Origin of the sequence: Streptomyces sp. G45, from assembly GCF_049542095.1 — a bacterium.
Lineage (GTDB): Bacteria > Actinomycetota > Actinomycetes > Streptomycetales > Streptomycetaceae > Streptomyces.
Genome location: NZ_JBMUZU010000001.1, coordinates 7960641 through 8072395, shown reverse-complemented (window position 1 = coordinate 8072395; position 111755 = coordinate 7960641). Strand labels below are relative to the sequence as shown.

97 protein-coding genes and 8 pseudogenes (2 of these 105 cut by a window edge) are annotated in these 111755 nt (G+C 74.9%); 48 read left to right on the top strand and 57 right to left on the bottom strand.

The annotated features are described in order from the left end of the window. A protein-coding gene (locus tag ACOBQU_RS34425; protein ID WP_423632720.1) for a MerR family transcriptional regulator crosses the window boundary here: on the bottom strand, positions 1-235 show its 5' portion. Its footprint begins 185 nt before the window's first position; 235 of the gene's 420 nt are visible here — the first part of the coding sequence; it begins with the start codon at positions 233-235; the stop codon falls past the left edge of the window. Between the two features lie 133 nt (positions 236-368). On the opposite strand from ACOBQU_RS34425, the gene ACOBQU_RS34420 reads away from it, so the two are divergent. After that, complete coding sequence (locus tag ACOBQU_RS34420) at positions 369-1172, top strand: aminotransferase class IV family protein (protein WP_423632718.1); 804 nt, start codon at positions 369-371, stop codon at positions 1170-1172. Between the two features lie 192 nt (positions 1173-1364). Further along, complete coding sequence (locus tag ACOBQU_RS34415) at positions 1365-2576, top strand: serine hydrolase domain-containing protein (RefSeq protein ID WP_423632716.1); 1212 nt, start codon at positions 1365-1367, stop codon at positions 2574-2576. Positions 2577-2647: 71 nt separating this feature from the next. Here ACOBQU_RS34415 and ACOBQU_RS34410 read toward each other — a convergent pair whose 3' ends face one another. The 3 genes from ACOBQU_RS34410 to ACOBQU_RS34400 form a co-directional block, all read right to left on the bottom strand. Further along, positions 2648-3199 (bottom strand): PadR family transcriptional regulator, encoded by a 552-nt coding sequence (locus ACOBQU_RS34410; RefSeq protein ID WP_423632714.1) that lies wholly within the window; start codon positions 3197-3199, stop codon positions 2648-2650. A 129-nt stretch (positions 3200-3328) separates the two neighbouring features. After that, on the bottom strand, positions 3329-5359 hold the full coding sequence (locus tag ACOBQU_RS34405) for an FAD-dependent oxidoreductase (RefSeq protein ID WP_423632712.1): 2031 nt from the start codon (positions 5357-5359) through the stop codon (positions 3329-3331). Positions 5360-5548: 189 nt separating this feature from the next. After that, positions 5549-6001, bottom strand: a complete 453-nt coding sequence (locus ACOBQU_RS34400; RefSeq protein ID WP_423632710.1) for an Lrp/AsnC family transcriptional regulator — start codon at positions 5999-6001, stop codon at positions 5549-5551. 111 nt (positions 6002-6112) lie between these two features. Between ACOBQU_RS34400 and ACOBQU_RS34395 the strand changes: the two genes are divergently transcribed. The 3 genes from ACOBQU_RS34395 to ACOBQU_RS34385 all read left to right on the top strand — a co-directional run bounded on the left by ACOBQU_RS34395 (position 6113) and on the right by ACOBQU_RS34385 (position 8206). Further along, on the top strand, positions 6113-6748 hold the full coding sequence (locus tag ACOBQU_RS34395) for a LysE family translocator (protein WP_423632708.1): 636 nt from the start codon (positions 6113-6115) through the stop codon (positions 6746-6748). Between the two features lie 229 nt (positions 6749-6977). Next, positions 6978-7475 carry a methylated-DNA--[protein]-cysteine S-methyltransferase gene (locus ACOBQU_RS34390; RefSeq protein WP_423632706.1) on the top strand — a complete coding sequence of 166 codons (498 nt, stop codon included), beginning with the start codon at positions 6978-6980 and terminating at the stop codon, positions 7473-7475. Then, positions 7472-8206 (top strand): 2OG-Fe(II) oxygenase, encoded by a 735-nt coding sequence (locus ACOBQU_RS34385; RefSeq protein WP_423632704.1) that lies wholly within the window; start codon positions 7472-7474, stop codon positions 8204-8206. Before ACOBQU_RS34390 ends, ACOBQU_RS34385 begins: the two co-directional genes overlap by 4 nt. A 104-nt stretch (positions 8207-8310) precedes the next feature. On the opposite strand, the gene ACOBQU_RS34380 is transcribed toward ACOBQU_RS34385, so the two are convergent. The 8 genes from ACOBQU_RS34380 to lnt all read right to left on the bottom strand — a co-directional run bounded on the left by ACOBQU_RS34380 (position 8311) and on the right by lnt (position 16193). Continuing rightward, on the bottom strand, positions 8311-8730 hold the full coding sequence (locus ACOBQU_RS34380) for a hypothetical protein (RefSeq protein WP_423632702.1): 420 nt from the start codon (positions 8728-8730) through the stop codon (positions 8311-8313). A gap of 94 nt (positions 8731-8824) precedes the next feature. Next, positions 8825-9523, bottom strand: coding sequence for an alpha-ketoglutarate-dependent dioxygenase AlkB family protein (locus ACOBQU_RS34375; protein WP_423632700.1), 699 nt, complete (start codon positions 9521-9523; stop codon positions 8825-8827). After that, positions 9520-10707 carry a methyltransferase gene (locus ACOBQU_RS34370; protein WP_423632698.1) on the bottom strand — a complete coding sequence of 396 codons (1188 nt, stop codon included), beginning with the start codon at positions 10705-10707 and terminating at the stop codon, positions 9520-9522. The genes ACOBQU_RS34375 and ACOBQU_RS34370 overlap by 4 nt, the downstream gene beginning before the upstream one ends. Positions 10708-11224: 517 nt before the next feature. Continuing rightward, on the bottom strand, positions 11225-11977 hold the full coding sequence (locus ACOBQU_RS34365; RefSeq protein ID WP_423632696.1) for a S1 family peptidase: 753 nt from the start codon (positions 11975-11977) through the stop codon (positions 11225-11227). Positions 11978-12481: 504 nt separating this feature from the next. Next, the gene (locus ACOBQU_RS34360; RefSeq protein WP_423632694.1) at positions 12482-13126 is read right to left on the bottom strand and encodes a hypothetical protein; all 645 of its coding nucleotides are present in this window, start codon (positions 13124-13126) and stop codon (positions 12482-12484) included. Further along, positions 13123-13812, bottom strand: a complete 690-nt coding sequence (locus tag ACOBQU_RS34355) for a hypothetical protein (protein ID WP_423632692.1) — start codon at positions 13810-13812, stop codon at positions 13123-13125. Before ACOBQU_RS34355 ends, ACOBQU_RS34360 begins: the two co-directional genes overlap by 4 nt. A gap of 286 nt (positions 13813-14098) precedes the next feature. Next, complete coding sequence (locus ACOBQU_RS34350; RefSeq protein ID WP_423632690.1) at positions 14099-14572, bottom strand: NUDIX hydrolase; 474 nt, start codon at positions 14570-14572, stop codon at positions 14099-14101. A 10-nt stretch (positions 14573-14582) separates the two neighbouring features. Continuing rightward, positions 14583-16193 (bottom strand): apolipoprotein N-acyltransferase, encoded by a 1611-nt coding sequence (gene lnt, locus ACOBQU_RS34345; protein WP_423632688.1) that lies wholly within the window; start codon positions 16191-16193, stop codon positions 14583-14585. A gap of 298 nt (positions 16194-16491) precedes the next feature. Between lnt and ACOBQU_RS34340 the strand changes: the two genes are divergently transcribed. After that, complete coding sequence (locus ACOBQU_RS34340; RefSeq protein WP_423632686.1) at positions 16492-17541, top strand: O-antigen ligase family protein; 1050 nt, start codon at positions 16492-16494, stop codon at positions 17539-17541. 35 nt (positions 17542-17576) lie between these two features. On the opposite strand, the gene ACOBQU_RS34335 is transcribed toward ACOBQU_RS34340, so the two are convergent. Both ACOBQU_RS34335 and ACOBQU_RS34330 read right to left on the bottom strand, forming a co-directional pair. Next, positions 17577-18137 carry a hypothetical protein gene (locus ACOBQU_RS34335; protein ID WP_423632684.1) on the bottom strand — a complete coding sequence of 187 codons (561 nt, stop codon included), beginning with the start codon at positions 18135-18137 and terminating at the stop codon, positions 17577-17579. 223 nt (positions 18138-18360) lie between these two features. Continuing rightward, the gene (locus ACOBQU_RS34330) at positions 18361-19161 is read right to left on the bottom strand and encodes a glutamate racemase (protein ID WP_423632682.1); all 801 of its coding nucleotides are present in this window, start codon (positions 19159-19161) and stop codon (positions 18361-18363) included. A gap of 58 nt (positions 19162-19219) precedes the next feature. Between ACOBQU_RS34330 and ACOBQU_RS34325 the strand changes: the two are divergent. Beyond that, positions 19220-20409 (top strand): annotated as a pseudogene (locus ACOBQU_RS34325) (glycosyltransferase). Positions 20410-20413: 4 nt separating this feature from the next. Here the strand turns inward: ACOBQU_RS34325 and ACOBQU_RS34320 are convergent. Further along, the gene (locus tag ACOBQU_RS34320; RefSeq protein WP_423632680.1) at positions 20414-21718 is read right to left on the bottom strand and encodes a TerD family protein; all 1305 of its coding nucleotides are present in this window, start codon (positions 21716-21718) and stop codon (positions 20414-20416) included. Between the two features lie 294 nt (positions 21719-22012). Between ACOBQU_RS34320 and ACOBQU_RS34315 the strand changes: the two genes are divergently transcribed. The 3 genes from ACOBQU_RS34315 (at position 22013) to ACOBQU_RS34305 (ending at position 25962) form a co-directional block, all read left to right on the top strand. Then, positions 22013-22540, top strand: coding sequence for a DUF6643 family protein (locus ACOBQU_RS34315; protein ID WP_423632678.1), 528 nt, complete (start codon positions 22013-22015; stop codon positions 22538-22540). 242 nt (positions 22541-22782) lie between these two features. Further along, positions 22783-23385: a hypothetical protein gene (locus ACOBQU_RS34310; RefSeq protein WP_423632676.1), complete on the top strand. Its 603-nt coding sequence runs from the start codon at positions 22783-22785 to the stop codon at positions 23383-23385. A gap of 138 nt (positions 23386-23523) precedes the next feature. Continuing rightward, entirely contained in the window at positions 23524-25962 is a 2439-nt protein-coding gene (locus ACOBQU_RS34305; RefSeq protein WP_423632674.1) for a right-handed parallel beta-helix repeat-containing protein, read from the top strand. Here the strand turns inward: ACOBQU_RS34305 and ACOBQU_RS34300 are convergent. Then, positions 25922-28420: a hypothetical protein gene (locus tag ACOBQU_RS34300; protein WP_423632672.1), complete on the bottom strand. Its 2499-nt coding sequence runs from the start codon at positions 28418-28420 to the stop codon at positions 25922-25924. The two genes, ACOBQU_RS34305 and ACOBQU_RS34300, sit on opposite strands and share 41 nt — an antisense overlap. Before the next feature lie 206 nt (positions 28421-28626). On the opposite strand from ACOBQU_RS34300, the gene ACOBQU_RS34295 reads away from it, so the two are divergent. Continuing rightward, entirely contained in the window at positions 28627-29559 is a 933-nt protein-coding gene (locus ACOBQU_RS34295; protein ID WP_423632670.1) for a DeoR/GlpR family DNA-binding transcription regulator, read from the top strand. 77 nt (positions 29560-29636) lie between these two features. Then, positions 29637-30119, top strand: a complete 483-nt coding sequence (locus ACOBQU_RS34290) for an SRPBCC family protein (protein ID WP_423632668.1) — start codon at positions 29637-29639, stop codon at positions 30117-30119. 34 nt (positions 30120-30153) lie between these two features. On the opposite strand, the gene ACOBQU_RS34285 is transcribed toward ACOBQU_RS34290, so the two are convergent. Next, positions 30154-31317 carry a PLP-dependent cysteine synthase family protein gene (locus ACOBQU_RS34285; RefSeq protein WP_423632666.1) on the bottom strand — a complete coding sequence of 388 codons (1164 nt, stop codon included), beginning with the start codon at positions 31315-31317 and terminating at the stop codon, positions 30154-30156. A gap of 337 nt (positions 31318-31654) precedes the next feature. Between ACOBQU_RS34285 and ACOBQU_RS34280 the strand changes: the two genes are divergently transcribed. Together ACOBQU_RS34280 and ACOBQU_RS34275 are read left to right on the top strand one after the other, a co-directional pair. Beyond that, positions 31655-31981, top strand: coding sequence for a hypothetical protein (locus ACOBQU_RS34280; protein WP_423632664.1), 327 nt, complete (start codon positions 31655-31657; stop codon positions 31979-31981). A gap of 190 nt (positions 31982-32171) precedes the next feature. After that, the gene (locus ACOBQU_RS34275) at positions 32172-32684 is read left to right on the top strand and encodes an ATP-binding protein (RefSeq protein ID WP_423632662.1); all 513 of its coding nucleotides are present in this window, start codon (positions 32172-32174) and stop codon (positions 32682-32684) included. 60 nt (positions 32685-32744) lie between these two features. Here ACOBQU_RS34275 and ACOBQU_RS34270 read toward each other — a convergent pair whose 3' ends face one another. The 3 genes and pseudogenes from ACOBQU_RS34270 to ACOBQU_RS34260 all read right to left on the bottom strand — a co-directional run bounded on the left by ACOBQU_RS34270 (position 32745) and on the right by ACOBQU_RS34260 (position 36564). Then, positions 32745-35315 (bottom strand): FtsX-like permease family protein, encoded by a 2571-nt coding sequence (locus ACOBQU_RS34270; RefSeq protein WP_423632660.1) that lies wholly within the window; start codon positions 35313-35315, stop codon positions 32745-32747. 206 nt (positions 35316-35521) lie between these two features. After that, positions 35522-36289 (bottom strand): annotated as a pseudogene (locus ACOBQU_RS34265) (ABC transporter ATP-binding protein); the annotation flags it as partial. Beyond that, positions 36286-36564 carry an SHOCT domain-containing protein gene (locus tag ACOBQU_RS34260; protein ID WP_423632658.1) on the bottom strand — a complete coding sequence of 93 codons (279 nt, stop codon included), beginning with the start codon at positions 36562-36564 and terminating at the stop codon, positions 36286-36288. The pseudogene ACOBQU_RS34265 and the gene ACOBQU_RS34260, both read right to left, overlap by 4 nt. A gap of 236 nt (positions 36565-36800) precedes the next feature. Between ACOBQU_RS34260 and ACOBQU_RS34255 the strand changes: the two genes are divergently transcribed. The 6 genes from ACOBQU_RS34255 to ACOBQU_RS34230 all read left to right on the top strand — a co-directional run bounded on the left by ACOBQU_RS34255 (position 36801) and on the right by ACOBQU_RS34230 (position 41718). Continuing rightward, positions 36801-37382: a TetR/AcrR family transcriptional regulator gene (locus ACOBQU_RS34255; protein WP_423632656.1), complete on the top strand. Its 582-nt coding sequence runs from the start codon at positions 36801-36803 to the stop codon at positions 37380-37382. A 163-nt stretch (positions 37383-37545) separates the two neighbouring features. Then, on the top strand, positions 37546-37983 hold the full coding sequence (locus ACOBQU_RS34250; RefSeq protein ID WP_423632654.1) for a (R)-mandelonitrile lyase: 438 nt from the start codon (positions 37546-37548) through the stop codon (positions 37981-37983). Positions 37984-38104: 121 nt separating this feature from the next. Beyond that, positions 38105-38689: a DUF4865 family protein gene (locus tag ACOBQU_RS34245; protein WP_423632652.1), complete on the top strand. Its 585-nt coding sequence runs from the start codon at positions 38105-38107 to the stop codon at positions 38687-38689. Further along, entirely contained in the window at positions 38683-39603 is a 921-nt protein-coding gene (locus ACOBQU_RS34240; protein WP_423632650.1) for a phosphotriesterase family protein, read from the top strand. The genes ACOBQU_RS34245 and ACOBQU_RS34240 overlap by 7 nt, the downstream gene beginning before the upstream one ends. 113 nt (positions 39604-39716) lie before the next feature. Next, positions 39717-40316, top strand: a complete 600-nt coding sequence (locus ACOBQU_RS34235) for a TetR/AcrR family transcriptional regulator (protein WP_423632648.1) — start codon at positions 39717-39719, stop codon at positions 40314-40316. Between the two features lie 205 nt (positions 40317-40521). Next, positions 40522-41718 carry an MFS transporter gene (locus tag ACOBQU_RS34230; protein WP_423632646.1) on the top strand — a complete coding sequence of 399 codons (1197 nt, stop codon included), beginning with the start codon at positions 40522-40524 and terminating at the stop codon, positions 41716-41718. Between the two features lie 4 nt (positions 41719-41722). On the opposite strand, the gene ACOBQU_RS34225 is transcribed toward ACOBQU_RS34230, so the two are convergent. Continuing rightward, positions 41723-42958 carry an ROK family protein gene (locus tag ACOBQU_RS34225; protein ID WP_423632644.1) on the bottom strand — a complete coding sequence of 412 codons (1236 nt, stop codon included), beginning with the start codon at positions 42956-42958 and terminating at the stop codon, positions 41723-41725. Between the two features lie 360 nt (positions 42959-43318). On the opposite strand from ACOBQU_RS34225, the gene ACOBQU_RS34220 reads away from it, so the two are divergent. Together ACOBQU_RS34220 and ACOBQU_RS34215 are read left to right on the top strand one after the other, a co-directional pair. Then, positions 43319-44491, top strand: coding sequence for an MFS transporter (locus ACOBQU_RS34220; RefSeq protein WP_423634899.1), 1173 nt, complete (start codon positions 43319-43321; stop codon positions 44489-44491). 299 nt (positions 44492-44790) lie between these two features. Continuing rightward, positions 44791-45518: pseudogene (locus ACOBQU_RS34215) on the top strand (maleylpyruvate isomerase family mycothiol-dependent enzyme). Between the two features lie 42 nt (positions 45519-45560). Here the strand turns inward: ACOBQU_RS34215 and ACOBQU_RS34210 are convergent. Then, positions 45561-45980, bottom strand: coding sequence for a MarR family winged helix-turn-helix transcriptional regulator (locus ACOBQU_RS34210; protein ID WP_423632642.1), 420 nt, complete (start codon positions 45978-45980; stop codon positions 45561-45563). Between the two features lie 87 nt (positions 45981-46067). On the opposite strand from ACOBQU_RS34210, the gene ACOBQU_RS34205 reads away from it, so the two are divergent. Continuing rightward, positions 46068-47633 (top strand): MFS transporter, encoded by a 1566-nt coding sequence (locus ACOBQU_RS34205; RefSeq protein WP_423632640.1) that lies wholly within the window; start codon positions 46068-46070, stop codon positions 47631-47633. A gap of 124 nt (positions 47634-47757) precedes the next feature. After that, the gene (locus tag ACOBQU_RS34200; RefSeq protein WP_423632638.1) at positions 47758-48036 is read left to right on the top strand and encodes a DUF6332 family protein; all 279 of its coding nucleotides are present in this window, start codon (positions 47758-47760) and stop codon (positions 48034-48036) included. A gap of 6 nt (positions 48037-48042) precedes the next feature. Here ACOBQU_RS34200 and ACOBQU_RS34195 read toward each other — a convergent pair whose 3' ends face one another. From ACOBQU_RS34195 to ACOBQU_RS34180, 4 genes are all read right to left on the bottom strand, one after another. Then, positions 48043-48708: a response regulator gene (locus ACOBQU_RS34195; protein ID WP_423632636.1), complete on the bottom strand. Its 666-nt coding sequence runs from the start codon at positions 48706-48708 to the stop codon at positions 48043-48045. Beyond that, positions 48705-49970, bottom strand: coding sequence for a sensor histidine kinase (locus tag ACOBQU_RS34190; protein ID WP_423632634.1), 1266 nt, complete (start codon positions 49968-49970; stop codon positions 48705-48707). Before ACOBQU_RS34190 ends, ACOBQU_RS34195 begins: the two co-directional genes overlap by 4 nt. A gap of 298 nt (positions 49971-50268) precedes the next feature. Then, positions 50269-50772: a response regulator gene (locus ACOBQU_RS34185; protein WP_423632632.1), complete on the bottom strand. Its 504-nt coding sequence runs from the start codon at positions 50770-50772 to the stop codon at positions 50269-50271. Between the two features lie 257 nt (positions 50773-51029). Further along, on the bottom strand, positions 51030-52232 hold the full coding sequence (locus tag ACOBQU_RS34180; RefSeq protein ID WP_423632630.1) for a geranylgeranyl reductase family protein: 1203 nt from the start codon (positions 52230-52232) through the stop codon (positions 51030-51032). Between the two features lie 162 nt (positions 52233-52394). On the opposite strand from ACOBQU_RS34180, the gene ACOBQU_RS34175 reads away from it, so the two are divergent. Both ACOBQU_RS34175 and ACOBQU_RS34170 read left to right on the top strand, forming a co-directional pair. Then, a complete protein-coding gene (locus tag ACOBQU_RS34175; protein WP_423632628.1) occupies positions 52395-53753 on the top strand; it encodes a dipeptidase in 1359 nt (452 codons plus the stop codon). Between the two features lie 102 nt (positions 53754-53855). After that, the gene (locus tag ACOBQU_RS34170) at positions 53856-54764 is read left to right on the top strand and encodes an NmrA family NAD(P)-binding protein (protein ID WP_423632626.1); all 909 of its coding nucleotides are present in this window, start codon (positions 53856-53858) and stop codon (positions 54762-54764) included. Between the two features lie 94 nt (positions 54765-54858). On the opposite strand, the gene ACOBQU_RS34165 is transcribed toward ACOBQU_RS34170, so the two are convergent. Further along, positions 54859-55953, bottom strand: coding sequence for a helix-turn-helix domain-containing protein (locus ACOBQU_RS34165; RefSeq protein WP_423632624.1), 1095 nt, complete (start codon positions 55951-55953; stop codon positions 54859-54861). Between the two features lie 177 nt (positions 55954-56130). Here ACOBQU_RS34165 and ACOBQU_RS34160 point away from each other — a divergent pair, with 177 nt between their 5' ends. Then, entirely contained in the window at positions 56131-56853 is a 723-nt protein-coding gene (locus ACOBQU_RS34160) for an MBL fold metallo-hydrolase (RefSeq protein WP_423632622.1), read from the top strand. Positions 56854-57035: 182 nt separating this feature from the next. On the opposite strand, the pseudogene ACOBQU_RS34155 reads toward ACOBQU_RS34160, so the two are convergent. After that, positions 57036-58093, bottom strand: a pseudogene (locus ACOBQU_RS34155) (NUDIX domain-containing protein). A 301-nt stretch (positions 58094-58394) separates the two neighbouring features. On the opposite strand from ACOBQU_RS34155, the gene ACOBQU_RS34150 reads away from it, so the two are divergent. Further along, entirely contained in the window at positions 58395-58784 is a 390-nt protein-coding gene (locus ACOBQU_RS34150; protein ID WP_423632620.1) for an STAS domain-containing protein, read from the top strand. 747 nt (positions 58785-59531) lie between these two features. On the opposite strand, the gene ACOBQU_RS34145 is transcribed toward ACOBQU_RS34150, so the two are convergent. From ACOBQU_RS34145 to ACOBQU_RS34135, 3 genes are read right to left on the bottom strand one after another with little or no spacing between them, the layout of a single operon-like run. Beyond that, positions 59532-60827, bottom strand: coding sequence for a nucleotidyl transferase AbiEii/AbiGii toxin family protein (locus tag ACOBQU_RS34145; RefSeq protein ID WP_423632618.1), 1296 nt, complete (start codon positions 60825-60827; stop codon positions 59532-59534). Further along, positions 60824-61579, bottom strand: a complete 756-nt coding sequence (locus tag ACOBQU_RS34140; RefSeq protein ID WP_423632616.1) for a hypothetical protein — start codon at positions 61577-61579, stop codon at positions 60824-60826. Before ACOBQU_RS34140 ends, ACOBQU_RS34145 begins: the two co-directional genes overlap by 4 nt. Beyond that, positions 61576-61986, bottom strand: coding sequence for a MerR family transcriptional regulator (locus ACOBQU_RS34135; RefSeq protein ID WP_423632614.1), 411 nt, complete (start codon positions 61984-61986; stop codon positions 61576-61578). The genes ACOBQU_RS34140 and ACOBQU_RS34135 overlap by 4 nt, the downstream gene beginning before the upstream one ends. 59 nt (positions 61987-62045) lie before the next feature. On the opposite strand from ACOBQU_RS34135, the gene ACOBQU_RS34130 reads away from it, so the two are divergent. Continuing rightward, the gene (locus ACOBQU_RS34130) at positions 62046-62966 is read left to right on the top strand and encodes an NAD(P)-dependent oxidoreductase (protein WP_423632612.1); all 921 of its coding nucleotides are present in this window, start codon (positions 62046-62048) and stop codon (positions 62964-62966) included. Positions 62967-63048: 82 nt separating this feature from the next. Here the strand turns inward: ACOBQU_RS34130 and ACOBQU_RS34125 are convergent, their stop codons facing one another. Further along, the gene (locus tag ACOBQU_RS34125; RefSeq protein ID WP_423632610.1) at positions 63049-63567 is read right to left on the bottom strand and encodes a DUF732 domain-containing protein; all 519 of its coding nucleotides are present in this window, start codon (positions 63565-63567) and stop codon (positions 63049-63051) included. Positions 63568-63731: 164 nt separating this feature from the next. Beyond that, positions 63732-64703: an ROK family protein gene (locus ACOBQU_RS34120; RefSeq protein ID WP_423632608.1), complete on the bottom strand. Its 972-nt coding sequence runs from the start codon at positions 64701-64703 to the stop codon at positions 63732-63734. A gap of 857 nt (positions 64704-65560) precedes the next feature. Here ACOBQU_RS34120 and ACOBQU_RS34115 point away from each other — a divergent pair. Further along, positions 65561-66640, top strand: a complete 1080-nt coding sequence (locus ACOBQU_RS34115; RefSeq protein ID WP_423632606.1) for a LacI family DNA-binding transcriptional regulator — start codon at positions 65561-65563, stop codon at positions 66638-66640. Between the two features lie 28 nt (positions 66641-66668). Here the strand turns inward: ACOBQU_RS34115 and ACOBQU_RS34110 are convergent, their stop codons facing one another. Both ACOBQU_RS34110 and ACOBQU_RS34105 read right to left on the bottom strand, forming a co-directional pair. Continuing rightward, a complete protein-coding gene (locus ACOBQU_RS34110; protein ID WP_423632604.1) occupies positions 66669-68462 on the bottom strand; it encodes a protein kinase domain-containing protein in 1794 nt (597 codons plus the stop codon). A gap of 160 nt (positions 68463-68622) precedes the next feature. After that, positions 68623-69939 carry a DUF6986 family protein gene (locus ACOBQU_RS34105; protein ID WP_423632602.1) on the bottom strand — a complete coding sequence of 439 codons (1317 nt, stop codon included), beginning with the start codon at positions 69937-69939 and terminating at the stop codon, positions 68623-68625. Positions 69940-70426: 487 nt separating this feature from the next. Between ACOBQU_RS34105 and ACOBQU_RS34100 the strand changes: the two genes are divergently transcribed. After that, positions 70427-71320 carry an endonuclease/exonuclease/phosphatase family protein gene (locus ACOBQU_RS34100; protein WP_423632600.1) on the top strand — a complete coding sequence of 298 codons (894 nt, stop codon included), beginning with the start codon at positions 70427-70429 and terminating at the stop codon, positions 71318-71320. A gap of 60 nt (positions 71321-71380) precedes the next feature. On the opposite strand, the gene ACOBQU_RS34095 is transcribed toward ACOBQU_RS34100, so the two are convergent. The 4 genes from ACOBQU_RS34095 to ACOBQU_RS34080 all read right to left on the bottom strand — a co-directional run bounded on the left by ACOBQU_RS34095 (position 71381) and on the right by ACOBQU_RS34080 (position 74551). Next, positions 71381-72343 (bottom strand): electron transfer flavoprotein subunit alpha/FixB family protein, encoded by a 963-nt coding sequence (locus tag ACOBQU_RS34095; protein WP_423632598.1) that lies wholly within the window; start codon positions 72341-72343, stop codon positions 71381-71383. 59 nt (positions 72344-72402) lie between these two features. Further along, entirely contained in the window at positions 72403-73191 is a 789-nt protein-coding gene (locus ACOBQU_RS34090) for an electron transfer flavoprotein subunit beta/FixA family protein (protein ID WP_423632596.1), read from the bottom strand. Positions 73192-73459: 268 nt separating this feature from the next. Next, positions 73460-73966 (bottom strand): flavin reductase family protein, encoded by a 507-nt coding sequence (locus ACOBQU_RS34085; RefSeq protein ID WP_423632594.1) that lies wholly within the window; start codon positions 73964-73966, stop codon positions 73460-73462. A gap of 237 nt (positions 73967-74203) precedes the next feature. After that, positions 74204-74551, bottom strand: coding sequence for a thioredoxin family protein (locus ACOBQU_RS34080; RefSeq protein ID WP_423632592.1), 348 nt, complete (start codon positions 74549-74551; stop codon positions 74204-74206). 249 nt (positions 74552-74800) lie between these two features. Here ACOBQU_RS34080 and ACOBQU_RS34075 point away from each other — a divergent pair, with 249 nt between their 5' ends. Next, positions 74801-75523 (top strand): lysophospholipid acyltransferase family protein, encoded by a 723-nt coding sequence (locus tag ACOBQU_RS34075; protein WP_423632590.1) that lies wholly within the window; start codon positions 74801-74803, stop codon positions 75521-75523. A gap of 103 nt (positions 75524-75626) precedes the next feature. Here ACOBQU_RS34075 and ACOBQU_RS34070 read toward each other — a convergent pair whose 3' ends face one another. The 6 genes from ACOBQU_RS34070 to ACOBQU_RS34045 all read right to left on the bottom strand — a co-directional run bounded on the left by ACOBQU_RS34070 (position 75627) and on the right by ACOBQU_RS34045 (position 82818). Continuing rightward, a complete protein-coding gene (locus ACOBQU_RS34070; RefSeq protein ID WP_423632588.1) occupies positions 75627-76316 on the bottom strand; it encodes a B3/4 domain-containing protein in 690 nt (229 codons plus the stop codon). Between the two features lie 132 nt (positions 76317-76448). Then, positions 76449-78686: a glycosyl hydrolase family 95 catalytic domain-containing protein gene (locus tag ACOBQU_RS34065; RefSeq protein WP_423632586.1), complete on the bottom strand. Its 2238-nt coding sequence runs from the start codon at positions 78684-78686 to the stop codon at positions 76449-76451. A gap of 179 nt (positions 78687-78865) precedes the next feature. Continuing rightward, entirely contained in the window at positions 78866-79468 is a 603-nt protein-coding gene (locus ACOBQU_RS34060) for a transglutaminase domain-containing protein (RefSeq protein WP_423632584.1), read from the bottom strand. 103 nt (positions 79469-79571) lie between these two features. Continuing rightward, positions 79572-80642 (bottom strand): threonine aldolase family protein, encoded by a 1071-nt coding sequence (locus ACOBQU_RS34055; protein WP_423634897.1) that lies wholly within the window; start codon positions 80640-80642, stop codon positions 79572-79574. Next, entirely contained in the window at positions 80639-81379 is a 741-nt protein-coding gene (locus ACOBQU_RS34050) for an SDR family NAD(P)-dependent oxidoreductase (protein WP_423632582.1), read from the bottom strand. Before ACOBQU_RS34050 ends, ACOBQU_RS34055 begins: the two co-directional genes overlap by 4 nt. Positions 81380-81417: 38 nt before the next feature. Further along, positions 81418-82818, bottom strand: coding sequence for a DUF6421 family protein (locus ACOBQU_RS34045; RefSeq protein WP_423632580.1), 1401 nt, complete (start codon positions 82816-82818; stop codon positions 81418-81420). Between the two features lie 344 nt (positions 82819-83162). On the opposite strand from ACOBQU_RS34045, the gene ACOBQU_RS34040 reads away from it, so the two are divergent. Beyond that, the gene (locus ACOBQU_RS34040; RefSeq protein ID WP_423632578.1) at positions 83163-83288 is read left to right on the top strand and encodes a hypothetical protein; all 126 of its coding nucleotides are present in this window, start codon (positions 83163-83165) and stop codon (positions 83286-83288) included. Positions 83289-83363: 75 nt separating this feature from the next. Next, positions 83364-84047, top strand: a complete 684-nt coding sequence (locus ACOBQU_RS34035) for a glycerophosphodiester phosphodiesterase (RefSeq protein ID WP_423632576.1) — start codon at positions 83364-83366, stop codon at positions 84045-84047. A gap of 36 nt (positions 84048-84083) precedes the next feature. Here the strand turns inward: ACOBQU_RS34035 and ACOBQU_RS34030 are convergent, their stop codons facing one another. Further along, on the bottom strand, positions 84084-84638 hold the full coding sequence (locus ACOBQU_RS34030) for a GNAT family N-acetyltransferase (protein WP_423632574.1): 555 nt from the start codon (positions 84636-84638) through the stop codon (positions 84084-84086). Positions 84639-84778: 140 nt separating this feature from the next. Between ACOBQU_RS34030 and ACOBQU_RS34025 the strand changes: the two genes are divergently transcribed. Further along, on the top strand, positions 84779-85174 hold the full coding sequence (locus ACOBQU_RS34025; protein WP_423632572.1) for a VOC family protein: 396 nt from the start codon (positions 84779-84781) through the stop codon (positions 85172-85174). Between the two features lie 29 nt (positions 85175-85203). Here ACOBQU_RS34025 and ACOBQU_RS34020 read toward each other — a convergent pair. Both ACOBQU_RS34020 and ACOBQU_RS34015 read right to left on the bottom strand, forming a co-directional pair. Continuing rightward, positions 85204-85719, bottom strand: a pseudogene (locus ACOBQU_RS34020) (MarR family winged helix-turn-helix transcriptional regulator); the annotation flags it as partial. Between the two features lie 36 nt (positions 85720-85755). Then, on the bottom strand, positions 85756-87465 hold the full coding sequence (locus ACOBQU_RS34015) for an FUSC family protein (protein ID WP_423632570.1): 1710 nt from the start codon (positions 87463-87465) through the stop codon (positions 85756-85758). 204 nt (positions 87466-87669) lie between these two features. Here ACOBQU_RS34015 and ACOBQU_RS34010 point away from each other — a divergent pair, with 204 nt between their 5' ends. The 4 genes and pseudogenes from ACOBQU_RS34010 to ACOBQU_RS33995 all read left to right on the top strand — a co-directional run. After that, positions 87670-88215: a DUF5134 domain-containing protein gene (locus ACOBQU_RS34010; RefSeq protein ID WP_423632568.1), complete on the top strand. Its 546-nt coding sequence runs from the start codon at positions 87670-87672 to the stop codon at positions 88213-88215. A gap of 144 nt (positions 88216-88359) precedes the next feature. Beyond that, on the top strand, positions 88360-89292 hold the full coding sequence (locus tag ACOBQU_RS34005; RefSeq protein WP_423632566.1) for a M56 family metallopeptidase: 933 nt from the start codon (positions 88360-88362) through the stop codon (positions 89290-89292). A 92-nt stretch (positions 89293-89384) separates the two neighbouring features. Continuing rightward, positions 89385-90080: a phosphatase PAP2 family protein gene (locus ACOBQU_RS34000; protein WP_423632564.1), complete on the top strand. Its 696-nt coding sequence runs from the start codon at positions 89385-89387 to the stop codon at positions 90078-90080. 146 nt (positions 90081-90226) lie between these two features. Beyond that, positions 90227-90765, top strand: a pseudogene (locus ACOBQU_RS33995) (HAD family hydrolase); the annotation flags it as partial. Positions 90766-91235: 470 nt separating this feature from the next. Here ACOBQU_RS33995 and ACOBQU_RS33990 read toward each other — a convergent pair. Continuing rightward, complete coding sequence (locus ACOBQU_RS33990; protein WP_423632562.1) at positions 91236-91481, bottom strand: DUF2630 family protein; 246 nt, start codon at positions 91479-91481, stop codon at positions 91236-91238. Between the two features lie 157 nt (positions 91482-91638). On the opposite strand from ACOBQU_RS33990, the gene ACOBQU_RS33985 reads away from it, so the two are divergent. After that, entirely contained in the window at positions 91639-92304 is a 666-nt protein-coding gene (locus tag ACOBQU_RS33985) for a TetR/AcrR family transcriptional regulator (RefSeq protein ID WP_423632560.1), read from the top strand. 19 nt (positions 92305-92323) lie between these two features. Here ACOBQU_RS33985 and ACOBQU_RS33980 read toward each other — a convergent pair whose 3' ends face one another. After that, complete coding sequence (locus ACOBQU_RS33980) at positions 92324-93835, bottom strand: LVIVD repeat-containing protein (RefSeq protein WP_423632558.1); 1512 nt, start codon at positions 93833-93835, stop codon at positions 92324-92326. Positions 93836-94010: 175 nt separating this feature from the next. Between ACOBQU_RS33980 and ACOBQU_RS33975 the strand changes: the two are divergent. Next, positions 94011-94708: pseudogene (locus ACOBQU_RS33975) on the top strand (DUF305 domain-containing protein). A gap of 16 nt (positions 94709-94724) precedes the next feature. On the opposite strand, the gene ACOBQU_RS33970 reads toward ACOBQU_RS33975, so the two are convergent. After that, complete coding sequence (locus ACOBQU_RS33970; protein ID WP_423632556.1) at positions 94725-95282, bottom strand: DUF6214 family protein; 558 nt, start codon at positions 95280-95282, stop codon at positions 94725-94727. Positions 95283-95421: 139 nt separating this feature from the next. On the opposite strand from ACOBQU_RS33970, the gene ACOBQU_RS33965 reads away from it, so the two are divergent. Further along, positions 95422-96846, top strand: coding sequence for an FAD-dependent oxidoreductase (locus ACOBQU_RS33965; RefSeq protein ID WP_423632554.1), 1425 nt, complete (start codon positions 95422-95424; stop codon positions 96844-96846). Positions 96847-96997: 151 nt separating this feature from the next. On the opposite strand, the gene ACOBQU_RS33960 is transcribed toward ACOBQU_RS33965, so the two are convergent. Continuing rightward, complete coding sequence (locus tag ACOBQU_RS33960) at positions 96998-97363, bottom strand: ArsR/SmtB family transcription factor (protein ID WP_423632552.1); 366 nt, start codon at positions 97361-97363, stop codon at positions 96998-97000. A 169-nt stretch (positions 97364-97532) separates the two neighbouring features. Here ACOBQU_RS33960 and ACOBQU_RS33955 point away from each other — a divergent pair, with 169 nt between their 5' ends. Continuing rightward, a complete protein-coding gene (locus ACOBQU_RS33955) occupies positions 97533-98615 on the top strand; it encodes an NADH:flavin oxidoreductase/NADH oxidase (protein WP_423632550.1) in 1083 nt (360 codons plus the stop codon). A gap of 73 nt (positions 98616-98688) precedes the next feature. Here the strand turns inward: ACOBQU_RS33955 and ACOBQU_RS33950 are convergent, their stop codons facing one another. Both ACOBQU_RS33950 and ACOBQU_RS33945 read right to left on the bottom strand, forming a co-directional pair. Further along, positions 98689-99384 (bottom strand): L,D-transpeptidase, encoded by a 696-nt coding sequence (locus ACOBQU_RS33950; RefSeq protein ID WP_423632548.1) that lies wholly within the window; start codon positions 99382-99384, stop codon positions 98689-98691. Positions 99385-99570: 186 nt separating this feature from the next. Further along, positions 99571-103110 (bottom strand): amidohydrolase family protein, encoded by a 3540-nt coding sequence (locus ACOBQU_RS33945; protein WP_423632546.1) that lies wholly within the window; start codon positions 103108-103110, stop codon positions 99571-99573. A gap of 110 nt (positions 103111-103220) precedes the next feature. Between ACOBQU_RS33945 and ACOBQU_RS33940 the strand changes: the two genes are divergently transcribed. The 5 genes and pseudogenes from ACOBQU_RS33940 to ACOBQU_RS33920 all read left to right on the top strand — a co-directional run bounded on the left by ACOBQU_RS33940 (position 103221) and on the right by ACOBQU_RS33920 (position 108477). After that, positions 103221-103820, top strand: a complete 600-nt coding sequence (locus ACOBQU_RS33940) for a phosphotransferase (protein ID WP_423634895.1) — start codon at positions 103221-103223, stop codon at positions 103818-103820. Beyond that, positions 103778-103915, top strand: a pseudogene (locus ACOBQU_RS33935) (aminoglycoside phosphotransferase family protein); the annotation flags it as partial. The gene ACOBQU_RS33940 and the pseudogene ACOBQU_RS33935, both read left to right, overlap by 43 nt. Before the next feature lie 370 nt (positions 103916-104285). Then, positions 104286-104486, top strand: a complete 201-nt coding sequence (locus ACOBQU_RS33930) for a hypothetical protein (protein ID WP_423635049.1) — start codon at positions 104286-104288, stop codon at positions 104484-104486. A gap of 191 nt (positions 104487-104677) precedes the next feature. Further along, positions 104678-107551 carry an AAA family ATPase gene (locus tag ACOBQU_RS33925; RefSeq protein WP_423634893.1) on the top strand — a complete coding sequence of 958 codons (2874 nt, stop codon included), beginning with the start codon at positions 104678-104680 and terminating at the stop codon, positions 107549-107551. A 122-nt stretch (positions 107552-107673) separates the two neighbouring features. Further along, on the top strand, positions 107674-108477 hold the full coding sequence (locus ACOBQU_RS33920) for an AfsR/SARP family transcriptional regulator (protein WP_423632544.1): 804 nt from the start codon (positions 107674-107676) through the stop codon (positions 108475-108477). Between the two features lie 361 nt (positions 108478-108838). On the opposite strand, the gene ACOBQU_RS33915 is transcribed toward ACOBQU_RS33920, so the two are convergent. The 3 genes in view from ACOBQU_RS33915 to ACOBQU_RS33905 are tightly spaced (each overlapping or abutting the next) and all read right to left on the bottom strand, a layout consistent with a single transcriptional unit that may run on beyond the window. Beyond that, complete coding sequence (locus ACOBQU_RS33915) at positions 108839-110230, bottom strand: hypothetical protein (protein ID WP_423632542.1); 1392 nt, start codon at positions 110228-110230, stop codon at positions 108839-108841. Further along, on the bottom strand, positions 110217-111275 hold the full coding sequence (locus ACOBQU_RS33910; RefSeq protein WP_423632540.1) for a caspase family protein: 1059 nt from the start codon (positions 111273-111275) through the stop codon (positions 110217-110219). The genes ACOBQU_RS33915 and ACOBQU_RS33910 overlap by 14 nt, the downstream gene beginning before the upstream one ends. Further along, positions 111272-111755 carry the 3' portion of a hypothetical protein gene (locus ACOBQU_RS33905; protein ID WP_423632538.1) on the bottom strand. Its footprint extends 464 nt past the window's final position, so the window shows 484 of its 948 coding nt (coding positions 465-948); the start codon falls outside the window, past its right edge; its stop codon occupies positions 111272-111274. The genes ACOBQU_RS33910 and ACOBQU_RS33905 overlap by 4 nt, the downstream gene beginning before the upstream one ends.

Here is a 111755-nt window from a genome sequence, read left to right as displayed (position 1 = left end):
CGAAGCCCGCGCCCGGGCCCAGGTCGCGTACGCAGGGCAGCACCACGCGGATCACGTCGGTGGTCAGGCCCACGTTCAGCAGGGCCCGCACCTGCCGCACGGTGGCGACCGCGGCCTCGTCGTACTCGCGGTAGCCGTTCGTCCCGCGCGCGGCGGCGAGCAGCCCCTGCGCCTCGTAGTACCGCAGCGACCGCGCGCTGACGCCGGTACGCCGCGACAACTCCCCGATCAGCATGCGTCCCGTCCCGCCTCCCGTCTCACTCCAGTTTGACCTTGTCACCGGTGTAAGGCCTTAACGTCGCGCCCCGAGCGCTCATTCCGTGCACGCACCACCCGGCCCCGACCACCTCTCGCCTCTGGAGTGCCCCATGACCTCGTACGTCGTCCACCGCAACGGCCGCCCCGCGACCGCCGACGACCTGGCGCCGCTCGCCTTCGCCGGGTACGCCCACTTCACCGCCGCACAGGTCCGCGGCGGCCGCGTGCGGGGCCTCGACCTGCATCTGGAGCGCTTGCGGGCGGCGTCGCTGGAACTGTTCGGCCGGGCGCTGCCCGACGAGGCGGTGCGGGCGTACCTGCGGGCGGCCGTCACGGCGGGGCCCGCCGACGCGTCCCTGGTGGCGATCGTGTACTCGGCGGCGGGCGAGTTCACCGCGGCCGGGCCCGACACCGGGCTCGACGTGCTGGTGCGGACGTCCCCGGCGGCGACCGGCCCGAGCGGCCCGCTGGCGCTCGCGACGGTCCCCCACGAACGGGTGCTGCCGGGCTTCAAGCACGTCGGCGAGGTGGCCAAGACGTACTACCTGCGCCAGGCCGTCGCGCGGGGCTTCGACGACGCCGCGTTCGTCGACGCCAGGGGCCGACTCAGCGAGGGCACCATCTGGAACCTGGCCTTCTGGGACGGCGAGGCGGTGGTGTGGCCCGCGGCCGACGTGCTGACCGGCACCACGATGGGCGTCGTCCGGCGCCAGTTGGACCGCCGGGGCGTGCCCCAGCGCGTCGCGGCCGTCACCGTCGCCGACCTGCCGCGCCTGGCCGGAGCCGTGGTCATGAACTCCTGGACGCCCGGCGTCGCGGTCCGCCGCGTCGACGGCGTGGAACTGCCGGAGGCGCCCGCGTTCGTGGATCTGCTGCACCAGGCGTACCGGGCCGAACCGCTCACCGCGCCGTGACCGCGCGCCCGGCCCGCCCGGCGCCCGGGGTTCCGCGCCCGGCACCCGGAGCCCACCAGGTGAATCACTCCCAACTCACCCCCCACATAAGGGTTTTGTAGGCGCACTCACTCTGTCTTCACGCCCCCTGCGTCATGCTTGCTGCCGGACGGACCGGGGATCCGGCGCGAGCGCCTGAAGGGGGAGTAGTCGATGTCCAGGCCCATGACGTTCCGGCCCGCGGGGGCATCGACCACGGCGCTCGCGCGGACCCCGGTGGGGCGCCGCGCGCTGGTCCGCGGCGCGGCGCTCCTGGTGCCGTCCCTGGGCGGCGGCGCGGCGTGCGCGTCCAAGGCCGCGGACAGGCGGAAGCGGCGCCGCGGTGACGGGCTGCGCGACCGGATCCACGAGACGGTCACCGCCGAGCTGCCGAAGGGCCCGGGCGTCACCGTCCTCGCGGCCCGCGGGTCCGAGCTCCTGTACGGCGCGGGGTTCGGGCTCGCGGACCGTGCCCACCGCACCCGCTGCGCGCGGGAGACCGTGTACGACATCGCGTCCAACACCAAGCAGTTCACCGCGGCCGCCGTCCTGAAGCTGGAGGCGCAGGGCCGCCTCGGCGTCGACGACCGCATCGGGGACCTGCTGCCGGGCCTGCCCCCGGACAAGCGCCCCCTGACGGTGCACCAGCTGCTCACGCACACGTCGGGCCTGCCCGAGTTCCTCCCCGACCGGTACGGCGACGACTACGCGAAGCTGTCCCGCGCCCAGCTCGTCGCGGCCACCGCGCACACCCGCCTCCACTCCCGGCCCGGCCGCACCTTCCGCTACTCGAACCTGGGGTACAGCCTGCTGGCCGCCATCGTCGAGGTGCGCTCGGGCCTGTCGTACGAGCGCTATCTCGCCCGGCACCTCCTCGGCCCGGCGCGCCTGGACCGCACGGGGCACGTGCTGCCGCGCTGGCGGACCTCGGACATAGCCGTGGAGTACGACGAGCGGGGCCGCCCGGCGGGCCGCCCGAACACCCACCCCTGGGCCCCCGACGGTCCGTACTGGAACCTGCGCGGCAACGGCGGCCTGCTCAGCACGGCCGAGGACCTGTTCCGCTGGCATCTGGCGCTGCGCGGCGACGATGTGCTGCCCGCCGCCGCGCGCCGCAAGCTGTTCGCGCGGCACGTCTCCGAGAAGGGCGACGAAGGCCCCGCGTACGGGTACGGCTGGGCGCTCGGCCGCGGCGCGGGCGGGCACCCGGTCGCCTCCCACACGGGGCAGAGCCAGATCGGCGGTTCGTACTCGGAGATCGCCCGGTCCGTGGACGGCGGCGCGTTCGCCTGCGTGGCGACCAACTTCAGTACGAAGAAGGACGGTTGGGAGCTGGTCGACCACGGTCTCGCCCGCAGGCTGGTCGACCTGATCCGGACGTCCTGACCGGCCGGAGGGGCGCCCCCGCACCCGTACGGCCGGGGCGTTCCGCCCCCCGGGCCGGTCGGGGCGCACGGTCACCCGGGCCGGTCAGGGCCGGGTTCGGCCAGCTCCTCCAGGGTCCGGGTGAGCCAGTGCGTCCAGAAGGTCTCCAGGTCGATGCCCGCGCGCAGCACCGCGTGGCGCAGCCGGTCCTCGACGGCGTCCCGGCCCGGCGGGAAGTCGCGCCGCTCGATCTCCTCGTACTCGGCCAACTGCCGCTGATGCAGGGCCAGATGGCGGCGCAGGTCGGCCTCGATGCCGTCGGTGCCGACGACGGCCGCGGCGCGCAGCCGCAGCAGCAGCGCGTCCCGCGGCGGCTTCGGGTCCTGGCTCGCCGCCGTCCAGCGGGCCAGCTCGGCGCGGCCCGCGGGCAGCACCTCGTACTCCTTGCGCTGCCCCCGGGTGGCCACCGCGGTCGGCAGCGCGCGGATCAGCCCGTCGCGCTCCAGACGGCCCAGCTCTCGGTAGATCTGCTGGTGCGTGGCCGACCAGAAGTAGCCGATCGACTTGTCGAAGCGGCGGGTCAGCTCCAGACCGGAGGACGGCTTCTCGAGCAGGGCGGTGAGGATCGCGTGCGGGAGTGACATGCGGGCATCCTAGGAAGGCGCGACGCCCCAGGAGGGCGCCCTGGCCGGGGGGCGCGCCCCGGCCACGACCCGGCGCCCCAGGGGCCACACCCCCGGGCACTGGGCCGCGCCTCGCCGCTCCCCGCCAGGTCACAGCGCGGCGGCCAGCTCCGTCCCCTGCTTGATGGCCCGCTTGGCGTCGAGTTCGGCGGCGACGTCGGCACCGCCGATGAGGTGCGCGCGCACGCCCGCGGCGAGCAGGTCGTCGTACAGCTCACGCCGGGGCTCCTGTCCCGCGCACAGCACCACGGTGTCGACGGGCAGGGTGCGCGCGGTGCCGTCGACGGTGATGTGCAGGCCCTCGTCGTCGATCCGGTCGTACGTCACGCCCGCCACCATGGCGACGCCGCGGTGGCGCAGTTCGGTGCGGTGGATCCAGCCGGTGGTCTTGCCGAGGTCCTTGCCGACCTTGGACGTCTTGCGCTGGAGGAGGTGGACGGTGCGCGGCGGCGCCGGGCGCTCGGGGGCGGTGAGGCCGCCGCGGTCGCGGTAGTCCGGGTCGACGCCCCAGTGCTTGAAGTAGGTCTCCGGGTCGAGGCTCGCCTTGTCGCCGCTGTCGGTGAGGTACGCGGCGACGTCGAAGCCGATGCCGCCCGCGCCGACGATCGCGACGCGCTCGCCGACGGGCGCGCCGTCGCGCAGCACGTCCAGGTAGCCGACGACGCTGGGGTGGTCGACGCCCGGGATGTCGGGGGTGCGGGGGGTGACGCCGGTGGCGACGACGACGTCGTCGTATCCGGCGGCGGCGAGGTCGGCCGCGCTCACCCGGGTGTTGAGGCGGACGTCCACGCCGCGCAGGGCGAGCTGGGTGCGGTAGTAGCGCAGGGTCTCGTCGAACTCCTCCTTGCCGGGGACCCTGCGGGCGACGTCGAGCTGGCCGCCGATGTCGGCGGCGGCCTCGTACAGCGTCACGTGGTGGCCGCGCTCGGCCGCCGACACCGCGAGGGCGAGCCCGGCGGGGCCCGCGCCGACGACGGCGACGCGCTTGGCGCGCCGGGTGGGGGCGAGCACCAGCTCGGTCTCGTGGCAGGCGCGCGGGTTCACCAGGCAGGAGGTGATCTGGAGGCTGAAGGTGTGGTCGAGGCAGGCCTGGTTGCAGCCGATGCAGGTGTTGATGGCCTCCGGCTGGCCGTCGCGGGCCTTGGCGACGAAGTCCGGGTCGGCGAGCAGCGGCCGGGCCAGCGAGACCATGTCGGCGGCGCCGTCGGCGAGCAACTGCTCGGCGATTTCGGGGGTGTTGATGCGGTTGGTGGTCACCAGCGGCACGGACACCTCGCCCATGACCTTCTTGGTGACGAAGGTGTAGGCGCCGCGCGGCACCGAGGTCGCGATGGTGGGGATGCGGGCCTCGTGCCAGCCGATGCCGGTGTTGATGAGGGTGGCGCCCGCGGCCTCGATCGCCTTGGCGAGCGTGATGACCTCATCGAGCGTGGAGCCGCCCGGCACCAGGTCCAGCATGGACAGGCGGTAGACGATGACGAAGTCCGGGCCGACGCGCTCCCGGATGCGGCGCACGATCTCGACGGGGAAGCGGATCCGGTTCTCGTAGGGGCCGCCCCAGCGGTCGGTGCGCTGGTTGGTGGGGGCCGCGATGAACTCGTTGATCAGGTAGCCCTCGGAGCCCATGACCTCAACGCCGTCGTAGCCCGCGAGCTTCGCCAGCTCGGCGGTGCGCACGAAGTCCTCGACGGTCCGCTCGACCTCGTCGTCCTCCAGGGCGCGCGGCGGAAACGGGCTGATCGGCGCCTGGAGGGCGCTGGGCGCGACCAGGTCCGCGTGGTAGGCGTACCGCCCGAAGTGCAGGATCTGGAGGGCGATCTTCCCGCCCTCGCGGTGCACGGCGGCGGTCACGGGCGCGTGCTGCTCGGCCTCGGCCTCGGTGGTGAGCTTGGCGCCGCCCTCCCAGGGGCGGCCCTCCTCGTTCGGCGCGATGCCGCCGGTGACGATGAGTCCGACGCCGCCGCGCGCCCGGGCCGCGTAGAACTCGGCCATGCGCGCGAACCCGTCCGGCGCCTCTTCGAGGCCCACGTGCATCGAGCCCATCAGGACCCGGTTGGGCAGCGTGGTGAAGCCCAGGTCGAGCGGTTCGAGGAGGTGCGGGTAGCGGCTCTTGGCGCTCATGGGGCCTCTTTCGTACGCGTACGCGGTGTCGTCAGGACAGTTCTAGACCGACCCCCCGCCTTATGCAACTAGTTGCACAACGACCGCGACACAGCTCACAGCCCGGGCCCGCACCGCCGTCGTCCGCCCGCGGCCCCGGGGCGGGTGACGGTCCGCGGCCCCGGGCGGACGGCGGCCCGCCGCCGCGCCTCACAGCGGCAGCGACCGCTCCCCCACCACGTGCTTCATCACCAGCGTCGAACTGAGCCGCTGCACGCCCGGCAGCGTCGCGAGCCGCTCGTCGTACAGCCGCTGGAACGCCCGCAGGTCCTCGCTGACGATCCGCAGCAAATAGTCGGGGTCGCCGAACAGGCGCTGCGCCTGGAGCACCTGCGGGATGTCCGCGAGCGCCTCCTCGAAGGCGGCGACCGTGTCCCGGTCCTCCTGGCGCATGGTGACGAACACCAGGGACTCGAAGGTCAGGCCCACCGCCTCGGCGTCCACCAGCGCCCGGTAGCCCCGGATCGCGCCGCCGCGCTCCAGTTCGCGCAGCCTGCGGTGGCACGGGGAGAGGCTGAGCCGCACCCGGGCGGCCAGTTCGGTGACGGTCAGACGGCCGTCCTTCTGAAGCTCGGCAAGAATCTGCCGGTCCACTGCGTCCATGGAGAAGATTCTTCCACTGACACTCGAACGCGAGGGAATACTCGGGAACACCTTTGGGCGAATCGGAACTAACCTCCCTCGGGCCAGCACCGAGGGAGGGAGAAACACCCCATGGCCGTCAGCTCGATCACCGCCTTCTGGGCGGTGTCCGTCCTGCTCATCCTGGTTCCGGGGGCGGACTGGGCGTACACGATCAGCGCGGGGATACGGGACCGGTCCGTGGCACCGGCCGTGGGCGGACTGCTGCTCGGCTATGTCGGCCTCACGGCCGTCGTCGCGGCGGGCGTGGCGGCGGTCGTCGCCCGCAACCCGGCGGTGCTCACCGGGCTGACGCTCGTCGGGGCGCTGTACCTGGTGTGGCTCGGGGCGACGACGCTGGTCAGGCCCGCGGCCCCGGCGGCAGTGGCGGACGGGCAGCAGGGAACCGGGGCGGCGGCGCCCGCGCCCTGGCGGGCCCGAGTCCTCCAGGGCGCCGGAATCAGCGGCCTCAACCCGAAGGCACTGCTGCTCTTCCTCGCCCTGCTCCCCCAGTTCACGCACCCCGACGACGGCTGGCCGCTGGCCCTCCAGATCAGCACCCTCGGCCTGGTGCACATCGTGAGCTGCGGCGCGATCTACCTGTGCGTGGGCGTCCTGGCCCGTACCGTGCTGCGGGCCAGGCCCGCCGCGGCGCGCGCCGTGACGCGGGTGTCGGGCGCGGCGATGATCGTGATCGGGGCGGTGCTCGTGGTGGAGCAGCTCGTGTGACTCCCCCAAGGGGGACGCCTCCTGGCTCCGAGGCCCAGGGCCCTTGAGCCGCTCAGCGCCCTCAGGCCCCTCAGCGCCGTGTCCGAAATCCGCCAGCCGCCCGCCCGCGCGCGACGCAGACTGGTCACTGTCACCAGCGGACGACCACCGCCACGGCCACTGCCACGGCCACGGCCACCGCCACCGCCACCGCCACCGCCACCGCCACCGCCACGAGAGGACAGGCGCCATGACCGTCTACACAACCCTCGACAGCCCCCTCGGCGAGCTGCTGCTCGTCGGCGAGGCGTCGCCCACCGCCCCGGGCGGCACGGCGCTCGCGTCGCTGTCGATGCCGGGGCAGAAGGGCGCCGCGGTCGTCCAGGAGGGCTGGACGCGTGACGACGCTGCGTTCACGGCGCTCGCCGGGCAGGTCCGCGCCTACTTCGCGGGCACGCTCACACGTTTCGACGTCGAGTACGCGCCGGGGACCGGCACCGACTTCCAGCGCAGGGTGTGGGACGCGCTGGACTCGGTGCCCTACGGCACGACCACCACGTACGGCGCGCTCGCCGGGCGCCTCGGCCTGTCCCGCGCCGCCGTGCGCGCCCTGGGCACGGCCATCGGCCGCAACCCGGTCCTCGTGGTGCGCCCCTGCCACCGGGTGATCGGCGCCGACGGCTCCCTGACCGGCTACGCGGGCGGCCTGGAGCGCAAGCGGCAGCTCCTCGACCTGGAGGCGGCGTGAGCGCCACGGCCCTCGACCGCGCCGCGGCCCGGGCGGCGGACCGCGTCGACGCCGCCGACTGGCCGGGCGTCGCCGCCGAGCTGGACGCCCACGGCTGCGCCCTCACGCCCGCGCTGCTCGACCCGGACGACTGCCGCCGGATCGCCGGGCTCTACGACGACACCGCCCTGTTCCGGTCCACCGTCGACATGGCGCGGCACCGCTTCGGCTCCGGCGAGTACCGGTACTTCACCCACGACCTGCCGGAGCCCGTCGCCGCGCTGCGCGCCGCCCTCTACCCGAGGCTGCTGCCGATCGCCCGCGACTGGGCGGCCCGCCTCGGCCGCCCCGCCCCCTGGCCGGACACGCTCGCCGAGTGGGTCGCCCGCTGCCACGCGGCGGGCCAGGCCAAGTCGTCGCAGATCCTGCTCCGCTACGGCCCCGGCGACTGGAACGCCCTGCACCGCGACCTCTTCGGCGACCTGGTCTTCCCGCTCCAGGTCGTCATCGGCCTCGACGCGCACGGCACCGACTACACCGGCGGCGAGTTCCTGCTCGTCGAGCAGCGGCCGCGGGCCCAGTCCCGCGGCACGGTCACGGCTCTGCCGCAGGGCCACGGCCTGGTCTTCACCACCCGCGACCGCCCGGTCCGCTCCACGCGCGGCTGGTCGGCGGCGCCGGTGCGGCACGGCGTGAGCACGGTCCGCTCGGGGCGGCGCCGCTCCCTGGGGCTCGTCTTCCACGAGGCGTGACGCGAGGCGGGGTGCGCGATGTGACACACGGTGTCGTGCGTGACGTGGCACAGGGCGTGATACGCGGCTTCGCGGGCCGCCCTGAGGGCGCGCCCGCCGCCGGGTCAGCTCGGCACGCGCGTGAGAGTGACGGTCACCCCCACCCCACGCTCCGTGCCGCGCGGGAACGTGTAGGGCTTGTCGACCAGTTCCTCGCTGTCCACCCCGTCGGTGACGACGGTGAGGCCCTTCTTGTCGAGCGTCCAGCGGCCGGAGAGCCCGAGCACGGTCTCGGACCAGGTGCCGTCGCCCCCGATGGTGAAGACCCCCTCGCGGCCCTCGCTGGTGCGGCACGCCCAGTCGCCCACGGCGAACGCCCCGAGCGCCCGCGCCTTCACCCCGCGCGCGGCCCCCTCGGTCCCGCCGTCACCGCCGTCACCGCCGTCACCGCCGCAAGCGGACACCGCCGCGGCGACGGCCCCAACGACCAGCAGTCTCAGCGCTCTTCGGCGGCCGACGACCCGTACCACCTCACGTGTGCGCACCCGCGTTCCCTCCCAGTGTCCGCCCCAGTGTGCCGCGGCGGATCGCCGGAAAGGACCCTTCCGACAGGTGGGACATGGCACTTCAGGAGCGCCCTCAGGTCAGGCCGCTCACCCGCAGCGTGATGTTCAGCCGCCCCGTCAGGCCCAGCTCGGGCGGCGCCGTGTCCGCGTGGACCTTCGGGACGCCGTGGTAGGCGAGGCGGGACGGGCCGCCGAAGACCATCAGGTCGCCGCTGCGCAGCTCCACGTCCGTGTACGGGCGGGTCCGCGTCTCGGTGTTCCCGAAGCGGAAGACGCACGTGTCCCCGAGGCTGAAGGACACCACCGGCGCGTCCGACTTCTCGTCGCTGTCGCGGTGCATGCCCATCCGCGCGTCGGAGTCGTAAAAATTGATCAGTGCGATGTCGTAGTCGTACGCGTCGTGCGGTGCGGCCTCGTCGTACGCGTCGTGCGGTGCGGCCTCCCCGGGGGCGGCGTCGCCGTACGCCTCCCGCACCGCTTCCCGCGCCCACTCCGCGAGCCACGCGGGCAGTGGCTTCACCGGAGCGCCGTCGCCGTCCACGACCGTGCGCGCGTACCCGTACGGGTACCAGTGCCAGCCCAGGCACACCTGGCGCGCGGTCATCGTGCCCCCGCCCGGCAGGCGCACGGTCCGCAGGCCCGCGGGCGGGCGCGCCCAGGCGCGGCAGGCGGCGACGAGTTCCCGCTGGCGGCCGGGGTCGAGCCAGTCCGGCACGTGCACCGCGCCGGGCGCCGCCTCCGTCCGCTCGCGCGGGAACAGCTCGCCGGTCATCGCCGCCTGACCGCCCGCAGGATCACGAACTTCCGGTTGCTGGCGGCCACTTCGCAGTTCCCGAACAGCCGCTTCAGGCGCACGTGGTAGCCGAGGTGCCGGTTGCCGACCACCCACAGCTCGCCGCCGGGGCGCAGCGCGGCGCGGGCGCCGCGGAACATGCGCTGGGCGGTGGCGTCGGTGGTGGCCTGGTGGCTGTGGAACGGCGGGTTGTTCAGGACCAGGTCCACGGACGCGGCGGGCATCGCGGTGAGCGCGTCCGCCGCGGTGAACTCGGCCTTGGCGGCGGCGGAGTTGGCGCGGTAGGTGGCCTCGGCGGACGCCACCGCCTGGTACGACTCGTCGACGAAGGTGACCCGGGCGTCGGGGTTGGCGACGGCGGCGGCCGTGCCGAGGACGCCGTTGCCGCAGCCGAGGTCCACGACGTGCGCGTCGCCGCTGGTCTCCGGAAGGTGCTGGAGCAGGAACCGGGTGCCGATGTCGAGGCGCTCGGCGCAGAAGATGCCCGCGTGGTTGACCGTGGCCAGGCCCGAGCCCGCCCCGGCGTCGGCGGGCAGGGCGTAGCGGCGCGGCCAAGGGCTGGGGCCGGGCGTCCGGTCCGGGTCGGGCGCGGTGAGGATCAGGCGCGCCTTCTGCCGGGCCAGCGAGGTCCGGGTGGGGCCGACGATCCGCTCGAAGAGGTCGAGCGTGGAGGTGTGGATCTCGGTGACCATGCCGGTGCCGACGACGACGGTGTCCGCGTGCAGGGCGGGCGCGAGCCGGTGCAGTTGGTCCTCCAGGAGCGCGAGGCTCTTGGGGACGCGGACGAGCAGTACGTCGATCCGGGCGGGCGGGGCGTCCTGGGTGGTCGTCAGGCGTACGGCGTCCGGCGCGAGCCCGGCGCGCGCCAGGTTGGCGAGGGTCGCCTGCCGGGCGAGGTAGGAGTCGGTGATCTGGGTGAGGTCCGCGGTCCCGTGGGCGGCGAGGACGGTGGTCAGCGCGCCCCACCGGTCGCCGACGACGACCACGGCCCCGTCCAGGGGCACCGGCGCGGGCGGCTCCCCGCCGTCGGGGTCCGCGCCCTCCCCCGCGAGGTGCCGCAGCAGATAGGCGTCGGCGGCGGACCAGGCCCGCAGCTGGTCGCGGGGGTCCTCCGGGAAGCGGGTGAGGTCGTACGCGCCCCATGACGTGCTCAAACGGTTCATCGTGCCCTCAGGCTACTGGTCCGCGCGCACCACCGCGGAAGGGGTGAGAACGGAGCCCGGCGACCGGGTGCGAGCGGGGACCGTCCGCAGCACGAGGGCCAGGGGCCACCCCCGGGGCAGGCACCACCGTGAACGGGAGGGCGGCACCGACGGCCGCGTACGCGCCGGAACCAGCCGGGCCTGAGGGCCGGGCACCAGCCCCTCGCGTGCACACCGGGACCAGCCAGCCCACAAGAGCGACCAGCCAGCCCACAAAGAGCAGGGGCCACCCCGACCACGCGCACACAGGGAGCGCCAACAGCACAAGGGCGAAGCCCGGCGACCAGGTGCGAGCGGGGACCGGGCGAGCGCTCACGGGGACCGGCCGGGAGGCCACCCCGAGGGCGCGCGCTCCGGCACCACCGTTGCCGTGAGACGAGGGCGCCAACGGCACAAGGGCGGGGACCAGCCACACGCTGGTCCCCGCCCCGCTTCAGAGCCGCGCGGTCACCGCGCGGGCCGTGCCGGAGGCTGCCGGTCAGACCCCGGCCACGCTCTGGATCCAGGAGCGGTACGCGGTCACGTTCGTGTACGCGGTGGTGGTCTGGCGGTCACTGGTGGACGCCACGCCGACCTGGACGCCGCCCGCGTTCATCGGGCCGCCCGAGTCGCCGCCCGCGGTGATGCCGTCGCCGCGGCGCGCGCAGATGGCGCGGCCGCCGTACGCGTCGGTGCACCCGCCGGTCACGGTGACGTTGGCGACCTTCAGGAGCCGGGACTGGCAGTTGATCTCCTGGCCGCACTGGGACGTGGCGCCCCAGCCGTAGACCTGCACGCTCTGGCCGACCTGGACGGAACCCGGGCTGCCCAGGCGCGCGTAGGTGCCGGACACGGAGCGGTCGAGCTTGACCAGGGACAGGTCCGCGGTCGCGTGGTTGGTGACGCTGACGCCGTTGGCCGTGGTGCCGCCGGTGGTCTGGTCGAGGCTGCCGATGCGGAACGACAGGCCGCCGCCGCTGACGCAGTGCTTGGCGGTGAGGATCCACGTCGGGGCGATGATCGTGGCGGTACAGGTCTGCCGCCCGTTGGAGAACAGCCGGGCCGCCCAGGGGGCGTTGCTGGCGTAGCCGCCGCCGATGATGGGCTGGGCCGAGGTACCGGACGCCGAGGCGGGGGCGCTGGAGGCCGAGATCTGCGCCGCGGCGGTCGGGGCGAGGCCCAGGACACAGAGCGCGGTGGCCGCGAGCGCGGGGACGAGTCTCGATCGGAGTATTCGCACGTTCGTCTCCATCGTGTGGGGGTTGGAGCGTCCTTGGTGGAGGATGAGGCCGCATAGGTATGCGACTGCCGTCCGCACACGGAAGGCGGGTAGCCTGTCGCGTGCATGCCACTCAGGGCAGTGGCGAATCTGGCAGACCCGCCACCGCCTAGGCAAGAGGTTGACCTCCGAAACTTCCCTCACCTGCACAGGAGGCGTTTCTATCCGCGTAGATATACGGCAATAGGGATACCTAAGCGGGAATTTCCTGGTCTGGACCATTGCGCGGCGAATCGTCGGGCCGCGAGGGCGCTGGCGTGCCGCGCGGCAGGGGGCGAGGGCGCGCGGCGTCTACGCGCGGAGCGTCAGAGAGCCGGGGGCACCGAGACGCGTGACGAGGCGGGCGACGAAGCGGGCGTGTCAGCGCGGACCGGGAGCCCGCCGCGAGCGTCGGCGCTCGCCCCGAGCCTCACGGCGACGGCGCCCGGAGCCGCGGACGGCACCCGCCTGCCGAGTCACCTGACGACGCGCACCGCGTCACCCGACGACGTGCACCACGAGCAGCACCACCGCCGCGACCAGGACCCCCGCCGCGAGGACGCCGAGCCCCGGCGGCAGCCCGCGCGGCGGCCCCTGCGCCGGGCGCACCGCGGCCGGGTCCAGGCGTTCCGCGCGGGCCAGCCACTCCGGAGGCACGGGATCCGCCCTGCCGGGGAGGGCGACGCGCCACGGCTGGCGCGGGTCGTACCGCACCACCGCACGCCCCTGCCGCTCAAGTCCCCGCAGTCCCCGCGCGTCTCCGGAGTGCCGCACCTCCACCCGGAACGGCCGTCGCCCCTCGGGCACCACCGTCAGGTCGACGACGCACACGCCGCCCGGGTGCTCCGGGTCGAGGAGGAGCCGCCCGGTGTCCCGGTGCACCACCCGCACCGAGTGCACCAGGGCGGGCGCGTACGCCTGCGGCCCGCCCGGGCGCAGCCCGGCCGCGCCCTCGCCGTCCCGGCCGCCCTCGGCCACCGCGCCTAGGGCGGTCAGCGCGCCCGCGGTGGCGGTGAGCCCGACGAGCAGCAGCCAGGTGGGGCCCGCGCTGGCGCCCTCGACGAGCGCGGCCAGGGCCAGGCCCACGGCCGCGGCGCCGAGCGCGGCGAGCGGGGCGCGGACGCGGCGCGACACACCCGTCATGGGGAGCGCGGCGGCTTCCCGCGGGGCACGGCCACGCGGGTGCGCCGCGGGTCGGCGGGGCGCACGGGGTCGTACACGGCGAGCACGGGCCGGTCGAGGGCGGCGCGGTCCACGACGACGGGCACCTCGTGGCGCGCGCCGGTGCGGTCGTGGAAGACGGCGGTGACCTCGCCGCGCCTGCCGCGCACCGGCCGCCAGCCGTCCAGGCGGGCGTCGGCGGTCGCGAAGCTCCCGCGCAGTCTGCGCAGCGCGGCGGTCCTGCGCAGGCTCACGGCCGCGCCCCACGCCGCGGCGAGCGAGCCCGCGGCGGCGACCGACCACAGGAACGCCAGCCAGGTCGCCACGGACTGGCGGCCGACGGGCGCGACGAGCGTGAAGTCGGTGACCGTGGCGTAGGCGACGCGGCCGTCCGCCACCGCGTCGTACCACCCGGAGACGGCACCGAGCGCGCTCAGGGCGATCACCGCGCCCGCCGTGGCGCGGTGCAGGAAGCGCGCGGCGGCGAAGCCGAGCAGCAGTCCGGCGCCGATGCCGAACTCCGGGGCGAGGGCCGCCCACTGGCCGTTGCCGCAGCCGCCGCGGCCGTAGCAGGACCACCGGACGGCCGAGGCGTCGTAGGTGCTGGCGTGCCAGACGAGCCAGACCTGCCAGGCGAGGAGGGCGCAGGCGAGCCCGCGCAGTGCCACTCCGTACGCCTTCCGACTCAACTCCCGCCCCTGCCTGTGGAGAGGTCCACGCCATGGAAGTCCACGCCCGTGGAAGTCCACACCTGTCGAGGTCCACGCCCGTGAAGGTCCGTGCCCTGAAGGCCCGTGCCTTGCGAAGGCCCGAGCCCTGGGGGACCCGTGCCCTGCGAAGGCCCGCGCTCCGTAAGGTCCCGGAACCGTTCACTCCGTCAATGTCCGTGCAGGCTACACGCTGTCTTGGGCCGCCACCACGGGCCGTTCGGCCCCACTCGGCCGCCGCGGTGCGTCAGCCCCGGTCGAACCAGGTGGGCCCGTCCGCCATCGCCTGCTTGATCCTGAAGAGCCCGGTCTCGTGCAGCTCGCTCGGCAGCGCCTCCGTGGGGAACCAGCCGACGTCGAGCGACTCGTCGTCGTTGACGCGCGCCTCACCGCCCACGGCACGGCAGCGGATGGTGATGTCCATGAACTGGCAGACGTCGCCGTTGCCGTACGTGACCTGGTCCAGGGCCTCCACCAGGACCACGCGCTCGGCCACGCAGTGCACGGCCGTCTCTTCGTAGACCTCGCGCACGGCGCACGCGGCGGGCTGCTCGCCCGGCTCCGGAATGCCGCCGATCACTGACCACTTGCCGTTGTCGGAGCGCCGCCCGAGCAGCACCCGCCCCTCGTCGTCGAAGACGATCGCGGTGACTCCGGGAAGCCACAGGAGCTGGTGTCCGGCGTCGGCGCGCAGGTTCTTGATGAAGTCCGGGGTAGCCATGATCCGCACCCTAGCCGTCGGCACGCCGCCGACGGCGGGCGACCGCCCATGCGATTCCGGCCACTCCCAGCGCCGCGAGGGCCACTTCCGGCCACACCCCGAGGCGGGTCGCGGGCGTCAGGGAGCTGCGCCGCGGCACCTCGGCGACGAGGGACTCGGCCGTGAACATGCCGGTGCGCTGGGCGACCGTCCCGTCGGGGCGGATCACGGCGCTGACGCCGCTGGTCACCGGGACCAGCACGGCCCGCCCGTGCTCCACGGCCCGCACCCGGTCGATGGCCAGCTGCTGGTAGGTCATCTGGCTGCGTTCGAACGTGGCGTTGTTGCTCGGCACGGAGAGGATCTCGGCGCCCTCGTTCACCTGGTCCCGCACGACGTCGTCGAAGGCGGCCTCGTAGCAGGTCACGGGCCCGACCGCGGTGCCCGCCATGTCGAACACGACGGGCTCGGTGCCGGGCTCGAAGACCCCGGCGCGGTCGACGTCGGAGCTGAAGACCCGGAAGAAGCTCCGGTACGGCATGTACTCGCCGAAGGGCTGGAGGTGCCGCTTGTCGTAGGAGGCGCCGGGTCCCGTCTTCGGGTCCCACAGGATCTGCCGGTTGCGGGGCTTGCCGTCCTCGGCCTTGACGACCGCGCCTACGGAGAGGGGCGCGCCGATGGCCTTGACCGCCTTGTCGATCTCGGCGTACGCGTCGGCGTTGGTGTACGGGTCGATGTCGGAGGAGTTCTCCGGCCACAGGACCAGGTCGGGCCGCTCGACCGCGCCGCTCCTGACCTTCGCGGCCAGGCGCAGCGTCTCGCGGACGTGGTGGTCGAGGACGGCGCGGCGCTGGGCGTTGAAGTCCAGGCCCATGCGCGGCACGTTGCCCTGGATGACGGCGACCGTGGTGGTGCCGTGCTCCGCCTCCGTGGACACCAGCGGCAGCGCGGCGGCGCCACCGGCCACGGGGACGACGGTGAGCGCGGCGGCCGCCATCAGGGCGCGGTCCCGCAGCCAGGGGGCGGCGCCCTCCCGGCGCGCGGCCCGCACGCGGCGTACGACGTCGGCGAGGCCGAAGCCGCACAGCACGACGGCGAAGCCCACCAGGGGCGTGCCGCCGAGCGCGGCCAGCGGCAGGAACAGGCCGCTGGGCTGGCTGAAGGCGACCTTGCCCCACGGGAACCCCTCGAACGGGAAGCGCGCCCGCCCCGCCTCGCAGAGGATCCACACCCCGGCGGCCCACACCGGCCACGCCGGAAGGCGGGACACCCAGGCGATGCCGAGGCCCGCGAGGCCGAGGAACAGCGCCTCGGCGACGGCGAGCGCCAGCCACGGCAGCGGCCCCACGTCGACGCCGGTCCAGGACAGGAGCGGCAGGAAGTAACCGAGGCCCATCAGCAGGCCGAGGCGGAAGCCCGCCCGTGGCCCGCGGCCGTGCAGCGCGAACCCGCCGAGCGCGAACGCGAAGGGCGCGAGCCACCACAGCTCGCGCGGCGCGAAGCTCAGGTACAGCAGCACTCCGGAGAGCACGGCGGCGGCGGCCGGGACCAGCCGTCGCCGGGCCCGCTCCGCGCGGGTCTCGGGTCCGGGCTGCGCTGCGGGCTGCTCCGGCGTGGCGGCGGGAGCGGTGGTGGCGGTCACCCGGGGAGTCTACGGCCCGTGGCCTGGGCACGGACAGCGCGGTCGGCCCGGCGCAGCGCGGCGCCCGGACCCGCACACCTGCTGGATCGTTCCTGCGCAAGATCTACACAACTCGTGCCCTGGCCCGCTACCGTGTCCGGCACTCCCTGGCGCGCGGCGCGATCCCTCCAGGTGACCGATCCGGTGGCACGTGGGCAGCCCACGTGTCACGTCAGGCGGATACCTCAGGTGGTCACCGCAGGCGGTCGCTCGATGTGTTCAGGGCCCTCACGCATGAGGGGACTACGGGGTGGGGTCGATGGGGACGGCCGCGACGACGGGGTGGGCCGAGGTGCGGCGCGGTGCGACGGACGCGAGCGGTGTGGCGATCCTCGCCGCGTGCGCGGCCTGGGTACTGATCACCGCGGGGGTACGGGGCGGACGGCCGGACGGCGTGCTGCTCGCGCTGCTCGCGGTGGCGGCCGGGTACGCGGGCGGGCGGATCGCCGGGGCGCTGCTGCCGGTGGCCGCGCCCTGCGCGGGAGCGCTCGCCGGTGCCGCCCTCGCGGTGGCGGCGCCCCACGTCACGCCGGGCCCGACGAGTTCCGCGCCGCTCGGCCCGGTCGGCGCCGGCGTGGCGCTGCTGTGCCTGGCGGCGGGTGCGGCCTGCTGCGCGGCGTGGGCGGCGCGCGGGGCGGCGCTCCGGTTCTGTCTGCGCGCCCTCGCGGTCGGGATCACGGTGACCGCCGCGGTCCTGGGCTCGACGGCGGGGTTCGTCGCCTGCGCCGGGGTGGTGCTGTGCTCCCTGGCGGCCGCGTTCGTACGGCACCGGGGGCTCGGCCTGGCCGGGTTCGCGTGCGCCATGGCGCTGGTGGCCGCGATGGCCTGGACGGTCGCCGACGACGCGCTCCCGGAGGGCCTGAGCGTGTCCCTGGAGGGGCAGCTCGGCGCCCAACGGGTGCGGATGTGGCACGACGCCGAGGACCTGGTGGCGGCGCATCCGGCGTTCGGCGTGGGCCCCGGGCGGTTCGGCGACGCCTCGCCCACGGTCACCGAGGGGCTGCTCACGGACGGCAAGCCGCACTCGGCGCTCCTCCAGCAGGCGGCCGAGCAGGGCTTCGCCGGGGTGGCCCTGCTGGCGACGGCCTTCTGCTGGCTCCTGTTCGCCCTGTGGCGCTCGCCGCGCTCCACCCCGGTGGCCTTGACGGCGGGCGCGGCCCTCACCGCCCTCGCGGCGGTGGCCACGGTCGGCAACGCCCTCAGCGTCACATCGGTGACGGCGGGCGCGGGCCTGCTCGCGGGCATGGCGACGGCACGCCCCCTGACGGAGCCGCCGGAGGGTGCCGTGCCGGGAGGGACAGGGCCGTAGGGCCGGGCGGGACGGGGCCGTAGCGACGTACGGACTCAGGCCGTGCTCGTCGTGGAGCCGCCCGGCAGCCGCAGCCGGTCGCGGATGACGCGGACGGCGCTCTCCGCGTTGTCGACGGTGACGGTGAACTTGTGGCCGTCGCCGAGGCTGAGGACGACGCCCTCGCCGCGGCGGACGATGACGGCGGTGCCCTGCTCGGGCCGCCAGCGGTAGCCCCAGCCGCCCCAGTGCCGGGGCGTGACGGCGGGGGCGAAGTCGGCGCCCACCACGTGCGACAGCGGGATGCGGCGGCGGGGCAGGCCGATGTGGCCGCAGCGCACTTCGAGGCAGTCCCGGTCGACCTTCACGGCGACGTGCACGAACGCGAGCGTGCCGAAGAGGATCAGCAGTCCGACGGCGATGCAGCCGACGATGGACATGACGAGTGGCAGGATGCCCGAGGGCCACAGGGTCTCGACGGCCAGGTCGATGCCGAGCGCGAGACAGGCGGCTCCGGCGCAGGCCAGCAGCCACTGGACCCGGTTGGACGCGCGTCCGGTCCAGACGTCGGGGTGCTTGTCGGCGGCTGCGCGCTCGCCGTGGGCGTGCTCCGTCATACCGTCGAGCCTACTCACGATCCGCCGCGAAGGCACCGCGTCGCAGACGGTTGCTCCTCCGGTTGGACACCGCGAACATGGACACCGCGAACATCCGCGCCCGCGACCACCGGCATCACCCCGCGATCACTCGGCGCGCGCGGACGGCCACGGCGCGCTCGCACGGTCATGGCGTACTCGTACGGATATGGCGTGCTCGCGCGGACACGGCGTGCCCGTACGGTCAGGCCCCCAGCGCCGCGCTCGGCGCGAGGAGGGCGCGCCCCTCGGCGTACGACAGGGCGGCGGGCGGCAGCGGGGCCTCGCGCCCGCTGAGGATCACCGTGAGCGAGCCGTCGCCGCCCGCGCCGGACGCGCCCGCGTCGGGGTGGCGGCCGATCCTGCGCAGCGCCTGGGAGGCGACCGCACCGGCCGAGCCGTACAGGGCGAGGGGCTCCCGGCCCGGCTGCTGCACGGCGGCGCGGATGCGCTCGGCGACCAGTTCGTAGTGGGTGCAGCCGAGGACGACGGCCCGTACGTCGGGCGGAGTGAGCGCGGCCGCGGCGGCGACGGTCCGGGCGATGGCGTCCTCGTCGGCGTCCTGCACGGCGTCGGCGAGCCCCGGGCACGGCACCTCGGTGACGTCGACGCCCGCGGCGAACTCCTCGATGAGGCCGCGCTGGTAGGGGCTGCCCGTGGTGGCGGGCGTGGCCCAGATCGCGAGGGGGCCGCCACCGGCCGCCGCGGGCTTGATCGCGGGGACGGTGCCGATCACCGGCAGCTCGGGCTCGAAGCGGGCGCGCAGGGCGGGCAGGGTGTGCACGGTCGCCGTGTTGCAGGCCACGACCAGCGCCTCCGGGCGGTGCGCGGCGGCGGCTTCGGCGACGGCCAGGGAGCGGCGGTTGATGTCCTCCACGGTGCGCGGGCCCCAGGGCAGTCCGTCCGGGTCCGAGGAGAGGACGAGGTCGGCTCCGGGGACCAGGCGCCGCAGCTCAGCGGCGGCGGCGAGCAGTCCGATACCGGAGTCCATCAGCGCGATCTTCACCCGGTCACCTTAGACGATGGGCCGCACGAGCCCGTCGGGGTGGGGCAGACTGCGGCGGATGAGTGCCGTTGCGTGGACCGCCGCCGCCTCGCTCGCCGCGTGGCTGTGGCTTCTCCTTGGACAGGGCCTGTTCTGGCGTACGGACCTGCGGCTGCCGCCGCGCCGGGAGCCGGAGGAATGGCCGTCGGTGTGCGTCGTCGTCCCCGCGCGGGACGAGGCCGAGGTGCTGCCCGCGAGCCTGCCGTCGCTGCTCGCGCAGGACTATCCGGGGCGCGCCGAGGTCTTCCTGGTCGACGACGGCAGCTCCGACGGCACCGGAGACCTCGCGCGGGAGCTGGCCGAGCGCCACGGGGGGCTCCCGCTGACCGTGACCTCCCCCGGCGAGCCGCCCGCGGGCTGGACCGGCAAGCTCTGGGCGGTGCGGCACGGCATCGGCCTGGCCCGCGAGCGGACGCCCGGCTTCCTGCTCCTGACGGACGCCGACATCGCCCACGAGCCGGACAGCCTGCGGGAGTTGGTCGCCGCGGCCGAGACCGGGGGCTACGCCATGGTGTCGCTGATGGCGCGGCTGCGCGTCGCCAGCGTCTGGGAGCGCCTGGTGGTCCCGGCGTTCGTGTACTTCTTCGCGCAGCTCTACCCGTTCCGCTGGATCGCGCGCCGGGGCGGGCGCATCGCCGCGGCGGCCGGGGGCTGTGTGCTGCTGCGCGCCGAGGCCGCCGAGCGGGCCCGGGTGCCGGACGCGATCCGGGAGGCGGTCATCGACGACGTCGCCCTGGCGCGGGCCGTCAAGCGCGGCGGCGGGCACATCTGGCTGGGCCTGGCCGAGCGGGTCGACAGCGTACGGCCGTACCCCCGCCTGGCGGACCTGTGGCGGATGGTGGCGCGCAGCGCGTACGCCCAGCTGCGGCACAACCCGCTGGTCCTGCTCGGCACGGTGGCGGGGCTCGCGGTCATCTACCTGGCGCCGCCGGTGGCCCTGTGCGCGGGCCTCGCCGCCGGTGACGGGGCCGCCGCGCTGCTGGGCGGTCTGGCGTGGCTGGTGATGACGGCGACGTACCTGCCGATGCTGCGCTACTACCGGCAGCCGCCGTGGCTCGCGCTGACGCTGCCCGCCACGGCGTTCCTGTACCTGCTGATGACGGTGGACTCGGCGGTGCAGCACTACCGGGGCGCGGGGCGGCCTGGAAGGGCCGCACCTATCCGCGCCCCGGAGCGAGAGCCGAGGCGAGCCCCGACTCCCGTACGTGAGCGGTCACTTGCGGCCGGGGGTCCAGTTCATGCCCCAGCCGTAGGCGTAGTCGATGGTGCGCTGCGGGCTCACGCCGCGCTCGGGGACCAGATAGCGGGCCTCGCGCTGGACCACCAGCTCGCCGCCCTGGTTCGTGATGAGGGCGAGGGCGCACACCGTCGACGGCACCGTGCACTCGTCGAGGGAGAACTCAATGGGCGCGCCGTGCTGCGGGGTCAGGGTGACCGTCGCGTTCAGGTCGGCGAAGCTGCGGGCGCCCTCGTAGATGGTCACGAAGATGACCATGCGCTTGAAGTCGCGGGTGTGGTCCAGGTTGACGGTGAGGTTCTCACCGGTGGCCACGGCTCCGGTGCGGTCGTCGCCGTCCAGGAGGATGTACGGGGGCTGGTGCAGCGAGCCGAAGGCGTTGCCCAGGGCCTGGACGACGCCCTTGCGGCCGTCGGCGAGTTCGAACAGGGCGCACAGGTCGAGGTCCAGGTCGGCGTGCATGGCCACGGCCCGGCCGAGCTTGCTGGCCCAGCCCTTGAACTGCTTGCGCGTCTCCCAGTTGAGGTTCACGCGCAGCGCGCCCGAGGTGCCGCCCTGCTTCGACAGGGAGACGGTCGGCGACTCCTTGGTGAGCGTGACCTTGGTCAGGCGCACCGGCTGCGCGGGGGCGGCGGGCGCGGGCGGCGGGGCGGCGGGGGCCGGGGCCGTCACGGGCGGCGCGACGGGAGCGGGCGGCGGCGCGGCCGGAGCGGGCGCCGGGGGCGCGGCGGCGGGGGCGGGCGCCGCCTGCTGCGGCTCGTCCACCGTGATGCCGTAGTCGGTCGCGAGGCCTTCGAGGCCGCTGCCGTACCCCTGGCCGACGGCCCGGAACTTCCAGGCGCCCTGGCGGCGGTACAGCTCCCCGAGCACGAAGGCCGTCTCGACCGTGGCGTCCGCGCTGTCGTACCGCGCGACCTCCGCGCCGCTCGCCGCGTCCAGCACCCGGATGTGCAGGCCCGGCACCTTCCCGAACGTGCCGCCGTCCGCGGACGCCGCGAGCACCACCCGCTCGACGCCGGGCTCCAGGCGCGCGAGGTCGACGACGAGCGCGTCGGTCACACCGCCGCCCGTGGAGCGCTTGCCCTCGTGGCGCACCGCGCCCGAGGCGTGCGTGGCCTGGTTGTAGAAGACGAAGTCCGCGTCCGAACGCACCTTTCCGGAAGCGTCGAGCAGCAGTGCCGAGGCGTCGGCGTCCGGAACTCCGGGTCCCGAACCCCAGCCCAATTCGACCCGTACGGCAGACGCCGCCACGGGAACATTCGAACCTTTGGCCATTGACATGTCTGCCCCCATCGCAAGGTGCCGGGCCCGGCCGGACCGCCGTTCCGTTGCCGCCCAACCTATTACCTCGCATTCGAAGACACGCACGGACGTGCCATCGAAACGGCGGCGGGCCGCCGCCGGTCGACCCCCGGTAACCCCTGCGCAACGGCCCCTTTACACGATCCCTACGCCCCAACGCGACCGATTTTCCCGGTTCGCTCGCATTGTGGGACGGAGAGCCACCCGCAACACGTCAAACAACCCTCTTATCGGTCTCCCCAACCAGCACACCAAGGGCTTAACTTATGGAGCATGACCTCCCCCCGCTCCACCTATGGCGGCGGTTACTACTCCGCGCCGTCCTTCCAGGACACTCCGATCTATGACTCGCTGGTCGCCGAGCGGGGCACTCCGCAGATCGCCCCGATTCGGGTCCCGGCCGCGTACGACACGGGCAGCCACCTCCCCGCCCTGCCCTCCGCGCTCCCCGCCCTGCCGTCCGGGCCGTCGGGGCCGCCCGCGCCCTCGATGACGTCGGTGGCCCCGATGGGCCAGATGGGCCAGATGGCCCCGATGCAGGCCGCGCCCACGATGGCCGCCCAGCCGAACCCCGCGTACGGGTACGCGCCCGGCGCCCCGGGCCCCGCGCCGCTCCAGCAGGCCCCCGCGCCCCACATCCCGCAGCAGACCGGCGGCCCCCGCGGCTATCCGGGAGCGCAGCCGCAGCGCCCGGGAGCGCCGGGCCCCGGCGGGTACGAGGCGATGCGCCCGGCGGCCCCCCGCCCGGCCCCCGCGCCGCACCCCGAGGACCCGTACAACCGCCAGTACCGGGGCTACTGACCGCCACCCCGCGGTCCCGCCCGCCCACCATCCGAAGCCGCCACCGGGCCACGCCCCGAGGCGGCTTCGGCGCGTCCGCGTACGCGCGCTTGCCCACGGGGCCCACACCCGCGCTCCCCGTGTGACGCACCCGCCTGAAGATCCTCGAATGAACACCGTGGCGCCGGGGAACTCGTCGGTGGGGCACGGACGTTGAGGCTGGGTGGGAAGGCCGGGGAGATCCCCGAAGGGGGTGCGGGACTGTGCGAGTGATCGCCGGACTCTGGCGCTGGCGCCGCAATCCACTGCGCCGCGGCACCGACCTCGCCGAGGCCTGGCTGGCGCTCGCGGCCCTCGTCCTGATCGCCGTCGGCACGCCCCTCGTGGGCGTGTTCACCGGCCTCCTCACCGACGACGCGCTGCTGCGCTCCGCGAAGGCACAGCGCGAGGCCCGCCACGCCGTCACCGCCACCGTCCTCCAGAAGCCGCCCGGCCCGCGCCTCGACCCCGACCCGGAGACCTCCGCGCGCGCCGCGCACCGCCGCGTGCTCGCCCGCTGGACCGGCCCCGACGGCACGCGCCACGCGGGCCTGGTCGTCTCCGACCTCTCCTCCCCGCGCCCCGGCGACCGCTTCCGCGTCTGGACCGACCGGGACGGCCGCGTCGTCGGCCGCCCCCTGGACCCGGCCACGGCCACGGCGCACGCCGCGCTCGCGGGCCTCGGCGCCGCCCTCGCCAGCGCCGGACTCGTCGAGGGCGCCCGGCGCCTGACGCTCTGGCGCATGGTCCGCGGACGGTACGCCCGCTGGGACCGGGCCTGGGACAGGGCGGGCCCGGACTGGGGCAAGACCGGCACGGGCGCCTGACGCAGGACCAGGTGAGAGCCCGGCCATCGGGTCAACTCGGCCCCGCCGCGCGCGCTACGGTGGAGCGGGCGAACTCTTCGGCCTCCTTGCGCGCGGGCGCGAGGTCCCGCGTACGTCGAGGTGGGGCAGAGCAACTCCATGGCACAGGGCACGGTCCAGGTGACGCACACCGGTACGTCGCGGTGGCGGCGCCGCACGGGCGAGTACGCATCGCTGACCGCCGCCCTGGAGGCCGCGGGCGACGGGGACGTCCTGACGGTGGCCCCGGGGACGTACCGCGAGAACCTCGTCGTCCAGCGCGCGGTGACGCTGCGCGGCCCCGAGGGATCCCCCGGCTCCGTCCGCATCGCGCCGCCCGACGGCGTGCCGCTGACCGTGCGGGCCTCCGCGCTCGTGACGGACCTGCACATCGAGGGCCAGGACTCGGCCGCGCCCGCGCTGCTCGTCGAGGACGGCGCGCCGGAGCTGGCGGACGTGCGGGTCATGACGCGGTCCGCGGCCGGGATCGAGGTGCGCGGCGGCGCCCGGCCGACGCTGCGCCGCTGCTCGGTCGACAACCCGGGCGGCATCGGCATCGCCGTACTCGACGGCGGGGGCGGGGTGTTCGAGGAGTGCGAGGTCGTCGCGGCGGGCCAGTCCGGGGTCGCCGTGCGCGACGGCGGGCACCCGCGCCTGGAGCGCTGCCGGGTGCACCACGCGTCGGGCGCGGGCCTCGCGGTGACCGGGGAGCACAGCGGCCTGGAGGCCGTCGGCTGCGAGGTGTACGAGGTCAAGGGCTCCGGTGTGCAGATCACGGCGCGGGCGACCGCGCACCTGACGGACTGCGCGGTGCACCGCACCACGTCGGACGGCGTCACGCTCGACACGGACGCGGTCCTCACGCTCGCCGACTGCCGCATCCACGACATCCCGGAGAACGCGGTCGACCTGCGCTCCCGCTCGGTCCTTACGCTGACGCGCACCACCGTGCGCGAGTTCGGGCGCAACGGCCTGTCGGTGTGGGACCCGGGCACCCGCGTGGACGCCAACCAGTGCGAGATCCACGACAGCACGGGCGACTACCCGGCGGTGTGGGTCAGCGACGGGGCGACGGCGGTCCTGGAGTCCTGCCGGGTGCACGACGTGCCGGACGCGCTGTTCGTGCTCGACCGGGGCTCGCGCGTCGACGTCATAGACAGCGACCTCACGCAGGTGCGCAACACGGCGGTGTCGGTGAGCGACGGCGCCACGGCCCAGCTGGACGACGTCCGCATCCGCGAGGCCGCCACCGGCGCGTGGTTCCGCGACCACGGCAGCGGCGGCGTCCTCGCGGACTGCACGGTGGACGGCACGCAGACCGGCGTGATCGTCACCAAGGGCGCCGACCCGACGATCGAGCGGTGCACGGTCACCTCACCGGCCGAGGCGGGCTTCTACGTGTCGGCGGGCGGCCGCGGCAGCCTCACGCGCTGCAAGGTCGTCGGCAGCGGCGGGTACGGCTTCCACGTCATCGACGGCTGCCGTACGACGCTGAGGAAGTGCCGCACGGAGCGGTGCGCGCGCGGCGGGTACGAGTTCTCCGAGGACGGCCCGCTCGTGGAGGACTGCACGAGCGACGAGAGCGGCGGCGTCCGCCCGGCCGCGCCGGACCCCGCAGCGCCGCCCCCGCTGTCAGCGGCGGCGCAGGCGCCTTCGACGACGCACGTGCGGACGGCCACGCAGACCGCGGGGCTGCTGGGCTCGGTCCCCGGGCCCCGGCCCACCGAGGAGCCGCCCGCGAGCACGGTGCGGACCTCCAAGGACGTGCTCGGCGCGCTGGACGCGCTGGTGGGCCTGGAGAGCGTCAAGCGGGAGGTGCGGGCGCTCACCGACATGATCGAGGTGGGCCGCCGCCGTCAGCAGGCGGGCCTCAAGGCCGCGTCCGTGCGCCGCCACCTGGTGTTCACCGGCTCCCCCGGCACCGGCAAGACGACCGTGGCCCGGCTGTACGGCGAGATCCTGGCCTCGCTGGGCGTCCTGGAGCGCGGCCACCTCGTCGAGGTGTCCCGCGTCGACCTGGTGGGCGAGCACATCGGCTCGACGGCGATCCGCACCCAGGAGGCCTTCGAGAAGGCCCGCGGCGGCGTCCTGTTCATCGACGAGGCGTACGCCCTGTCACCCGAGGACTCCGGGCGCGACTTCGGCCGCGAGGCGATCGACACGCTGGTGAAGCTCATGGAGGACCACCGGGACGCGGTCGTGGTGATCGTCGCGGGCTACACGGAGGAGATGAACCGCTTCCTGTCGGTCAACCCCGGTGTGGCGTCCCGCTTCTCCCGCACCATCACCTTCGGCGACTACGCGCCCGAGGACCTGCTGCGCATCGTCGAGCAGCAGGCCGACGAGCACGAGTACACGCTCGCCCCGGGCACGGCCGAGGCGCTCCTGAAGTACTTCACGGCGCTGCCGAAGGGCCCGACGTTCGGCAACGGCCGCACGGCGCGCCAGACCTTCGAGGCAATGGTCGAGCGGCACGCGGGCCGGGTCGCGCAGGTCGACGAGCCGAGCACCGACGAGCTCACCCTGCTGTATCCGGAGGACCTTCCGGAGCTGCCGTAGCCGCCGCGTCGGGCGCGGTGTCCGGGGTCTTCGGGCGGGGCACCCCGGCCGCGGTCGACACGGCGGTCACGCCCGGCACGGGCGGATGGACGGGCGGGGCGGGCGGCGTGGGCGGGACGGGCGCGGCGGCCGCGGGCCTGAGCCGGGCGAGCAGCCGGGCGCGCTCCTCGGCGAACGCCGGGTCGGCCTGGTAGTCGCTGTGCCCGAGGATGGGCGCGGGCAGCGGGTGCTCGGCGGTGCGGCCGTAGGCGAGCGGGTCCTTCAGCGGGGCCCGGTCGACCCGCGGGCCGCACTCGCCGTGCAGCCGGACGGGGCCGCCGATCGGGTCGGTGGGGCGGTGGAGGTTGCGCCAGCAGTCGACCTCGCGGTGCAGGGAGCTGAGCGCGTCGGGCCCGAAGTGCGCCGGGAACCAGCGCCCGTACAGCCGCTCCAGGGGGGAGCCGTAGGTGAGCAGCGCGACGCGTTTGCGTACGGAGGGCAGCAGCTGCCAGGCCGCGGCGGCGGCGAGGACGCTGCCCTGGGAGTGGCCGGACAGGACGAGGCGGCCGCCGGTGGCGCGGGTCCAGGTGTGCATGCGCCAGGTCAGGTCGGGGACGGCACGCTCGGCGTAGCAGGGCGGCGCGAAGGGGTGAGCGGCGCGCGGCCAGAACGTGCCGACGTCCCAGAGGATGCCGATGGTGCGCCGGGCCGAGGCGTCGCGGTAGGCGCGGCGGCCCCAGGTGACGAACAGCAGGAAGCCGAAGCCGATCAGCCAGGAGCCGAGGGCCTGCGCGGTGCCCGCCGCGCCCGCGACGAACGGGTGCGCGTCCTCGGCGGCCTTGCTCGGCACCTTGCCGCTCGCCCAGGCGCCGACGAGCGCTCCGGCGCCGAGCAGCAGGGTGGTGGCCGCGGTGACGCCGACGATCAGGGGCGCCCGGTCGGTGAGGGCGGCGGTCGCGCGGGTGGTGGCGATGCGGCGGGTGCGGGCGGTGTCGGGGCGCTCGCCGGGGTAGTCGCGCGGCACCTGGACCAGTTCGCGGCGCAGGCGGCGCGCGGTGCGCACGCCGAGCCAGGCGGCGAGGACCGCGACGACGAGCAGCAGCGGCGGGATGACGGAGGCCTGCCAGGTGAGCAGGGCGGGCGGGCCGTCGATGGTGCCGCCCGCGCCGGGCGAGCCCGCGCCGTCGAGCCAGTCGGCGACGCGCTGGGAGCCGCCGCCGGACATCACGCCACCGAGGGCGCAGGCGAGCATGGCGACCGCGGGCCCGCCGAGGCCGCGCATCGCGGTGCGGGTGTCGGGCGCCCCGCGGTGGATGCGCGCGGCGACCACGGCGAGGGCGAGGACGAGGGCGCCCTGGACGAGGGCGATGCCGCCGAAGGTCGTGTTGCCGGGCAGGCGGCCCGTGGAGGTCCAGTCGGGGCGCGACCAGGCGGCGTACAGGATCGCGAGGGCGAGCAGCGCGAGCGCGGCGAGCGGCAGCCAGCGCACCAGGGCGCGGTCGAGCCGCTGGTCGAGGTGGTGCTCGCTGCGGCCCCTGCGGCACACCACCCACACCACGAAGGCGCCCGCGAGGGCGAGCGCGGCGTTCAGGGTCCAGCCGAGGGCGTCGAGCAGCGCGGGGCCCCCGGGGCGGCGGTCGTGGCGGGCGGCGGAGGCGCCGACGGCGGCGGCCACGGTGAGCAGGCCCACGGCGGTGTGGGCGGCGCGCAGCCGGGCGACGATCCGGCGCCCGTACCAGAAGCCGGGCCTGCCGAGCGCGTTGCGGCTCGCCTCCTCCGGGTCCCGCTGGTGCGGGAAGGGCTGCTGGGACTCGTACGCGCTCCAGGTGCGGTGGGACAGGTACCAGAGCAGGCCGGTGAGGGCGAGGGGCAGCAGCGCGGCGAGCGCGACGCGGCGGCCGGGCTGCGACCACCAGCCGCCGCCCCCGTCGGCCCCGGGCGCCAGGAAGCCGAGCCAGGAGTGGTCGGCGGCGCAGGCGCGGGTGCCCGCGCACTGCCAGGCCACCAGGTCGATGGCGATCTCGCAGGCGGCGGCGACGAGCAGCACGGTCAGGGTGAGGGCGACGAGGCGCACCAGCAGGCCGTAGGCGCGCACGGTGCGGCGCATGCCGTGGGCGTTGGGGCGCATCCAGTGGGCGAGGTTGACGACCATGAACGGCAGGAGCAGCAGCCACAGGGCGCGCGAGCCGTTGCCGGAGGTGAGGTTGGACCAGACGTAGGCCTCGGGGACCGGCCGGTCGCGGTAGTCCCGCGGGCGGGTCTCGGCGTCGACGTCGTCGGCGCGGCGGTGGACGGCGGCGGTCTTGTCCCCGGAGACGCGCACGGTGCGCGGGTCGTCGAGCATCTGCTCCGGTGTGGTGCCGCCTACGCCGTGGACGAGGAGTTCCAGGGCGACCCGGTCCGGCGGCGGTTCGGATCGCGGGGCCGGTCCCGCCCGGCCGGTCGCTTGGGTGGCCTGTTCCGCTGTGGCGCGCTCCACTGTTCCGTTCCCCCGTCGTGCGCTGTGCCGAGCCGTGTGCGGTCACGCAAGGTTCAAGGATCTCGGCTCCGGTGCCCGAGCGCACCCCCCGTCACGCAATCTTCCCCCTTCGTTATCCTCCGGTGGCCCGTGCGAGGATGAGGAGACCCTGGTGACGGGGGTGGCGCCCGACCGGGCGCGCGTGGGCGAAAGGGGCCGGACCTGACGTGAGCGAGAATCAGAACCTCCTCGCGGAGCAGCGTCGCGCCCTGATCCTGGACGAGGTGCGCCGCCGCGGCGGCGTCCGGGTCAACGAACTCACCAGGAAGCTGGGCGTGTCGGACATGACGGTCCGGCGCGACCTGGACGCGCTGGCGCGCCAGGGCGTCCTGGAGAAGGTGCACGGCGGCGCGGTCCCGGTGTTCGAGGCGAGCACGCACGAGCCGGGTTTTGAGGCCAAGTCGGGCCTGGAGCCGACCGCCAAGGAGGACATCGCGCGGGCCGCGGCGGCGCTGGTGGTGCCGGGTACGGCGATCGCCCTGTCCGGCGGCACGACGACGTACGCGCTCGCCCACCACCTGGTCGACGTCCCGGACCTGACGGTGGTGACCAACTCGGTGCGGGTCGCGGACGTCTTCCACTCCGCGCAGCGCGGCTCGGGGCCGCGGCAGGGCGCGGCGATGGTGGTCCTCACGGGCGGGGTGCGCACGCCGTCGGACTCGCTGGTGGGGCCGGTGGCCGACCAGGCGATCGCGGCGCTCCACTTCGACGTGCTGTTCATCGGGGTGCACGGCATAGCGCCGGAGGCGGGCCTGTCCACGCCGAACCTGGCGGAGGCGGAGACCAACCGGCGCCTGGTGCGCTCCGCGCGGCGCGTGGTGGTGGTCGCGGACCACACCAAGTGGGGCACGGTGGGCCTGAGTTCGTTCGCCGCGCTCGCCGAGGTGGACACGCTCGTGACCGACGCCGGGCTGTCCGGTGAGGCGCGCGCGGAGATCTCCGAGCACCTGCGCCGCCTGGTGGTGGCGGGCGAGTCCGAGCGGCCCGTCCAGGGCCTCGCCGAGGACCCCGCCGAGCACGCCGAGCACGCCGAGCACACGGCCGGGCGCCCCTCCGAGCGCCCCGGGGAGCCTCCGGCCGCCCCGTCCGGCGGCGCCTGACGGCGGACTTCCGGGGGCGGCGCGGCTATGGTGGCCGTGCCCGGTCCCGTACCCGCGTCCGCAGGGGGCTGCGTACGATGCGACGCCGACTGAGGCCCGAGGGCCTCGACTTCCTCACCGCCGCCCCGCTGCGGCACGTCTTCGCCCGGGAGGTGGCCGTGCCGCCCGAGGCCGTCCACCGCGCCCTGGCCGTGGACGTGGAGCAGTGGCCCGCCTGGTTCACGGCGGTGACCCGGGCCCGGTCCACGCGGGACGGCGAGGGCCGCGAGATCCGGCTCCAGGGCGGCGTCCGCTTCCAGGAGACGGTCCTCGCGGCCGACGCGCCCGAGCGGTACGCCTACCGCGTCGACGCCTCGAACGTGCCGGGCCTGCGGGGTCTGGTCGAGGAGTGGCACCTGACACCGACGGCCACCGGCACCCGCGTCCGGTGGACCTTCGCCGCCCGGGCCCGGGGGCTGCCGTACCTGGTGGTGAGGTTCGGCCGCCGGGGCTTCGAGCGCTCCTTCCAGGAGGCGGTGGGACGCCTGGAGGCGCGTCTGGCGGGCGGCGGGGAGCCCTGACGCGCGGTGGGCGGCGCGGCGCCGCGGGACCGGCTCAGGCCGCGGGGGTCCCGGGGGCCGCGGGGGCGCCGGGCCAGCGGCCCGTGGTCAGGAGCGTCTCTATGGCCGCCGCGTACGGCCGGATGTCCAGGCCCTGGTCGGCCAGCCACGCGTCCGAGTAGTACTTGTCCAGGTAGCGGTCGCCGGGGTCGCAGATGAGGGTGACGACGCTGCCGGTGCGGCCCTCGGCCACCATCTCCGCGACGATCTTCAGGGCGCTCCACAGGCCCGTGCCGGTCGAGCCGCCCGCCTTGCGGCCGATGGCCCGCTCCAGGGCGCGCACGGCGGCGACGCTCGCCGCGTCCGGGACCTTCATCATGCGGTCGATGGCGCCGGGCACGAAGCTGGGCTCCATGCGGGGCCTGCCGATGCCCTCGATGCGCGAGCCGCAGTCGCTGGTGGCGTCCGGGTCGTCGCGCGTCCAGCCGTCGAAGAAGCAGGAGTTCTCCGGGTCGGCGACGCAGATCCGGGTGTCGTGCTGCATGTAGTGCACATAGCGGGCGATGGTCGCCGAGGTGCCGCCCGTCCCGGCCGTGGCGACGATCCACGCGGGCTCGGGATAGCGCTCCAGGCGCAGTTGCTGGTACATCGACTCGGCGATGTTGTTGTTGCCGCGCCAGTCGGTGGCCCGTTCGGCGTAGGTGAACTGGTCCATGTAGTGGCCGCCGGTCTCGACGGCGAGCCGGGCCGACGCGTCGTACATGGTGCGCGGATCGTCCACGAAGTGGCACTGCCCGCCGTGGAATTCGATGAGGCGGCACTTCTCGGCGCTGGTCGTGCGCGGCATCACCGCGATGAAGGGCACGCCGATGAGCTTCGCGAAGTACGCCTCGGAGACGGCCGTCGAGCCGCTGGAGGCCTCGATCACCGGGCGGCCCGGACGGATCCAGCCATTGCACAGGCCGTACAGGAACAGGGAGCGGGCGAGCCGGTGCTTGAGGCTGCCGGTCGGGTGCGTGGACTCGTCCTTGAGGTACAGGTCGATGCCCCACTGCTCGGGCAGCGGGAAGCGGAGCAGGTGCGTGTCCGCGGAGCGGTTGGCGTCGGCCTGGACCTTGCGGACGGCTTCTTTCAGCCAGGCGCGGTAGGTTCTGTCGCTGCGGTCCACGTCGAGCGTGGGCGTCGGCTCTCGGGTCGGGTCGTGCTGGACGGTGCTCACCGCGCGGCTCCTAGGGCTCGTGCCGGACGCGGTGGGATCCGGCCGGACCCCTCGATGATAAACACCTACAACACGGCTCTCATCTGCATAAACACTCCTTTTGGCACCTCAAAGCGACTTCTTCCCCGGTCCGTCCGGAGGTGTCGTGTCCCTGACGTATCCCTCGCGCGGAAGTGGCATGTGCGACATGACCATGCGGCCTAGTGCGGTCGGCCCGGCGCGTGCACACTGCACGGCACGGGCAGGGGTAGTCCCGAAGGAGCGGCCCACCGGGGTGCGCGCACAAGGAGCGGCCCGCGAGGGCGGGCGAACAGCGTCGGCGAGAGGGCGGAGCCTCATGGCAGAGCCGGAGTTCACGGCCACGGGCGTGCGGATCGGGAAGCGGCTGCGCTCGCTGACCCGCGCCGATCAGATCCGGATCAACGACGGCAGACTGGAACTGCTCACGAGCTACGGGACGGAGATCGACAGCGCCCCCGTCACGGCGGTGCGCGCGGCCCACCCCTGGTTCGCCCCGCACGACCGCGCCCTGGCCGAGGTCAACGGCACCCGCTATCTGCTCCGGCTGGGCGACCGCGATCCGGTGCCCGGAGAGAGCGGCCCGCCCTCGGTCCGCGCGTTCCTCGAAGCGATCCGCAGCGCGGGTGCGCGGCAGCGGGCCTGACGGGGCCCGGGCGGGCGCGAGTTGCACACGCGCACCCCCTGGGTCACGCTGGTGGCACATCACTCTGGGTCTACCGGCGATGACGCTGCGAACCAGCCCGCCGGACCCACAGCAGGCGGCACGGAGCGTGTGGCCCCCTGCTGGATCCGAACGCCGTCTTCTTCCGGACCTCACTTCGGGGAGTCGCACCGTGATCAGCCAGCCAAGCAGGCATTGCACGGTAGAGCTCCAGGCCCTGCCGTCGCGGATCGGGCAAGTCCGCAGAATCGTATCGGCGCAGCTGCGCTACTGGCATCTCGACACCTTGATAGACCAGGCCGCGCTCGGCGTGACCGAACTCCTGACCAACGTCCACCGCCACGCGGAGCCGGACAAGGTGTGCACCGTGGACATCGAGCTGCTGCTCGACCGGCTCACCGTCTCCGTCCACGACCGCGATCCCCGTCTGCCGCAGGTGCGGACGGTGGACCCCCTGGAGACCTGCGGGCGGGGGCTCGCGCTGATCCAGGCGGTCAGCGAGAGCTGGGGGGTGCGGCCCGGCGCCGACGGCGGCAAGGTCGTCTGGTTCACCCTCTGCGCGCCGACGTCCCCCGCGGCGCTCGCGCCGTACCCGAGTTACGGCTCGGCGGCCCGCGCCGCGTTCGTCGGCACCGGCCCCGCCGTCGGCGCCCACGCTCCCGCCCGGTCGGCCGTTCCTGGCTGACCGGGCGGTGACCGTGGGGCGCGCCCCACGCGGTGCCGTCCGCCTGCCGCTGGCGCCCCGCTACTCGGCGGCGATGGCGCGCAGCACGTCCAGGCGGGCGGCGCGCCGGGCCGGGCGCAGGCCCGCGAGGGCGCCCGCGGCCAGGCCCACCAGGGCGACCACGGACATCTGCGCGGGCGGCAGGGCGAACGCGAAGGCGGTGTCCGACGCCCCGTCGGAGGCCTTGACGAGGACCCAGCCGAGGAAGCCGCCGAGGGCGAGGCCGCCCGCGGTGCCGAACGCCGCCACCAGGACGGACTCCCAGCGGACCATGGCCCGCAGCTGGGCGCGGGTCTGGCCGACGGCGCGCAGCAGGCCGAGTTCGCGGGTGCGCTCGTGCACGGCGAGGGTCAGCGTGTTGGCGATGCCGAGCAGGGCGATCAGCACGGCGAGGGCGAGCAGGGCGTAGACCAGGGTGAGCATCATGTCGATGCCTCCGGCCGACGACTGCGCGTACTCGTCGCGGGTCTGCACCTCGGGGTTGCCGTACGCCTTGGCCACGTCGGCCACCGCGGCCTTGCCGTCGGCGGTGGACACGCCGTCCTTGAAGGTGACCGCGACCAGGGTGTCGGAGTCCTGGGCGCGGTGCGGGGCCCAGGCCCCGCGGGTGATGACGTAGTCGCCCGCGAGTTCCGACTGCCCGTAGACGGCGCGGACGGTGAAGGTGTCCCTGGTGCCGTCGGTGAAGGCGAGGCGGGTGGTGTCGCCGACCTTCAGGTGCCGCCTGTCGGCCTCCTTGCGGGTGAGGGCGATGCCGTCGTCGCCGAGGTCGCGCAGCGAGCCCTCGACCCGGCCTAGGTCGAAGGACTTCGCGAGGGCGACCGGGTCGGTGACGGTCAGCGCCCGCCCGTCGCCGTCGACCTCGGCCACTCCCCTGCCGAGGCCGACCGCGGTCGCCACCTCCGGGCGCTCGGCGATCGCGGCGGCGAGCCGGGGGCTCAGCCCGCTGCCTCCGGCGCCGAACGACGGGGTGCTCACCGCGACGTCCCCGGCGAAGGAGCGGGACACCGTCTGGTCCATGGTCGCCTTCAGGGAGGCCCCGAAGACCGTGAACAGGCCGACGACGGCGACGCCGATCATCAGGGCGCTCGCGGTGGCCGCGGTCCGCTTGGGGCTGCGCAGCGCGTTGCGCCGGGCGAGCGCGCCGGTGACGCCGCGCAGCCGGTCGAGGGGTACGCCGATGACGCGCACCGCCCGGGTCGCGGCGACCGGACCGAGGACCACGAACGCGGCGAGGGCGAGCACGGCACCGGTCCCGGCGAGCCACACCGAGGGGCTGGCGAGGACCCCGTACAGCGTGAGGCCCACGGCGGCGAGCGCGAGGGCCGCGCCGGTGAGCGCCCGGGTGCGCGACGCTCCGGAGTGGTCGACGGCCGTCTCGCGCAGCGCGGCGAGCGGCGCCGTGCGGCCCGCGCGGACGGCGGGCAGCAGCGCGGAGGCCAGGCAGACCACGACGCCGACCGCGAGCGGCAGCAGCATCGAGGTGGCGCTGATCACCAGGTCGCCCTCGGGGAAGGGGAACCTGATGGCCGGGAACAGCGCCTGGAGTCCGGCCGCGATGCCGACGCCGCCCGCGAGGCCCGCGGCGGAGGCCGCGAGCGCCACCGCGGAGGCCTCGCACAGCGTCGCCGCGGTGACCTGGCGCCGCGAGGCGCCGAGCGCGCGCAGCAGGGCGTTCTCGCGGGTGCGCTGGGCGACGACGATCGCGAACGTGTTGTGGATGGAGAACGTCGCCACGAGCAGCGCCACTCCGGAGAACACCAGCAGGAAGGTCGTGAACAGGGTGAGGAACTGACCGGAGACCATGTCGGAGTTCTCCTCGGCCGACTCCTGGCCGGTGATGGCCTCGACGCCCTTGGGCAGGACCGGCGCCAGCGCGTCGACCAGCTCCCGCTGGCTGGTGCCGGGGCCCGCCCGCACCTGGATCGACGCGGCCTCGCCGGGCCTGGGCATGAGGTGCTTCTCCGCGTCGGCCCGGGTCATGCCGGTGAAGGTCGTCTGCGCCATGCCGTCGGCGCCGCCGAAGGTCGCGAGGCCCACGATCGTCACCTTGACCGGGTCGGGGGTGCGCAGGGTCGTGGTGTCGCCGATCCTCAGGTCGCCCTGGTCGGCGGCGCCGCGGTTGACGACGACCTCGCCGGGCCGCTTCGGGGCGCGCCCTTCGGCGAGTCGGTACGGGTTCAGCTCGGCGTCGGCGATCCAGTTGCCCGCGAGCGTGGGCGGGCCCTGGCCGCCGACGGGGTCGCCGTCCTTGCCGACGAGCTGGCCCGCGCCCTGGATGTTGGGCACGGCGGCCGCGACGCCCGGCACCTTCTCGACGCGCTCGATCAGGTCGGTGTCGACGGCCCGCCGGACGCCCTGGGACTCGCCGGGCGCGGTGATGGTGTCGGCGCCGCGCACCACCGCGTCGGTGCCGCTCGTGGCGTTGCCGAACATGGTGTCGAAGCTGGCGCGCAGCGTGTCGCCCATGACGAGCGTGCCCGCCAGGAAGGCGACGCCGAGCAGCACGGCGAAGAACGTCCCGGCGAAGCGGCGCTTGTGGCCGCGCAGGGAGGTCAGGCTGAGGCGCGCCGACGCGTTGAGCGTGCTCATGCGGGGTCCCCTCCTTCCGGGGCGTGCGCCCACTTGGTGCCGTCGTAGACCCAGTGCGGCTCGTCGAGCCGCCCGCTGCCCGCGGCGGGGGCCGGACGCGGGCCCGCGGCGGGGGCGCCGGTGCCGGGCCGACTGCCGGGGCCCTGGCCGGGCTGTGTGCCGGAGTCCAGGCCGGAATCCGCGCCGGAGCGGCGTCCCGTCCCCGTGTCGAAGGCCTTCATGCGGTCCAGGACGCGGTCCGCCGTGGGGTCCCGCATGCGGTCCACGAGGCGGCCGTCGGCCAGGAAGACGACCTCGTCGGCGTGGGCGGCGGCCACCGGGTCGTGGGTGACCATGACGACGGTGCGGTCCATCTGCCGCACCGCGCGGCCCAGCAGGCCGAGGACCTCCTCTCCGGAGCGCGAGTCGAGGTTGCCGGTCGGCTCGTCGGCGAACACGACGTCGGGGCGGCCCGCGAAGGCGCGGGCCACGGCGACGCGCTGCTGCTGGCCCCCGGACAGCTCGGCGGGCCGGTGGCGCAGCCGGTCGCGCAGGCCGACGACGTCGATCAGCGCGTCCAGCCACTCCTGGTCGTCCCGGGTGGGGCGCCGCCCCGCGAGGTCCGTCGGCAGCGTGATGTTCTCGGCGACGGTCAGCGTCGGCACCAGGTTGAAGGCCTGGAACACGAAGCCCACCCGGTCCCGGCGCAGCAGCGTCAGCCGCCGGTCGTCCAGGGAGCCGAGGTCGGTGTCGCCGATGTGGGCGGTGCCCGACGTCAGCGTGTCGAGGCCCGCGGCGCAGTGCATCAGCGTGGACTTGCCCGAGCCGGACGGGCCCATGATCGCGGTGAAGCGCCCGGCGGGGAAACCGACGGTCACGCCGTCCAGAGCGGTCACGGCGGTCGCGCTCGCGGCCGAGCCGTAGACCTTCACGGCGTCCTCGACCCGCGCCGCGTACCGGACCCCGGAAGCGGCGGTGGTGGCCGTGGTGCTCATGCCGCACCGCCCTTGCCCGTGCGGCCGAACTCCTCGTTGAGGACGCTCAGTCGGCGCCAGTACTCGTCCTCGTCGATCTCGCCCCGCGCGAACCGGTGGCCGAGCACGGCGATCGGCGAGCTGTCGTCGCGGCCGCCCGGCCACCACGGCCCCCGCCGCCCGCGCCACACGGTGCGCCGCAGGAACGTGCCGACGCCGATCACGACGGCCGCCCAGATCAGCGGGAACAACAGGATCCACGGGCCGGGCCCGCCCTCGAAAGCCAGCGTGTGCATGGTGTCCATCTCCGTCCGTCTCCGTCCCTTTCCGTACGGCTTCCGTACGGCTTCCGTACGGCTGCTCGGAAGGCGCCGGAGGACCAGCGCTTTCCATGCCTTCGAGCCTCGTCGCGCGAGGGGGCGAAGTCGTCGTACGGCCAGCGGCACCGCGCGTACCTCCGCGGGAGTACGCGGCGGGTCCGCGGCTGCTCCCGGCCGGTCCGCGGCCCGCCTGGACCTCTGTACCTACTGGTATGTACAGTGAGGGCATGAGCACTCCGGAGCGACTGATCGAGTCCACCCGCGAACTGCTGTGGGAGCGGGGGTACGTGGGCACGAGCCCCAAGGCGATCCAGCAGCACGCGGGCGCGGGCCAGGGCAGTATGTACCACCACTTCGCGGGCAAACCGGACCTGGCGCTCGCCGCGATCCGCCGCACGGCGGAGGAGATGCGCGCCACGGCGGAGGCGGTGCTCGGCGGCGACGGACCGGCGCCCGAGCGCGTGGCGGCGTATCTGCTGCGCGAGCGCGACGTGCTGCGCGGCTGCCCCGTCGGGCGGCTGACCATGGACCCGGACGTGATCGCCAGCCCGGAGCTGCGCGCGCCGGTCACCGAGACCCTCCAGTGGCTGCGGGAGCGGCTCGCCGGAATTGTCCAGGAGGGCGTGGAGCGGGGCGAGTTCGACGCCGCGCTCGACCCGGCCGAGGTCGCGTCGACCATCGTGGCGACCGTGCAGGGCGGCTATGTCCTGGCCCGCGCCACGGGGTCGCCCGAGGCGTTCGAGGCGGGCGTGCGGGGGCTGCTCGCGCTGCTCGCCCCGCGCGAGGGCCGCTGACGCCCGACACGTCTGTTCAGAGGCGTCGGTTCAGGGGCGCCGGTCCACCACCGGGCCCGACAAGGCGCGCCCGGCACCCCTCACCAGGGCCGCGCCCAGCCCTATGCCGCCCTCACCCCCCAGCGGGGCCGCGCCCGCCCACCACCACCCCAAGGACCTCCCCGTGCACATCACCAGGACCCGCCCCGACAGCGTCCGCGGACCCGCCGAGCACTTCACCGGCGCGGTCTGGCTCGACGAGATCGCGAGCCCCGAAGCCCCGTCCCGGCTGCGGATGTTCAGCGTCCACTTCACCCCGGGCGCCCGCACCGCCTGGCACCGCCATCCGCACGGCCAGGTGCTGCACGTCACCGAAGGCGAGGGGCTCGTCCAGCGCGAGGGCGGCCCCGTGGAGCCCATCCGCGCGGGCGACACCGTGTGGATCGAGCCCGGCGAACGGCACTGGCACGGCGCCGGGCCGCGCACCTTCATGACGCACCTCGCGGTGGTCGAGGCCGCCGCCGACGGCACGACCGCGCACTGGGACGAACGCGTCACCGACGCCACGTACTCCGCCACTCCGAACGCCACTCCGAACTCCACTGCGAACGCCGCTCCGTAGGGCACGACGCCCACGCCCCGCACAGGGCCGACACCCAGGACGAGGCCCGAGCGCCCCCCTTCGGCAGCTTCGGCAGCTTCGGCAGGACGACAGGACGACAGGACGACAGGAACCGACCACCATGCACGCTCTTCAGTACGAGATCACGCTGCCCGCCGACTACGACATGGGGATCATCCGCGACCGCGTGGCGGCCAAGGGCCATCTCCTCGACGCCTTCCCGGGGCTGGGCTTCAAGGCCTACCTGGTCCGCGAGCGCGGTGTCGACGGCTCGCCGGTGAACCAGTACGCGCCGTTCTACCTCTGGAACACCGCCGAGGGCATGAACTCCTTCCTCTGGGGCCCTGGCTTCCAGGGCCTCACGGACGACTTCGGGCGCCCGGTGGTGCGGCACTGGATGCCGCTCGCGTACGAGGCCGGGAGCGCCGTCGACGCCACGCCGAAGGCAGCGGTGCGCCACCGCAGGCCCATACCGGAGGGCACCAGACTCGCGGACGTCGCCGCCGGGCTCCACGACGACGCAGCCGTGCTGTCCTGCGTCGCCGGGGCGGTCGGCGTGGTCGTCGCCGTGGACCCCCGGCACTGGGAGGCGGTGACGCTATCGCTGTGGGCGCATGAGGCGCCGCCCGAGCGCGGCGACGCCTACCAGGTGCTGCACTGCTCGACTCCCGAGCGGGACCGGCTGGTTCAGGGCAGGGCGTGGTGAGCGCCGCCGTCCGCACGGTCCTCGGCGACGTCGCCCCGGCCGACCTGGGCGTGTGCGACGCGCACGACCACCTGTTCCTGCGCAGCCCGCGACTGCCGGGCCAGGAGCTGGACTCGGTGGCGTCGGCGGCGGCCGAACTGGACGCGTTCCGGGAGGCGGGCGGGCAGAGCCTCGTGCAGTGGACCCCGCACGGCATGGGCCGCCACGCGCGCGAACTGCCCGCGCTGGCCCGCACGGCGGGCGTCCGCGTCGTCGCGGCCACGGGACTGCACCAGGCCGTCCACTACCCGCCGGAGGTGCTCGCGGACCTGCGCGCGCGAGGCCTCGCCGAAGTCTTCGTACGGGAGCTCACGCACGGCATCGGCGACAGCGGCGTACGCGCCGGACTGATCAAGGTCGCGGGCGGCTTCCACGGCCTGGACGCGCACGCCCGCTGGACGATGGCGGCGGCGGCCGAGGCCCACCGCGCGACGGGCGCGCCGATCGCCGTCCACCTGGAGCTGGGCACCGGCGCCCTCGACGTACTGGACCTACTGTGCGGCGCGCTGGACGTGCCGCCCGCCAAGGTGGTCCTCGGCCACCTCAACCGCTCCCCCGACCTCACCGTCCACCGCGACGCCGCGGCCACGGGCGCCTACCTCGCCTTCGACGGGCCCTCCCGCGCCCACCACCCCACGGACTGGCGCATGCCGGACGCGGTGGCGGCCCTCGCCGACGCCGGGCACGGCGACCAACTCCTCCTGGGCGGCGACACCACGACGGCCGCCGCCCGGTCGGTGCACGGCGGCCCCGGCCTGCCCCATCTGCTGCGCCGGGTGCGACCCCGCCTGGAGCGCGCCGCGGGCCGGGACGTGGTGGCCCGCATACTCGGGGCCAACCCGGCCCGCGCGTTCGCCGTGGAGTGGCCCGCCTGACCGGGCTCGCCCACCTGGCCCCGTCCGCCCCAGCCTGACCAGGCAGGCCGAGCCGCGCCGGGTCCCCGACCCTCGTATTGCATCGCACGTTCCAAAACAGGTACGGTACCGACATGGCCCGACCGCGGACGTTCGACGAGGAGCGGGCCCTGGACGCGGCGATGCGCGCGTTCTGGGAGAAGGGGTACGAGGCCACTTCGACCCAGGACCTGTGCGAAGCCACCGGCCTGGGCCGCAGCAGCATCTACAACACCTTCACCAGCAAGCACGACCTGTTCCAACGGGCCCTGAACCGCTACATCGAGACGATGAGCGCCCCCCAGGCCGAGATCCTGGAGGACCCCGAGCGGACCGGCATCGAGCGGATCCGCGCCCTGTTCGACCGGGTCCTCGCCTCGGAGTACGCCTACCGGAGCGACGACGAGCGCAGCATCGGCTGCCTCACCGTCAACACCGTCGTGGAGCTGGCGCGCCGCGACCCCGAGGCGGCCCGGCTCATCGAGCGCGACCTCGCCCTGCGCCTGGGCATGCTGCGCACGGCGATCGAGGCGGGGCAGCGCGACGGCACGGTCGGCTCCCGGCGGGACAGCGACACCCTCGCCCGGTTCGTCAACGCCACCATCGGCGGCATGCGCCTGTCCGCGCAGGCCGGGGCGGACCGGGCCGTCCTGGAGTCCATCGCCGAGACCGCCCTGGACGCGCTCCGCGCCTGACCTCACCCCTCCGCCTTCCGGCCCCCAGCGCCCCGTAGACACACGAACGCGGCCCGGAGGCGCACGAAAGCCCCGCAGGAACACGAACGACCCCGTACGCGCGCGAACGGGCGGCGCACACCTGAACGCGCCCTCGCACCAGGCCCTCGCGCGCCCCAATTCTGTACTGATCAATCCAATACTTGACCCCTTCGAAGGAGCAGCCATGCCCCGCGCCGTGTACGTGCTGGCCCTAGGCATCTTCGCCATGGTGACCAGCGAGTTCGTCGTCGCCGGACTGATGCCGCAGATGGCCGACGGACTGGGCGCCACGATCCCCGAGATCGGGTACCTGATCACCGCGTTCGCGATGGCGATGGCCTTCGGCGGGCCGTTCCTGACGGTGGCGCTGCTGAAACTGCCGCAGAAGCGGGCCCTGTTGGTGCTGTTCGCCGTCTTCCTGAGCGGCAACGTGCTGGCCGCGCTCGCGCCGGACTACTGGACCATGCTCGCGGCCCGCGTCATCACCGGCACCGCGTCGCAGGCGTTCTTCGGCGTGGGCATCTCGATGGCCACCCGGCTCGCCCGCCCCGAGATGCGCGGCCGCGCGGTCGCGGTGGCGCTCAACGGCCTGATGCTGGGCACGCTGCTCGGCCTGCCGCTCGCCACCGTCGTCGGCGAACACCTCGGCTGGCGCGCCGCGTTCTGGGCCATCACCGTCCTGACCGTCGTCGCGGCCGCGGCCACCTTCGCCGGGGTGCCGAACGTGCGGGCCGCCGAGGGCGGCGGCGACCTCCGGCAGGAGCTGAGCGCCTTCCGGAGCGGGCGGCTCTGGCTCGTCCTGATCACCAGCACCTGCGTGATCGGCGCGACCTTCTCCGCCTTCAGCTACCTCAACCCGATCCTCACCGAGATCACCGGCTTCGCCACGGGCACCGTGCCGCTGCTGCTCGTCGCGTACGGCGCCGCCACGCTCATCGGCAACACCGTCGTCGGCCGCCTCGCCGACCGGCACACGCTCCCGGTCCTGACCACCGGGCTGCTGCTGAACCTCGGCTTCCTGGTCGGCTTCGCCCTCCTCGCCGACCTGCCCGTACCGGCCGTCGCGATGATGCTGGGCATCGGCCTCGTCGGCGTCACCATGAACCCGGCGATGGTGACCCGCGTGCAGCGCGCCGGGAACACCGGGGCCCTGGTCAACAGCGTCCACTCGTCGTTCATCACGGGCGGCATCATCATCGCCACGTCCGTCGGCGGGCCCGCCATCGACGCCTACGGGCTGCGCGCCCCGCTGTGGATCGGCGCCGGACTCGCGGTGCTCGGCCTCGTCTCCCTCGTACCGGACCTCAGGCGGCGCCCCGCGAGCGCGGCCCCGGCCGCCGCGGCCCCCGCCCCGGCACCGGAGCCCGTCGAGACCGCCTGACCGGCTACTGGGCCAGCGCCCCCAGGGGGTCGTCGAGCACCGGCTGCCAGGCCAGCTCGGCGGCCCCCACCAGGCTGTTGTGGTCCAAGGTGCAGGCCAGGATCGGCACGCTGCCGCTGCGGCCCCACAGGCTCCGGTCGGCCACCACCGCGCGCAGCCGCTCCGGGTCCGCCTCCAGGAGCGCGCGGTGCAGGCCGCCGAGGATGATCCGGTCGGGGTTCAGGATGTTCACCAGGCCCGCGAGGCCGAGGCCCAGACGGTCCGTCAGCCCCTCGGCCGCCGCCCGCACCACCGGGTCGTCGTACCGCTCGCGCAGCAGCGCCCGCGCCTGGTCCAGCGGCCCGTCCGGGCCGGGCTCGACCCCGGCCGCCGTCAGGAGCGCGAGCGGGTCCGTCTCCACGTCCAGGCAGCCCCGGCTGCCGCAGTGGCAGGGGCGCCCCTCCGGGCGCACTGTGAGGTGCCCCACCTCCAGGGCGAGGCCCGAACTCCCCGTGTGCAGACGGCCGTCGAGCACCAGGGCGCCGCCCACGCCCCGGTGTCCGGTCGCCACGCACAACAGGTCCCGCGCCCCGCGCCCGGCGCCGTGCCGGTGCTCGGCGAGCGCCGCGAGGTTCACGTCGTTGCCGGTGAACACCGGTCCGTCGACGCCCGCCCGGCGCACGCGCTCCGCGAAGATGTCCCGCACCGGGGCGCCCGCGGGCCACGCCAGGTGCAGCGGGTTGAGGGCCGTGCCCTCCGGCTCGGCGACCGCCGAGGGCACCGCGAGGCCCGCGCCGACGCACCGGCGGCCGGTCTCGCGCAGCAGCCGGGCGCCCGCCTCCACGACCGAGCCCAGCACCCGCGCCGGGTCGGCGTCGACGGTCTCGCAGCCCGGCGCCGTGGCCACGATCCGGCCGCCGAGCCCGACCAGCGCCGCCCGGAAGCCATCGGCGTGGACCTGCGCGGCCAGCGCCACCGGGCCGCCCTCCGCCACGGAGAGGCGGTGCGAGGGGCGGCCCTGCGAACCGGCCGCCGCGCTCGGCTTGGCGTCGATGCGGATCAAACCGAGCGCTTCCAGCTCGGCCGCGACCGCGCCCGCCGTGGCACGCGTGACACCCAGCTCGGCGGTGAGCACGGCCCGGGTCGGGGCGCGTCCGGTGTGCACGAGTTCGAGGGCGGGGCCGAGCGCCGTGCGCCCCCGCTCCAGGCGCGTGCGTGCGGACACCCGCGCCTCACCCCCGGTGGCAGCCTTCCCGTTCATGAGGGCGAGTCTCCCATGATCCGTACGCCGCCTCGCCGTTCCACCGCCATCCGCCCGTTCCCCGCCCTTCGCCTGTCCGGAACGCGCCCACACGCCACCGTCCCGCACCCCGCCGGTCTCGCCTCGTACGAGCGATCACGCGGGCGCGGTCCCGTACGTCTGGTCACGCAGGCGCGGGCCCGTACGCCTGGTCGCACAGGCGCGGGCCCGTACGCCTGGTCACGCAGGCGCGGTCCCGTACGCACGGTCCCGCACCCACGGCGGAAACCGTCTTGTACGCGGCCGGGTCCGCCTCTACGCTGACTTTGTGCCGCTACTGAACAAAACCCTTCCCGGCTCCTCCCGGCCCCTCTCCCCGACCTGCGCGGGCTGCGCGCCGTCCTCACCGTCTTCTTCGCCCTCGACGGCTTCGTCTTCGCGGGCTGGGTCGTGCGCATCCCGGCCATCAAGGAGCAGACGGGGGCGTCGGCGAGCGCGCTCGGGCTCGCGCTGCTCGGGGTCTCGGCGGGGGCCGTGGTCACGATGACGCTGACCGGGCGGCTGTGCACGCGCTTCGGCAGCCATCCGGTGACCGTGGGGTGCGGGGTGCTGCTGTCGCTGAGCGTCGCGCTGCCTCCGCTGACGCACTCGGCACCGGCGCTCGGCCTGGTGCTGCTGCTGTTCGGCGCGGGCTACGGCGGCATCAGCGTCGCGATGAACAGCGCGGCCGTGGACCTGGTGCGCGCCCTGCGGCGGCCGGTGATGCCCAGCTTCCACGCGGCGTTCAGCCTGGGCGGCATGCTGGGCGCGGGCCTCGGCGGCCTGGTCGCCGGGCAGTTGTCCGCCACCCGGCACCTGCTGGGGCTCGCCGTGCTCGGCCTCCTGGTGACGGCGGCGGCGGGCCCGGCGCTGCTGCGGCACGAGGCACCGGCTCCGGCTCCGGACGACCGGGGCCTCGACACCGACCGTCCGGAGGCACCCCGGCGCCTGGCGGGCCGCACCCGCACCCTGGTCCTCGTCTTCGGACTCGTGGCCCTGTGCACGGCGTACGGAGAGGGGGCGCTGGCCGACTGGGGCGCGCTGCACCTGGAGGAGGACCTGCACGCGCACCCCGGCGTCGCGGCGGCGGGCTACTCCTGCTTCGCCTTCGCCATGACGGTCGGGCGGTTCTCCGGGACGACGCTCCTGGAGCGGTTCGGCCGCACGCGCACGGTGGTCGGGGGCGGCTCGCTGGCGGCGGCCGGGATGCTCCTCGGCGCGCTCGCCCCGTCCGTGGGCGCCGCCCTCGTCGGCTTCGCCGTCGCCGGGCTCGGCCTCGCCAACATCTTCCCGGTGGCGATCGAGCGGGCGGGCGCCCTCGCGGGCCCGAGCGGTGTCGCGGCGGCGTCGACGCTCGGCTACGGCGGCATGCTGGTCGGCCCGCCCGCGATCGGCTTCATGGCGGACTGGTTCTCCCTGCCGGTGGCCCTGACCAGCGTGGCGGCGCTGGCCGCGCTGGCGGCGTGCATCGCGGCGGCGACGGGCCGCGAGCGGGCCCCGCTTCCCGGGGCCTGACACCCGCTGTGCCGTGCCCCGTGGGGCACGCACCCCACAGCGGCGCCCCCTCCGGCGCCCCGCCCGGGCCGCCCCGGCCCCTCTGTGGCGTACGCCGTGTCCCCCTCGTACGCCGTGTCCCCCTCGTACGCCGTGTCCCCCTCGTACACCTCGCACGCGTCGTACGCCTCATGCACCTCGCACACCTCGCGCACCTCGCAGGGCTCGCGCACCTCATACGCCACCACCGGCATCCCCCAGCCGCCGTGCGGCCACCACACCCCGCACCCAGATGCTGACGTGTCCGGCACAATCCCCGCATGGAGATTGCCGCACACCTGGAGACAGTCGACCGGGAGGGGCAGGCGCTCGCCCGGGCCGCCGAGGCGGCGGGGACCGGGGCCGCCGTGCCGACCTGCCCCGACTGGCACGTGCGTGACCTGCTGCGCCACATAGGCCAGGTCCACCGCTGGGCCACCGCGTTCGTCGCCGACGCGCTGCCCTCGTACCAACCCGCCGCCGACCCGCCGGAGCTGGACGGCGACGCGCTCGTGGAGTGGTACCGCGAGGGACACGCGCGCCTGGTCGCCGCCCTCGCCGCCGCCCCGCCCGACCTGCGCTGCTGGACGTTCCTGGACGCCCCGTCACCGCTCGCGTTCTGGACCCGGCGGCAGGCGCACGAGACCGCGGTCCACCGGGTGGACGCCGAGTCCGCGCTCGGCGGCACGCCCGCGCCGGTGGCAACGGACTTCGCGGTCGACGGGATCGACGAACTCCTGATGGGCTTTCACGCGCGCGGCAGGAGCCGGGTGCGGACCGAGACGCCGCGGGCGCTGCGGGTGCGGGCGACGGACACGGACGCGAGCTGGACGGTGCGGCTCTCCGACGAACCCCCGGTCACCGAGCGGGGCGACACCGTACCCGCCGACTGCGAGGTCGCGGGGCAGGCGTCGTTCCTGTACCTGGCGCTGTGGAACCGGCTGCCGTTCCCCAGATCACCGGCGACGCCGCGCTCGCCACGCTGTGGCGCGAGGCATCCGCGATCTGACGCGGGCCGCGCGGGCCGCCCGGAGCTGACGGTGGCGGGGCGTCAGGCGCCCGGCCCCGCCAGCGTGCGCGCGAGCACCGCGCGCTGCACCGGCCGCACCTCGGCGTGCAGGTCGCGGCCCTTCGCGGTGAGGCAGACACGCACGCCCCTGCGGTCCTGGGGGCACATCTCGCGCTCCACCAGGCCCTCCTTCTCCAGGCGGCCGATGAGCCGGGACAGCGCGCTCTGGCTGAGGTGCACCCGGCAGGCGATGTCCTGCACCCGCCAGCCGCCGTCGGCGTCCGACGGCTCACCCGTGGCGAGGACGTCGAGGACCTCGAAATCGCTCGCGCCCAGACCGTGCGGGTGCAGCTCCCGGTCCAGCTCGCACACCGTGCGCGCGTGCACCGCGAGGATGTCACGCCACTGCTTCACGAGCCCTTGCTCGGCGTCAGCCGCGGGCCCGGCCTTCGTCGCCGCCATGACCGCACGGTAGCAGAGACCGAACAGTTCATTGCACTGGAATTAAATGCACTTGCAGTCAATGCATGTGCATGTAATCTCTGCCGCATGACCTCTCCCCTCCCCGATGGCCCCGATGGTCCCTCCGACTCCCACGGCGCCCGCGCCCCGCACGGCTCGTCCGGCTCCGGCGCCGCCGCCGCGTCCCAGGAGCGCTGGACCCCGCGCCTGTGGGGCACGCTGCTCGTCCTGTGCGCGGCCATGTTCCTCGACGCGCTCGACGTCTCGATGGTCGGCGTCGCCCTGCCCTCCATCGGCTCCGAACTCGACCTGTCCACCTCCTCCCTCCAGTGGGTCGTCAGCGGCTACATCCTCGGCTACGGCGGCCTGCTCCTCCTCGGCGGCCGCGCGGCCGACCTGCTCGGGCGCCGCGAGGTCTTCCTCATCGCCCTCGCCGTCTTCGCGCTCACCTCGCTGTTCGGCGGGCTCGTCGACTCCGGGCCGCTGCTCATCGCCAGCCGGTTCGTGAAGGGCCTGAGCGCCGCGTTCACCGCGCCCGCGGGCCTGTCGATCATCACGACGACGTTCGCCGAGGGCCCGGTGCGCAACCGCGCCCTGTCCATCTACACCACCTGCGCCGCCACCGGCTTCTCCCTCGGCCTCGTCCTGTCCGGCCTCCTCACCGAGGTCAGCTGGCGCCTGACGATGCTGCTGCCCGCGCCGATCGCCGTGATCGCGCTGATCGCCGGGCTGAAGCTCATCCCGCGCTCCCCGCGCGAGGCCAGGCGCGGCGGCTACGACGTGCCGGGCGCCGTCACCGGCACGGCGTCGATGCTGCTCCTCGTCTTCACCGTCGTCCAGGCGCCGGAGGTCGGCTGGGCCTCCGCCCGCACGCTCCTGTCGTTCCTGGCCGTGGCCGTGCTGCTCGCCGTGTTCGTCCGCATCGAGCTGCGCACCGCGAGCCCGCTGATCCGCCTGGGCGTGCTGCGCTCCGGCGCGCAGGTGCGGGCCCAGCTCGGCGCGGTGACGTTCTTCGGCGGCTATGTGTCCTTCCAGTTCATCGCCACCCAGTACCTCCAGTCCCTGCTCGGCTGGTCGGCCCTGGAGACCGCGCTCGCCTTCCTGCCCGCGGGCGTGATCGTGGCCCTGTCCGCCACGAAGATCGCCGGTGTCGTCGACCGGTTCGGCACCACCCGCGTCATCGTGACCGGCTTCGCGCTGCTCGTGGTGGCGTACGCGCTGTTCCTGCGCATCGACCTCGACCCGACGTACGCCGCGGTGATCCTGCCGTCGATGGTCCTGATCGGCGTGGCCTGCGCCCTGGTCTTCCCCTCCCTGAACATCCAGGCCACCAACGGCGTCGCCGACCACGAGCAGGGCATGGTCTCCGGTCTGCTCAACACCTCGATCCAGGTGGGCGGCGCGGTCATCCTGGCCATCACCACCGCCGTCATCACCGCCTCCGGCGACGGCTCGGTCGAGAGCGGCGCCTCGCCGCAGTCCGTCCTGGACAGCTTCCGGCCCGCCCTGGTCCTGGTCACGGCGTTCGCGGCCGTCGGCCTGCTCATCAATCTGACGGGGCTGCGCGCGCGGCGCCGCCAGCGGAGCAGCGTCGTCGTCGCCGCGTCCGCGCCGCGGCAGAACGCCGACGACCGGGTTACCGTGGGCGACTGAGCCACGGACGTGTGTACCGGGGTGCCCGCGGGCCGTGCCGCCCGCCGGGCACCCCGGCGCATACGGCCACCTCACCTCCCCCCGGGGGAGTTCGGGGGACGTACCGCACACGGGAGGCACGGGGATGAGCGGTTCCACGGGGCGGCGGTCGCAGGCGGCGCGCGACGCGATGACGGTGGAGATCGGCTACGCGCTGGCCAGTGCGACGGTCGTGGCGCTGGCCGTGATCGGCGTGGTCGTCGCCGGTCCCGCGCTCGCCTTCGACCTGTCCGGCGGGACCCGGCGCGTGCTGACGTACACCGGCTGCTCGCTCGCCGCCGTGCTGTTCCTGGTGCGGGTCGTGACGGTGCTGTGGCGGTTCAGGCCGGACCGGGCCGTGCCCCGCGCGCCCCGGGACCGGTAGCGCGGCTCAGCCGAGCCAGCCCGGCCGGACCAGGCCCGACTCGTAGGCCAGGACGACCAGTTGGGCCCGGTCCCGGGCGCCCAGCTTGACCATCGTGCGGCTGACGTGGGTCTTGGCGGTGAGCGGGCTGACGACCAGGCGGCGGGCGATCTCCTCGTTGGACAGGCCGATGCCGACGAGGGCCATCACCTCCCGCTCCCGCTCCGTGAGGTGGGCGAGGGCGTCGGCGGCCGCCGGTTCCTTCGAGCGCGCGGCGAACTCCGCGATGAGGCGGCGCGTCACCCCGGGCGACAGCAGGGCGTCCCCGGCGACCACCGCACGGACCGCGCGCACCAGTTCGTCCGGCTCGGTGTCCTTCACCAGGAAGCCCGACGCGCCGGAGCGGATCGCCTCAAAGACGTACTCGTCCAGCTCGAACGTGGTGAGCATGACGACCTTCACACCGTCCAGGCCCGGCTCGCCGGTGATCTGGCGGGTGGCGGCGAGCCCGTCGAGGAGCGGCATGCGGATGTCCATCAGGACGACGTCGGGCCGCAGTTCGCGCACGCCGCGCACGGCCTCCTCGCCGTCCGCCGCCTCGCCGACGACCTCGATGTCGCGCTGGGCGTCGAGCAGCGCCCTGAACCCGGCGCGGACCAACGACTGGTCGTCGGCGAGCAGTACGCGGATCACTGGTCCTCCTGGGGAGCGGGGGCGGACGCGGGCCCCGTCGGCAGTACGGCCGTGACGCGGAAGCCGCCGTCCGCGCGCGGGCCCGCCTCGATCGTGCCACCGAGGGCGGCGGCCCGCTCCCGCATCCCGGCGAGCCCGTTGCCGCTGCCGCCCGCGTCCGCGCCGGTGGCGGGACCGTCGTCGTCGACGCGCAGGGTCACCTGCCCGGCCGCGTGGCGCACGCGCACCCGGGCCTGCCGGGAACCGGAGTGGCGTACGACGTTGGTGAGGGCCTCCTGGACGATGCGGAAGGCGGCGAGGTCGGCGCCCGGGGGCAGCGGGGCGGGCTCGCCCTCGGTGGTGACCGTGACGGTCAGGCCCGCGCCACGGGCCTGCTCGACGAGTTCGGGGAGGCGGTCGAGGCCGGGGGCGGGGGCGCGCGGGGCCGGGTCGCGGGCGGTGGGCGGGCGCAGGGTGTCGAGGACGTGCCGGACCTCGCCGAGCGCCTCCTTGCTGGCGGCCTTGATGGTGGTCAGGGCGGTGCGGGCCTGTTCGGGGTCCGAGTCGAGCAGGGCGAGGCCGACGCCCGCCTGGACGTTGATGACGGAGATGCTGTGGGCGAGGATGTCGTGCAGCTCGCGCGCCATGCGCAGCCGTTCCTCGTCCGCGCGCCGCCGGGCCGCCTGTTCGCGCTCGGCGCGCTCCTTGGCCCACTGCTCGCGCCGGGTGCGGGCCAGTTCGGAGACGGCGACGGTCGCCACGACCCAGAGGGCGATGACCAGTTCCTCGCTCCAGGAGGGCGCGGAGTCGCCCCCGGGCGGCAGCCAGCGGTACAGCACCTGGGTCACCAGGACCTGCCCGGCCCACCACAGGGCGACGGCGCCCCACGCCGCGTATCGGTGCCCCGCGACGACTGCCGCGAAGCAGCTGACCGCGACGGCGAGCAGCACCGGCCCGTACGGGTATCCGGCGCCGAGGTAGACCACGGTGACGGCGGCGGTGGTGTAGGCCACCGCCACGGGGTGCCGGTGGCGCAGCAGCAGGGGCAGTGTGGCCGCGAGCAGCAGGGCGCGGGCGAGGCCGTCGGGGGTCTCCCGGTCGGGCTGGTTGTGCGCGGCGAAGCGGGTGCCGACCTGGGCGAAGAAGGTGAGCAGCAGGGTCGTCAGCCAGGGCAGGCGGCGCGAGGACTCCTCCCGCAGCCGCCACCACGGCGGCCCCTGCCGCCACCAGGGCGGCCCGCCCGCCGCCGGGCGCCCCTCACGGCGTTCGCGCTGCTCATCCATACCGCCACGCTAGACGGCGGCGCGCGCGGCGGGCGTCCACCGGGCGTGGCGATCAGGCGTACTCCCCTGGGAGTACGCGGGGGCTGCGGGCCAGGGGCGCCTTCCGGGGTCGTGTCCCGGCGCCCTGGCACCGGCGGCCCCATCCCTCGGCTACGGCGCCGCGGCAGCCGGTCACGCGGGGCTGCGGCAACCGGTAACGCGGGAGCGCGGCTACCGGTCACGCGGGCCCGCAGCAGCCGGTCACGCGGGGCCGCCGCAGCCGGTCACGTGGGGCCGCGGCCGGGCCCCCGCCCCGCGCTCAGTCCTTCGGCACCGACCGCTGACGCGGGCGCGGGCGCGGTGCGGGCTGGGCGGGCACGCGGGCCGTGGCCCCGGCGCTGGCCCTCAGTTCGTCCAGCTCCCGCTGGATGCGGCAGGTCCGCTCGTACGACTCGTACAGGTAGCGCACCTTGGTGCGCAGGATCCAGGGGTCGATGGGCTTCACGACGATGTCGGCGACGCCGAGGCCGAGGGCTGCCGAGGACAGCTCGTGGCTCACGTCGAAGCCGGTCAGCAGGACGACGGGCAGCTGCTGGGTCTGCTCCACGCGTCGGCAGTACCGCACCACGTCCAGGCCGCTGACGCCGGGCATGCGCATGTCGAGCAGGGCGACCGCCACATGGCCGCGCAGTATCTCCTTGAGGGCGTCGTCCCCGTTGGTGGCCCGCGTCGTCTCGTACCCGAGCGGGGCGAGCGCGCTCTCCAGCGCGAACAGGTAGTCCTCGTGGTCGTCGACAACGAGGATCTTCGAGTTCGACGGCATCGTGTGGAGTCCCCTCGTCCGAGTAACCAGCCTATGCCCCCCGCGAGTTGGAAAAACCTTCCTGCTCCGAGGGAGGGGTTTCTCTTTCATCACAGTCGACACATTCACCCCACAGAACCCGTCCGCCCGCCCCGCTTCAGGGGGACGGGCGAACGCGCGGTGAACGCCGGGGGGCGTGCCGCACGGGGCCCCCGGGGACCGGGGGCCGCGTCAGGCGGCGGGGCGGGCGGCGACGGCAGGCGGCGAGGGCGGGCGGGCTAGCGGTCGAGCCTGCTGAGCACCCGCCCGGCGACCGGGTGCGTGCGGACGATCTCGCCGAGCGTGGTCGTGCCCCGGGTGATCTTCATAAACGCGTGCCACGCCGGGCGGAAGCCCGTGAGGGCCGTGTGGAAGAGGCCGGGGCGGCGCTCGAAGACCGTGAGCAGCCGACGGCCGACGGCCATCTCGACGCCGAGGCCCGCCTTGATCGCGAAGGCGTAGTTCAGCGCCTGGCGGCGGGCGTCCACCGCGTCGTGCGCCTCGGCGATGCGGACCGCCCACTCGCCCGCGAGCCGCCCGGAGCGCAGCGCGAACGAGATGCCCTCGCGGGTCCACGGCTCCAGCAGGCCCGCGGCGTCCCCGCAGACCAGGACGCGGCCGCGCGACAGCGGCGAGTCGTCGCTGCGGCAGCGCGTCAGATGGCCCGAGGAGACGCTGGGCTCGAAGCCCGCGAGGCCGAGGCGGGCGATGAAGTCCTCCAGGTACCGCTTCGTGGCGGCGCCCTCGCCGCGCGCGGAGATCACGCCGACCGTCAGCGTGTCCCCCTTGGGGAACACCCAGCCGTAACTGCCCGGCAGCGGGCCCCAGTCGATCAGGACGCGGCCCTTCCAGTCCTCGGCGACGGTCTCGGGCACCGGGATCTCCGCTTCGAGGCCGAGGTCCACCTGGTCGAGCTTCACCCCGACGTGCGCCCCTATGCGGCTCGCGCTGCCGTCGGCGCCGACGACGGCGCGGGCCAGGATCGTCTCGCCGTCCTGGAGGACGACGGCGACCGTGCGCCGGTCGGGCACCGCGGGGCCGTGCTGCTCGACGCGGGACACCGTCACTCCCGTGCGCAGCTCGGCGCCCGCCTTCTGGGCGTGCTCGACGAGCCGCTGGTCGAACTCGGGGCGGTTGATCAGGCCGAAGAGCGTCTTGCGGGAGCGGCGGGTGCGGCCGAACCGGCCGTCGAGGGTGAACGTCACCGCGCCGATCCGGTCCTTCAGGGGCAGGTCGAAGCCCGGTGGCAGCGCGTCGCGGGAGGGGCCGATGATGCCGCCGCCGCACGTCTTGTACCGCGGCAGGTCGGCCTTCTCCAGCATCAGGACGCTGCGTCCCGCGACGGCTGCCGCATAGGCCGCCGAGGCTCCCGCCGGGCCCGCGCCGACCACGACGACGTCCCACACCTGCCGCGCGTCGTCCGCTGAGTTCTCGCTGCTCACGTTGGCCTTCCGCTCCCGCTCCCGCTCTTGGCCGCGCCGACCGTACTTCCCTGCGCTACTCACCTGGGCTTCCGAGGCATCCTACGGCGCACGCCCCGCCGACCCTCCTGTGGGAGGATCACTCACACCCTGCCCAACGTCGCACCCACAAGGAGCGTGCCCATGCCGTCGCATCCGATCGCCGAGACCGTCGCCTCTCTCATGCCGCGGGCGAAGGCGGAGCTCACCGAACTGGTGGCCTTCAAGTCGGTGGCGGACTTCGAGCAGTACCCGAAGAGCGAGAGCGAGGCCGCCGCGAACTGGGTCGCGGACGCGCTGCGCGCCGAGGGCTTCCAGGACGTGGCGCTGCTGGACACCCCGGACGGCACGCAGTCGGTCTACGGCTACCTGCCGGGCCCCGAGGGCGCCCCGACGGTGCTGCTGTACGCGCACTACGACGTGCAGCCGCCGCTCGACGAGGGCGCCTGGGCGACGCCCCCCTTCGAGCTGACCGAGCGCGACGGCCGCTGGTACGGCCGGGGCAGCGCGGACTGCAAGGGCGGCGTGATCATGCACCTGCTCGCGCTGCGCGCCCTCAAGGCGAACGGCGGGGTCCCCGTCAGCGTGAAGTTCATCGCCGAGGGCTCGGAGGAGCAGGGCACGGGCGGTCTTGAGCGGTACGCCGAGCAGCACCCGGACCTGCTGCGCGCCGACACCATCGTCGTCGGCGACGCGGGCAACTTCCGCCTCGGCCTGCCGACGGTCACCGCGACGCTGCGCGGCATGACGCTGGTCCGCGTCCAGATCGACACCCTGGAGGGCAACCTGCACTCTGGCATGTTCGGCGGGGCGGCCCCGGACGCGCTCGCCGCGCTGGTGCGGGTCCTGGACTCGCTGCGCGCCGAGGACGGCTCGACGACGGTCGACGGCCTGGACGGCGACGGCGTGTGGGAGGGCCTTCAGTACGAGGAGGCGGACTTCCGCGAGGACGCCAAGGTCCTGGACGGCGTGGAGCTGATCGGCGCCGGTTCGGTCGCCGACCGCATCTGGGCGCGCCCGGCGGTCACCGTGCTCGGCATCGACTGCCCGCCGGTGGTGGGCGCCACGCCGTCCGTGCACGCGGGCGCGCGGGCGCTGATCAGCCTGCGGGTGCCGCCGGGCGTGGACGCCGCCGCCGCGACGAAGCTGCTGCGCGCCCACCTGGAGGCGCACACGCCGTGGGGCGCCCGCGTCACCACGGAGCAGGTCGGCCAGGGCCAGCCCTTCCGCGCGGACACCGGCAGCCCCGCCTACGCGGCGATGGCGGCGGCCCTCAGCGAGGCCTACGACGGCAAGGAGATGCAGGCCTCCGGCATGGGCGGCTCGATCCCGCTGTGCAACACGCTGGCCGCCCTGTACCCGGAGTCGGAGATCCTGCTCATCGGCCTGAGCGAGCCGCAGGCGCAGATCCACGCGGTGAACGAGAGCGTGTCTCCGGAGGAGCTGGAGCGCATGTCGGTCGCCGAGGCGCTGTTCCTCCAGCGGTACGCGGCCGGGAGCTGACCCCCTCCCCCGGCCGGGCCGGGGGAATGTACCGGCGGCCGGGTGGTGTTGGCGCGGACACGGTTCTTGATCGTGTCCGCGCTCGCGCTTGTGGAGGGTCCCATGACTGTCCTGGTCACCACGCCGAACGGTGCCGTCGGGCGCCATGTGGCGGCGGCGCTGCGCGACCGGAGCGACGTGCGGTTCCTGGTCCGCTCCGAAGCGAGCGCCCGCGCCCTTGGGGCGGTCCGCGGCGAGGTCGTACGGGGTGACGCCACCGTCGCCGCGGACGTGCGGCGCGCGGTCGCGGGCGTCGACCGGCTCTTCCTGGCGCACCCCTACGCCGCGGACCAGGTGGCCGCGGAGACCGCCGTCGGGCTGGCCGCGGTCGCGGCCGGGGCGCGCCGGGTGGTCAAGCTCGGCGCCCGGCCGTTCGCCGGTCCCGGGATCGTGCCGGACGCCGTCACGGGCGCCCACGACGAGGTCACCGCGCGGCTGCGCGCGGCCGGTGTCCCGGAGCTGACGGTGCTGCGGCCCGACCGCTTCCTGGAGAACTTCCTGCCCTCGGCGGCGGCGATCGCCCAGGGCACGCTCGCCGACCCCGCGGGGGCCGCCGGGGCCCGGGGCTACGTCGACGTGCGCGACATCGCGGAGGTCGCCGTGGCGGAACTCCTGGCGGAGCGGCCGGTGGGCGGCGAGATCGACCTCAGCGGCCCGGAGTCCCTGACGCTCGCCGACCTCGCCGACCGGTTCGCCGCGGCGCTCGGCCGCCCCGTCCGGTACGTCGACGTGCCGCTCGACGAGGCGTGGCGTGCGGGGCTCCTGGACCGGGGCGTACCGCCCGGGGTCGTCGACGGCCTGCGCGACCTGTACGCGAACTACCGCGCCGAAGGCGTCGCCGGTCTCGGCGACGGGGTGCGGCGCGTGCTCGGCCGCGCGCCGCGCTCGGCGGCGGACTTCGCGCGCGAGGTCCTCGTGCCCGCGGCGGCCGGGGCGGGGCTGCCGCGGGCGCCGGAGGCGCCACGGGCGTGAAGCCCGGGACCACCCTCGCGGCCCCGGGCCTCGGCTCCCCCGGCCGGGCACCTCGGGGAAGGGCTGTTCGCGGCCCCCGGGTGCCCGCTCGACATCACGGTGCCGGGCCGCGCCCCGTCATGTCGTTGGCACCGAGCGCACGACCGCTTGGCATCGAGCGCAGGGAGCGCACGGGGCGCACCGTGCGCAGAGGTGCGCACACGGCGCCCGCCGGGCCCTGCGGGGCGCGCCGCAGTTCGCTGGGCGGCAGCCCGTAGGCGGCGCGGAAGGCGCGGCTGAAGTCGGCGAGCGTCCGAAAGCCCCAGCGCGCGCTGATCTCGCCGATCGTCCGGCCGCGCAGACGCGGGTCGAGCAGGTCGGCCCGGCACCGCTCCAGGCGGCGCCGCCGGATCAGGGCGGCGACCGTCTCCGGCTGGGTGCGGAACAGCAGGTGCAGGGCGCGTACGGAGATGTGGTGGTGCTCGGCGATGGCGGCCGGGCGCAAGCCGGGGTCGCCCAGATGGCGCTCGATGAACGCGCGGACCTTGGTGAGCAGCACGCTCTCCCGGGTCTCTACGGAGAGGCCGGATACGGTGTCGGCCTGCCCCGCGACGAACGCGAGGGCCAGGTCGAAGCCGATGGCGCCGAGCCGCTCCAGCTCCGCCGGGCCGCAGCGGGCCGCGTTGTCGCGCACGCCGGACAGGTAGTGGCCGAGCAGCGCCCCCGCCGGGGAGCGGGCGTCGAGCGGGGCGCCCAGGAGCCGGTCCACGCGGTCGTACGGCAGCCCTACGGAGGCGCGGGGCAGCCGCATCAGGGTGACCCGGGTGTCCCGGCCCTCGTCGAGGAACTCCGCCGCCAGCGGGTGGGACGTGTCGAACAGGCCGATGTCCCCGGCCCCGACGCGCACGGTGTTCCGCCCCTGCTCCAGGTGGATCGGGCTGCCGTGCGCCAGGAACAGGAAGTAGTCCTCCGGGTCGTGCCGCTGGATGTGGGTGCGCCGGCGCCGCGACGACATCGGCGACACGGACAGCGCGGACACCTCGGCGGCGGCCGTGAGCACCGAGTGCCCGTGCCCGTGGAAGCGTTCCGCGTACGGGCTGCTCATCGCCGTGGGCATGGTGACGTGCTTCATCAGCTGGCCCCACCACTCGAAGCGCAGTTCCAGCGGCACGTCGTCCGTGGACACGCTGGTGACCGTTGCAGAGCACATCCACCGATCGTCCCGGGACGACGTGTACGGGAGGAAGACACCGCCCGGACAGATCACCACGGGGCGCCGCGGGCGGCTCGGCCCCCGGCGCGCGGCGCCCTCTGCCGAGGGCAGAACCCGTATGCCGCCAGCGAAGTGACGGCCCGCCAGGGGCGCCGCCCCGCTTACGGTCGCCGCATGAACCCCGTAGAGATCATCGAGCTGACGCCCCGACTCCACCTCCTCCGCTTCGCCGTGGGCCAGGCGTACTTGTGGCGGGACGACGACGGCCTCGCCCTCGTCGACGCGGGTACGCCCGGTTCCGGTGCGCACATCGCGGACGCGATCCGCGGGCTCGGGCTGCGCCCGGAGGACGTACGCCAGGTGGTGCTCACGCACTTCCACGGCGACCACTGCGGCGCCGCCGGTGAGGTGGCCGCGCTGACCGGCGCGACGGTGTACGCGCACTCCCTGGACGCGCCGATGGTGCGGGGCGAGGTGCCGGGGCCCGCGCCGGTCCTGGAGGACTGGGAGGTGCCGATCTTCGAGCACGCCGCGAAGCTGGCGCCGACGCCGACCGAGCAGCACGTGTACGCCGCCGAGCTGCGGGAGGTGGCGGACGGCGACGTCCTCGACTTCGGCGGGGGCGCGCGCGTGGTGGGCGCGCCGGGGCACACGGCGGGCAGCATCGGCGTCCACCTGCCGGAGCACGGCGTGCTGTTCACGGGCGACGCCGTCGCACGCACCCCGGAGCACGGCGTGCTGCTCGGCGTCTTCAACCAGGACCGGGAGCGGGCGGTCGCCTCCTTCCACCGGCTCGCCGCGCTGGAGACGGAGGTGGCGTGCTTCGGGCACGGGGACGCGGTGACGCGGGAGGCGGCGAAGGCGCTGCGCACGGCCGCCGCGCGGTACCCGGCGTGACCTGAGGCCGAGCGGACCGGGAGGCGGCCCGGCTGTTCATCAGGAGACGGGCCGTCAGGGGCACACCCCTAGGAGGAGGGCCGCACGCCGCGCCCCGGGCGCGCCACCCCGTTCACGCGCCCCGTCGCGCGCACCCAGCCGCGTACCCGGCCTCGTACCCCGTGGCGCGCGTCGGCGGCCGTTCAGTCGCCGACCGGCTCCCCCGCCTCCAGGTACAGCGCCTGCCCCCGCTCCCGCGCGCGCAGCGCCCACCGCAGCCGTGCGTAGCGCACCGGGGGCAGCAGCCCGGCCGCCTCCTCCTCGGTGACGAAGCGCCAGGCGCGCAGTTCGGGGCCCGGGAGCAGCAGGCCGCGGGCGTCGGCGCTGTCGAGGACGCCTCCGTCGAAGAGCAGGCGCATGCCGCCGTACCCGGGTGGGGCGGGCCGCTCCCAGTCGGCGACCAGGAGCCGGGGGATCTTGGTGAGCTGGAGGCCGGTCTCCTCGGCGACCTCGCGCACGCCCGCGTGCGCGGGGGCCTCGCCCCGCTCGACGACGCCGCCGGGGAACTCCCAGCCCGCCTTGTACGTGGGGTCGACGAGCAGGACCCGGTCCTGCTCGTCGAAGAGCAGGACGCCCGCGGCGAGCGTCTCCGCGGTCGGCTCCGGCGTCTGCACGATGTCGCACGCGGCGGCGACCCCGGTGCGCACGGCGTCGGCTATCCGCTCCGCCGTCTCGTACGGGGTCAGGAAGCTGGTGTCGACGTGGTGGGCGTCCGCGGCGAGCCACGCGGTCGGCGCGGCGCGGTAGGACTCGGCACGGTAGGGCTCGGCACGGCCGAGCGCCCCTGGCACAAGCCCGGTGCGCCGCCGGGCGGGCCCGGGGGGACCTCACGCCGGGACGCGCGTTCGCGCAGGATCGTTTCCTCCGTGACCAGCAGCACGTGGTGGACGGGGATCCGGCGCGCGGCCAGACCGCCGAAGATCTCGTCGCGGTACTCCTGCCGCAGCAGTGTCATCGGCACCACGAGGACGCCGCCGACCTCGGCGAGCAGCCCGGCCGCCGTGTCGATCACCAGGCGCCGCCAGAGCGGCACGTCCTGGAAGTCGCCCGCCTCGGCGAGGCGCTTGGCGGGCAGCAGGTGCGGCAGGGTGCCGCCGATGACCTCAGGGTCGAAGAGCGTGCTGTTCGGGATCAGCTCGATCAGTTCCCGGGCGGCGCTGGTCTTGCCCGCACCGGGCGTGCCGTTGATCCAAACGATCACGATTCCCCCTCTTCTGTTGGCCCCCAGTGGCTTGCCCGCAACACAGTGCCACGGAAACCAGCCGCCGGGGACGCCGACCGCGCCCCGGTCAAAAGCAGCCACATCGTGTCAAGTCCCTCAGGTCAACTTCCCCCCATCGAGTGACACCCGCCCCCTACGAATCGTTCCCGCACTCCATGGCGGCGCCCCGCCCGCTAGCGTGATCCACCAGGCACCCCGGCCCCCGGTGACCTCCTCGTTCCGGTTGCTTCACGCATCCGCCCCGGTCGGCACTCCGCCGGGGCCCGCCCTGGGGGGATTAGTGCATCAGGACGAACTGAGCGAATTCGCGTGCGAGGTTCCCGCCCTGCCGCCTCGGGTGTACGCGTCCGGGGACGCGGTCGTGGTGGAACTGCGCGGCGAGGTCGACCTCGTGGGCTGCCAGCGGGCGGCGCCCGTCCTCGACCCCGTGACCGCGGGCGGCGCCGGGACCGTCGTCATCGACCTCACGCACACGACGTTCCTCGACTGCTCCGCCCTGTCCCTGCTCATGCGGGCCTGGCGCCGGGTCGTCACGCGGGGCGCCAGGCTGCGGGTGGTGTGCCCGGACCCGATGGCGCTGCGGATGATGGGCATCACCGGCGTACGCATGACGCTCGCGCCGGTGCCGTCGGTGCGGGAGGCGCTCGCACGGCCGGAAGGGGACCCGTGAGCCCGCGGCCGGAACGGGGCCCGTGCGGGCGGCGCCCGGAGCGGGGCCGTGCACGCGTGGCCGGATCACGACGGGTGAACGCCCGCGCCCGCGCCGCCCGCCGCCCCGCACGCCCTTCCCACGCGGCACGCCCCCGCGCGAGCGGGGCGGCCCCTCACCGGCCGGGGTGCGGCGCCGCGTGAGCCGGGGTGCGGGCCGTACGAGGCGGGGTACGGCGCCGCACGAGGCGGCGCGGTCGCGCGCGGGACGGAGCGTGGGGCCGCGCGAGCCGGTGTGAGGCGCCGCGCGAGGTGCGCACGCCCCTGAACGTGAGGTGCGCACGCCCCTGGACGAACCGGGGACGAACCGGGAACAAGCCGCGGACGAGGCGCCCCTCATGCCGCGAATTACGCCGCGAAGCGGCCCCTCGTCGCGAGCGGCCGCTCACGCGAAAGGGCGGCCCCGCCCGGGGCCGCCCCACGGTTGCGCTTCAGGACTGCGGCCGCTTGCCGTGGTTGGCCGCGTGCTTGCGGCGGGCCTTCTTCTTGCGGCGTCGCCTCGACGACATGAGCACGCTCCTCTCCCGACCGACTACGGGAACCACCCCAGGGGCTTCTGGGGGCTTTTCCACCCTTTCACACCCCTGTCGCCCTCGCGATTTCGCCGCCACTTTCGCACCCTCGCCGTCCTTGCGACGCGCCGCCGCTCTCACACCCCCGTCGCCTCGCGATGCGCCGCCCGTGCGGCGCCCCGCCGGATCGCCCGGGCTCAGCGGAGTTCCGTCAGCGCCCGCGGTCCCCGCCGCGGGTCCGCGCGCCAGAACGCCCACGCCTCGTGCCCCGCGAGCACCGCGTCCAGGGCACCCTCCAGGCTCAGCTCCGCCCGCCCCACCGTCTCGCGCAGGACCACCACGGCCGCGAGCAGCCCGTCCCGGCCGCTGGCCGCGAGGTGGCCGAGCCCAGGGGCCGGGTCCGCCGCCCCGTCCGCACGCGCGGCCTCGATCAGCGGGTGCAGCCAGCGCACCGCGCGCGCGTAGGCGGGCTCCCCGGGGCGGACCGCCTCGGCGAGGAACGGCCCGAGGGCGTGGGCGAGCCGCGCCTCGTAGAAGTCCGCGCTGTGCCGCACCCACGGGTGCTCCCTGGTGAAGTGCTGCCACTCCCACCGCACGCGCATCCCGTCCACCCAGTCGGGCCCCGGAGGCCGCAGCCCGTCCTCGCCCGCGTGCACGAAGGCGGCGCGCACCGTGGCGTAGTCGGGCGGGGCGTGCTCGGCGAGCAGCACCGCGTCGTAGAGGTCCTTGCCCTGCGGATGGAGGTCACCGCGCAGCCACAGCAGCTTCCAGGCGAGGGACAGGCCGGGCGTCACGGTGAGCGCGCGGCAGCCGGGGCCGTCGCCGAGGGGCCGCAGCTCGGTCCGCTCGGCGGGCACGGGCAGCGTCTCGTTGAAGACCACGTCGAGCTGGACCGTGCCGCCCGCCGTGCCCGGCGCGGTCCACGGCAGCAGCATCCGCCGCCCCGGCACCCGGTCGTACGTCCAGATGTCCTCGGTGACCGCGCCGCCCGCGTCGATCCGCACCGGGCCCGCCCCGGCCGCCGCGGCGGCGTCCCGCGCGACGTCCTGGAACAGCGTGGCCGTGCGCGGGTCGTCCACGCCCAGGTCCTTGGGTACGACGACGAAGTCGAGGTCGCCCGGGTCGCGGGCCGCGGCGCCGAACCAGGTGGCGAGCAGCACGCTGCCGCGCAGCACGAGGTGGTCCGCCCAGGGCCCGGAGGCGACGGCGGCGAGCACCACGTCGAGGGCGGTGCGACGGGCGCGGCGCCAGGCCCGCGCGGCCCGCGGGTCGGCGAAGCGGGGCTCGCCCGCGCGGTAGGCGTTGGCGAGGTGCTTGAACGCGGGGTCGAAGACGAGGGGCTGCGCCACGCCGTCGGGGGCGGGCAGCAGCGTGCGCGGCAGCTGCTGGCGCCGCCGCGTCTCGGCGCCCGGTTCGACGTGGGGGACGTCGTGGCGGGTCCACAGGCGGGTCCAGGGGGCGTCGTCGGGCACCGGCGCGTGGGGCGCGGTCACGGGGCGGCCTCCGGTGCGGCCCCGGTGGCGAGCCATCCCTCGTCGAGGCCGAGGTTGCTGTCGTACAGGACGAACTCCCGCTCCACTTCGAGGAGTTCGAGCCCGGCGCCGCGCAGGTCGGCGAGCAGGGCGGTGAGCCGGGTCTCGGCGGTGGCGCGGCCCACGCCGTGGCAGCGCTGGGTGACGAACCGCTCCTCGCGGCCGTCGGCGCGCCGACGCCGGGCGTTCCAGGAGACGTGCGCGGCGTGCGGGACCGCGAGGGCCACCAGCGCGTCGCGGTCGTAACCGGCGGGCAGGAGCAGCTTGACGTGGTGCTCGAAGTGGCGCGCGGGATCCTGGTCGGCGGCGGCCGCCCCGTCGTCCTGCGGCACGCCGTCCGCCCAGGGCGCGGCCTCCGCCTTGACCCGTACCGCGCGGAACCCGGCACGGGCGAGCGCGGCCACGGTCCGTTCGGCGGCGTCGAGTTGACCGGCGGCGGTGCCGGTGGCCCGCCGCGTCACCATGGGCTGGGAGCGGGCCGTGCCGCGGGCGAGGACGATGTGCGTGAAGCCGAGCCCCTCGGCCGCCGCCCAGCGGGCGAGCCGGTCGACGTCGTGGGTGGGGCAGTCCACGGTGATGTGCGTCTCCACGGGGCCGTGCGGGTCGGGCGCGCCCACCGGTCCGCGCACCTCGGGCACGTCCTGCCGACGGCGCGCCTCAGGGGCACCCGGCAGCCCGGGTGCCGTGCGCGCGGCCCGCGGCGGCTGGCTCAACGGGCCGCCGCTTCCGTCGCGTAGCAGACCTCGGGGCCCGCCGGGGCGCCCGCCGCGACGGGCCCGGCGGCGATGATCGCGTCCAGCCGGTCGCGCGCGGCCAGCAGGTCGCTGATGGCGTCGTCGATCCGGCCGCGCTCCCGGTTGAGGTCGGTGAGCATGCCGGAGCAGGCCGGGGCCAGCGCGTCGCCGTCGTCGACCATGCAGGGCAGCAGTTCGGCGATGGTGGCGGTGGTGAGCCCGGCGGCGAGCAGGACGCGGATCCCCCGCACGGTGGCGAGGTCCGCCTCCTCGTACTCGCGGTATCCGCTGGGCCGTCGGCGGGGCCGGAGCAGACCCTGCTCCTCGTAGTAGCGCAACAGCCGCTGGCTGACTCCCGTCCGGCGGGAGAACTCCCCCATGCGCATGTGATGACCACCACGTCCCATTGACTCTCACATCGGTGTGAGACAGCAGTCTAGGCCGCATGACCACTGACAACACGGCGGTTTCAGCCGCCTCCACGACCCCCGCGCCCTCCCCCGTCACCGTGATCGGCCTCGGGCCGATGGGCCTCGTCCTCGCCGAGACGCTGCTGGCCAAGGGCCATCCCACCACCGTCTGGAACCGCACTCCCGCCAAGGCCGACGCCTTGGTCGCCCGGGGCGCCGTCCGCGCGGCGACGGTCGCCGAAGCGGTGGCCGCCAGCCCGGTGACGGTGCTGTGCCTCAAGGACTACGCCGCGCTGTACGAGGTGTGCGAGGGGGCCGGTGCCGCGCTTGCGGGGCGGGCGCTGGTGAACCTCAACTCCGGTACGCCGAAGGAGGCGCACGCGGCCGTCGCGTGGGCGGCCGAGCGGGGCGCCGCCTACCTCGACGGCGCGATCATGGTGCCGCCGCCGCTGGTCGGGCGCCCCGACGCCGTGTTCCTATACAGCGGCGCGCGGGAGGTCTTCGACGAGCACCGCGCGCTGCTCGCGTCCCTGGGCGACCCACGCTACCTGGGTGCCGACGCGGGCCTCGCGGTGCTGTACAACACGGCGTTGCTGGCCATGATGTACGCGACCATGAACGGCTACCTCCAGGCGACCGCCCTCGTCGGCTCGGCCGGGGTCACGGCCGTGGACTTCTCCGAGCTGGCCCTCGGCTGGTTCGCCCCGGCCGTGCTCGGCCCGATGCTGCCGACGTACGCCCCGCAGCTCGACGCGGGCGCCTACCCCGGCGACCTCGGCACCCTGGAGATGAACGTGAACGCCCTGGAGCACATCCTGCGCACCAGCGAGGAACAGGGCGTCGCCACCGAACAGGCCCGCCTGGCCCACGAGATCGCCGTACGCGCGGTCACCGCGGGGCACGGCCAGGACAACTACATGTCCGTGTTCGAGGTCGTGAAGCACCGCACGGCGTGACCCCGCGCACGGCCCCGTGGCGGTCGGCCACCCGAAGCTCGACTTCGCTGCCGCGTCCCTGATACGGGGATGAGGTGGGCCCTCAGTGGTCCGTGACCGGCGGGGGCCCGCCGCGTGCCGTGTGCTGGGGTCCGCACAGCACCGAGCGCACGGCGGCCACGATCCGCCCGGCCTGCTCGTCCGTGAGGCGCGGCACGGCGCCATCCTCGTACCGCGTCCGCGCGTTGGCCCGGACCGTCTCCGCCCGCTTGCCGTCCCTGAGGTCCCGGCAGACGGCGCGGGCGCGGCGCACGGCACGGTCCTCGTCGGCCGTCAGGCCCGGCTCGACGGCCCCGAGGGCACGCAGCAACCGCGCCGTCCGGACGGGGTCAGGCGACGGGACGCCACCGCCCCTGGCGGACGGCGTCGGCCGCGCCCTAGGCCGCGCGTTCTGCGCGCGCCACCCGTCGGGGTCGACGGACTCCGTCGCGGACGGCCTGGGCCCGCGCTTCGCCTCGTCGGCCGTCGAGCCGTCCTCCCCGCCCCCGACCAGGCTCGCCAGGCCACCGAGTGCGAGCGCCGCCGCGCCGCCGACGAGCCAGGCGCGCTTCGTGCGTTCCATGCCCCTCCCCTGCCCTTGTTCCGCCCCCGTCTTGGTCACCCGGGCCGTGCTGCTGGGCGCGGGCCCGCACATGGTGAGCACGGTTCCGGCGCGGCCGGGAAGCGGGGCGACCTATCGGCGTGTACCGGCGCATATCCCCCCCCGCGCGAACGGGCGCCTGCCGCTCAGCTGTTCACGGCCGGGCGGAGACGTTCCGCCGGAGTGCCGGGGAACGCCCGCAGCGCGGCCGCCGCCGCGCCCACCAGGCCCGCGTCCGTCCCCATCAGCGCGGGCGCGACCGTCAGGTTCCGTACGAACGACAGCGCCGCGTAGTCGCGCAGGGCGCGGCGCAGCGGGGCGAACAGGGTGTCGCCCGCCTTCGCCACGCCGCCGCCGATCACCGCGATGTCGATCTCGACGAGCGTGGCGGTCGCGGCGATGCCCGCCGCGAGGGCCTGGGCCGCGCGCTCGAAGGACGCGGTCGCGACCGGGTCGCCCGCGCGGGCCGCGCGCGCCACGGCCGCCGCCGACGCGTCGCCGTCGGGGCCCGGCCGCCAGCCCTCGTCCAGGGCGCGCCGGGCGATGTTCGGGCCGCTCGCGATCCGCTCGACGCAGCCGCGCGCACCGCAGGGGCAGGGGTCGCCGTCGAGGTCCACGCTGATGTGGCCGATGTGCCCCGCGTTGCCGGTGGGGCCCGGGTGCAGGGAGCCGCCGAGGACCAGACCGCCGCCGACGCCGGTGGACACCACCATGCACAGCGCGTTCTCGTGGCCGCGGGCGGCGCCCTGCCAGTGCTCCGCGGCCGTCATCGCGACCCCGTCGCCCACCAGCTCGACCGGCAGCCCGCCGGTCAGCTCCCGCACCCGCTCCACCAGCGGGAAGCCGCGCCAGTGGGGGACGTTGACGGGGCTGACCGTGCCCGCCGACGCGTCCACGGGGCCCGCGCTGCCGATGCCGACCGCCCGGACCTCGCCCCAGGACCCGTCGCCCACCAGCTCGCCGATGACCTCGGCCACCGCCCGCATCACGGTCTCGCCGTCCTCCCGCGCGGGCGTGGGCCGCTGCGCCCGCCGCCGTATCCGGCCGTCTCCGTCCACCAGAGCTCCGGCGATCTTGGTGCCGCCGATGTCGAGCGCGGCGACGAGGTGCGTGGGCATCAGTGTCAGATCTCCTGGTGAAAGGTCCGTCCGCAAAGCGCGGCCCACAGTCTCTCGCGCACCTGACAACGTTGTCCAGGCTCTACGCCCGGTGTCCTACGGGTTGTCCTGCCGGACGGGCTGGCGGGTGGGTTGCCCTGCCGGGCGGGCAAGCGGTTGCCCTGCCGGGCGGGCACGCAGGCGGGGTGTCCTGCCGGACGGGCACGGGGTGTCCTGCCGGACGGGCTCACAGGCAGAGCAGAGAGCGAAGCGGCAGAGCGAAGCGGCAGAGCGAAGCGGCAGAGCGAAGCGGCAGAGCGAAGCGGCAGAGCGAAGCGGCAGAGCGAAGCGGCAGAGCGAAGCGGCAGAGCGAAGCGGCAGAGCGAAGCGGCAGAGCGAAGCGGCAGGCAGGGGCCAGGGCCGGGACCGGGACCGGGGCCAAGGCCCGGCGTCCGGGCCGGTGCCGGGCGTCCGGGCCGGGGTGAAGGGAGAGAGACCGGCGTGCGGAGAGTGGGCCCGCGCTCCCCCCACCCGCCACCCGCAAGCCAACCCCAGCGCAACCGCTCAAGCCCGTCCGGCGTTTGAGGACGAGCGCGCCAGCGCGACGAACCGACCCCCACCCGCCACCCGAAGACAAACACCCACCCCACCAAGCCCGTCCGGCGATTGAGGACAAGCGCGGGAGCGCGAGGGAAGGGCGGGTGGGTGGGACGAAGCGGCAGCCGCCAAGCGGGCGGAGCCCGACCCGCACAAGGCCAGGGGCCAGGAAACGGCAGCCGCCAAGCGGGCGGAACCCAACCCGCACAAGGCCAGGGGCCAGCGACAGTGGAACACTGAACGCCCTACCTCGCACTGGACGACAGACAGGACAGCGCCCCGTGGCCGAAACCGCCCGCACCCCCGTCTCCCGCACCCGTGCCGACGGGATCCCTCCGGCGGACTCCAGGAGCCGCTACGGCAACCGCCCGACGATGAAGGACGTCGCCGCCCGCGCGGGCGTGGGCCTGAAGACGGTGTCCCGCGTCGTGAACGGCGAGCCGGGCGTCACCCCCGACACCGAGCGCCGCGTCCAGGAGGCCATCGACGCCCTCGGCTTCCGGCGCAACGACAGCGCACGGGTGCTGCGCAAGGGCCGTACGGCCAGCATCGGCCTCGTACTGGAGGATCTCGCCGACCCGTTCTACGGGCCGTTGAGCCGCGCGGTCGAGGAGGTCGCGCGGGCGCACGGGGCGCTGCTCATCAACGGTTCGAGCGCCGAGGACCCCGACCGGGAGCAGGAGTTGGTGCTGGCGCTGTGCGCGCGCCGCGTGGACGGCCTGGTGATCATTCCCGCGGGCGACGACCACCGCTATCTGGAGCCGGAGATCGCCGCGGGCGTCGCCACGGTGTTCGTGGACCGTCCGCCGGGGCGCATCGAGGCGGACGTGGTGCTCTCCGACAGCTTCGGCGGCGCCCGGGACGGCGTCGCGCACCTCATCGCCCACGGGCACACGCGCATCGGGTTCATCGGCGACCAGCCGCGCATCCACACCGCCATAGAGCGCCTGCGCGGCTACCGGGCGGCGATGGCGGACGCGGGCATCGAGGTCGACGAGTCCTGGGTGTCCCTCGGCGCCACGGACCCGGAGCGGGTGACCCGCGCCGCCGAGTCGATGCTGGCGGGCCCCGCGCCGGTGACGGCGGTCTTCGCGGGCAACAACCGCGTCACGGTCACCGTCATCCGCGTCCTGGCCGCCCTCCCCCGCCCCGTCGCCCTGGTCGGCTTCGACGACATCGAGCTGGCCGACCTGCTCGACCCGGGGGTGACCGTCGTCGCCCAGGACGCCGCCCAGTTGGGCCGCACGGCGGCCGAGCGCCTGTTCCGCCGCCTGGACGGCGCGCCCGGCGCCCCGGAGCGGGTGGAGCTGCCCACCCGTCTGATCACCCGGGGGTCGGGCGAACTGCCGCCGCGGAACTGAGGATCCGGCGCCCGTCCGCGGGGCCCGGTCAGCAGACCGGCAGGCCCGGCACCGGTTTGTCGTTCTCGCCGCCCTGGATGTAGACGTCGCTGATGTACACGTTCCTGTTGCCGCTGTCGTCGTCCGTCCTGGCCCACCAGACGTTGGTCCACCGGCCAGAGGTCTCGCGGCGGCCCAGGTTCCGCTGGCAGTAGAAATAGTTGGTGCCCGCGTTGAGGACACCGGCCTGGGCGCCCGCGGCGGTGTACGACGTGGCCGTGCGCCACACCGTGCAGTCGTACTTGCCGCCGCCCGCCGGGTGGCACGCCGGGGTCTCGGAGCCGCCGGAGGAGCCGCCGCCCTTCGGCGGCTTGGACGCCGAGGCGGAGGGGCGTGCGTCGGGCTCGTCGGAGGAGTCGCGGCCGGTGGACGGCTTCTTGTCGCCGTCCCCGCGGTCCTTCCCCTCGTCGCCGTCGCGTCCGCCCCTGCCGTCCTTGTCGCCCGTGTCCGCGTCCCGGTCCTTGCGCGGCGCCTTCGAGGTGGCGTCTCCCTGTTCGGACGGCTCGGCGTCGTGGTCGTCGCCCAGCGTGCCGCGGCTGGCGGCGGAGCCGGGCTCGGCCGTGGCGTCCGGCTCGTCGGTCCCCTGGGCCGCGCTGTCCTTGTCGTCTCCGCCGCCCAGGGCCGCGACGGTCACGCCGGTGGCGGCCAGTACGGCGGCGACGGCCGCGGCGGCGAGGAGGGCCGTGCTCCGGCCCTTGCCCTGGGCCCTGCGGGAGCGGGCGGCGGCGGCCCGGGTCGGCTCGGGGGCGGTCGGCGCCGGACCGTAGGGCGCGGGCTGCGCGGCACCGTACTCCGGAGACTGCGCCGCTCCGTACGCCGGGGGCTGTGGCGGGCCGAAGCCCGGCGGCGGGGCGCTCGGCACGTGAAGCTCGGTCGGCTCCCGGGGTATCCGCCCGCCCGGCGCGGGCGCGGGGGACGGCAGCGGTGCCCCGGAGGCCACGGCCTCCAGCAGCCGCCGTGCCGCGTCCGCGTCCGGCCTGGCGCCCGGGTCCTTGTCCATCAGCTGCCGCAGCGCGGGCGCCAGCGGGCCCGCGCGCCGCGGCTCGGGCAGCGGTTCGACCACGATGGCCGTGAGCGTGGACCACGTCGACGTGCGCCGGAACGGCGAGGCGCCCTCCACGGCCGCGTACAGCGTGGCGCCGAGCGCCCAGACGTCCGAGGCCGGGCCCGGCTCCTGGCCCTGCGCCCGCTCGGGCGCCAAGTAGTCCAGGGAGCCGACGAGTTCGCCGCTGCGCGTGAGGTGCGTGGCCGAGCCGTCGCCCGGGTCGTCCATGGTGGCGATGCCGAAGTCGGTGAGGACGACGCGGCCGCCGGTGCCCAGGAGGATGTTCCCGGGCTTCACGTCGCGGTGCAGGACGCCCGCGCGGTGCGCCGCGGCGAGCGCGTCCATGACCTTCGCGCCGATCGCCGCCGCCGCGCCCGGGTCGAGGGTGCCGCGCTCGCGCAGCACGTCGTCCAGGGACGGGCCGTCGACGAGTTCCATGACGATCAGGGGGCGCCCGTCGACCTCGGCCACGTCGTGCACGGCGACGACGCCGGGGTGGCGTACGCGGGCGGCGGCGCGCGCCTCGCGCTGCATCCGCAGCCGCAGGTCGGCCAGTTCGGGCCCGGCGGTGTCCGTATACGTCCGCAGTTCCTTGACCGCGACCTCGCGGTGCAGGACCTCGTCAACCGCGCGCCACACGACGCCCATGCCGCCGCGCCCGAGCTGCCCGAGCACCCGATAGCGCCCGGCGAGCAGCCGACCGGTCCCGTCCGCCTGTTCCTGATCCCCCGAAGACACCGCTGCCCCGTTCCTGTGCCGCCGTCGTACGGAGTCGTACGGACGTGCCGATGTGTTGTGGCGTACAGGTTAAGGGGCGCGTGTGACAGGTGTGACCGGGGTCGCGCGCCCCCTGCCGTCCGGGGCCGGGGGGCGCGTCGGTGCCCGAGGGGCGGGCGCGCTACTTCGCCGACGGCGTCAGGTCGCCCCGGCGCGGCCCCGCGTACGTCTGGAGCCCGGCGAGCGTCAGGCCGGTCAGGCGGGTCACCTCCGCGGTGTCGAGGGCGCCGCAGTCCAGGCCGCGCAGCAGGTACCCGGCGAGGGCCTTGGCGGTGGCGGGCTCGTCGGCGATGTCGCCCGCGGTCCTGCTGGCGTAGGCGGCGAGGCGGGCGGCGGCCTGCTCGAAACCCTCGCGGTAGAAGGCGAAGACGGCGGCGTAGCGGGTGGGGATGTGGCCGGGGTGCATGTCCCAGCCCTGGTAGTAGGCGCGGGCCAGGGCGCGCCGGGTGAGGCCGTAGTGCAGCCGCCAGGCGTCGTGGACCTGGGCGGTGGGGCCGACCGGCAGCACGTTCGTGGAGCCGTCCGACACGCGCACGCCGGTGCCCGCGGCGGCGACCTGCATGACCGCCTTGGCGTGGTCGGCGGCCGGGTGGTCGCTGGCCTGGTAGGCGGCGGAGACACCGAGGCAGGCGCTGTAGTCGAAGGTGCCGTAGTGCAGGCCGGTGGCGCGGCCCTCGGCGGCGTCGATCATGCGGGCGACGGTGGCGGTGCCGTCGGCGGCGAGGATGGACTGGCTGGTCTCGATCTGGATCTCGAAGCCGATCCGCCCGGGGGCGAGGCCGTGGGCCTTCTCGAACGCGTCGAGCAGCCGCGCCATCGCGGTGACCTGCTCCGGGTACGTGACCTTCGGCAGCGTCAGGACCAGGCCTTCGGGCAGTCCGCCCGCCTCCATCAGGCCGGTGAGGAAGACGTCCAGGGTGCGGATGCCCCGGTCGCGCACGGCGGCTTCCATGCACTTCACGCGGATGCCCATGTACGGGGCGGTGCTCCCCGGGGTGCCGCCGGTGCCGCTGGCGAAGGCCTCGGCGATCAGGCGGGCCGCGCGGGCCGCGTCGGCGTCCTCGTCGGCGTCGGTGCGCCCGCCGTAGCCGTCCTCGAAGTCGACCCGCAGGTCTTCCACGGGCTCGCGCTCCAGCTTGGCGCGCACGCGCGTGTAGACGGGCTCGGCGAGGTCGTCGGAGAGGCCGAGGACGGCGGCGAAGGAGGCGGCGTCGGGCGCGTGCTCGTCGAGCGCGGCGAGCGCCCGGTCGCCCCAGGAGCGGATCGTGTCGGCGGCGAAGGCCTCGCCGGGTACGTACACGGTGTGGACGGGCTGACGGGTGCCGGGGTCTCCGGGGTAGCGGCGTTCGAGCTCGGCGTCGACCGGCGCGAGCGCGGCGCTGACGTCCGCGCTGACCGCGTCCGTGAGGCTCGTGGCCACCTTCTCCTGCTGACCCATGCGTGCACCCTCCACCTTCGTCATGAGGCGTTCGCGCGCACGGGATCGCGCGCGTCACCGCGCGCGCGTGGCGCGCGCACCTCGTCCGCCTCGTGCGTCTTGCGTGTCTCGTATATCTCGTGTGTCTTGTGTGCCTTGTGCGCTGCGTACGTCTCCCGCGCTCCACGCGCGCCACGCGTCGCGGCCCATGCTGTCCGTGCCGCCCAGGCCGCCCAGGCCGCTCGTGCCGCGCTGGCGGCCAGGGCGGTGTCCGCGCCGACGGTACGACTGACGACACGTTTTCCGGCTGCCGGAATCCCGCATCCGTATAGTGAAGTTATCCGGGCGCCTTCCCGCTGGTCAACACCCTCTCGCGTACCGGCCCCCCGAAGTTCACGCACGTCTCAGATGGTGCTCCCACACTTCCCTGGGCGCATGCCGACCCGACCGGGACCCGCTCCGCCCCGCCCCCCCCGCGACCCGACCGCGACCTATCGAGGGAGACCGCGTGCCGACCGACACCCCAGTGACCCGCCGCTCCGGCCTGCGCAGCGCCGTGGCCGTCACGGTCCCGCTGCTCGCCACCGCGCTGGCCGCGGCCCCGGCGCACGGCATCGAGCGCCCGGGGCGCCGCTTAGAGGTGATGTCCTTCAACCTGCGCTACGCCAGTGACATCCCGCCCAACTCCTGGCCCGAGCGCCGCCCCGTGACCCGCGAACTCCTGCGCCGCGCGCGCCCGCACGTCATCGGCACCCAGGAGGGCCTCTACCACCAGGTGCGGGACATCGCCGAGGACCTGGGCCAGCACTACGCCTGGATCGGCACCGGCCGCGCGGGCGGCAGCCGGGACGAGTTCATGGCCGTCTTCTACGACACGCGCCGCCTGACGCCCGTCGCCTACGACCACTTCTGGCTCTCGGACACCCCGGACGTGGTGGGCTCCAACACCTGGGGCGGCGGCTCGATCCGCATGGTCACCTGGGTCCGCTTCCTCGACCGGCGCACCGACCGCGAGCTGTACGTCCTCAACACGCACCTGGACAACGCCAGTCAGTACGCCCGCTCCCGCGCCGCCCATCTGATCTCCGACCGCCTGTCGGCCCTGGACCGCACCCTGCCGAAGATCGTCACCGGTGACTTCAACGTGGCGGCGCACAAGAACCCGGTCTACGACACGATGCTCAAGGCGGGCCTCGTCGACACCTGGGACGCCGCCGACGAGCGCGGCAAGCCGTACGCCACGTTCCACGGCTACAAGCCGCTGGTCCCCGACGGCGACCGCATCGACTGGATCCTGGCCTCCCCCACCGCGCGCGTGCACGCGGCGGTCATCAACACCTTCTCGCTGCACGGGCAGTTCCCGAGCGACCACCTGCCGGTGCAGGCCAGCCTGACGCTGTGACGTGCGCGGCCCCCGCCCCGCGACGGGCGCGGAGACGGGGGCCTGCGGGAGCTGCCGGGGTCAGCCCTTGCGGGACTTGACCTCCTCGGTCAGGGCCGGGACGACCTCGAAGAGGTCACCGACCACGCCGTAGTCGACCAGGTCGAAGATCGGGGCCTCGGCGTCCTTGTTGACGGCCACGATGGTCTTCGAGGTCTGCATGCCCGCGCGGTGCTGGATCGCGCCGGAGATGCCCGCCGCGATGTAGAGCTGCGGGGAGACCGACTTGCCGGTCTGGCCGACCTGGCTGGAGTGCGGGTACCAGCCCGCGTCCACCGCGGCGCGGGAGGCGCCGACGGCCGCGCCGAGCGAGTCGGCCAGGGCCTCGATGAGCGCGAAGTTCTCGGCGCCGTTGACACCGCGGCCGCCGGAGACCACGATCGCGGCCTCGGTCAGCTCGGGGCGGCCGGTGGACTCGCGCGGGGTGCGGGAGACGACCTTGGTGCCGGTGGCCTGCTCCGAGAAGGAGACGGCCAGGGCCTCCACGGCGCCCGCGGCCGGGGCGGCCTCGACCGGGGCCGAGTTGGGCTTGACCGTGATGACCGGGGTGCCCTTGGTGATGCGGGACTTGGTGGTGAACGCCGCCGCGAACACGGACTGCGTGGCCACCGGGCCCTCGTCACCGGCCTCCAGGTCGACGGCGTCGGTGATGATGCCGGACTCGATGCGGACCGCGAGGCGGGCCGCGATCTCCTTGCCCTCGGTGGACGACGGCACGAGCACGGCGGCCGGGGACACGGCCTCGTACGCGGCCTGGAGGGCGTCCACCTTCGGCACGACCAGGTAGTCGGCGAACTCCGGGGCGTCGGCGGTGAGGACCTTGACCGCGCCGTGCTCGGCGAGCGTGGCGGCGGTGTCGGCGGCACCGGCGCCGAGCGCGACGGCGACGGGCTCGCCGATGCGGCGGGCGAGGGTCAGCAGCTCAAGGGTGGGCTTGCGGACGGCGCCGTCCACGTGGTCGACGTAGACGAGAACTTCAGCCATGGGACTTCAATCTCCTGCGGTTACGAAGAAGGGGGGCGATGTGAGGTGATGACCGAAGCTCAGATGAACTTCTGGCCCGCGAGGAACTCCGCGAGCTGCTTGCCGCCCTCGCCCTCGTCCTTGACGATCGTGCCCGCGGTGCGCGCGGGGCGCTCGGCGGCGGAGTCGACCTTGGTCCAGGCGCCTTCGAGGCCGACGTCCTCGGCGTCGATGTCCAGGTCGTCCAGGTCGAGCGATGTCACCGGCTTCTTCTTGGCGGCCATGATGCCCTTGAAGGAGGGGTAGCGGGCCTCGCCCGACTGGTCCGTGACGGACACGACGGCCGGGAGCGACGCCTCGAGCTGCTCGGAGGCCGTGTCGCCGTCGCGGCGGCCCTTGACCGTGCCCCCGTCGACGGAGACCTCGGAGAGCAGCGTGACCTGCGGGACGCCCAGGCGCTCGGCGAGGATCGCGGGCAGCACGCCCATGGTGCCGTCCGTGGAGGCCATACCGGCGATGACGAGGTCGTAGCCCGTCTCCTCGATGGCCTTGGCGAGGACCAGCGAGGTGCCCATGACGTCCGTGCCGTGCAGGTCGTCGTCCTCGACGTGGACGGCCTTGTCGGCGCCCATCGACAGGGCCTTGCGCAGCGCGTCCTTGGCGTCCTCGGGGCCGACGGTCAGGACCGTGATCTCGGCGTCGTCGTCCGCCGCTTCCTTGATCTGGAGGGCCTGCTCGACCGCGTACTCGTCGAGCTCCGAGAGCAGGCCGTCCACGTCGTCGCGGTCGACGGTCAGGTCCTCGGCGAAGTGCCGGTCGCCGGTGGCGTCGGGCACGTACTTCACACAGACAACGATCCTCAAGCTCACGCCGGCTCTCCTACTGCATCGTCATTACTGGGCTGCCGCCTCGGCCGCGGCCACTGCCTTCTCCCAGGCAGCATAGGCGCCAGAAGCGGCGGTTCCCGGTCGGGTCCCGGTCGGGCGCCGATCGAGGGCACCGCCCGCTCCCACCGAAATATTACTCATGAGTACACCCAGTGCGTTCCCGCTGAGCAAGCGCTTTGAACTGTGACCTTCGCAACGCTCCGTAACCGAACGCACCAGGTGTCACCGGCGGCCCGCCCAGGGGAACCGCTCAGTCCCGCAGCGCGTTGAAGCGGCCCTCGTGGTACAGCAGCGGCCGACCCGCCCCCGACGGGTCGCCGACGACCGCCTCGGCGAGGACGAGGCGGTGGTCGCCCGCGGGCACGCGCGCCACGACCCGGCACACCAGCCAGGCGAGCACCCCTTCGAGTACGGGCACGCCGTGCGGCCCCTCGAACCAGCGGGTGGGCGCGGCGAACCGGTCGGCGCCGCTGCGCGCGAACGTCGCGGCCAGCTCCTGTTGGTGCTCGCCGAGTATGTGCACGCCGATGTGCTCGGCCCGGGAGATCGTGGGCCAGCTGGAGGCGCCGGTGCCGATGCCGAACGACACCATGGGCGGTTCGGCGGAGACGGACGCGAGGGAGGTGGCGGTGAGGCCGACGGGTCCTGTGCCCCGCGCGGTGATCACCGCGACTCCGGCCGCGTGCCGCCTGAAGACGGAGCGCAGCAGGTCGGGGGAGGCGAGCTGGGGGGAGCCGAGGTCGGGCGTGGCCGTCATGGAGTTGTCCTTCTGCAGGAGGTACGAGCGGGTCCGTGGCTGCTCAGTGGGCCCGACAGCGCGCACTGGCATGACGTGCGAGGTCCACGTGGACGCGCTCGAAGAGAAGGAGCTCGGGTGGCATGTCAGCAGGCTGACGATGGTTGGCGGGTGCAGTCAAGTGCCCACCGGCGTCGAAAAGATCACTCGCGGGCGCCCCGCGTCCGGCCGCGGGGCCGTGGCGCTCCGGTCCCGGCCTCACACCGCCGCCCCGAGCGCGGCGATGACGTCCGCCTTGCGCGGCTGCCCCGAGGCGCGCCGCACCACGCGGCCCCCGGCGTCCAGGACCAGGACGGTGGGCGTCTTGCGCACGCGCAGTTCGCGTACGAGGTCCAGGGCGCCCTCGGCGTCGATCTCGACGTGCGCGACGCCGGGCACCAGGGCGGCGACGTCGGCGAGCACCCGGCGGGTGGCCCGGCAGGGCTGGCAGAAGGCGGTGGAGAACTGCACGAGCGTGGCCCGCTCGCCCAGCGGGGCGCCGAGCCGCTCCGCGTCGAGCCGCCGGTCCGCCGCGGGGCCGCCCCCGCCGTCGCGCGCTGGTGTCACCCGCGCCTCCCGTCCCGTCTTGGGTGCTTCGGTGCCGCCCCCTGCGGGCGCCGTCCTCGTCCTCGTACTCAGCGCGCGCGGACGCCGAAAGATTCCGACGTGATGAGAATCTCCCGCTTCTCGGGCACCACGGCTGGCCAGCGGCTCGTTCTTGGGGCACGATCTGCGGAGCCGTAGACCTACGGTTCCGTAACTTGGTTTCCTGCCGGTGGCCCTCTCCGCCGGCAGAGATGAAGGGCCTCCCCACCCATGGCAGAACTCGTGTACCGACCGGTCATCGGCATCGCCAAGACCTTCTTCAAGGCGCTGGACCTGAAGATCGACTGCAAGGGTTCCGAGAACATCCCGCGCACGGGTGGCGCGGTCCTCGTCAGCAACCACATCAGCTATCTCGACTTCGTCTTCAACGGCCTGGCGGCGCTGCCGCAGAAGCGCCTGGTGCGCTTCATGGCGAAGGAGTCGGTGTTCCGCCACAAGGTCTCGGGCCCGCTGATGCGCGGCATGAAGCACATCCCGGTGGACCGCAAGCAGGGCGAGCAGGCCTACGCCCACGCGCTCGACTCGCTGCGCTCGGGGGAATGCGTCGGGGTGTTCCCGGAGGCGACGATCTCGGAGTCGTTCACGCTGAAGTCCTTCAAGTCGGGCGCCGCCCGCCTGGCGCAGGAAGCCGGGGTCCCGCTCATCCCGATGGCCGTCTGGGGCACGCAGCGGCTGTGGACCAAGGGCCACCCGCGCAACTTCAAGCGCCAGCACATCCCGGTGACGATCCGCGTGGGCGAGCGCGTGGAGGCCCCGAAGGACCAGTACGCGGGCGCGATCACGCGCCGTCTGCGGGAGCGCTGCCAGGAGCTGCTCGAAGCCGCCCAGCGCGCCTACCCGGCGCGCCCCAAGGGCCCGGAGGACTCCTGGTGGCTGCCCGCGCACCTGGGCGGCACGGCACCGACGCCGGGTGAGCTGCGGGCGGCCCCCTGAGCGGGCCGGGGGGCTGGCCCACCGCCGGGCCGCACCGGTCCGCACCGGTCCGCACCGGTCCGCGTCGGGCCCGCCCGAGGCGCCGCTCGGCGTCGGGCGATGGCTAGCCCACGGGCCCGTGCACCACGATCCGCGCGCCGGGGCTGACCTTCTCCAGCAGCTCCGCCAGCTCCGCGCCCGCCGCTTCGAGTCCGGCCCCGGGGCCCATGCCCTCCAGGAGGAAGATCCCGTTCACGGTCTCCTCGGTGAGCCGTGTGCGGGGGCCCTGGCGCCAGTTCCAGCGGCGGCAGGTGACGCCCTCGTCGTCGCACCAGACGACCTCCCCGGCGTCGGGGTGCTCGGTCACCGGCTCGCCGCCCGCCATGGTGACGAAGTCCTCGTCGCCGCTGGCGCGCACCAGGCGCATGCCGCCCTTGACGCGGTCCAGGTCCTCGCCACCGACGGGGATCAGATGGGCCACGCTGATCGCGTTGTACACGTCGACCAGGGTGTTGATCCGGGGCAGGCCGCCGTCGGCGAGGGCGCGCTTGGCGAGGGCCTCGGCGGAGTTGCGGGTGCGCGAGGGCTTGGCGCCGAACGCGGTGTACGCGGCGCGCCAGGCCGCCATGTGCGGGTCCTCGTGCGGGGCGCGGCCGTCGAGGCGGGCGGCGAGGCGGCGGGCGGCGTCGTCGAGCAGGGCCGAGGTGCCGTCGGTGCTGGGGCCGTTGACGAGGCCGTACGCCTCGATGGCGACGTGGGTGAAGCCGGGTGCGAGCGCGCGCACCTCGTCGGACACGGTGAGGGTGAACGTCATGGTCTGCCTTGGTTCGCGGGTATCGACGGCAGTCCAGCATAGAGCACTATCCAGTGCAGCGCACTGGACTATTCCGGCGGTCGGACCCGGGGGCGGTGTGGCCGAGGACGCCCCCTCCGCCCCACGAAAGCCCTACGGCAGCCCCCACGCGGGTTCCGTCCCGTTCGCCGTCACGTCCCTCGGGGTGAGCGACGGCCGGGCCCCCTTGGGGGCGACCACGGCGGTCTGCCCGCGCCGCAGCGGGGCGCTGATGACCTCGCCCCCGGTGTGGGGCAGCGGCCTGCCCCGCTCGTCGCGCACCTCGACCTCCCCGGGGATCCCGTGCCGCAGCCGCAGCGGCTCCCCGGCCTCGCTGCGGATCCGTATCCACTCCGTACGCCCGTCGCGCCGGGAGGCGTCGACCAGGAACGCGCCCTGCGTCCGCACCTGTTGGAGGCTGGCGTCCCGCCAGGCACCGGGCACGGCGGGGAAGACCTGGACCACTCCCCCGTGGCTCTGGGTGAGCATGTCGAGCAGCGACTGCGCCGCGGCGATCGGGCTCTCCAGGGCGAAGTTGGCGCCTTCGCGGTACATGGTGTTGGGGGTGAGCGCGCAGTTGTCGCTGACGTTGCCGTCGAGGAAGAAGCGCAGGTGGGCCAGGGCCCGCTCCGGCTGCCGGAAGAGGGTCTCCATGGAGGCGGCCGCGGCGAAGCTGTAGCCGTGCCAGCGGTCCCGCATGCCCGCCCAGTGGTCGAAGCTGCGCCGGTCGAGGCCCTCCTGGAGGGGGTGGAGCCACAGCAGGTGCGAGAAGTGGCGGTGGGACTCGGCGAGCGGCACGCCCGCGCCGATCATGACGCCGTCGGTGCCCCGGTGGTAGGGGACGAGGCGGTCGCGGATGTCGCGCCACCGCTTCTCGTGCGGGTCGCGCAGCCGCAGCCGCCGCGCGGAGTCCAGGAGCGTTCCGGCGCCCCAGCGCAGCAGCGCCAGGTCGTAGGTGCAGTCGGCGGCGTTGGCGTACTCGGGCGAGCGGGTCTCGGGCAGGTGGAGCCTGCCGTCGGAGCCTTCGGTGAGGTGGCGGGCGTAGTAGTGCACCGCCTTGGTGAGGATCGGCCGGATCACGTCGCGCAGGACGGCGTCGTCCATGTGGTGCCGGTAGGTGACCCAGGCGTTGTGCAGGGCCCAGACGAGGTTGCCGGTGTGGTCGTTGGGGCTGACGCCGGGGACGCCGACGTAGCGGGGGCCGGAGCGCAGCCGCCAGTCGCCGGGGTGGCAGAGCGCGTAGGTGTCGCCGTCGCGCAGCTCCGGCCGGATGTTGGACTCCAGGTTCTCGTGGTGGCGCGCGAACGTCGGGGTGACGGCGTCGAGTTCGCGGTGGTTGGAGCCGTTGGCGAGCGGATACGTCACCTGGACGTTGGTGTTCCACCAGATGCTGGTCCAGTTGTTGCCGGTCTCGGGGAACCAGGGCCCGAAGACGGGGGTGACGGGTCCGTCGCCGCGGGTGGCGCAGGCCAGCTTGTAGAGCTGGATCCAGTAGAACCGCTGGACCTTCTTGTCGGGTACGGAGACGAAGCTGCGGCGGTGGAAGGCGCGCCACCAGCGGCGGTGGCGCGTGACGGCGTCGGCGGGCGCGCCGTCGAGGACGGCGTCGACGGTGCGCAGGGCGGCCTCGCGCCCGGTCGAGCGGGGGTGGCCGTAGGCGATGGTCGCGGCGAGCAGGCGCCGGGTGCCGGAGCGGACCTCGCGCCAGGCGGTGGTGTAGCCGCCGCCCGCGTGCAGGGGCTGCTCGACGAAGCCGGGGCCGGTGGCAGGGTCGGGGTTGGCGGTGTAGTCGGGCGGGACGCGGACGGTGCGGGTGGTGCGCGAGGGCAGCGCGGTGAACCCCCAGGCCGCCGTCTCCTCCCCGGCGCTCGGCTGCCACGACACGAGCAGGGCGTCCCGCTGGCTGAGGATCAGGGCGGTGAGGGCGACGCTGCCGCGGGTGGTGGTGATCGTGCCGGTCAGCTCGGCGTCGTCCAGGCCGAGCCGCCAGTCGACGCCGGTGACGGTGCCCGCGAGGGTCAGGGTGAAGTAGCCGACGCCCAGCCGGGAGTAGCCGATCGCGGCCTCCCACTGGCCGCGCTGGTCCTGCACGTGGGAGTGGTTGACCATGACGCGCAGGACGTTGCCCTCGCCGGGCTTGGCGTACAGGTGCGCGGCCAGGTAGCCGTTGCCCAGGAAGGGGCCCTCCTGCCAGGAGTGCGGCAGGCGCCGCCACACCATCGCGGCGTCGCGCAGCAGGCCGCCGTGCGCGTCGGCGCGGGAGGGGGCGGATGCCCAGGCGGTGGGCGAGCCCACCGCGGCGAGTGCTCCTGAGGCGCCTGCGACGAACGCGCGCCGTGAGAGGGGAGTCATGGCTCGCAGCATCGGCGCGGCCCGACGCACCGTCAAGACATCGGACGGAAAGACCTCCGATGAGTCACCAACTGCCTTGCTCCTTTGCCCTCTTGATGGCCCGTTGGCCGGGTTCTCGCAGGCACCACATCGGATGTTTCAGTGGTGCGGCGGCTCAGCACGGGAAGGTTCAGGGCGGTTCAGCCGAGGGGCAGCGCGTCCGGTAGCGCCGCCCAGAGGGCGGGCCGGTCCGGGGCGGCCTTCAGCACGGCGAGCGTCGCCGCGTCGGGTTCGGCGTACAGCGCCGGGTAGTCGACCTCCCCCGCCGCCGTGTCCACCGGGAAGGCGAGCCGCTCGCCGTCCAGGGAGAACCGCGCGTCCACGCCGGGCTTGTTGCCGCGTGCGTCCTGGCGGTGCCAGGCGCCGTTGAACCGCACGGCGACCAGGCCGTGCAGCACGAAGCCGCTGCCGTCGTCGTGCACGAGCCGCTGGTAGCACAGGGCCGTCGGGATGTCCTCGGCGCGCAGCAGCGCGGCGAGGGCGTGCGCCTTGGCGTGGCAGATGCCGGTGCGCTGCGCCAGGACGTCGGAGGCGCGCCAGGTGACGCGCGGGTCGTCGGCGTCCGCGGAGTGCGGAATGGTGTCGCGGACGAACGCGTAGGCGGCGCGCGCGTACGCGTAGGAATCGGCGCTGTCCCTGGCCAGGCGGGCGGACACGTCCCTGACCAGGGGGTGCGTGTGGTCGATGACCTCGTCCGCCGCGAGGTAGGCGGACAGGTCGGGGTTCTGCTGGATCAGCTCCATGGGCGCGAGCATAGGAACGCGGCCGATCAGCGGTCAATGATTTTTCGATCAGCCGCATACCTATGCATGGCGTGGGGTACCTGACCCGGTGGGGGTGCCGCGCCTAGCGCGCCATCTCCTCCTTCAGGGCCGCCACGAACGCGTCCACGTCGTCCTCGGTGGTGTCGAAGGAGCACATCCAGCGGACGTCGCCCGCCGCCTCGTCCCAGAAGTAGAAGCGGAACCGCTTCTGGAGGCGCTCGCTGACGTCGTGCGGAAGCCGCGCGAAGACGGCGTTGGCCTGGACCGGGTAGAGGATCTCCACGCCGCCCACCGCGCGGACGCCCTCGGCGAGGCGCTGGGCCATCTCGTTGGCGTGCCGCGCGTTGCGCAGCCACAGGTCCTTGGTGAGCAGCGCCTCGAACTGCACCGACACGAAGCGCATCTTGGAGGCGAGCTGCATGGACAGCTTGCGCAGGTGCTTCATGTGGCGCACGGCGTCGTGGTTGAGGACGACGACGGCCTCGCCGAACAGCGCGCCGTTCTTGGTGCCGCCGAGCGAGAGGATGTCCACGCCCAGGGCGTTGGTGAAGGTCCGCATGGGGACGTCGAGCGAGGCGGCGGCGTTCGCCAGGCGCGCGCCGTCGACGTGCACCCGCATGCCGTGGCCGTGGGCGTGCTCGACGATCGCGCGTATCTCGTCGACGGTGTACACCGTGCCCAGTTCGGTGTTCTGGGCGAGCGAGACGACCTGGGGCATCGCGCGGTGCTCGTCGTCCCAGCCGAAGGCCTGACGGTCAATCAGCTCGGGGGTGAGCTTGCCGTCGGGCGTCGGCACGGTGAGCAGCTTCAGGCCGCCGACGCGCTCGGGGGCGCCGCACTCGTCGACGTGGATGTGCGCGCTCTCCGCGCAGATCACCGCGCCCCAGCGGTCGGTGACCGCCTGGAGCGCGACGACGTTGGCGCCGGTGCCGTTGAAGACCGGGAAGGCCTCCGCGCTCGCGCCGAAGTGGCCGCGGATCACCCGCTGGAGGTGCTCGGTGTACTCGTCCTCACCGTAGGCGACCTGGTGGCCGCCGTTGGCGAGGGCGAGCGCGGCCAGGATCTCCGGGTGCGCCCCCGCGTAGTTGTCGCTGGCGAAGCCGCGGACGCCCGGGTCGTGGTGGCGCTTGGCGTCGGTCTTCGGCGGGTTCACGGCTTGTCGGTCAGCCACAGGCGGTTTCCGTTCACTTCCCCGGCGGGCCGCTCCCAGACTCCGGCGATGGCCTCGGCCAGCTCCTTGACGTCGGTGAAGCCCGCGAACTTCGCGCTGGGCCGCTCCGCGCGCATCGCGTCGTGCACCAGCGCCTTCACGATCAGGATGGCAGCGGCGGTGCGCGGCCCCTGCTCGCCCCCCGCCTTGCGGAAGGCGTCGGCGAGCGCCAGCGTCCAGGCCTCGGCGGCGGCCTTCGCGGCCGCGTACGCCGCGTTGCCCGCGGTGGGCTTGCTGGCGCCCGCGGCGCTGATCAGCAGATAGCGGCCGTTGCCGCTGCGCTGGAGGCCGTCCTGGAAGGCGAGCGAGGTGTGCTGCACCGTGCGGATCAGGAGGTCTTCGAGGACGTCCCAGTCGCCGAGGTCGGTCTCGGCGAAGGTCGCGCTGCCGCGCCAGCCGCCCACCAGGTGCACCAGGCCGTCGATGCGGCCGAACTCTTTCTCGGTGCGGTCGGCCCAGGCGCGGGTGGCGGCGAGGTCGAGGAGGTCGACCGTGTCGCCGGTGACGGTCGCGCCGCCGTGGGCGTAGCGCGCCGCGTCCACGGCCTGGGCCAGGCGTGCGGCGTCCGCGTCGGCCGCGACCACCGTCGCCCCGGCCTCCGCGAGCCTGAGCAGCGTGGCTCGCCCCGCGGGGCCCGCGGCCCCGGCGACCGCCACCACGGCTCCGTCGAGTGCGGACATGGTCCTCGCCTCCTTGTTGGTCCCCTTGGCGCCGTCGCTCACGCGGCGGCCTTCTCGACGCGCGAGTCCGCGGTGATCCCCTTCGTGGAGGCGATCACGTGCTTCAGCTTCTTCGAGAGCGCCTCATAGAACATGCTGAGCGGAAACTCGTCCGGAAGCACGTCGTCCACGAGTTTCCGCGGCGGCAGCGACGTGTCGAGGGCGTCCGGGCCCTTGGCCCAGCGCGATCCGGGGTGCGGCGCGAGGTAGCGCGAGACCAGCTCGTACCCGGCGAGCCAGTGGACCAGCTTCGGGCGGTCGATGCCGTCGCGGTACAGCTGCTCGATCTCGGCGCAGAGCTGGTTGGTGATCTCCGGCGCGCGCCGCCAGTCGATCCGCAGCTTGTTGTCGGTCCAGCGGACCACGTCGTGCTTGTGCAGGTAGGCGAAGAGCAGCTGGCCACCGAGGCCGTCGTAGTTGCGTACGCGCTCGCCGGTGACCGGGAAGCGGAACATGCGGTCGAACAGCACCGCGTACTGCACGTCGCGGGCCTGCGGGACGCCGTCGTCCGCCAGCTTCACGGCCTCCTTGAAGGCCGTGAGGTCGCAGCGCAGCTCTTCGAGGCCGTACATCCAGAACGGCTGCCGCTGCTTGATCATGAACGGGTCGAAGGGCAGGTCGCCGTGGCTGTGGGTGCGGTCGTGGACCATGTCCCACAGGACGAAGGCCTCCTGGCAGCGCTGCTGGTCCTCGACCAGGGCGCGTACGTCGGCGGGCAGCTCGATGCCGAGGATGTCGACGGCGGCCTGGGTGACGCGGCGGAACCGGGCCGCCTCGCGGTCGCAGAATATGCCGCCCCAGCTGAACCGCTCCGGGGCCTCGCGCACGGCGATCGTCTCGGGGAAGAGGACGGCCGAGTTGGTGTCGTACCCGGCGGTGAAGTCCTCGAAGGTGATGCCGCAGAACAGCGGGTTGTCGTAGCGCGTGCGCTCCAGTTCGGCGAGCCACTCGGGCCACACCATGCGCAGCACGACCGCTTCGAAGTTGCGGTCCGGGTTGCCGTTCTGCGTGTACATGGGGAAGACCACGAGGTGCTGGAGGCCGTCCTCGCGCCGGGCCGCGGGCTGGAAGGCCAGCAGCGAGTCGAGGAAGTCCGGCACCTGGAAGCCGCCGTCCGCCCAGCGGCGCAGGTCGACGGCCAGGGCGTCGAGGTAGGCGGCGTCGTGCGGCAGCAGCGGGGCGAGCTCCGCGACGGCGGCGACCATCCGCTCCACGGCCCGCTCGGCCGTGGCCCGCGACGGCGCGTCCTCGCGCTCGAAGTCGATCGAGCCGTCCTTGGACTGCCAGGGCCTGATCTCCTCGACGGCGGCCTTGAGCACCGGCCAGGCCGGGTGGTCCACCACTCGTCCGTCACGGGCAGCGCCCGGGCTGTCCACCGCCTGCACAAGAATTTCCGTCATGACCCATCCTCCACGGGAGAACCTCGCGTATGAACACCGTATGGGTGCAGGGTTCCCCGCGACAAGAGGTTGCCCAGGAAATTATCCTGCCCAGCCACACCTCAGCCGCTGTTTTTCCCGTAACCAGCCACCCAAGCGGGCGCTTCTGCCAGACCCTTCGGAGCGCCCCGAACACCGAGCGGCGCGCCTCGCACCCTCCGCGCCCCCGCCGTGCCCCCTGTATCGGCCGCGCGTCAACCCCCGGCCGACGCGCCCACCCCCGGGTGAGACGGCTCGCGATCACGGGGCGCGCGGCGGTAGGACGGGCCGGGTCAGCCGTCGCCGCCCGAGGGAGCCGAGAACCGTTGAGCACCCGTGCCGTTCTGGTGGCCGCCCTCATCACCGGTCTGATCCTGGGCATGGTCGCCACCCGAGGAGACGATTCCACTCCGGCGCGCAGGGACGGTCCCATCGCCGGGGCCGGGGATTAGGCTGCGGCCTGCCGCGTGGTGGGAGCCGCCGAGCCGCGCGGAGCCGAGCCGCCCGTCGACGGAAGCGAGTGAATCTTGAACTTCCTCACCATCGGTCATCGCGGTGTCATGGGTGTGGAACCCGAGAACACCCTGCGTTCGTTCGTCGCCGCCCAGGCCGCGGGCCTGGACATCATCGAACTCGACCTGCACCTGAGCAAGGACGGCGCCCTCGTCGTCATGCACGACGCCGACGTGGACCGCACCACGGACGGCTCCGGTCCCATCGCCGAGAAGACCCTCGCGGAGCTGCGCGCCCTGGACGCGGGCCGGGGCGAGCGCGTCCCCGTGTTCGAGGAGGTCCTGGACGCGGTGCGGGCGCCGCTCCAGGCCGAGATCAAGGACGTGGCGGCCGCGCGGGCGCTCGCCGACGTCATGCACGCCCGCGACCTGGTGGGCCGGGTCGAGGTGCTGTCCTTCCACGACGAGGCGATCGCCGAGATCGCCCGGCTCGTCCCGGGCGTGCGCACGGCGCTCGTCGCCAGCCGCTACGGCACGGACGTCGTGGAGCGCGCCACCGCGGTCGGCGCCGCCACCCTCGTACTGAACATCCGCCGCCTGACGCAGGAGATCGTCGAGCACGCCCGCGCCGCCGGGCTGCGGATCATCGGCTGGGTGGTGAACACGCAGGACGACCTGCGCCTGGTGCGCGCCCTCGGGCTCGACGGCGCGACCACGGACTTCCCGGACATCAAGCGGACCGGTCGCTTCACCGCCTGAACGCCCGGGGGCGCGCCGCCCGCGCGGGCGCCCGGGTCAGCCGATCTCCTTGACCAGGAGTTCGAACTCCAGGTCGTCGCGCTGCGGAATGCCGAAGCGCTCGTCGCCGTACGGGAAGGGGGTCGTCTTTCCCGTACGGCGGTAGCCGCGCCGCTCGTACCAGGCGATCAGCTCCTCGCGTACGGAGATCACCGTCATGTGCATCTCGCGCACGCCCCACGTCTCGCGGGCGGTCCGCTCCGCCTGCGCCATGATCACCTTGCCGAGGCCCGCGCCCTGGAGCGCGGGGCTGACGGCGAACATCCCGAAGTAGGCGTGCTCCCCGCGGTGTTCGAGCTGGCAGCAGGCGACGATCCGGCCGTCGCGCTCTACGGTGAGCAGCTTGCTGTTCGGGGTGTTGATGACCGCGGCGACGCCCTCGGGGTCGGTGCGCTGGCCTTCCAGGATGTCCGCTTCCGTCGTCCACCCGGCACGGCTGTCGTCGCCCCGGTACGCCGACTCGACGAGCGCCACGAGCGCGTCGACGTCGGCGTCCGTGGCGTCCCGGAACGTGAGGTCGCCGTGGGTGCTGGGGTGCGGGGCGGTGTCCATGGGCGCGTGTCTCCGATCTCCGGTGCTGCCGCTGCGCTCCGGTGCACGCCGGTGCTTTCCGGTCGTCTTCCGGTGCCTCGTGCGGAACTCCTGTTCCCGCACGCACCGCTGAGAGTAACCCGGCGCTAAGGTGCGGCCGCATGGTGCACGTACTCAGCAGCAGGGTCCTGCTCCGGCCCACCGACCCCGACGCCGCGCGGGCGTTCTACGGCGACGCCCTGGGCCTGGCCGTGTACCGCGAGTTCGGCACGGGCCCCGAGCGCGGCACGGTGTACTTCCTGGGCGGCGGCTATCTGGAGGTCTCCGGCCGCGCCGACGGCTCGGCCGCCGCGTCGTCGCCCGACGTGCGGCTCTGGCTCCAGGTCGCGGACGTCCAAGCCGCGTACGAGGAGCTGGCCGCGCGCGGCGTGGAGGTCCTGCGGCCCCCGGTGAAGGAGCCGTGGGGGCTGGTCGAGATGTGGATCGCGGACCCGGACGGCACGCGCATCGCGGTGGTGGAGGTCCCGGAGGACCACCCCCTGCGCCACCGCCCCTGACGCACCCGCGGCCGGTCACCCCCGGGGACGCCGAGCCGCCCCTCCAACTGCCCCAGGAGGTCGGCGAGCAGGCCCGCGAGCCGCTCCTGGCCGTCGGCGGCGAGGCCCGAGAGGGCCGTGGCCTCGTACGCCAGCTGGTCCGGCATGATGCCGTCGACCAGGTCGCGGCCCGCGTCGGTGAGGCCGACGTGGGTGACGCGCCGGTCGCGGGTGTCGGGGCGGCGGTCGATCAGGGCGCGCTCCTGGAGCTGTTTGAGGCGCTTGGTGACCGCGGCTCCGGAGGAGAAGGTCTCGCGGGCCAGCTCCCCGGGGGTCAGCTCGTGGCCGGTGCGGCGCAGCGCGGCGAGCAGGTCGAACTCGGGGCGGGTCAGGCCCGCCCGGCGCAGCGGCGCGTCCTCGGCCTGCTGGAGCAGGGCCGCGCAGCGGTTGATGCGGCCGATGATCTCCATCGGCGCGGTGTCGATGTCGGGGCGCGCCTGCCGCCACTGCCGGACCACCGCGGCCACGGTGTCCTGTGCCGCCGTCCGGCCGTACCCACTGCTCATCCTCGCGCCCCGCTCCGCACTCCGGTGTGTCTGCCGTCAGGCACGGGCCTCGTCGCTGGGTCGCGCGGCGCCACGTACCGTCGCGGCGAGCGTACGGTGTCCGGCGCGCTCGGTGACGGCCACCCGCTGCGCGGGCAGCTCGCGCAGCCACCACTCGCCGACCGCGGCGTCGTGGGCGGCGCGCAGGTCGACCAGGCTCGCGGTGAGGCGGCGGCGGGCCCGGGGCAGTTCGACGGCGGGGGCGCGCTCGGCGTGGGCGCGGGCGCGGTCGGCCGCGGCGATGGCGTGCTCGACGCGGTCGGCGGCGCGCCGGTTGGTGACGGCGACGGCGGCGACCAGGCCGAGCCCCGCGCCGACGAGGGTGTCCACGACGCGCTCGGTGATCAGCGCGGCCGGGTCCTGGAAGCGCGCGAACTCCGTCACGAGCAGCGCCATCGGCGTCACGCACACGCTGCCGAGCCAGTAGTTGCGGGACATCAGGGCCTCCGCGCCGAAGGCGAGCAGCAGCCCGGCCACGATCAGGGCCGCGTGGTTGAGGTGGGCCAGGGGCGCGATGGCGGCGAAGGCGACGACGCCGACGGCGTTGCCGACGACGCGCTGCACGCCGCGGCTCCAGGTGAGCGTGACGTTGGCCTGGTAGAGGGAGGCGGCGGTGACGAGCGCCCAGTAGGGGCGGCCGATGCCGAGCGCGAGGGAGGCGTACCCGGCGAGCGCGCAGCCGACGGCGGTGCGCAGGGCGACGGGCAGCAGCGGGGAGCCGGGGGCGAGGCGGCGCCACACGGGCGGGGCCGCTTCGGCGGGCAGGTGCGCGGGCGGGGGCACGTCCTCGGGAGGCGGGACGGCGCCGGTGCCGCGCAGCGCGTCGGCCCGGGCCCGCAGCCGCGCGGGGTCGGCGTCCTCCGGGGCGGCGAGGGCGTGCTCCGCGGTCGCGGTGAGGGCGGCCAGGGCGGTGCGGGTGGCGCGGGAGGAACCGGTACGAGGAGCGGCTCGGGTGGCGTGCAGGGACTGCCAGGCCGTGTGCACGGCGTCGGCGAGGGCGGCGCGGGCCCGCTCCGGGTGGTGCCCGGCCGCGTGGGCGTCGGCGTACGCGGCGGCGGCGCGCAGGGCGCGGGCCGTGGTGCGGCGCTCGGGGCCGTGCGGGCGCAGCGGCGCGGGCGCCATGCCCACGAGCCAGGCCACGGCCCCGGCCCCGGCCGTCAGGGCGAGGTGGGCGGGAACCCGGGCGAGGTCCTGCGGCGCGAACAGGGCCGCCGAGCTGACGAAGGTGAAGATCAGGTGCCCGGGCGGGCCGACGCGGGTGGCGTCGCACAGCGCCTTCTGGGCGGCGGCGAGCAGCGCGCCCACAGTCACGAGGACCGCGGCCGGGGGCGCGAGCGCGGCGGCGACCAGGGCGACGGCCATGCTCGCGGTCATCCCCGCCACGACCCAGGCGAGGGCGCGGGCCCGTGCGGCGTACGGCAGTTGGTGGGCGTACAGGGCGCAGAAGGAACCGGCCATCGTGTACAGGACGAGGTCGAGGCGGTCGAGCGCGAGCAGCGTCAGGTTCGGTACAGCGGTGGCGGCGACGACGCTCAGCGCGGGCTTGAACCAGATGTCGGAGGGCGTGCCGAGGCGCAGCACGCTCGCCAGCGGCAGGCGGCGGACGTGCGCGCGGACCTGGTCGCGGACGCGGGCCTGGTCGCGGAAGCGGACCTGGTCACGGGCACGGGGGCGGGGTGCGGGGCGGGTCGGGGGCGGGCTGCTCATACGCAGAACATTAGCAAGTGTTTTACCTGAAAAATAAATGAGTGCGGGGCACGTCCGGGCCGCCGACGGCACCGGGTGCGGGCCGCGCCCCCCCGCGCACGCCTCCCATGCTCCCTCCGTACACCCGTGCGCTCCCGTACGCGGCCCCGGGCGCGGGCATCGATCCGGGGTGGCGTCGGTGGGCGTCGAGCGAGGAGGTGCCCGGTGCACGGACCCGGTTCGGCGAGCTGGCTGCTCGTGGCGCTCTGCGCGGCGAGCGGCGCCTACTGCCTGCTGCGGATGCGCAGCCGCGTCGAGGAGCAGCGCCGCACGGCGGGCGGCGAGGCGCTGATGGGGTTCGGCATGGCGCTGATGGCGGTGCCCGCCGCGGTGCTCGCGCCGCCGTCCGGCGTCTGGGGCGCCTATGTGGCGGTGTTCGCCGCCGCGGGGCTGCGTGCGGCCTGGACGGCGCGGCACCGCCCGCACCACGCCCACCACCTGGTGGGCGCCGCGGCGATGGTCTACATGTCGGCGGCGATGCTGCTCGCCCCCGGCGCGGGGCACGGCGCCGCGGGCGTCCCGGCGCTGACCGGAGCGCTGCTGCTGTACTTCACCGCGCACGTGCTGGCGTCGGGCGCGCGGCTCGTGCCGGTGGGCGCGGCGGTGACTCCGGAGGCGGGCGTGGTGAGCTGGGCGGACCGGCCCGAGCTGGCGCTCGTGTGCCGCCTGGCGATGAGCATGGCGATGATCGCGATGCTGCTGACGCTGTGACGCGCGGGGACCGCCTTGCGGCGCGCGGGGCCTGTCCGGTGGCGCCCGGCCTGCCGCCGTGAGCGCGCTCCCCGACCGTGGCATGCGTCACTTCCCGCAGGGGGCCCATACCGCCGGGGAGCGCGCCCCTCATAGGGTTGACCCATGATGGTCCCCGTCGCGCTGTTGCTGCTGGGCGCGCTGACCGCCGTCGTCGCTCCCCGGATGCTCGCGCGAGCGGACTGGCCGGAGCGCGAACCGGTGGTCGCGCTGTGGGTGTGGCAGTGCGTCGTGGCCGGGGTCCTGCTGTGCTGCGCCCTGTCGATGACGTTCAGCGCGGCGGCCGCCTGGCAGGCCGTGCGGGGGCAGTTGTTCGCGCCCGCCCCGCAGGGCGTGGTCGAGGCGTACGCGCTCGGGCCGACGCCCTGGGCCTCGGTGACCGCGGTGGCACTGGCCTGCGGCGGCGCCTGGACGGCCGTCATGCTCACCCGTGAGATCGCCCGCGCCCGGGCCCGGCGCGCCCGGCGGCGCGCCGAACTCGTGGTGCGCGCGCCGCTGTTGCCCGGCGAGGAGCCCGGCGCCGACCGGCTCGTCGTCCTGGAGGGCGAGCGCCCCGACGCCTGGTGGCTGCCCGGCGCGGCGCCCCAACTGGTCGTCACCACCGCCGCGTTGCGCCGCCTGAAGGGCCGTCAGCTCGATGCGGTGCTCGCCCACGAGCAGGGCCACGCGCAGGCCCGGCACGACTGGCTGCTGCACTGCTCGGGCGCGCTCGCCGCCGGGTTCCCGCAGGTCCCGGTGTTCGCCGCGTTCCGCGACGAGATGCACCGGCTGGTGGAGCTGGCCGCCGACGACGTGGCCTCGCGCCGCTTCGGACGGCTGACCATCGCCCTCGCCCTCGTCGAACTCAACGAGGACCGGGGCGTGTTCGGCCCCTCCCCCAGCGTCCACGCGCACGTGCCGCAGCGCGTGCACCGGCTGCTCGCCGCCCGCCCCCGGCTCACCCCCTGGCGCCGCCTGCGGCTCACCGCGACGGCCGCGCTGGTGCCGGTCGTCCCGCTCCTCGTGGCGTTCGTACCCGCGCTGCGGGTCCTGGGATAGCGCCCCTCACGAAGACACACCCCGAGCCTCAGGAAGACGTACTCCGACCCCTCGGGTAGGCGTGGCGCGCGTCCATCGGGAAGGATCACCTCATGGACACCGCGCCGACACGAGCTGTTTCCCGTACTCCCCGCGTCGCCGCCGCGCTCGCCGTGCCCAGCGTGCTGCTGCTCGTGCTGGTGTCCGCCGAGTGGCAGCCGCTGCTGTCCCTCGACGAGGACATCGCACGCACCACGCACCGCTGGGCCGTGGCGCACCGGGACCTCACGCAGACCGCGCGCGTCCTGACCGACTGGGTGTGGGACCCGTGGACCATGCGTGCCCTGTGCACCGTGGTCGTGCTGTGGCTCGCCGCCCAGCGCGCCTGGTGGCTCGCGCTCTGCCTGGCGGCCGCCACGCTCGTGGGGTCGCTGCTCCAGCAGGGCCTGAAGGCGGCGGTCGACCGGGCGCGCCCGGTGTGGCCCGATCCGGTGGACTCGGCGCACTACGCGGCGTTCCCCTCGGGCCACGCCATGACGGCCGCGGTGGTGTGCGGGCTGCTCCTGTGGCTGCTGCGGGTGTACGCGGTGGGGGTGCTGGTGTGGCGCGTGGGGCTCGCGGTGGCCGTGGTGTCCGTGGTCGGGGTGGGCCTGACCCGGGTGTGGCTGGGCGTCCACTGGGCCACGGACGTGGTGGGCGGCTGGATCCTGGGCGCGCTGGTGGTGGCGGTGGCCGTGGCCGCGTACGAGCGCTACGCGCCCGCCGAGGCGTGGCCTGGCGCGAGGGGCCGCGCCGGGGCCCGCCCGTGACGCGGTGCCGGACTCGACGGCTTCCGGCGCCTCCGGTCGGCCCCCTTCGGCCCGCGGGCCAGGCTGGTCGCCCCCGGCACGTTCCGCACGGTGGCCCGACCGGGTCCGCCGCCAGGCTCGCCGCGCGGGCGGTCGTGCCGCCCCCGCACGAGGAGGCGCGGCTCGCGGCGGCGCTGGACCGGGCCGGGGCGCTGCCCGGCGGCGCGCCGTCCGTGGCCGTGCCCGCGCACCTCGCCGGGCTGTGGGAGCGGCGCGACGAGAGCGCCGAGCGGCACCGCGCCGTGTACACGGGCCTCGCCCGGACCGCACCGCTGCCCGAACCCGGTCTGTACGACGCGCTGTACGACCGCCACAAGGCGCCGGAGGCCTGGCGCCCCTACCCCGACGCCCTCGACGTCCTGCGCGGGCTCCGCGAGCGCGGCGTGCGGGTCGGCGTGGTGAGCGACATCGGCTGGGACCTCAGGCCCGTCTTCCGGGCGCACGGGCCGGACCCGTATGGGGACGCGTACGTCCTGTCGTACGAGCACGGCGCGCAGAGGCCCGACGCGCGGATCTTCGCGGTCGCCTGCGAGGCCTGGGGTCCGGCCCCGCCAGGACCCTCGTGGTCGGCGACGACCGCCGGGCCGACGGCGGCGCCGCCGCGCTCGGCTGCGCCGTGCACCTCGTGGCTGGCATTCGCAGCGCGATGAAGTCCAGCGGCCCGGCGGGGCAGCGCGGCGAGCGCGCCAGCACCTACGAGCGGGCGGGCGGGAAGCATCTGGAGGCAGGTGCCAAGCACCCGTGCCGCAACGCGATGAGCGCGCGGACCCACGCATCGACGCAGCCCCGCGACGGGCCTGGGCGCGAAACCTCAGCGCCCCAGCGCGACCTCGGTCGGCGGGCGGGCATCGCCCACGCGGCAGCTGGACGAGCCCGGGCAGGGAGCCTCGGCGCGGCAGCGCGAACAAGGGCGGGCGGGTGGGAGAGGACGCCAGCGCAGCGCCGCCGCGACGGGACAGTGCGCAGCCCCAGCAGCGGAGGACCCGGACAGGGCAGCACGGCGGGCCTCGGCGCGGCAGCGCGAACAAGGGCGGGCGGGTGGGAAAGGACAGCAGCGCAGCGCCGCCGGGAGGTGCAGGGCAGCGCAGGCTCAGGCGGAGCCGACCGCGCGAGGGGTCACGACTCGTAGCTCTCGACCTGCTCGACGGGGCGGGGCCGGACCGCGTTCGGGTCGGCGCCGAACTCCACCGCCGCCCGCCGCCTGCGCAGCAGGTCCCAGCACTGGTCCAGCTCGCGCTCCAGGTCACCCAGGCGGGCCCGCTCCGTGGCCTCGTCGATCGCCCCGGAGGCGAGCGACTCCCGCAGGGTCTTCTCGGCGTCAACCATCTCCGTGATACGCGCCAGAATCCGCTGTTGGTCCATGTCCAAGCGCCTCCTCGACCCCCGGCCCACTCCACTGTAAGGAGGGCGCGCCGGATCGGCGAGGAGAACGGGGTGCGGAAAGACCCGTGGGCAGGCAACACTCCCCCGCGGTGCTGCCTGCCCCAGGCCGCACCGGCCCATGTCGGCTCGGGCCGGGATGCCCCTGAGTATATTGGCTGTGAGCCAGCCAACGCAGGAGTTACAGGATGTCCCCCGTAGCCCATCGGTCAATGAAGAGTTGCGCCGACGTTCGCGCGAGCGGCTCCTGCAGGCGACGGTGGACCTGGTGAGCGAGCACGGCTACGAGGCGACGACGCTGGCGGACATCGCCGACCGGGCCGGTTCCGCCCGCGGCCTGGTCTCGTACTACTTCCCCGGGAAGCGGCAGCTGCTCCAGTCGGCCGTGCACCGGCTGATGCACCAGACGCTCCAGGAGGCGCTGGAGCGCGAGCCGCGCACCGAGGACGGGGACGAGCTCCTGGCCCGCGCGATCGACGCGGTCCTGGGCCTGGCCCGGGACCGCCCGGTGCTGATGCGCACGCACATGGCGGGCATCCTCCAGGCCGAGGGGTTCGTGCAGTGCCCCGAGCAGCAGCGGCTCGCGGCCCTGCTGCGCGACACCGTCGACCGGCGCGGCGCGGCGGACCCCGAGACGGAGTACCGGATGCTGCGCGCCCTGCTCATGGGCGCCGTGTTCGCGCTGCTCATCCCCGGCGCGCCGATGCCGTTCGAGCGGCTGCGCGCGGAGCTGTTCCAGCGCTACGGCCTGGACTGGAAGCTCGGCGTCCCGCCGGACGGCGCACCGCCCGGCGGGACGCGCTAGGCACCCGAGGCCGCGCGGCTCAGTCGTGCCAGCCGAAGTACTCGGGCTGGGTCTGCACGTTCAGCTCGCGCAGGTGCACCCGCTTGGCCGGATCCGTGCGCTTGTCGTGGAGCTTGAGGACGTCGAAGCCCTTCTCCATGTCGTTCGAGTAGATGTGGCCGTTGTAGTAGTACGCGGACCACGCGCCGCCGCCGACGAGTTCGTCGGTGGAGAGCGGACCGCGCTCGAAGTAGGCGATCTCCTTGGGCTTGGCCGAGTTGGTGAAGTCCCACACGGACACGCCGCCCTGGTACCAGGCCTGGACCATGAGGTCCTTGCCCTTGACGGGGATCAGCGAGCCGTTGTGGGCCACGCAGTTCTCGGTGTCGGCCTGGTGGCGCGGGATCTTGAAGTAGCTCTTGAAGACCAGCTTGCTCTTCTCGCCGTGGCCCTTGATCTCGTAGATGCCGTCGGCGCCGCGGTTCGGGCCGACCTCGGCGTTGCAGGTGGCGGCGCCGCCCCCGCCCAGCTCGTCGGTGAACACGACCTTGTCGGCGCGCTGGTTGAAGGTCGCCGAGTGCCAGAACGCGAAGTTCACGTTGTCCTGCACCTGGTCGATGACCTTGGGGTGTTCGGGATCCTTGATGGAGAACAGGATGCCGTCACCCATGCAGGCGCCCGCCGCGATGTCCCTGGAGGGCAGCACCGTGATGTCGTGGCAGCCGGTGGTCTTGGAGACGCCCGGGTTGGTGGGGCCGCCCGGGTTGCCGCCGCCGTCCGGGCCGCTGCCCGGGAACAGCACGGGGAAGCCGACCACCGCGGCCTTGTGCGGGGCCTTGCGCGGCACCTTGATGACGGAGATGCCGTCGTGCGGCGGCTGGCAGTCGGGGAACGCCGCGTTCGGCGCGTACGAGGACACGTAGACGTACACGTTGCGGCGCTCGGGCACCAGCGTGTGGGTGTGCGAGCCGCAGGCGGTCTCGACGGCGGCGACGTAGCGCGGGTTGCGGACGTCGCTGATGTCGAAGACCTTCATGCCCTCCCAGGAGGACTTCTCCGTGGCGGGCTGCGAGGTGCTGGCGCAGGAGCTGTCGCTGCGCGAGGAGTCGGTGGACAGGAACAGCAGGTTCCCGGAGACCGAGACGTCGTTCTGGGAGCCCGGGCAGAGGACCTGCGCGACGGTCTTCGGCTTCTTCGGGTTGCTGATGTCGAAGATGCGGAAGCCGTCGTAGTTGCCCGCGAACGCGTACTTGCCCTGGAAGGCGAGGTCCGAGTTGGTGCCGGGCAGGGCGTCCTTGGGGATGTTGGTCAGATGCTCGATGTTGTCGGAGTGGACGACCTCGTCCGGCGCGGGAATCCGGCCGTCCTCGATCGCCTTCCTGGTGTCGGCCGCGTCGCTCTTCGACACCTTCTTGGGCGCCGCGGGCGAGTCGCCCGGATCCGGGGTCGCCCCGGCGGGCGCGGCGGTGAACAGGGCCGCTATCAGGCCGACCGCGGCCGCGGCGACGCCCAGGCGTCTGCGCCGCGTGCGGGGTTCGTTCGACAGAGTCACTGCGTCCTCCCTTGTGGCCGTTCGGGGGCGAACGGTGCACGGACACCCGCAGTATCGTTCTCCTCATGTACAAATCAACAGAGGAAGGCAGGCCAGTACTGGGCGTTCTCGATCAGTGACGTTCACCTACGTGCTAGTACGGTCCCAACTGCCCCGTACCGCCCAGGAGGTTGCCGTGCCCCACCGCCGTACGTCCGCCGCCCGCACGCCCGTTGCCCGCGCCTTCGCGGCGACCTCGCTCCTGGCCGCCGCCGTCCTCGCGCTCGGCGCCTGCGACTCGGGCTCCGGGTCGGGCGACGACGGCGCCGAGTCCCCTCCTCCTCGGGGCCTTCGGTGATCGCCCCCGGAAAGCCCGGCGAAGGCGCCGAGACGCTCTCCGCCGAGGAGGCGGCCAGGAAGAGAACCGACGACGACACCCCGAACGCGGCCGACTTCGCCTATGTCGAGCAGATGATCCCGCACCACGGCCAGGCCCTGGAGATGACCCGGCTCGCCCCGAAGCGGGCGAAGTCCCCGAAGGTGAAGCGGCTCGCCGAGCGCATCACCGCCGCCCAGAAGCCGGAGATCGGCGCCATGGAGCGCTGGCTGAAGAGCCACCGCGAAAAGTCCCCGAAGCGGGGGCACGGCGGCGGCCACGACCACGCCTCGATGCCCGGCATGGCCACCGAAGCGCAGCTCGCGCGGCTGCGGGCGGCCAAGGGAGAGGCGTTCGACGAGCTGTTCCTGAAGCTGATGATCACCCATCACTCGGGTGCGGTCACCATGGCGACGCAGGCGCTCTCCGAGGGCAACAACCTGCTGGTCGAGGAGATGGCCACCGACGTCATCGCCCAGCAGACCAGCGAGATCAACCGCATGCGCGGCCTGAGTTGACGGTCCGTCAGCGCGGTCAGCGGCGGCGGTGCCGGGGCGCCAGGTAGCCGTCGTCCCGCGCCCCCGCGATCAGCCGCAGCGCCTTGCGGCGGCCGTGCCCCGTCGCACCCATCACGGCGAGCACCGGGTCGCGGCCCTCGTCGCGCGCCACGCGGTAGGCCTCGGCGGCGACCTGCCGCACGGACGGGCGCGCCGCCCACGCCGCGCCCGGCCCGTCGGCGCGGTCGGCCCGGCACGGGGCGTCGTACTGCTGCGCGACGCCCCGGCAGACGTCCGCGAGCGGGCCCTCGATCCGGCCCGCGAGGGCGACGAGGTCGGCCAGCGGCAGCGGGGGCTCGGCCCGCAGGTCCTCGATGGCCAGGCGGCCGCCGCTGACCGCGGCGAGGACGTCGACGTGCGCCCCCTCCAGGGCGAGCCGCACGTGGAACTGGGGCGGGGAGCCGTCGCCGCGGCCGCGTCCGGCGGCCGTGCCGGGCGCCTGGAGCGCGGGCCCGCCCTCCGTGGTGTGCGGCGCCGCAGCCGCGTGCGCCCCGCGGTAATGATCACTCTCGTCGAAAAATGGGCTTTCCAGCACAGGCGCACGGTAGCCGTACTGTCACATTCCGCCGGGAACGGCACGCGGCGCACCTCCCCCTTCACGCACAGGGGTGCGATGCTGGGGCCAGGCAGGCGTCAGGACGTCCCGGGGAACACCTCGCGGAAGGAGCGCCACCGTGCGGGTCGCCGTCGTGGGTTCGGGTCCGAGCGGTGTCTACACCGCCCAGGGCCTGGTCGAGCAGGAGCGGGTGCCGGACGTGCGGGTCGATGTGCTCGACCGGCTGCCGTGCCCGTACGGCCTGGTGCGGTACGGGGTGGCGCCGGACCACGAGAAGATCAAGTCGCTCCAGGGGAACCTGCGCGGCGTCCTGGAGCACGAGCGGGTGCGGTTCCTCGGCGGCGTGGAGGTCGGCCCCGGCGCGGTGCCGCCCGCGCGGCTGCTCGACTGCTACCACGCGGTCGTGTACTGCGTCGGCGCCGCCACCGACCGCAGGCTCGGCGTGCCCGGCGAGGACCTGCCGGGGAGCTTCTCGGCCACGGAGTTCGTGTCCTGGTACAGCGCCCACCCGGACAGCGCGGCGGGCGGCTTCGGGCCGCCCGACCGCTTCGTACGGGGCGTGCAGTCGGCCGTGGTCATCGGCGTCGGGAACGTCGCGGTGGACGTCGCCCGGATGCTGGTGCGCGGCGTCCCGGAGCTGCTGCCGACGGACATGCCGCACGAGGCGCTGGGCGTGCTCGGCGCGAGCCGGGTGCGCGTGGTGCACATGGTGGGGCGGCGCGGGCCCTCGCAGGCCCGGTTCACCACCAAGGAGCTGCGGGAGCTGGGCGGCCTTCCGGACACCGACGTCACCGTGGACCCCGCCGAGCTGGCACGGGACCCCGCGTACGCCGACCCGTCCGGGCTGCCCGCCGCCGCCCGGCGCAACGTGGAGGTGCTGCGCGGCTGGGCCGGGCGGGGCGAGCGGGCCGGGCCCGCGCGGCGCGTCCGGCTACGGTTCTACCTGCGGCCGGTCGAAGTGCTCCAGGCCGCGGGCCGGGTCGGGGGCGTGCGGTTCGAGCGGACGCTGCCGGACGGGCGCGGCGGGGTCACGGGCACCGGGAGCCACGAGGACGTCCCGGCGCAGCTCGTGCTGCGGTCGGTGGGCTACCGCGGGGTGCCGATCGAGGGGCTGCCGTTCGACGCGGGCAGCGGGACGGTGCCGCACGCGGCGGGGCGGGTGCTGCGGGACGGGGCCGTGTCGCCCGGGGAGTACGTGGCGGGGTGGATCAAGCGGGGGCCGACGGGCGTTATCGGCACGAACCGGCCCTGTGCCAGGGAGACGGTCCAGTCCCTGCTGGATGACTCCGCCGCCCTCGCGCGGCGGGCCGTGGCCGCCGAGCCCCTCGACGTCCTGCGGGCGGCTGGCGCCGAGCCCGTGGAGTGGGCGGGGTGGCTGGGCATCGAGCGGGCGGAGGCGGAGCTGGGGCGGTCGCTCGGGCGGCGGACGGTGAAGCTGGCGGAGTGGGAGGCGCTGCGGCGCGCCGCGGGCTTGGGGGTGCCGGGCTCGGGGGTGCCGGGTGGTCGGCCTTCGGCCTCGTCCTCAAACGCCGGACAGGCTTGATCCCTTCCGCCTGCCCGTCGTTCAGGCTCGCCGCGCGGCCCGTTCATCGGCCTTCGGCCGCGTCCTCAAACGCCGGACGGGCTTGATTGCTTCCGCCTGCCCGCCGTTCAGGCTCGCCGTGTGCCCCGCTGATCGGCCTTCGGCCTTGCCCTCAAACGCCGGACGGGCTTGATTGCTTGCGGTCCGCCTGGTGGGTGGCGGCGGTCAGGATCGCGTCCAGCAGGCCCGGGAACAGGGCGTCGAGGTCCGTGCGGCGCAGGGCGTTGAGCTTGGCCGTGCCGCGGTAGATCTGCTGGATCACTCCCGCCTCGCGCAGCACGCGGAAGTGGTGCGTGGTCGTGGACTTGGTGACCGGCAGTTCGATCTGGGAGCACGTCAGCTCGGGGCGAGGGCCCGAGAGTTCGCGGACGATCAGGAGGCGGAGCGGGTCGGAGAGGGCGTGCAGGACGCCCTCCAGGCGGATCTCGGCACGCGCCGGGTGCTCCAGCACGCGCGCGCTCGGCGCGGCGGTCGTCATGGCGGCTCCCCTTCCTCGTACGGCCCGGTCATCCTCGTACGCCCGGGTCACCGCGTCCCCACGGCCCCTCCATGGTACGAGACCTCTCGTAGTTTGACAGGTGCCGTACTACGATGTCTACCGTACGACGTACCCCGTACCCGCATCGTCGTGACGAATGGAGTCCGCCGTGAGCGCGCTGTTCGAGCCCTACACCCTGCGATCGCTGACCATCCCGAACCGGGTGTGGATGGCGCCGATGTGCCAGTACTCGGCCGAGGCGTCGGGACCCCTGGCGGGCGTCCCGCGCGACTGGCACCTGGCTCACTACGGCGCCCGCGCCACCGGCGGCACCGGCCTGATCCTCACCGAGGCGACCGCGGTGAGCCCCGAGGGCCGCATCTCCCCCGCCGACCTCGGCATCTGGAGCGACACGCAGGCCGAGGCGTTCCGCCGGATCACCGACTTCGTCAAGGGGCAGGGCGCCGTCCCCGGAATCCAGCTGGCCCACGCCGGGCGCAAGGCCTCGACGGGCGTGCCCTGGCAGCACCGGGGGCCGCTGCCGACCGACGCGCCGGAGGCCTGGCAGCCGGTGGGGCCGAGCCCGGTCGCGTTCGACGCGGACTTCCCCGTGCCGACGGAGTTGACGGTCGATCAGATCAAGGACGTGGTACGGCAGTTCGCGGATGCCGCGCGGCGCGCGCTGGCCGCCGGGTTCGACGTGGCCGAGGTGCACGGCGCGCACGGCTATCTGATCGGCGAGTTCCTGTCGCCGCACTCCAACCGGCGGACGGATTCCTACGGCGGGTCGTTCGAGAACCGCGTCCGGTTCGCCCTTGAGGTGATCGACGCCGTGCGGGCCGTCTGGCCCGAGGACATGCCGGTGTTCTTCCGGATCTCGGCCACCGACTGGCTGCCGGAGAACGGCTGGACGCCGGACGACACCGTGCGCTTCGCCGCCCTCGCCAAGGACCACGGCGTCGACCTGCTCGACGTGTCCACGGGCGGCAACGCGGCGGGCGTGACCATTCCGAACGAGCCGGGCTACCAGGTGCCCTTCGCCGCCCGCGTGAAGCGGGAGACGGGCCTCGCGGTGGCCGCCGTCGGACTGATCACCGAGGCCGGGCAGGCGGAGAAGATCCTCACCAACGGCGAGGCCGACGCGGTCCTCATCGGCCGGGAGCTGCTGCGCAACGCGTCCTTCGCCCGGCTCGCGGCCCGGGAGCTGGGCGCCGAGGTGCACGTCCCCGACCAGTACCTGCGCTCCCTCTGACAGGCGCTGACCCACGCGAAGGGGGGCGGCGCGCACGCCGCCCCCTGGGTGAGCGCTACCGAGCCCGGGCGCCTCAGGTGCCGGGCTTGCGGCCGTAGACGAAGACGTCGTCGCCCTTGCGCAGCATGTTCCAGTACGTGACGGCGTCCTTCTTGGTCATGTTGACGCAGCCGTGCGAGCCGGGCGGGGCCCACACGCTGATGCCCACCGAGTGGAAGGCCTGGCCGCCGTCGAAGAACTGGCTGTACGGCATCGGCACGTGGTACAGGCTGGAGACGTGGTCGATGTCCCGCCAGTAGACCTTCTTCAGGCCGGTGCGGGTCTCGTGGCCGTCGCGGCCGGTGCGGACCGGGACCGGGCCGTACTTCAGCCGCTTGCCGTCCTGGATCCAGCTCAGCTGGAGCGTCAGGTCGACACAGGCGATGCGGCCCTTGTTGGTGGGGCACTTGCCCGCCTTGTTCGGGTTGTTCCCGACGGCCTTCTGCTTGTTCATGAGGCTCATCACGCCCCAGGTGACCTTGCCCGCGTACCCGGCGTTGGGGCTGATCTGGTGCTTGGTCTGGAAGGCCTTGATCGCCTTGCAGTCGGCGGACGACTGCCTGCCGTCCACGGGGCGGCCCAGGAACTTCTCGACCTGCTTCTGGTAGGGCCCGGTCTGGGTGGTGCACGACGCGGCCTGCGCCGTGCCGGTGCTCATCGCCACCGCGAGCGGGGCCACCAGTGCGGTGATCCCCAGTGCGACGGCTCCTCGTCTGCGTATGTCCCCCACGGCTGTGCGCTCCTTGTTGCGGCTCGGTGTGGATTCCCCCTGGTAGACAGCGCACAGCCGGGGTTCGTTGTAGGGCGTTTGCCACAGGTTCGTAACAAGCGGGGCCGGTTTGTCGGCGGCGCCCGGCCGCCGACTCCGCCCGTGGCCCCCTAAGGGGCGGCCTTCAGGCGCCCTGGGTGACCGGCGTCAGTGGTCCGGATGGCCGCCGTCGCAGCAGCCGTCCCTGCGCATCAGGCGCCCCACCGCGAGCCAGTCGGCGCCCTTGAGTCCCGTGGGCGCGCGCCGCGCCCCGGCGGGGAAGGCGGCGACCAGGTCCTTCGTCGCGTACGGCGTGCCGCCGCGCAGCACCCCGGTGGTGCGCACCAGCGTGTCGAAGTCCGCGAACGGGTCGCCGTCGACCAGGACCAGGTCCGCGAGCCTGCCCGGCCGCACCGTCCCCAGGTGCTGCTCAAGACCGAAGAGCCGGGCGGGCAGCACGGTCGCCGTGCGCAGCGCCGCCGCCGGGGACAGGCCGCCGCGGTGCAGGGCGCGCAGCCCCATGTGCAGCGCGAGGCCGACCGGCACCAGGGGCTGGTCCGTGCCGAGCGCCACCAGGCCGCCCGCGGCGAGCACCCGCCGGTAGACGTCGATCTCCGTGGCCAGCGTGGCGAGCTGCGCCTCGGTCGGCGGCGTCGCGGCCTGCTTGCGCACCGACTCGGTGTCCCAGGGCGGCATGACCGCCGTGACCCGGGGGTCGTCGGCGAGGTCCGGGTCGGCGCCGATGAGCGGCACCGACGTGAACGGCGTGGCGATCAGCGCGAAGCGGGCCCCGTGCGCCGAGTAGATCTCCACGACGTCCTCGTAGGCGCGGCCCGACGCGGTGATCGCGTGTCCGGCCTCGCCGCGCTGGGTGGCCTGGAGGTGGGTCGTCAGGTCCTGGCCCGTCTGGATGCCGGGCGACAGGAAGTGGCTGCCGCTGCGCACCCCGAGCCGCTCGTGGGCGAAGCGCGCGGCCTCCGCCATCACCCAGCCCGGCGCCCGTACGTACGTCTTGACGAAGTCCCAGTCGAGCCGTTCGGCCCGCTCCAGGGACCGCCTGAGGCCCGCGCGGGTGCGGTGGGCGCGCCCCATGCTGTACGCGACGCGCCCGCCGTCCAGGAGTTCGCCGGTGGTGAGCAGCCGGGGCCCGGCGAGCTGCCCGGTGGCGACCGCCTCGCGGACGCGGGCCTGCTCGTGGGCGAAGCCGCCGAGCGAGACGGCGGTGGTGATGCCGTAGGTGAGCTGCCCGACGGTCTGGCGGCCGCCGTAGGTGCTCTGCCAGGGGTGGGTGTGCGTGTCCCACAGGCCTGGCAGGACCGTGCGGTCGGAGGCGTCGATCCGGCGCCGCGCGGGGCGGCGGCCGTGTGGCTCGACGGCCTCGATCCGGCCTCGGCGCACGACGATGTCGACGTCGTCCCTGGCCCGCTCGCCGGTGCCGTCCCAGAGCCGTCCGGCGTGCACCACCGTGTCGGGGGGCGTGGGCCTGCGCTGGTCCAGGGGGACGCGCACGGTGCGGGCGGGGCCGCCGTCGACGCCGATGAGGCGCGGCTTGGCGCCCGACAGGTACAGCAGCGTCCGGGAGTCGCCCGACCAGGTGGGGTGGTCGGCGGGCTCGGTGGTGAGGGTGCGGAGCGTGCCGCGCGGGGTGCCGTCGGGGGCGATGGGCAGCAGGCACAGCGCCGACTCGACGATCACCGCGAACCAGCGGCCGTCGGGCGACCACACGGGCCCGGAGTCGTAGCGGTCGGCGATGCTGGTGTGCGGCGCGACGGCGTGCAGCCGGGCGGTGCCGGTGGCGGTGTCGACGACCCGGATCAGGTTGTAGCCCTCGCGGAAGCGCTGGTTGAGGCGGTTGCGGTCGCAGAACGCGACATGGCGGGCGTCCGGCGACCAGCTGGGGCGCCCGGGGAGGCCGCCGCCGCCCAGCGGCTCGGCCAGGACCCGCTCGGCGCCCGAGGCGAGGTCCCGGACGAGGACCCGTCCCGTCAGGTCGACGCAGGCGAGCCGGGTGCCGTCGGGCGACAGAGCCGGGTGCACGCGGCCGCCGGTGGCCAGCGCGGTCTCCTCGCCGGTGGCGAGGTCGCGCCGGTACACGCCGAGCAGTCCGTCGCGGTCGTCGGCGTACACCAGCGACCGCCCGTCGCGCGCCCACGAGGGGCCGAGGAGGTAGCGCGTGGGGCCCGCCGCGCGCAGCCGCCGCGGCGGCCGGGCGCCCGATGTGCCCGCCAGCCACAGGGAGTTGAGGGCCGCGAAGGCGAGGTGCTTCCCGTCGGGCGACAGGGCGGGCAGGTGGATGCCCCGCACCGGCCGGACGCGGTCCTCGCCGAGGTCGTACTCCTTGACGCGGTAGCGCGGGCGCTCCACCGGCAGTTCGCCGTGGAACGGCAGCGGGCGCGCCTCGCCCGGCCGGTCGGGGCGTACGAGGGTGAAGCGGCCGTCGACGGTGAGCAGCAGGTCGCCGTCCTTGGTCCAGCGCGGCGGCACGGGCGCGATGTCACCGTCGACCGCGACGGGTTCGCCGTCGACGACGAGGACGCAGGTGCCGTTCGGCGCGGGCGTGGTGCGCAGATAGCCGAGGCGGCTGCCGTCCGGCGCCAGGGCCGGGGTCATGACCTGGGCCTTCTCGGTCTCGGTGTGCTCCACGGTGACCGGGCCCGTGCCGCTGGCCCGCACGGCGGCGATGGTGCGGGCCTCCAGGGCGGTGCCGGTGGCGGTGGTGACGACCTTGGCCCGCACGAACAGCAGGCGCTCGCCGTCCGGCGACCAGGTGGGGTCGAAGTCCTCCCAGGGGCCGTCCTGGAGCGGCCCGTCCTGGCCGGGGACGCCGGTCACCCGGGTCAGGTCGCCGGTCTCCAGGTCGAGGACGTGGACGCGGTACGGGCTGCCCTGCACCGGGTCGCCGCCGCGCTCGGAGGCGAAGGCGATCCGCTTGCCGTCCGGCGACCAGGCGGGGCCCCGGTCGTCCCAGGGGCCGTCGGTGCGCTGGCGGAGGGCGGAGCCGTCGGGGCGCACCGTCCAGATGTGGTAGCCGCCGTCGCGGTAGGCGCTGAACGCGAGGAGTCCGCCGTCCGGCGCGTACACGGGCCGGTTCGGTTCCAGGTCCGGCGGGGTGAGGGGGGTGGCGGCGCCCTCGCGGTCCACGGACCACAGGGTGCTCTGCACCTCGGCGACGAGGCGGTCGCCCCGGGGCGCGAGGGTGGCCGCGCCGTTGGTGGCCCGCGTGAAGGAGAGCCGGACCGGCCGCGCGCCGACGCGGTCCGCGGCGGTGGCCGCCGCCACGGCCGGGGCGGCGGCGGTGGCGGCGAGGGCGCCTGCCGCGCCCGCGGCGCCCGCGGTGAGGAGCAGGTGACGGCGGGTCAGGGTGAGGTGTGGGGGGTCGGTGGGGTCGGTGGGGTCGGTGGGGGTGATGGGGGCGATGGGGGCGATGGGGGCGATGGTGGGGGTAGGAGCAGGGGGGCTGGTGTGCTCTGTGCGCTCGGCCGACTCGGCCGGGTGTGCCAGCTCCGCCAGCTCAGTCAGCTCGGCGCGGCCGGTCAGCTCAGGGCCGCCGGTCAGCTCAGGGCCGCCGGTCAGCTCAGGGCCGCCGGTCAGCTCGGCGCGCTCAGTCGGCTCGGTGCGCTCGGCGCCCTGAGGTCTCCGGGGGCGCTGCCCGGGGTGTGCGGACTCGGTGGAGGTGGGTTGAGGGGTCGCGTTCCCGTCACGGTCCATGGCAGTTCACACTCGCGCACCATCAGGCACCGGGCAACACCACCTTCACGGTGCGTCACCCAGGGGAGCGGGCCGGGGCGGGAGCAGGGGGCGGGCTCCGGCGCGGTGGCATGATCGGCGTCATGCCCGGCTCCCCCACCGCCGCCCTCGTCCGTGAACTCGTCCGTGCCGCGCTGCCGCACGCGGACGAGCCCGCCGTCTCGCCCGTCGACGAGGGAGGCGAGCACTCCACCTGGTGGGTGGGCGGCCAGTACGTGCTGCGGCTCACCCTGGAGCGGGACTCGGCGGTGCGGCAGGGGCGGGAGATCGCGCTCCGGGACGTCGTACGGGAGCGGGTGTTCGCGGGCGTTCCGGTGAGCGTCGCCCACGGGTCGTGGGCGCCGGGGCTCACCTACACGGTGGACACCCGGCTGCCCGGCGCCTCCGCGGAGGCCGCGGTCCTGGCCCCCGAGGGGGAGGCGGACCTGGCCCGTGTCCTCTCGGGGCTGCGGGGCCTTCCTCCCGGTGTCGTCGCCGGTCTGGGCCTGCCCCGTCAGGAGCCACGGGATCTGGGCCCGCTCCGGGAGGACGCGGCGCGTGCGGCTCGGCGGCTCACCGCGGACGGCGCCGTGCCGGACGGCCTCGTGGAGCGGCTCGGCTCCGGGCCCCGGCCCTCCCCGCCGGGGAGGTCGTCCTGCACAACGACCTCAAGGGCGAGCATCTGCTGGTGAGTTCGGCGGGGCGGGTGTCGGGGGTGCTCGACTGGGCCGACGCCGTCCTGGGGGATCCGGCCGAGGACGTGGCGGGCGTGGTGATCGCCGTGGGGGCGGGGGCCGCGGGGCGGGTGGCGGCGGCCGCCGGGTACGGCGGGGCCGTGTACGAGCGGGGGGTGGCGCTCGCCCGGTGTGACACCGTGGTGCGGCTCGCGGAGCGGTGGTACGGGGGTGACGACAGCCCTGAGGGGCTGCTGCGGGCGCAGTTGGGGCGGGCGTGGGAGGGGGTGGCCCTCGCGGGGGCGCCCAGGCCCGCCCCTTTTCCGACACCAGGGGCTGCCGCACCTGGCACCCCGCTTGATCGCCGCTGCGCGGCTCGTCCTCGAACGCCGGACGGGCTCTACCCGCCATCCGCCCCCCCTAGGGACTTCCCTAGGTGGCGCACCGACGCGGTGGGGGTGAAAGGCGCCTACCCTGAGCCGTATGGGAGGCGTTGTGCGTTACGTCATCGAGGTGTACCGCTCGCACGACGGGGTGTGTGGAAACGTGTCGTCCGAGACCTGCGGGGACGCGCGGCCGTTCCACGGCTGGCTCGAACTGCTGTCGCTGCTCGAGCCGCCGCTCCAGGAGGCCGCGCGCCACGAGGGCCCGGCCCCGCAGGCACCGGGGCAGGCGCCGGGCTAGGCCGCACCGGACCGAGCCAGACCGAGCCAGGCCGGAGCAGACCGGACCAGACCAGACCGCACCGGACCGGGCTGGCCGACGGGACCGGCGCGGCTCGGCCAACCCTGCCGGAAGGCCGAATTCACCTTGTGTCAGGGGCTGTCGCCCACCATGGTGGTGTTCAGGCCATGCGTCGACGCGCGGGGGCGGTGATGACATCCGAGCAGGCGGACGCCGAACGACCCGACCTCCACCACCCCTGGCCCCTGCCCGCCGACGCCTTCTGCGGACGCGGCGCCGAACTCACCGCGCTGCGGAAGGACTTCGCCGACGCCAGCGCGGGCACCCCCCGGCTCGTCCTGCTCGAAGGCCCCGGCGGCATCGGCAAGACCGCGCTGCTGCGCCGCTTCCTCGACTCGCTGACCGACCCGTGCGTGCTGCACGCCAGCGGCGAGGAGAACGAGAGCGCCCTGCCCTGCGGGGTGCTCGCGCAGCTGGTGGGGCAGAGCCCGGTGCCGGTGCCGGAGACCCTCGCCGAGCTGGTCAGCCGCGTACCGCGCTCCCTGCACGCCAACCTGCCGCCGCTGGCCGCCGGGTTCGGGCTGCTCGACCTGCTCGGCGAGGCACAGGGCAAGGGGCCCGTCGTCCTCGTCGTCGACGACGCGCACTGGGCCGACCCCGAGTCCCTGAACGCGCTGACGTTCGCGCTGCGGCGGCTGCGCCACGACCGGGTCCTCGCCGTCGTCGCGCTGCGCGACCCGCAGGTGCCCGAGCTGCCCGAGGGCCTGCGCCGCCTGCTCACCGACCCGCGCACCCGCCGCCTGGCCCTCACCGGGCTCAGCCCCGACGAGCTGGCCGCGCTCAGCGACCGCCTCGGCGTCGCCCGCCTGCCGCACTCGGCGTCCCTGCGGCTGCACGGCCACACCCACGGCAACCCGCTGCACGCCCGCGCCCTGCTCGACCAGGTGCCGCCCGACGTGCTGCTCGACGTGACGACGCCGCTGCCCGCGCCCCGGTCGTACGCCATGCTGGTGCTCGCGGGCCTCGCCGGGTGCGGCACGGCGGCCCAGCGGCTCGTGCAGGCCGTCAGCGTGCTCGGCCTGTCCTGCCGACTGCACACCGCCGCGCGCCTCGCCCGCGTCCCGCAGCCGCTGCTCGCCCTGGAGCGGGCCGTCAAGGCGGGCCTGCTGCGCGAGGCGCCCGCCGGGTCCTCGGCGCCCGAGATCGCCTTCCCGCACCCCCTGGTGCAGGCCGCCGTCTACCAGGACATCGGCCCCGCCCAGCGCGCCGCCCTGCACACCCGCGCCGCCGAGCTGGTCGCCGACGAGTACAGCCGCCTGCGCCACCGGGTGCTCGCCGCCACCGGACCCGACGAGGACCTGGCCGCCGCCCTCGCCGAGTGCGCCCGGCGCGAGGCCGCCACCGGGCAGTGGGCCGTCGCGGGCACCCACCTGCGGCACGCGTCCCGCGTCGCCACCAGCGCCGCCGAGCGGGACCGGCTCGCCGTGGAGGCCGTCGAGGCGCTGCTGCTCGACGGCCGCGTCCAGGAGGCCGCCGAACTCGCCACCGGCCTCACCGAGTCCGCCGACCCCGCCCTGCGCGGCTACGTCCGCGGCTACGTCACCCGCGTCCAGGGGCGCACCCAGGCCGCCTGGACGCTGCTGGTCGACGCCTGGGAGAGCGTCGACCGCGAGCGCGACCCGTCCCTCGCGGCGCGCGCCGCCGAGCAGTTGAGCTACGCCGCCGTGATGTGCGGGCAGGCGGCGGTGGCCGCGCGGTGGGCCGAGCGGGCGCAGCGCCTGTCGACCGCGCAGGGCCCGAGCCGCATGCTGCGCTTCAACCACCTGATCGCGCTCGGCCTCAGCGGCCGCGCCAAGGAGGGCATCGCCCTCGCCGAGGACCTGCCCGACCCCATGATCGTGCCGCTGAAGAGCATCGACCTGCTGCTCGCCCGCGGCCAGCTGCGGCTGTGGTCCGACGACCTGCGCGGCGCCCGCCAGGACCTCCTCGGCGCCGTCGCCAACTGCCGTACGACGACGGTGCCGCTGCGGCTGCTCTCGGCCTCCGGGCTCGCCCAGACCCTGCACCGGCTCGGGGAGTGGGACGAGGCCCTGATCCACGCCGAGTCGGCCGCGTCCATCGCCGACGACGCCGACCAGTCGTGGCTGATGCCCGTCACGCACGGCGTCGCCGCGCAGATCCTCGCCGCGCGCGGCGCCTGGGACCGGGCCGCCGAGCACCTGCGCACCGCCGCCGAGGTGCCCGGCGGCGCCGAGACCCCGGTGGCGTACGCGTACGGGGTGTGCGCGCGGGGGCACCTGGCGGACGCGCGGGGCGAGCCGTGGGACGTGGTGGAGGCGCTGCGCCCGCTGCTCGCGTTCGCCGAGCAGGACGGCGTGAACGAGCCGGGCGTGGTGGACTGGCAGCCGCTGCTGGTCGACGCCCTGACCAAGGTCGGCGAACTCGACGAGGCGGAAGCGGTGCTCGGGCCGTTCGAGGAGCGGGCGCGGGCCCGCGGGCGGCACTCGGCGCTCGCCGCCGCCGCGCGGGTGCGGGGCAACCTGCTGGCCGCGCGGCGCGAGACGCAGCGCGCCCAGGCCGCGTACGCGCGGGCCCAGGACCACGCGGCGCAGGTCCCGCTGCCGTTCGAGCAGGCGCGCGTCGCCCTCGACCACGGCTCGTTCCTGCGCCGCATCGGCCGCCGCTCCCTGGCGATCGCCCAGCTCCAGGCGGCGCACACCACGATGTCCCGGCTCGGCGCGCTGCCGCACCAGGCCCTGTGCGAGCGGGAGTTGACCGCCTGCGGCCGGGCCGCCCCGGCCAGGGGCGCCGACGAGCAGCCGCACGACGGCGCGGGCGACGGCGTCGAGGGGACGCTGACCCCGCAGGAGCTGGCGGTGGCGCGGCTCGCCGCGCGCGGCCTGACCAACCGGCAGATCGCCACCGCGCTCGCGCTGAGCGTCAAGACCATCGAGTACCACCTGGGCCACACCTACGCGAAGCTCGGCATCAGCTCCCGCATCGGGCTCGTGCGGCGGCTCGGCCCGCCGGACGGGCCGGAGTCCTCGTCGCCGTCGGTCGGTTGACCCGGGCCGTCCGCGCACACCGGGGTAAACCCCGGCCCCGCCCCGGAGGCGCCCGCCCGGCCCGGCTCGTACGGTCGTGCCGGACGGCACGGCGACGGCGGGGACCCTGTGGAGGTGGCCCGATGACTTCCTGCACATGCGCGGCGGTGGGGGACGACCGGCCCGCGCTGCGGCTGCGGCTGCTCGGCGGCTTCTCCCTCAGCCGCGAGGCGCCCGGCGGCCACGAGCCGCCCGCGGTGCCCGCGGCACCCGCGCGGTGGGGCGGCTGCGGCGGGCGGACCGGCGAGGCCGTGGACGTGCCCGCCAGCGGTCAGCAACTCCTCGCCCGCCTCGCCCTGTACGGCACGGCCACCCGCTCCGCGCTCGCGGGCACCCTGTGGCCGAACGCCACCGAGGCGCGGGCGCGGGCCAGCCTGCGCACCGCGATGTGGCGGCTGAACGGGGCGGGCCCCGCGCTCGCCGACGTGGGCGGCGGGGTGCTGTCGCTCGGGCGCCGGGTGCGGGTCGACATCCAGGACCTGACGGCGGCGGCACAGCAGGTCGTCACCGGGGCGCAGGTGCGGCTGCGGTCGGCGTACCACGTGCTGCTGTGCGCGGGCGAACTGCTGCCGAGCTGGCAGCAGGACTGGGTGTCCTTCGAGCGGGAGCGGCTGCACCAACTGCGGCTGCACGCCCTGGAGGCGCTGTCGGACCGCCTCCTCGCGCGGCGCGAGTACGGCCCCGCCCTGGAGGCCGCCCTGGAGTGCACCCGCGTCGACCCGCTGCGGGAGAGCGCCCACCGGGCCGTGGTCTCGGTGCACCTCGCGGAGCACAACCTGACCGAGGCGATCCGGCAGTTCGAGACGTTCCGCGGGCTGCTGCGCGGGGAGCTGGGGGTGGAGCCGTCGGGGCAGTTCGCGGCGATGCTGCGGCACGCGCTGGTGTGAGGCCGCCGACGGCCGCCGGGGTGTCCGTGTGACGCTGCGGTGACGCCCCCGCGCAAGGATGGTCCTGCCTCGTCCAGGAGGTGGGGAGTTGGGGGAACTCCCTGGTCGAGCGGAGCACTGGCTGTCACGGACGCCAACTCGGCGCCGCTCGCGCCCTGGACGGGGCTTTCCCCGCGTCCCCCGCTCCGGCCTGTCCCCCGCGCCCCCCGCTTCGGGCTTTCCCACTTCCCCCCAACCCGTACGCCTCTGAGGCCCCCCATCCCGTACGCCCCCGAGCCCCTGGCCGACGGCCAGGGGCTGAGCCACCCCCCGCGTGGCTCAGTCCCCGACCGCCCGGGACGGGCGGTCCGCGCGGCGGTGGTCAGCCGCCGTCGGGCCGCCGCAGTTCCTCGATCGCCCGGTCCACGGGCCGGTGCGGCAGGCCCGTGCGGCGGCACAGCTCGTCCCGTGGCACGCTCCGCAGCACCTCGCCCACCGGCCTGCCCTCCAGGTGCGCGATCTCCCGCACATACGCCCGGACGCGGCTGACGGCGTCGGTGGCCAGCGGACGGCCGCCGCCCGCGGTGGCGCCGGGCCCGCCGCGCGCGGTCACCGCGGCGGGCGGCCAGCGCTCCTCCTCCAGCCAGGTCGTCCACACGCCCCGCCCCACCAGGTGCTCCGCGACCCGCTCCGCGGCGGAGCCGTCCTCGATCACCCCCGGGTCCACGGCGTCGGCCTCGATCAGCAACCGGCAGGACGCGGCCAGCATCGGCGCCGAGGTCACGTGCGGCGGCGCCGGGTCGAGCAGGGTCCGCAGCGCGGCGACGTCCGGGTGCCCGGGGACGTGCTCGGCGAGGCGCCGCACGACCTCCTCCAGGCGATGCCGGTCCGGTGTGCGGTCCAGGAGCATGGCGTGCGCCCCGACGATGCCGAGGAGCGGGTCGGCGCGGCCCGATGTCAGGGTTGCGAACAGCTGCGCGTCCGACGTCAGGTCGAGGCCCTGCCGCAGCCCGGACAGCGCCGCCTCCCGGGCGAGGCCGAGCGCGTCGTCGGCCGGTGCCCAGCCCGTGCCGAGCGGCGCCATCTCCACCGACGCGTACTGCGGCCGCGGCCCGTCGGGGCCGCTGCTGACGAACACGAGGGTGGCCCAGCCCTCCGCCACCCACAGCGCCTGCGCCAGCGGCAGGCCCTCCCCCGACGGCTCGCGCAGCCGCAACCGGTAGCCGCCGGGCGGCAGTGGGGCGCTCCACGCGGACCAGCCCTGCTGCTCGTCGACACGCCAGCCGGACGCGTCGCCGTCCACCGGCTCGCCGGTCTCGGAGGTGAGCTGGAGGGCGTACGGGTCGAGGCGCCAGCCGCGGCGGAGGGTGCGCAGCAGCACCATCAGGCTGGGCGTGCCGCGCCCGTGCGTGGGCTCGCGGCTGTAGCGCAGCGCGGCGGCGCGGTGCTCGTCGCGCGCGGTGGCGGTCCGCTCCACGGGCGCGGGCGCCGGGACGCGCGGCAGCGGCAGCCGCTCGGTGACCGCCTCCGTGCCGACCTCGACGAACCGGCTCGCCACCGCGCCCGCGAGGCGCTGCTCGATGCGGTAGAGGCCGGGCGCCACCGTGGTCGCGATGGTGCCCATGCCGTGCGCCACCTCGCGCAGCGCCGCGTCGGTGACGCTGATGTGCACGGACGGGGTGTCCGGGACGACGACGAACGGCACCTCATCGCCGTGCTCGGGCGCGGCGTCGGGACGGGTCTCCCGGGCGCGGGAGCGCTCAGAACTGGACACCGTGGCCCCCTCCGGTCACGACCTCGAAGTAGCCGCCGTCGCGGAGGTCCGGCGCCGTCACGCTCTCCGGGACGACCCGGTACAGGCCCGGCACCAGCGGCTCGGTGTGCGGGGCGCCGTCGACGTACAGGCGGCGCGGCGGGCTGATGTCGCGGCCGCGCAGCTCCACCCAGCCGCGGAAGCCGTCGGGGAAGCGCAGCGCCACCGGGTACGAGCCGATGCCCCGCAGCCCCTCGGCGAAGACGATCGGCGTGCTGGTCTCGCGCAGGAACCGGGCCTGCTGCGGCACGAGCGCCCGCGTGGTGCGGTCCAGGACGTGACGGCGTACGTAGTCGGCGAGGCTGTCGGAGGTGACCTTGCCCTCGGCGGTGACGGTACCGCCGCCCGCGCCCCGCAGGCCCTCCAGGAGGGCGGTGGTGAAGTGGCCCCGCGACTGGTCGGGGGCGGGTTCCTGCTGCTCGTACGCCGGGTCGCCGAGCGAGGTGGCGTACCCGACGAGGCACTCCACCTTGTCGGGTGCCTCGGTGGTGTCGGTGAACGGCGGCCCGAACGCGGCGACCCCGCCGTAGCGGGTGCGGCAGCAGTCCGCGAAGAAGACGATCTCGTGGAACGGCGACGCCGACTCGTACCAGGACAGATAGGGCCGTACGGCGATGTGGTGGCCGAGCAGGTCGATGGCGGCGTTGGCCATGAGCAGCGCCGCGTCGCCGCCGAACGGGGCGATGCCGTGGCCCGCGAGGAACAGGTACAGGCGGGTGTCGGCCCAGCTGCCGCCGTCCGCGACGGCCTGGCGGACGGCGCGGTGGGCCTGGTACAGGGCGCGGTTGACGGACTCGCGGGTGGGCACGGCGGTCAGCACGTCGGCCTCGCGCTCGTCCTGCTCGGTGGCCGTCACCAGCGTGACGTTGGCCTCGGGCACCTGGCCTCCGGCGGGGTCCACGAGCCAGTCGCGGAAGCGGGCCGCGTCGCCGCGCGCCCCGCGCAGGTCGCTGATCGCCGGGTAGCGGTTGATGCCGACGAGCACGGCGTAGTGCAGATCATTCATCGGGCGGTCCGGGCGGTCCGGGCGGCTCGGTCGACTCGGTCGCCTTGGTCGGTGGCGTCGGTGCCGTCGGCGGCGTCGGTCAGCATGCGGGTGAGGCTCGCCAGGATCTCCGGGTCGTCGTCGAAGGTGCCGTGGCTGCGGGCGCCCGAGGTGAGTCCGGGGCCGCCGTCCACGGGCGAGAACACCGTGCGCGTGGCGTCCGCCCGCAGGAAGGCCCGCAGGTCGCGGTCGTCGGGTCCGCCCTTGTCGTCCTGGAACCAGCGCTGGAGACCCACGAGCGGCGTGACGGCGCTCTGCCCGTCCGGGCCGCGTTCCAGGACGCCGGAGACGAAGTACAGCAGGGAGCGCGGGTACAGCAGCGGCACCAGGTGGTCGGCGCGCTCGGCCGGGTCGGTGAGGGTGAACATCCGCAGCCGGTCGAAGAGTTCCGCGCGGCGCCGTACGACCGGGGCGAGCTGGTCGGCCGTGCAGGCGGGCGCG

Bases quoted from the DNA above. Each gene is read 5' to 3' on its own strand.
- ACOBQU_RS33960 (WP_423632552.1), bottom strand. From the start codon at position 97,363: ATGACGACCGCCGCGCCGAGCGCGCGCGTGCTGGAGCACCCGGCGCGT.
- ACOBQU_RS34320 (WP_423632680.1), bottom strand. From the start codon at position 21,718: ATGTCAATGGCCAAAGGTTCGAATGTTCCCGTGGCGGCGTCTGCCGTA.
- ACOBQU_RS33925 (WP_423634893.1), top strand. From the start codon at position 104,678: ATGACATCCGAGCAGGCGGACGCCGAACGACCCGACCTCCACCACCCC.
- ACOBQU_RS34400 (WP_423632710.1), bottom strand. From the start codon at position 6,001: ATGGACGCAGTGGACCGGCAGATTCTTGCCGAGCTTCAGAAGGACGGC.
- ACOBQU_RS34270 (WP_423632660.1), bottom strand. From the start codon at position 35,315: ATGAGCACGCTCAACGCGTCGGCGCGCCTCAGCCTGACCTCCCTGCGC.
- ACOBQU_RS33945 (WP_423632546.1), bottom strand. From the start codon at position 103,110: ATGGACCGTGACGGGAACGCGACCCCTCAACCCACCTCCACCGAGTCC.
- ACOBQU_RS33920 (WP_423632544.1), top strand. From the start codon at position 107,674: ATGACTTCCTGCACATGCGCGGCGGTGGGGGACGACCGGCCCGCGCTG.
- ACOBQU_RS33940 (WP_423634895.1), top strand. From the start codon at position 103,221: ATGATCGGCGTCATGCCCGGCTCCCCCACCGCCGCCCTCGTCCGTGAA.
- ACOBQU_RS34210 (WP_423632642.1), bottom strand. From the start codon at position 45,980: ATGGCGGCGACGAAGGCCGGGCCCGCGGCTGACGCCGAGCAAGGGCTC.
- ACOBQU_RS34235 (WP_423632648.1), top strand. From the start codon at position 39,717: ATGGCCCGACCGCGGACGTTCGACGAGGAGCGGGCCCTGGACGCGGCG.
- ACOBQU_RS34260 (WP_423632658.1), bottom strand. From the start codon at position 36,564: ATGCACACGCTGGCTTTCGAGGGCGGGCCCGGCCCGTGGATCCTGTTG.
- ACOBQU_RS34045 (WP_423632580.1), bottom strand. From the start codon at position 82,818: ATGACGGAAATTCTTGTGCAGGCGGTGGACAGCCCGGGCGCTGCCCGT.
- ACOBQU_RS34060 (WP_423632584.1), bottom strand. From the start codon at position 79,468: ATGGAGCTGATCCAGCAGAACCCCGACCTGTCCGCCTACCTCGCGGCG.
- ACOBQU_RS34030 (WP_423632574.1), bottom strand. From the start codon at position 84,638: ATGGACACCGCCCCGCACCCCAGCACCCACGGCGACCTCACGTTCCGG.
- ACOBQU_RS34230 (WP_423632646.1), top strand. From the start codon at position 40,522: ATGCCCCGCGCCGTGTACGTGCTGGCCCTAGGCATCTTCGCCATGGTG.
- ACOBQU_RS33910 (WP_423632540.1), bottom strand. From the start codon at position 111,275: ATGAATGATCTGCACTACGCCGTGCTCGTCGGCATCAACCGCTACCCG.
- ACOBQU_RS34050 (WP_423632582.1), bottom strand. From the start codon at position 81,379: ATGTCCGCACTCGACGGAGCCGTGGTGGCGGTCGCCGGGGCCGCGGGC.
- ACOBQU_RS34135 (WP_423632614.1), bottom strand. From the start codon at position 61,986: ATGCGCATGGGGGAGTTCTCCCGCCGGACGGGAGTCAGCCAGCGGCTG.
- ACOBQU_RS34420 (WP_423632718.1), top strand. From the start codon at position 369: ATGACCTCGTACGTCGTCCACCGCAACGGCCGCCCCGCGACCGCCGAC.
- ACOBQU_RS34360 (WP_423632694.1), bottom strand. From the start codon at position 13,126: ATGACGGGTGTGTCGCGCCGCGTCCGCGCCCCGCTCGCCGCGCTCGGC.
- ACOBQU_RS34350 (WP_423632690.1), bottom strand. From the start codon at position 14,572: ATGGCTACCCCGGACTTCATCAAGAACCTGCGCGCCGACGCCGGACAC.
- ACOBQU_RS34170 (WP_423632626.1), top strand. From the start codon at position 53,856: ATGACTGTCCTGGTCACCACGCCGAACGGTGCCGTCGGGCGCCATGTG.
- ACOBQU_RS34105 (WP_423632602.1), bottom strand. From the start codon at position 69,939: ATGGGTCAGCAGGAGAAGGTGGCCACGAGCCTCACGGACGCGGTCAGC.
- ACOBQU_RS33930 (WP_423635049.1), top strand. From the start codon at position 104,286: ATGGGAGGCGTTGTGCGTTACGTCATCGAGGTGTACCGCTCGCACGAC.
- ACOBQU_RS34255 (WP_423632656.1), top strand. From the start codon at position 36,801: ATGTACAGTGAGGGCATGAGCACTCCGGAGCGACTGATCGAGTCCACC.
- ACOBQU_RS34005 (WP_423632566.1), top strand. From the start codon at position 88,360: ATGATGGTCCCCGTCGCGCTGTTGCTGCTGGGCGCGCTGACCGCCGTC.
- ACOBQU_RS34175 (WP_423632628.1), top strand. From the start codon at position 52,395: ATGCCGTCGCATCCGATCGCCGAGACCGTCGCCTCTCTCATGCCGCGG.
- ACOBQU_RS34415 (WP_423632716.1), top strand. From the start codon at position 1,365: ATGTCCAGGCCCATGACGTTCCGGCCCGCGGGGGCATCGACCACGGCG.
- ACOBQU_RS34335 (WP_423632684.1), bottom strand. From the start codon at position 18,137: ATGACGGAGCACGCCCACGGCGAGCGCGCAGCCGCCGACAAGCACCCC.
- ACOBQU_RS34225 (WP_423632644.1), bottom strand. From the start codon at position 42,958: ATGAACGGGAAGGCTGCCACCGGGGGTGAGGCGCGGGTGTCCGCACGC.
- ACOBQU_RS34000 (WP_423632564.1), top strand. From the start codon at position 89,385: ATGGACACCGCGCCGACACGAGCTGTTTCCCGTACTCCCCGCGTCGCC.
- ACOBQU_RS34120 (WP_423632608.1), bottom strand. From the start codon at position 64,703: ATGCCCACGCACCTCGTCGCCGCGCTCGACATCGGCGGCACCAAGATC.
- ACOBQU_RS34075 (WP_423632590.1), top strand. From the start codon at position 74,801: ATGGCAGAACTCGTGTACCGACCGGTCATCGGCATCGCCAAGACCTTC.
- ACOBQU_RS34405 (WP_423632712.1), bottom strand. From the start codon at position 5,359: ATGAGCGCCAAGAGCCGCTACCCGCACCTCCTCGAACCGCTCGACCTG.
- ACOBQU_RS34290 (WP_423632668.1), top strand. From the start codon at position 29,637: ATGCGACGCCGACTGAGGCCCGAGGGCCTCGACTTCCTCACCGCCGCC.
- ACOBQU_RS34015 (WP_423632570.1), bottom strand. From the start codon at position 87,465: ATGAGCAGCCCGCCCCCGACCCGCCCCGCACCCCGCCCCCGTGCCCGT.
- ACOBQU_RS34070 (WP_423632588.1), bottom strand. From the start codon at position 76,316: ATGACGTTCACCCTCACCGTGTCCGACGAGGTGCGCGCGCTCGCACCC.
- ACOBQU_RS34390 (WP_423632706.1), top strand. From the start codon at position 6,978: ATGACCGTCTACACAACCCTCGACAGCCCCCTCGGCGAGCTGCTGCTC.
- ACOBQU_RS34395 (WP_423632708.1), top strand. From the start codon at position 6,113: ATGGCCGTCAGCTCGATCACCGCCTTCTGGGCGGTGTCCGTCCTGCTC.
- ACOBQU_RS34125 (WP_423632610.1), bottom strand. From the start codon at position 63,567: ATGGAACGCACGAAGCGCGCCTGGCTCGTCGGCGGCGCGGCGGCGCTC.
- ACOBQU_RS34025 (WP_423632572.1), top strand. From the start codon at position 84,779: ATGGTGCACGTACTCAGCAGCAGGGTCCTGCTCCGGCCCACCGACCCC.
- ACOBQU_RS34190 (WP_423632634.1), bottom strand. From the start codon at position 49,970: ATGGATGAGCAGCGCGAACGCCGTGAGGGGCGCCCGGCGGCGGGCGGG.
- ACOBQU_RS34130 (WP_423632612.1), top strand. From the start codon at position 62,046: ATGACCACTGACAACACGGCGGTTTCAGCCGCCTCCACGACCCCCGCG.
- ACOBQU_RS34340 (WP_423632686.1), top strand. From the start codon at position 16,492: ATGGGGACGGCCGCGACGACGGGGTGGGCCGAGGTGCGGCGCGGTGCG.
- ACOBQU_RS34085 (WP_423632594.1), bottom strand. From the start codon at position 73,966: ATGACGGCCACGCCCGACCTCGGCTCCCCCCAGCTCGCCTCCCCCGAC.
- ACOBQU_RS34280 (WP_423632664.1), top strand. From the start codon at position 31,655: ATGGCAGAGCCGGAGTTCACGGCCACGGGCGTGCGGATCGGGAAGCGG.
- ACOBQU_RS34200 (WP_423632638.1), top strand. From the start codon at position 47,758: ATGAGCGGTTCCACGGGGCGGCGGTCGCAGGCGGCGCGCGACGCGATG.
- ACOBQU_RS34305 (WP_423632674.1), top strand. From the start codon at position 23,524: ATGGCACAGGGCACGGTCCAGGTGACGCACACCGGTACGTCGCGGTGG.
- ACOBQU_RS34160 (WP_423632622.1), top strand. From the start codon at position 56,131: ATGAACCCCGTAGAGATCATCGAGCTGACGCCCCGACTCCACCTCCTC.
- ACOBQU_RS34185 (WP_423632632.1), bottom strand. From the start codon at position 50,772: ATGCCGTCGAACTCGAAGATCCTCGTTGTCGACGACCACGAGGACTAC.
- ACOBQU_RS34410 (WP_423632714.1), bottom strand. From the start codon at position 3,199: ATGTCACTCCCGCACGCGATCCTCACCGCCCTGCTCGAGAAGCCGTCC.
- ACOBQU_RS34315 (WP_423632678.1), top strand. From the start codon at position 22,013: ATGACCTCCCCCCGCTCCACCTATGGCGGCGGTTACTACTCCGCGCCG.
- ACOBQU_RS34065 (WP_423632586.1), bottom strand. From the start codon at position 78,686: ATGACTCCCCTCTCACGGCGCGCGTTCGTCGCAGGCGCCTCAGGAGCA.
- ACOBQU_RS34165 (WP_423632624.1), bottom strand. From the start codon at position 55,953: ATGTGCTCTGCAACGGTCACCAGCGTGTCCACGGACGACGTGCCGCTG.
- ACOBQU_RS34370 (WP_423632698.1), bottom strand. From the start codon at position 10,707: ATGAACCGTTTGAGCACGTCATGGGGCGCGTACGACCTCACCCGCTTC.
- ACOBQU_RS33985 (WP_423632560.1), top strand. From the start codon at position 91,639: ATGCCCCTGAGTATATTGGCTGTGAGCCAGCCAACGCAGGAGTTACAG.
- ACOBQU_RS34205 (WP_423632640.1), top strand. From the start codon at position 46,068: ATGACCTCTCCCCTCCCCGATGGCCCCGATGGTCCCTCCGACTCCCAC.
- ACOBQU_RS34095 (WP_423632598.1), bottom strand. From the start codon at position 72,343: ATGGCTGAAGTTCTCGTCTACGTCGACCACGTGGACGGCGCCGTCCGC.
- ACOBQU_RS34375 (WP_423632700.1), bottom strand. From the start codon at position 9,523: ATGACCGGCGAGCTGTTCCCGCGCGAGCGGACGGAGGCGGCGCCCGGC.
- ACOBQU_RS34365 (WP_423632696.1), bottom strand. From the start codon at position 11,977: ATGGAGACGAACGTGCGAATACTCCGATCGAGACTCGTCCCCGCGCTC.
- ACOBQU_RS34245 (WP_423632652.1), top strand. From the start codon at position 38,105: ATGCACGCTCTTCAGTACGAGATCACGCTGCCCGCCGACTACGACATG.
- ACOBQU_RS33990 (WP_423632562.1), bottom strand. From the start codon at position 91,481: ATGGACCAACAGCGGATTCTGGCGCGTATCACGGAGATGGTTGACGCC.